This window comes from Streptomyces sp. NPDC036822 (assembly GCF_055609145.1).
This window is the reverse complement of record NZ_JBVJPY010000009.1, coordinates 56059-171401: the sequence shown is the minus strand read 5'-3', so window position 1 is coordinate 171401 and position 115343 is coordinate 56059. Positions and strand designations below refer to the sequence as shown.

The following is a 115343-nucleotide window of genomic DNA, read 5'->3' as shown; positions in this document are numbered from 1 at the left end:
GGGGGCGGTGATGTTTCGTCAATGCTTCGCGCAGGACTTTTAGAAAGCGCTTGCTGCGGTGGGGGTCGTGCCCTCGCGCGCGCGGGCGCGAAAGGAGGCGACCGGGTCTGGTCAGGGGATTTGTTTTCTGTCATAACTAATAGGGCATCGCGCGCGACCGCCGCCCGAGACCACCCCGAGGACCACGATGAAGTTCACCGACGGCTTCTGGCTGATGCGCGAGGGCGTTCAGGCCTCGTACGCCACCGAAGTCCGCGATCTGCGTCCGAGCGCCGACCGCTTCACGGCCTACGCCTCCGTCAAGCGGGTCCGCACCCGCGGCGACACCCTGAACTCGGCGCTCCTGACCGTGGAGTGCTTCTCGCCCGCCGAAGGCGTCATCGGCGTACGCGTCACCCACCACGCCGGCCGGGCCCGCCGCGGCCCCGACTTCGAGCTGCCCGGGGAGTCCCCCGGAGGGGCGAGCGTCCGCACCGACGGCCCCCTCACCGAGCTGACCAGCGGCCCGCTGCGGCTGCGCCTGGACCGTTCGCAGCCGTGGGCCCTGGAGTTCACCGACGCCGACGGACGCGTCCTCACCTCGTCCGGAGGCAAGGGCACCGCCTTCGTCACGACCGGTGACGGGGCGCACCACATGGCCGTCCAGCTCGCCCTGGCCGTCGGCGAGAACGTCTACGGCCTGGGCGAGCGGTTCACCCCCTTCGTCAAGAACGGCCAGAGCGTCGACATCTGGCAGGCGGACGGGGGAACCAGCAGCGAGCAGGCCTACAAGAACATTCCCTTCTACCTCTCCTCGCGCGGCTACGGCGTCTTCGTCAACCACCCCGGCCGGGTCTCCTTCGAGGTCGGTTCCGAATCCGTCGGCCAGGTGCAGTTCAGCGTCGAGGACCAGAGCCTGGAGTACTACGTCGTGGCCGGCCCCACGCCGAAGGAGGTGCTCGCCCGCTACACCGCCCTGACCGGCCGCCCCGCCCTGCCGCCACCCTGGTCCTTCGGCCTGTGGCTGACCACCTCCTTCACCACCCCCTACGACGAGGCGACCGTCACCTCCTTCGTCGACGGCATGGCCGACCGGGGCATCCCGCTCTCGGTCTTCCACTTCGACTGCTTCTGGATGCGCGCCTACCAGTGGTCGGACTTCCGCTGGGACCCCGACACCTTCCCGGACCCGGCCGGCATGCTCGCCCGGCTCAAGGAGCGGGGGCTGCGGATCGGCATGTGGATCAACCCCTACATCGCGCAGAAGTCCGCCCTCTTCGCCGAGGGCATGGCGGGCGGCCACCTGGTGAAGCGGCCGAACGGCGACGTCTGGCAGTGGGACCTGTGGCAGCCCGGCATGGCGCTGGTCGACTTCACCGACCCCGCGGCCCGCACCTGGTTCCAGGACCGCCTCCGGCCCCTCCTCGACCAGGGCGTCGACTGTTTCAAGACCGACTTCGGGGAACGCGTGCCGACGGACGTGGTCTGGCACGACGGCTCCGACCCCGAGCGGATGCACAACTACTACACCCAGCTCTACAACCAGACCGTCTTCGAGCTCCTGGAGAAGGAGCGCGGCCCGGGCGAGGCCGTCCTCTTCGCCCGCTCGGCGACCGTGGGCGGGCAGCGGTTCCCCGTCCACTGGGGCGGCGACTGCTGGGCGTCCTTCGAGGCCATGGCCGAGTCGCTGCGCGGCGGCCTGTCGCTGTCCCTGAGCGGCTTCGGCTTCTGGAGCCACGACATCGGCGGCTTCGAGGGGACCCCGTCCCCGGACGTCTTCACGCGCTGGCTCGCCTTCGGCCTGCTCTCCTCGCACAGCAGGCTGCACGGCAGCGACTCCTACCGGGTGCCGTGGGAGTTCGGCGAGCGGGCCGTCGAGGTGGCCCGGCGGTTCACCCGGCTCAAGCACCGGCTCATGCCGTACCTCTACGGGGCGGCGGTCGAGGCCCGGGACACGGGCGTGCCCGTGATGCGGCCGATGCTGCTGGAGTTCCCGGACGATCCTGCCTGCCGGACACTGGACCGCCAGTACATGCTGGGCCCCGACCTGCTGGTCGCGCCCGTCTTCTCCGCCGGGGGAGAGGTGGAGGTGTACCTGCCGGCGGGGGAGTGGACCCACCTCCTCACGGGCGAGACGGTCACCGGCCCCGGCTGGCGCCTGGAGGTCCACGACGACGACAGCCTGCCCGTGTACATCCGCCCGGGCACCGCCCTGCCGTTGGGCGCCGACGAGGAACGGCCCGACGGGGACTGGCTCGACGGTCTGACCCTGCTGGTGACCCCGGGCCCGGTGGACCGCACGGTCACGGTCCCCGACCACCAGGGCCGCCCGGCCGCGGCGTACCACGTGACACGGACCGGCGACGAGGTCAGGGCGACGGCGAGCGGCACGGAGCGGCCCTACGCGGTACGCCTGCTGGGCGGCGGGGAGGTCCCGGTCGCCCCGTGAGGCCGACGGAAGGGCCCGGCACCGGAAGGCATCGGTGCCGGGCCCCGCTCGTCGGTCCCTCCGGACCCTCAGACGTGGAAACCGACGTGCGCGAGCCGGACCGGCCCGCGCAGCCTGACGCGGAGGTCCGCCACGTCCCGCAGGCGCAGCGGAGCGCCGAGCGTCGTGTAGGCGTACGGCCCGCCCGTCGCGGGCACGTCGATCCGGGCGAGCACGGGGCCGCCCAGCAGCGAGAGCTCGACGCTGCCCTCGCCCGCGGCCTCGACGGCGACGTCGGTCACGCCGTCGCCGAAGTCGCAACCCCAGAAGAGGAGTTCGCCCTCGCCGTGCGGGCCGTCCGGGGTCACGGCGTCCCCGGAGGTCCTCGTCCGGTCGACGATCACCGTGCCGGACTGCTCGTCGTAGTCGACGGCTTCGAGACCCCGCTCCCGTACGGGCCGCGGGCCCGCCGCCACGCCGCCGACCTCCAGGGGGACCGAGCGGCGCGGGTCGGCGCTGGAGGGGCCCGCCTCGATCGCGTACGGCCCCGGCTCCACCGTCCACCGGCCGTGCGCCACGTCCCAGAAGCCCAGCTCCCGCAGCGGGAACGCGAACGACAGGGCGGCGGACGCGCCGGGGGCGAGGCCGACCCGGCGGTGGGCGACCAGCTCGCGGTGCGGGCGCGGCACCGACGGCGCCACCACCCGCGCGTACACCTGGACCACCTCGTCCGAGGCGACGACGCCCGCGTTGGTGACGGTGCAGGCGACCCGCACGGTCTCGCCGTCGAGTACGGCCGACAGCTCGTCGTAGGCGAAGGAGGTGTAGGTCAGACCGTGCCCGAACGGGAACAGCGGCGCGCCGTCGAAGTAGAGGTACGTCTGGCGTCCGCCGACGACGTCGTAGTCCGTCATCGCGGGCAGGTCGGCGTCGGCGGCGTACCAGGTCTGGGGAAGCCGCCCGGCGGGGGAGACGTCCCCGGCCAGGACCCGGGCGAGGGCGCTGCCCGCGGCCTGGCCGCCGTGCGCGGTCCACAGCAGCGCGGGCAGGGTGGCGGCGGCCTCGGGCACCGCGTACGGGTAGGAGGAGACCAGGACGAGGGCGGTGCGCGGGTTGGCGGCGTGGGCGGCCCGCCACAGCCGGTCCTGGTGGGCGGGGAGCGCGAGCGTGGTCCTGTCCTCGGTCTCCCGCCCGTTGATGTGGGGGTCGTTCCCGGCGACCACGATCACGACGTCCGCGCCGGCGGCGGCCTCCGCCACCGCGTCCTCGCCCCGCTCGACCGTCTCGACCGTGAAGATCTCGGCGGATGCGCGGTCGGCGGCAACCTTCACGCCCTCGGCGGCGACACAGACGTATCCAGCCGTCGCGAGGTGCCGAAGGAGGTGACCGCCCCCATGGGACCCCTGGGCCCCCACGCCTTCGAGCCGGAACGTCTCGCGGACGACCCAGCCGCCGGGCTCGTCGGCGGAGGCACGGACCAGTCCGTCCTCCGCGACGGAGAGGTGGCGGCCGTCCGGGGCGCGCAGGGTGAGCACGCCGCCACCCCAGTCGACCATGGCCAGTTCGGACCCCTCCGGGTCCGTGGTGAGCGGCGGGAGGTCCGTGCGGCCGGCCAGGAGCGCGGGGTCCAGGGAACCCTCGGCGGCGTGTTCCGCACCGGCCGCCTCGCTCGCGGGCACCCGCAACCGGGCTCCGATGGCCGTGCGCAGCCGTATCCGGTCCACACCCTCCGCGAAGGTCACCCGGTCCGCCCCGTAGCGCTCGCGCAGCCCGTCCAGCGGGGTCGAGCGGTGCAGCAGGGAGCCGCTGTACCAGTCGAGTTTGCACGCGTCGGCGAGGAGGCCCACGACCGCGACGCGGACGCCGGGGGCGAGCGGCAGCAGCGGGCCGTGCCCGTCCCGCGGCTCGTTGGAGAGCAGGACGACCGCCTGTTCGGCGGCCTCCCTCGCCAGCGCCCGGTGCCCGGCCGTGTCGAAGGCCCGCTCGTTCGCGTGGGGATCGAGCTCGGGGTCGAACTCGCCGAGCGCGAAACGGACCGCCAGCTGGCGCCGTACCGCCGTGTCGATGTCGTCCTGGTCGACGAGCCCCCGCTCCAGCGCGCCGCGCAGCCGGCCCACGACGACCGACGCGTCGGTGCCGTGGTCGGTGAAGGAGTCCACGCCGGCGCGCAGGGACGCGGCCACGGCCTCCTCGTGCGTGCCGAAGTACCGCTGCGAGTCGACCAGGTTGGAGGGCGCGCCCGCGTCGGAGCAGACGAGGAGCGGCTGCGCGGTCCACTGGCGCAGCTCCTGCGCCAGGTAGGGCGAGAGGTGGTTCGGGCGGCCGTTGACGAGGTTGTACGCCGGCATCACCCCGGCGACCGCTCCCGCCTCGACGGCGCCGCGGAACGCCCGCAGATCGTATTCGTGCAGCACCCGGGGCCGCACGGAGGCCGAGGAGGTGTCCCGGTCGGCCTCGTTGTTGTGGGCGAGCCAGTGCTTGAGCACGGGCGCGGTGCGCCAGTAGGCGGGGTGGTCGCCGCGCAGTCCCCGCGTGTACGCGACGGCGATCGCGGACGTGAGGGCCGGGTCCTCGGAGTACCCCTCCTCGCCGCGTCCCCACAGCGGGTTGCGCAGGAGGTTGACCGTCGGCGCCCAGACGTTGAGGCCCACCCGGTCGTCCTTGGCGCGCATCGCGCGCACCTCCCGGGACACGGCCTCGCCGACCCGGCGGACCAGGTCCGGGTTCCAGGTGGCGCCCAGCCCCACGGCCTGGGGGAAGACGGTGGCCGGCCCCATCCAGGCGACGCCGTGCAGGGCCTCCTGACCGGTGCGGAACGCGGCGAGTCCGAGACGTTCGACGGCGGGCGCGAACTGGTGGAGCATCGCGAGCCGTTCCGCGGGGGTGAGCCGGGCGAGCAGGTCGTCGACACGTCGGCCGACGGGTTGGGCAGGGTCACGGAAGAGCGGCCGTTCTGCGGTCACGTGCGAGTCCCTTGGCAGAGGAAGGACAGTGATTCGAAGCGCTTCGATGCTCCGCCGCTCCCGAAGGCGTGTCAAGGCGTGAGGGCGCATCATGCCACCGACGTGGTACGACACTTCGCTGCGCCTCTTCCCGCGAAGTGCCCACGAAAATGCCGATCCACTCTTGCCGTGCCCGAGACGTTCACTTAACCTCGCAGCAACATCGAAGCGCTTCGACACCGCTTGTCGGCAAGGCCGTCGACCACGTGGGTCGACGGCGCCCGCAGGGCCCGCGCCCCGCCCGCTCCACCTCAGACACCGCAGCCGACCGGAGGCCCGCAGCCGCCGGGTGTCCCGGCGCGCCATGAAGGGTTGACGCAATGACGCCGAACGCCGTCCCCACGGGCTCTTCGAGCTCCGCGAGCTCCGCTCCGAGCCGGAGAGGTTTCCTCGCCTCCACCGCCGTCGCCGCCGTCGCGGTGGCCGGCGGCGCGCCCCTGCTCACCGCCTGCGGGGGAGCGGAGACCGGCAGGAAGGACGGCACCACCACGGGCAAGGACGCGGCGAAGATCCTCCCCGCCTACGTGGCGAGCACCGTCGTCGCGCCCGACATCGCCCCCCGCAACGGCTCGGCGGCCGGTTTCACCCGGGCGATCCCCGCCGACCGGCTCAAGGCGTCCGTCCCCACCAGGAAGGGCAAGGGCAGCGCGATCACGATCATGGCGCCGCTCTGGGGCACCCCGCCCGCGCCCGACAACCCCTACTACCGGGCGATGAACGAGGCCATCGGCGTCAAGGCCACCTGGCAGAACCAGGACGGCAACGTCTACGACCAGAAGCTCGGCGCCGTCCTCGCCTCCAGCGACATCCCGGACGTGGTCGTCGTCCCCGGCTGGAACCTCGGCGGCAAGATACCCAGCGCCATCAACGCCAAGTTCGAGGACCTCGGCCCCTACCTGTCCGGGGACAAGGTCAAGGCATACCCCAACCTCGCCGCCATCCCGACGGACGCCTGGCAGCGGTCCATCTTCGGCGGAAAGCTGCGCGGACTGCCGATGCCCGCCTCGTACGTCACCAACATCGCGCCCTTCTACCGCAAGGACATCTTCGGCGCCAAGGGCTGGCAACTCCCCAAGAGCGCCGACGAGTTCCTCGCGCTCGCCAAGGAGATCACCAGCGCCAGGGCGAAGGTGTGGGCCTGCGACGACATGACGTGGACCGCCTTCAACATGTTCGGCGTCCTGAGCGGCAGCGACAAGGCGCTCGGCTGGAACCTCGTCGACGGCAAGCTGATCAACCGCATCGAGACGCAGGAGTACCTCGAAGCGCTGGAGTGGACCCGCAAACTCTTCGAGGCGGGCGTCGTCCACCCCGACGCCAAGGCGCAGAACCAGGGTGACGCCGGTAACCGCTTCACCTCGGGACAGGTGCTCGTCTACAACAACGACCTCTCCCACTGGTACGCCAAGACCGCCGAACAGGCGGCCCAGAACCCCGACTTCGCCATCGAGGCCATGGACATCCCCGGCCACGCGGGCGGCGCCCCCAAGCTGTGGGCCGTCAACCCGGCCGGCATCTGGGCCTTCGTGCGCAAGGGCAGCCCCAAGGCTCTCGTCGAGGACGTCCTCGCCATCGCCGACTTCACCGCCGCCCCCTACGGCACCCGGGAGCGGATGCTCACCGACTTCGGCGTCGAGGGCGTCGACCACACCGTGAAGGACGGGATGCCGGTCAAGACCGACCAGGGCAACCAGGAGGTCTCCAGCTCCTGGCTCTTCATGGGCAGCCCGGCCCCCTACATCGCCCACCCGGACACCCCCGAGGCGACCCGGGCCATGGTCGAGTGGCAGCAGCGCATGGGCGCCTTCACCACCAAGTCCAGCTTCTACGGCATGACGGTGACCGAACCCTCCCGCTGGACCGCCCTCATGAACGACTTCGAGCAGCTGGAGAAGGACATCGTCCGGGGCCGCAAGAAGATCTCCGACATGCAGCAGGCCGTCTCGGAGTGGAAGAGCGGCGGCGGCGACCAGTTGCGCGACTGGTACCGCGAGCTGCTCGACACCAACGGCCCCGCGGCGAGCTGACCGTGACCACGCCCGACACCGCGACCCCGGACCGGACGGCGGCGTCCGCTCCGCGGCCCCCCACGGGGAAGCCGGCGACCGCGCCGTCCCGGCCGGGCAGACCGGCCGGGACGTCCGGGAAGGTGCCCCTCGGCCGCCGCTTCCGGCGCGACCGGGCCCTGCTCCTCATGTCGGCCCCGGCTCTGCTGCTCGTCCTGGTCTTCCACTACATCCCGATCCTGGGCAACGTGGTCGCCTTCCAGGACTACGACCCCTACCTCTCCACCAACGGTGTGACCGCCGTCCTGGAGAGCCCCTGGGTCGGCTTCGACCAGTTCGAACGCGTCTTCTCCGACCCGGACTTCTGGCACGCGGTCGAGAACACCTTCGTCCTCTTCCTCCTCCAGCTCGTCCTCTTCTTCCCCGTACCGATCGCCCTCGCGCTGCTGGTCAACAGCGTGCTGCGGCCCCGCGTGCGGGCGATCGTCCAGTCCGTGCTCTACCTCCCCCACTTCTTCTCCTGGGTCCTCGTCGTCACCGTCTTCCAGCAGATCCTCGGCGGCGCCGGCATCATCGCCCAGACCCTGCGCCGGCACGGCTACGAAGGCTTCGACCTCATGACCGACCCGGGAATCTTCAAGTTCCTCGTCACGGCCGAGGGGATATGGAAGGACGCCGGCTGGGGCGTCATCGTCTTCCTCGCGGCCCTCGCCGCCGTCAACCAGGAGCTGTACGAGGCCGCCGCCATGGACGGAGCGGGCAGGTGGCGCCGGATGTGGCACGTCACGCTGCCGGCGCTCCGCCCGATCATCGCGCTGCTCCTCGTGCTGCGCGTGGGCGACGCCCTCACCGTCGGCTTCGAACAGCTGCTGCTGCAGCGCGACGCGGTCGGCCCCGGAGCGGCGGAGGTCCTCGACACCTTCGTGTGGTGGACCGGACTGCGCAGCCAGGACTTCAGCTACGCGGCCGCCGCCGGACTGATCAAGGGAGTCGTCGGCCTCGTGCTGGTCCTCTCCGCCAACAAGGCCGCCCATCTCATGGGCGAGCAGGGGGTGTACCGGAAATGACCGCGACGGCACCGGGACCCGGCAGGACCGCGTCCCCGCGGCGACCCACCACGGCCGGCGGGCCCCGGAGCGCCGGCCGCTGGGCCGCGCCCGACCGCCCCGTGTGGGAGGAGCCGCCCACCCGCGCCGGCCTCACCCTCAAGGGCGCCGCGCTCACCCTCTCCTGCCTCGCCGTGCTCTTCCCGCTGTGGATCGTGGTGGTGACCAGCCTCTCGTCCAAGAAGACGATCACGGAGACCGGCGGCCTGGTCATCGTGCCGAGGGACATCACCTTCATCGCCTACCAGGAGCTGCTCAGCGGCGGCCAGGTCACCCGCGCCGCCCTGGTCAGCGTCGCCGTGACCGTCGCCGGCACCCTCTTCTCGATGACGGTGTCCGTCCTGTGCGCCTACGGACTCTCCCGGCCGGGCTCGCTCGGCCACCGCTTCATCCTGCTCGCCCTGCTGGCCACCATGTTCTTCGGCGCCGGGCTGATCCCCACCTATCTGCTCGTCCAGACCCTCGGCCTGACCGACACCTATCTGGCGCTGATCCTGCCGAGCGCCGTGAGCGTCTTCAACATCCTCGTCCTGCGCGGCTTCTTCATGGGCATCTCCCCGGAACTCATCGACAGCGCCCGGATCGACGGCGCCGGGGACTTCCGCATCCTGTGGCAGGTCGTCATGCCTCTCTCCCGCGCCGTGATCGCCGTGATCACTCTCTTCTACGCCGTGGGCTACTGGAGCGCCTGGTTCAACGCCTCGATCTACCTCAGCGACCAGCGCATGATGCCGCTCCAGAACGTCCTCATCCAGCTGGTGCAGAAGCAGGAGATCCCGGTCGGCCTCGGCCAGGCGGTCAAGGCGGGCCCGCTGTCCGGACTCGCCGTCCAGATGGCCGTGATGGTGCTGGCCCTGCTGCCGGTCGCCGTGCTCTCCCCCTTCGTCCAGAAGCACTTCAAGAAGGGCATGCTCACCGGCGCGGTCAAGGGCTGACCGCCTCGCCTCGGGCCGGCCGCCCCCGCCAAGCCGGCTGTCCCTTCACGGGCTTACCCCCCCCCCGAAGGCCGGCCGCCCCGCCGACGGCCGGCCGCCGCTTCGAGGGCCGCCCGTGACCGCACGACAGCCCACCGCACCTCCCGTACCTCCCTGCCCGCCCCACCGACCGAGAGGTCCGCCATGCCGCGCACCCCGTCGTCCCATCCGTTCGGCCGCCGCACCGTCCTCACCGGAGCGGCGGCCACGGCCGCGGCCACCGCCCTCCCCCTCGCCCTGCCGGCGTCCCAGGGAGAGGCCGTCGCCGCGCCCGCTTCCCCCACCGCGGCCGCCCCCTACCGCTGGCGCACCGCGGCCATCGGCGGCACCGGCTTCGTCACCGGCGTGCTCTTCCACCCCGCCGTACGCGGACTGGCCTACGCCCGCACCGACATCGGCGGCGCCTACCGCTGGGACGAGGCACTCGCCCGATGGACCCCGCTCACCGACCACCTCGGCTGGGACGACTGGAACCTGCTCGGTGTCGAGGCGGTCGCCGTCGACCGCGCGCACCCCGACCGCCTCTACCTCGCGGTCGGCACCTACAGCCAGTCCTGGTCCGGCAACGGAGCCGTCCTGCGCTCCGAGGACCGCGGCGCCACCTGGGCCCGCACCGACCTCACCGTGAAGCTCGGCGCCAACGAGGACGGGCGGGGCACCGGCGAACGGCTCCTCGTCGACCCGCGCGACAGCGACACCCTGTGGCTGGGCACCCGCCACGACGGCCTGCTGAGGTCCACCGACCGCGGCGCCACCTGGGCCCCCGCCCCCGGCTTCCCCGGACAGCCCTCGGCCACCGGCCAGGGCGTCACCCTCCTCGTCGCCGCGGGCCGCACGCTCTACGCCGGCTGGGGCGACGGCGGCGGCGCGCTCCACCGCACCACCCCCACCGGCTGGGAGCCCGTGCCCGGCCGGCCCACCGGGCCCGCCGCCGCGATCCCGATCCGCGCCGCGTACGACGCCGCCACCCGCGAGCTGTACGTCACCTACGCCGACGCCCCCGGACCCAACGGGCAGACCGACGGCTCGGTGCACAAGCTGAACACCGTCACCGGCCGCTGGACCGACGTCACCCCCCTCCGGCCCGGCGGCGCGGACACCTTCGGCTACGGCGGCGTCGCCGTCGACGCCCGACGACCCGGCACCGTCGTCGTCTCCACCAACAACCGCTGGGCACAGGTCGACACCCTCCTGCGCACCACCGACGGCGGCGCCACCTGGACGTCCCTCAAGGACACGGCCGTGCTGGACGTGTCGGAAACCCCCTATCTCAACTGGGGCGGGGCCGCGCCGAAGTTCGGCTGGTGGATCCAGGCCGTCGCCCTGGACCCGTACGACTCGCGCCACCTGCTCTTCGGCACCGGCGCGACGCTCTACGCCACCCGGGACCTGGTCCACTGGGCCCCCCGCGTCCGCGGCCTGGAGGAGTCCGCCGTGCGCCGGCTGATCTCCCCGCCGGTCGGGACGGCGCGCCTGATCAGCGGGCTCGGCGACGTCGGCGTCATGTACCACGACAGCCTCACGGCGTCCCCCTCGCGCGGCATGGCCACACGCCCGGTGTTCGGGTCGGCGACCGGCCTCGCGCAGGCATCCGGGGCGCCGTCCTACGTCGTCCGCACCGGGTGGGGCGACCAGGGCAACGGCGCCTACTCCACCGACGGGGGCCGGACCTGGGCGCCCTTCCCCACCCAGCCCCCGATCGCCAAGGACGCACCCGGACCGATCGCGACGAGCGCCGACGCCCGGACCCTGCTCTGGTCCTTCGTGCACTGGGACGGCACCCGGCACGCGACCCACCGCTCCACCGACAACGGCGCCACCTGGACCGAGGTCCCCTCCTTCCCGAAGGGCGCCACCCCGGTCGCCGACCCGACCGACCCGACGCTCTTCTACGCGTACGACACCGACACCGGACACGTCCACGCGAGCACGGACAGCGGCCTCACCTTCACACCACGTGCGAGCGGACTCCCCGCCGGAGACACGCAGTTCCGCATCGAGGCCGCACCCGGCCGCCGGGGCCACCTCTGGCTCTCGGCGAAGGAGAACGGCCTCCACCGGTCGACCGACGCCGGACGCACCTTCACCAGGGTGACCGGCTGCCGGGCCTCCTACGCCCTCGGCTTCGGCAAGGCGGCGGACGGCGCCGCCTATCCGGCGATCTACCAGACCGGCGCCACCACCGGCGTCGTCGCCGTCCTCCGCTCCGACGACGAGGGCGCGAGCTGGACCCGTATCAACGACGACGCCCATCAGTGGGGCTGGACCGGCGAGGCGATCACCGGCGACCCGCGGACGTACGGCCGCGTCTACCTCGGGACCAACGGCCGGGGCATCCAGTACGGAGACATCGCCTGATGCCCGCCCTCGGCGACGTGACCCGGGCGGCGGCGGACCCGGACCGGGCCCGCATCCTCTTCGGCGGCGACTACAACCCCGAGCAGTGGCCCGAGGAGACCTGGCAGGAGGACGTCCGGCTGATGAAACGGGCCGGCGTCACCTCCGTCACCCTCGGCGTCTTCTCCTGGGCGCGCATCGAACCGCGCCCCGGCGCACGGGACTTCGGCTGGCTCGACCGGCTCATGGACCTCATGCACGACCACGGCATCGGCGTCGTGCTCGCCACCCCCACCTCCTCGCCCCCGCCCTGGCTGGGCCGCCTCCACCCGGAGACCCTGCCCCGCGACGACGACGGCCGGACCGAGTGGTGGGGATCCCGCCAGCACTTCTCCCACTCCAGCGAGGTCTACCGCCGCCACGCCGCCGCCGTCACCGAGGACCTCGCCGCCCGCTACGCCACCCACCCCGCCCTCGTCATGTGGCACATCAACAACGAGTACTGCACCGTCGACCACGGCGACGAGGCGGCCCGCACCTTCCGCCGCTGGCTCCAGGACAGGTACGGCACGACGGACGCGCTCAACGACGCCTGGGGGACCGCCTTCTGGGGCCAGCGCTACGACGACTGGAACGAGATCCTCCCCCCGCGCCGCGCCCACTACCTGAAGAACCCCGCCCAGCTGCTCGACTTCCGCCGCTACACCTCCGACATGCTCCTGGAGTGCTACGTCGCCGAGCGCGACATCGTCCGCCGGCACACCCCGCACCTCCCCATCACCACCAACTTCATGCCGTTCTGGACCGGGCAGGACGCCTGGCGCTGGGCCCGGGAGGAGGACGTCGTCTCCGTCGACGTCTACCCCGACCCGAAGGACCCGTACGGCGGCCAGTACAACGCCATGATCGGCGACATGACCCGCTCCCAGGCGGACGGCGGCCCGTGGATGGTGATGGAGCAGGCGGCCGGCGCGGTCAGCTGGCGGGGAGTCAACCACCCCAAACCGCCGGGCCTCAACCGCCTCTGGACCCTCCAGGCCGTCGCCCACGGGGCCGACGCCGTCTGCTACTTCCAGTGGCGCCAGTCCCGCCAGGGAGCGGAGAAGTGGCACTCCGGCATGCTCGGCCACGCGGGGGAGCGCGGCCGGATCTTCCAGGAGGTGGTCCGGATCGGCGAGGAGCTCGCCCTGCTCGGTCCCCACGTGGCGGGCACCCGCCTCACCGCGGACGTGGCGATCCTGCACGACTGGGACGCCTGGTGGGCCGGATCGCAGGACGGCGGGCCGTCCGTCCACCTCGACTACCCCGCACTCGTGCGCGCCTGGCACCGCGCCCTCTGGGACGCCCACCTCCCCACCTCCTTCGCCCACCCCTCCCACGACCTGTCCGCCCACCGGCTCGTCGTCGTCCCGCACCTCCCCCTCCTCGACGACCGGGCCGTCGACAACCTCGTCGGCTACGTACGCGGCGGCGGCACCGTCGTCTCCGGCTTCCTCACCGGCCTCCTGGACCAGGACGACCGCGTCCGCCCCGGGGGCATGGACCACCGGCTCCGTGCACTCTTCGGCATCGACCTCGTCCACGAACGGTGGCCGCTGGACGAGGGCGAACGCGTCGACTGCGGAGACTTCCTCGGCACGCTCTGGTCGGAGGAACTCACCCCCGCACCCGGCGCGGAGACGGTCGCCACCTACCGGGGCGGTGAGCTGGAAGGCCTGCCCGCCGTGCTCCGCAACGGCCGCGCCCGCTACCTCTCCACGCTCCCCGAGCCCACCGCCCTGCGCGACCTGCTCGCGGCCGTCGCGCGCGAGGCGGGGGCCCTCCCCCCTCTCGAAGGACTGCCCGACGGCGTGGAGGCGGTCCGCCGCGGCGAGCTGCTCTTCGTGCTCAACCACCGGCGCGACGAGGTCACCGTGCCCCTGCCCGGACGCCACCGCGACCTCCTCACGGCCGCGCCCGTACGGGACGCTCTGCGCCTGGAACGCCACGGTGTGGCGGTCCTGGCCGAGGAGACGCCGTGATCCACGGGACATGGGAGCCGGAAGCCGCCCGGCGGTGGGAGGACGCCTTCCTCTCCGGCAACGGCAGGCACGGCGCCATGGTCCTCGGCGACCCGGACGACGACCGCGTGATCATCACCCACCACACCCTCGTCCGGCCGCACGACGACCCGGAGGCCGCGCGGCCCCCGCGCCTCGCAGCCCGGCTGCCATGCCTCCAGGACCGGCTGCTCGCCGGGGACCGCACGGCGGCCGAGGACTTCACGGACGGACGCCCCACCCACTGGGTGCGCGCCTTCCACCCCGCCTTCCAGACCCGCCTGACGCGCGAGCCGGCCGACCGCCCCGGCGCCGCCTCCGTCCGCCGGCACGTCGACTTCACCACCGGAGTCGTCACCACCGACCAGGACCGTCGCCGCAGCCGCGTCTTCGTCTCCCGCGCCGACGACGTCGTCGTCCAGCACGTGACCGACCCCGGGCCCGCCGTCGAACTCGGCCTCGACCACCGGCTCCCCGGTGTCCCCGCCGACCTCTCGATCGGCCGGGGCGCGACGCTGACCGGGCACGACGCCGTCCTCACCCTGCGGGCCGGCTACCCGCGCGCCCGCCACGGCTACACGGGCGTCGTCCTGCTCCTCACGACGGGCGGCCGCGTCTCGATCACCACGTCGGGCGTACGGATCGAGGGCGCCCGGGACATCCTGACCCTCACGCGGGTACGGCGCCACGACGAGGAACTCGACGTGGCCCGGGAGGTCGCCGACCTGCGCGCACTGCTGCGCCGGCCCGACGGCGCCCCGGCCCGCTCCCGCGACCGCGGACGGCTCTGGACCGGGCTCCTCGCCCGCCACACCGCCCTGCACACGACCGCCTACGGCCGCGTGACGCTCGACCTCGCGGCGCACCCCTCCGAACGCGCGCTCCCCGGTTCCGTCCTGCTGCGCCGACCGCCCGGTCCCGCGCTGCTCGAACGGCTCTTCGCCGCCGGCCGCTACCACCTCCTCTCCTCCTCCGGCATGCTCCCGCCGCGCCTGACCGGCCTGTGGACGGGCGACTGGAACACCGCCTGGTCCGGCGCCTTCACCACCAACGCCAACCTCAACCTCCAGACCTCCTCGGCGGTCCCCGCCGACCTGCCCGAGGTCACGGCGGCACAGTCCGCGCTCATCGAGGGCCAGTTGCCCGACTGGCGCGACAACGCCCGGACCGTCTTCGGCGCCCGCGGCGTCGTCGCCCCCTCCCACACCGACGGCGAAAGCGGACACAGCTACCACTTCAGCCGCGCCTACCCCCTCCACCTGTGGACCGCCGGTGCCGACTGGCTGCTCAAGCCCCTGCTCGACGAGGAGGAGAGCCGCGGCGTGCGCAGCCCGCGTCTGACCGCCCTGCTCGACGAGGTGGCCGACTTCTACGAGGACTTCCTCACCCGGACCGGCCCGGACGGGCGCATCGCCGTCGTCCCCTCGTACTCCCCGGAGAACCGCCCCGCGAACGGAAGCTGGGGCGCGGTCGACGCGACGATGGACGTCTGCGCCGCCCGGCACGCCCTCCTGGCCGCCGCCGACCGCGCCCCCGGTCCGCGCGCCGCCCGCCTGCGCGCCCTCGCGGACCGGCTCGCGCCCCTGCGCGTCAACGACGACGGAGCGCTCGCGGAATGGGCCCGACCCGGGCTCGACGACCGCTACGACCACCGGCACCTCAGCCACCTCTACCCCGTCTGGCCGCTGGAGGAGATCAATCCCTACGACACCCCGGCCCTGGCGACGGCCGCCCGGCGCGCCCTCGACCTGCGCGGCAGCGAGAACGACGCGGCCCACGGCCACCTGCACCACGCCCTGATCGCCGCCCGGCTGCGGGACGCCGGCCGGGTCCAGATGTGCCTGGAGCGGCTTCTGACGGGTGACTACTTCCACGACTCGCTCATGAGCGCCCACTATCCCGGCCGCGACGTCTACAACGCCGACGCCGCCCACGCCCTGCCGGCCCTGCTCGTCGAGTCCCTGGTGCAGTCCACGCCCGGGCGCCTCGTCCTGCTTCCCGCGCCTCCCGCCGCCTGCCCGTCCGGGCGGCTGACGGGCGTCAGGACCCGGTGCGGCGTGCGGCTCGATCTGGACTGGGCCCCGGGGACGTACACGGCGGTCCTCCGGCCGACCCGTACCGTACGGATCGATCTGCGGACCCCGGACGGCTCCGCCACGCTCGACCTCGCCGAGGGCGAGGAGCGTGTCGTCACCGCGTGAGACGGGGAGCGGGGCCCGAGCTGTCGCGCACGGTGAGGACGGGCGTGAGGAGTTCGACGCCGTGGTCGCCGGTTCCGTCCAGTCGCGCGACCAGGCGTTCCACGGCCCGCCGGCCCAGTTCCTGTGCGGGGATCGCCACCGAGGTGAGGCGCACCGACGCCTGGGCGGCGAGCTGGTCGGGACAGACCGCGACCACCGACACGTCCTCGGGCACGGCCCGGCCCGTGCGGCGGAGCAGCGCGAGCAGCGGCTCGACGGCGGACTCGTTCTGCACCACGAAGCCGGTGGTGCCGGGCCGTTCGTCGAAGATGCGGGCGAGCGTGCCGGAGAGCGCGTCGTGGCCGCCCTCGCAGGGCCGGTGGAGCAGGCCCAGGCCGCGGGCGGCGGCGCGGCCGCGCAGTCCGCGCAGGGTCCGCTCGGCGAATCCCGTGTGGCGGGCGTAGACGCCGGGGGACTCGCCGATGACGGCGACGTCCCGGTGGCCCAGCTCGGCCAGGTGGTCCACGCACAGCGCGCCGGCCGCCTCGAAGTCCAGATCGACGCAGCTCAGTCCGGCCGGGTCGGCCGGGAGCCCGAGGAGCACGGCCGGCTGTCCGGCGGCGCGCAGCAGCGGGAGCCGCTCGTCGTCGAGCTGGATGTCCGTCAGGATCGTCGCCTCGGCGAGGCCGCTGCCGGTGACCCGGCGCATGGCCGAGGGGCCCTCCTCGCCGGTGAGCAGGAGCACGTCGTAGCCGTGCGTCCGCGCGGTGGTCGCGACGGCGACCGCGATCTCCATCATGACGGGGACGTACATGTCGGTCCGCAGCGGGACCATGAGGGCGATGACACGGGACCGGCTGCTGGCGAGGGCGCGGGCCCCGGCGTGGGGCTGGTAACCCAGCCGGTCGATGCTCTCGCGGACCCGCTGCCGGGTCACGGCCGAGATGGAGCGCTTGCCGCTCAGGACGTAACTGACCGTGCTGGCGGACACTCCGGCGTGCCGGGCGACTTCGGCGAGGGTGACCATCCGCGCTCCCGGCAGACTCTTGAGGTGTGGTGAAACGCTTCGACATCGGCTGCGGCGACCCATGCGCCGACGGTCCTGAGAGACGGTAACCCGGCCGGTACAGCGTGTCCATAGCTTCTCGACGGCCGCGTCGAAGCGCTTCGATGAAGCGGCCTTCCTTGCAGCCGCTCTTCCTGCACCTCCGGGCGCGGGGGGTCAGCCGACGAGGCGGGCGGCGGCGATCCTCCGCACCGCCTCCGTCAGTTGCTCGGTGCTCGCGCACGTCGTCAGCCGCACGAACCCCTCCCCGCACGGCCCGAACGCCGTCCCAGGGATGGAGGAGACGCCCGCCCGGTGCAGCAGCTCCTCGGAGAACCACTCGCTCGAGACGCCCCCGGGCGTACGGACCAGGGTGTACACCGCCGCGCGGGGGCGCAGCACCTCGAGACCGGCCGCCTCCAGGCCGTCGCAGAGGAGGTTCATGCGCGCGCGGTAGACGTCCCGCAGCCGGTCCGGATACTCCGTGGTGTCGGTGAGGGCGGTCACCGCCGCGTGCTGGACGGCGCCGAACGCCCCCGCGTCCGAATGGGTCTTGACGGCGCGCAGCGCCCCCACGGCGTGCGGATTGCCGGCCGCGAAGCCGACCCGCCGGCCCGGCATGTGGTACGCCTGCGACAGGGAGTGGAACTCGATCCCGCACTCCATCGCGCCGGGGGAGCCGAGGAAGGACGGCGGGGGCGCGCCGTCGTAGTAGATCTCGCTGTAGACCGCGTCGGACGCCACCAGGATGTCGTGGCGCAGTGCGAACCGGGCCAGCTCGTCGTAGAAGGCGCGGGAGGCCACCGCCCCCGTGGGGTTGTTGGGATAGCAGATCCAGAACAGCTTGGCCCGGCGGGCGGTGTCGGCCGGAATGGCCTCCAGGTCCGGCAGGAAGCCGTTCCGCTCCCGCAGGGGTACGCGCACCACCTCCGCGCCGCAGAGCCTCGCCCAGGTCGCGTAGACGGGATAGGCCGGGTCCGGTACGAGCACCACGTCGTCCCAGTCCAGATAGGCGAGCGCCAGATGGGCCATGGCCTCCCTGCTGCCCAGGGTCGCCAGCACCTCGGTCTCGGGGTCGGCCGCCACGCCGAAGCGCCGGGCCAGGAAGCCGCTCGCCGCCTCCCGCAGGAGGCGCGCGCCGCGACAGGGCGCGTGGCGGTGCGGGGAGAGGTCCCGCACGGCCTCCCGCATCGCCTCGACGATGTGCGGAGGAGTCGGCAGATCGCAGTCGCCGACACCGAGCGGGACCGGCGGGCGCCCGGTCCGCTCGGCCATCTCCCTCTCCCGGTCGACGAACGAGAACAGATAGTCGTCCGTGGACGCCGGACGACGGGCGGGCTCGGGCGGCACGTCCACACTCCTCAAGATCGGGAACGCCGGGGACGAACGTATCGACTTCCCCGTGGCGGGGCGCCGACTCCGCACTCCCGCTGACGAGTTCTCGCCAATGCGCTCCGATTCCCGCCCGCGCCCCGCTAGGGTGCACTGCATCGCGGACTCCGGGCCCCCGGCTGACCTGCGCCTCCGGGCCGTTCTTCTCCACGGCTCCCGGCCGCCGCCCCGCCGCCCCGGCCGTTCCGCTCCCCGGCTCCCCTGCCGCCCCGGCCGTCCCGTAGGGCCGGACTCCGCCACCCGGTAAGGTCTCAGCGCGCCGGCGGCGGGATCACCGCCACCGGGCAGTGCGCGTGATGCACCACGGCATGCGCGACCGAGCCCATGAGCAGCGACTCCACCCGGTGCCCACGATGGCGCCCCACCACGACGAGACCCGCGCTCCGGGACCCCTCCACCAACTGCCCCGCCGCGTCCGACGGCACGACCGAGGGCACGACCTCCACCTCCGGAAAGCGCTCGGTGAACGGCCGCAGCCGCTCCCGCTGCCGCTCGGCCGTCTCCCGCACGAGATCCGGAGCGTCTTCCAACGGAAGCGGAGGCGGCACCTGCAAGGCCGGAGCGGGCGGCCCGATCAGCATCACCGGCGACGGCGGCACACGGTAGGCGGTCACCGCTTCGAGACCCACACCGCGCTGCCGCGCGGCCTCGAAGGCGAAGTCGAGCACCTCGTCCGAGGTCTCGTCCGGGTGGACGCCGGCCAGGATCCGTCCCGCCTCCGCGCCGCTCTCCAGCGACAGGGCCCGCGCCTCGTGCGGCACGACGACGACCGGGCACGCCGCGGCCGACGCCAGCTTCCGGCTGGTCGAGCCCAGCAGCAGCGTCGCGAAACCACCGCGGCCGCGCGAGCCGACCACCAGCAGCCCGGCATGGCGCGCCTCGGCCAGCAGCGCGTCGGTCACCGAGCCGTCCAGGGACACGTACCGCACGGGCACACCCCCGCCGCCCTGCCCGCCCCACTCGCCGCTCCCGGCGTCCGCCGGCACGCCGCCCCGCTCCTCGATCCACGCACGCACGCCGTCGGTGACCGAGTCGCGGATCTCCGGCTCCTCCCCCAAGGAGGAGATGCGGGCGGCGCCGAGCTGGAGGGCCTCGGAGCGCACATGGGCGACCACGAGGGGCGCGCCCGCCCCCCGGGCGGCGCTCAGAGCCCATTCGAGGGCCCGCCGGCTGTTCTCGGAACCGTCGAAGCCGACGATGAAAGACGTCTCGCTCATACCGGGATCATTTCCCGCACGTCGGGAGGCGTCCCGGACCGCCACGCCGACGCGTCGAAGGAGCCCCGCCCGTCGACGCCCGGGAGAACCGGGCCCGTCGAGTCCCGGGGCCGCCCGGCACGCCGACGCCTCGGAGGTGCCCCGCCTCAGGAACCGTCCGCCCGTTCCGCGTTGAGCGCGTCCACGGCGGACCGCGCCTCGCCGATCGTCACGTAGTCGACGGCCACGAAGGTGACGGGCCTGCCGCGCGCGCGTTCGCAGGCGTGCGCACGGTCGAGGACGCTGTCGCGCGCGTTCACCTTCGCCGCGTCCAGGCGACTGCCGCCGTCGATCGTGACGAAGTGGTTGAGCAGGAACAGCCGCTTGTCCGTGCCGCCCCGGTGCGGCACGCAGGACATCTCCCCGGGGTCGCGGAAGGCGTACGGCGTCTCCATGGCGTAGTCGTAGAAATTGCGGTACCAGGGCGCCGGTCCGTCGGCCCGCTCGGCGAACACCACGAGCCGGCGCCCGGAGTCGACCATCTCGCCGAGCGTGGGCCAGCGGCGGTCCGGATCCCGGTGGGGCGTGTGGAGCAGGTCCTCCAGGCCCGCTTCGCGGAAGGCCGCCTCGGTGTCGGCGGCGCTGACGGAGTCCTGGACGATGAGGGTGACGACCTCGGTGGGGTGGTCGCGCAGCCAGTCGCCGATCCGCCGCAGGGCCGGAACCAGCTCCACCGCCCCGGCGCGGCACACGGAGTGACACAGCCACAGGCCCGGCCTCGGCGGATTGAACCGTGTGACGGCGTCCACGATCCGCAGCCTGGTCTCCGGCGGGAAGTCCGACTCCGCCAGCCGGGCCGTCACCTCCTCGGGCCGCTCCCACCGGTAGGTGTCCAGCTGGAGCGCGCGTACCCCGGCGTTCAGCTGACCGGTGATGTCGGGGTCCTGGAGCGGTCCGATGAACCGGTCCGCGGTCGTCGACATGCCGTTGTGCGAGGTGAGCTGGGCGACCTCGTCGTACCGCAGGTCGCACAACCGCGCGTCCCCCTGACAGACCCGGGACCCGCCGCCGGCGAAGGCGAGGGGGACGAGGGCCACGCCGCTGAGCGCCACGGCCGTCACGCCGGCCGCCGACCAGACGGACGCGCGGCGCGCCACCTCCAGGACGGGGCGCCGCTGGACGGCAAGCCCCAGGGCGAGGGCCGTCGCCCCGGCCGCCAGAGCGACGAACGCGGCCGTCAGCGCTCCGGAGAGGACACGGTCGAGCGCGGTGCGCTGGATGTCGTCCACGAGACGGGTCAGCGAATCCGGCCAGGACGCCGGGGGAGAGACCACCCGGCCGCCCGCGGTCAGACTCAGCACGGCCACGGCCAGGGCCGTCAGGATGCCTCCCGCCGCCAGGGCCCACCCCAGGTGGCGCAGCCGCCGGGGGAGTGACTCGGGGCCCGTGAACCACAGGGCGGCGAGCGCCGCCGCCCCCAGGAGCGCGGCCAGCGGCTCCACGACACCGAGGGTGAGATGGGTGGCTCCACGGATCCGGTGGACGGTGTCGAGGGAGCCGTCGCCGCGTTCGAGGTCGGCCGTGATGTTCCAGCTGCCGTCGTCGGCGGCCGTACGCACACGCTCGACGGCCTCGCGGGTCCGGTCGGAGAAGACGGCGGGCCCCACGGACGCCAGCGCCGTCGCCACGTCGCCGTCCCGCAGCGCGAGGTCCACCTCGGGACGCAGGTCCTCGCGCCGGTCCTCGGGTACGAGCCGGAGGAGGGCGTCGGAGGCGGTGGCCGCCTGATCGGCGGTCAGGGACAGCTTCGGCAGCCCGGCCGGTGGCCGTCCGGCCGCCACCTCGACGAGCGAGGCGTCGAGTTCGCGGAGGAAGGCCGGGAAGTCGGGGGCGGGCCGCTCCTGGAGGGAGGCGACCAGGTCGCCGAAGTACGCCTGCGTGAGGTGACCGAGGTTGTCCACGACGGGCTTGAGGTCGGCGGAGAGTGTCAGAGCGTCCCGGTCGCCCCGCAGGTACGCGATCAGATGCGCGATCTGCTCGTCGGTCAGGGCGCGAAGGGTCTCCGGCGGCAGGACCGTCTTCAGATTGGACGTCAGCACGGCCTCGTTCACCGGAAGCCGCCCCAGCAGCTCACGGGTGACGGGGGTCAGCTCGGGATCGACGAGCACCTCGTCGTACAGCCGCTCGTAGGTCCGCTCCCGGGCGAGGACGTCGCGGTGGAAACCCGCGTTCAGTACGGTGCTGCGGGCCGTGGCCGTGGCGGCGACGATCAGTACGCACAGCACCGCGCACACGTAGGCCACGCCGCGAAGGACCGGCATCCACGGAGGCGCACGCATCCCCTCATCCTGAGCCATCCGGGCCCCCGGCGCGACCCGGGGAGGGGCCCGGACGCGTCGGAACCGCTCGCCGAACGGCCCGTCGGAGTTCGGCGGGGGTAGAAGCCTCGCGGTGACGGCCCGCCGGAGCTTCGGCGGCAGACGGGGGGCGCGAACCTCCCGGAGGCAGCGCGCCGGAACGCTGTCGGCCGGCGCGTCGGCCCTTTGGTGACGGTCCGTCGGAGCCGTGGCGTCGGAGGCGCGTCGGAACCGCTCTCAGTAGCGCAGTACGCTCGCGACGCGACCCGCCGCGGCGAGCGTGCCGTCGGGAACGAAGCGCACCCGGGCGCCGGAGCTCAGGGCCCGCTCGACGATCTCGTCCACGATGTCCTCCCGCGAGTCCGCCTCGCCCGCCGCGACGGGCTCGAGGTGGTCGCCGTGGTCGCGTACCGTCACCCGGAACGTGTCCTCCACCGCCAGCAGCCCCACCCGGCCCTCGGACACACCGCGCCAGACCTCGTCCAGGCCGCCCGCGAAGGTCTTCTGGCTGCGCGCCCGGTCCAGCTGACCGAGCAGCGACGCCACCTCGTGCCGCGACTGTTCCCCGACCGCCGGCGCGACCGCGTCACGTACGGCCGAGGCCGGTCCGGCCGCGAGGCCGCCGTGCGTGACCGTGGTCAGCGCGTGCTTGGCGACGGTCCCGACCTCGGCCAGGAGCGAGAGCGCGGGGGCGTCACCGACGATGTAGAGCGGCCGGGGGTCGGCGTCCAGGGCCATCACCGCCGCCGCGTCCGCGTCGCGCAGGAACTGCCGTGTCCGCTCGTCCCCGTAGGTGCCGGGCACGTCGCCGACGCGCTCCTCCCGCTCCACGTCCTGCTTCTCCAGGCTCCGCGTGACGGGGAAGGTGTCGTCGGACCGCTCGGTCAGCCGCTCGCCGGACCCGCTCCACAAGGACACCCGGTCGGCCGCCACCACCAGGACCCAGTGGGGCCGGTCGAGTGTGCGCGCGGCGACGAGGTTGCGGGTCAGGAACGTGTCCGAGAGGACGACCCGCTCCGGTACCGCACGGGACACCGTCCATACGTGGTGCTCGCCGGGCGCGGCGAAGAGGACCAGGCCGTCCTCGGCGTGCGTCAGGTCGACTTCGGACACGGCGGCCCGCAGCTGCCCGACCACGTCCAGGCGGCGCTCGCGGGTGACGGCCGGATCCGCCGTGAGACGCTGCTCGGCCTCGGCGACGAGGTTGCGCAGACGGACCGGGTCCTGCGCGTTGTCCGGTTCGCGACGGTGCGTGGGCATGACGATCGACAGCGCCGGGTACGGCCGCGGCTCGCGCAGCCGGGCCAGAACGGCGGTGCTGAGGTGGGGGTGCATCGGGTCCCTTCCGACGGGAGGTGGCCGGCCGCCCCGGGGTGCCCGACGGGGTGGCGGCACGTCAACGAAAAGAACCCTATGTCCGATTCCGGCGGGTGGCAGAACTTCTCCGCCGAGGCGACGAAGCCTCGTCGCACGGGACCGTGGGAAGCCGTACTGGGCGGCGGCGGGAGCAGAGAGGCAGACGAATGACATGAGTGGGAGCGCGGCGTACGACGTCCTCGTGGTCGGTGGCGGCGGCGTGGACACCATCGTCAGGGTCGACTCCCTTCCGGCACCGCTCGCCGACTCGGTCCACGTCGGACCGATCGAGGAGTGGGCCGGGCACACCGGCGGGAACGTGGCCCTCGGGGCCCGGGCGCTCGGGCTGCGGGTGGCGATGCTCGACTGCGCGGGCGACGACTGGATCGGCACCCTGGTGCGGGAACGACTGGCCAAGGGTGATGTGGAGTTCGCCCCGCGCTCCGACCTCGTCTTCCTCAGCGGCTCACGCCTTGCCGGCCACCGACCCGGACGATGTCCTCTCTCGCCTGCCAACCGCCGAACCGGCGTCACTGGCTGATCTTGCGGCGCGGACCGCAGCCGCTCGGTGCGCCTTCACCAGCGCCCACTACAGCTACCTCAGCGTCACGCTCCCCGGGCTCCTCGCCACCGCCGAGGCGACGCGAGATGCTGCGAGCGGCCAGGACCGCCGACAGGCGTCCGCGGTACTCGCCCGCGCCTGTGCACTCGCTGCGGAACTCGCCGCCAAGCAGCACTCCGACGCCGCCTGGGTTGCGGCCGACCGCGCCCTGACCGCCGCGCGTGCCGGCGGATTCCCCCGTCCCCGCCGGCGAGGCGTCCCGTGTCTTGGCCATCCCGAGGCGCCTCCGGCCGCTGAGCATCCGCCGTGCACCTCCTCACCCACGAAGCCGCAGGCCTCGATGTCTCTGAGACGCGAACCGCAGCTGTACGGACCACGCTCGGGCGACAACATGGCGAGGGCCCCCGTTTATGACGGCCGCTGCGGTGATGCTCGGCGGGGGATCGACGCCTGGCTACCTCCACCAGATGTGTGCCCTTCGTGGGCTAGAACAGAGCGTCTTGGTCAGGCTCCTCCCGCGGCAGCGGCGGTACGTCTTCGCCGCGCCACTTGGCCTCCAGGTGCTTCTTCCAGCCATGCGGAGGAGGGAAGGGGATGCCCCATTCCGCAAGCTGCTTCTTCGTCCAGCCGCCGTTCTCGGTCATCGCGGCGGCTACTTCGTCTGGGGAGGGCACGTAGGTCGGCACGGACCCATGATGCCTGGCCGTCACTGGAGAGGTGAACCGCGTCAAGGAGCCACGCCCTAGGGTTGTTCCTGAGCGTCGAGAGGGATAGGCCCGTGAAGGATGTGGGCCCGGTGGTGGAGGCAGGTCCGGAGAGGTCCGCGTATCTGGGAGCCGTTTTCACTGTGGGGGAGCGGTTGGGTGTGCGTTCCGATGATCCGCTCGTGCCCGTAGTCGTGGCGGAGACATCTTTGGTGGCCTCGATCCGCGTCTCCAGTGGTCGGCTTGTGGTGGACTCGCCTTGGCCGGAGGACCGGGCTGCACGCGAGCGGGCGCACCGCAGCAGGCGACGTAGCGACCGTGGCTGTCGCCCCGCATCTGTCGTGGTTGGCGTAACCGCCTGTTTGTGGCCGACGGCCTCCCACACGTCGCAGGTGCGGGAGGCGATCGCAGGGTCCTCGTGGCGCAGCAGGGGGCTGCGCGCCCGTAGGGTGGCCTGATGTTCGATCGTCTGGAGATCAAGGCGTTGCCGCCGGGACGCCGGTTCCCTGCCCAGCTGCGGTTCTGGGTCAACGGCGAGGACGTGGTCGAAGAGACGGTCGGTGCAGGTGGTCGCGGACCGTACGCGGCCGAGGCGCTGCTGGCCGGCCACCCCAGCCCTCTACGGGCGACCGGCGAGGCGCGCCGCCTGGAGCTGGGCGAGCCGGACTGTACGGGTGGCTGCTGCGGCTTCCTGACTGTGGTCGTGCAGCGGTTCGGGGAGATCGTGCAGTGGTCGGACTGGGAAGTTCCATGGGCGGCGCACACCGAGATGCCCTACCCCCCGCCGGAGCTCCACTTCGACGCGAGTCAGTACGACGCCGAAGTGGCTCGGGCTGAAGCGGATCGCTGGTGGCAGGTGTACTCGTAGCGGCTCATCTCGTCGGAGACGGCGGCTGCCGGCCCCTGGCGGTGCTGATCCCGCCAGGTCAGTGGGGTGACGCACCTCGGTTGATCCCGGTCCTTGAGGGCGTTCGCGTACCACGGCCGGGTGGCGGTCACCCGCGCACCCGGCCTGTCACCTCAGCGGCGATAGGGCGGCTCATCCTGTCGTAACCGTTACCTGCGCAGGCGCCAGATCAAGCACACCGTCCCCGAACCGAGAAACCAGTGGGCCAACAGGCAGCACCGTGGCAGCCGGGACGGTCGGCCCACCGGCTTCGACACGACGCTCTGCAAACGCAGGAACGAAGTCGAGCGAACGATCCACGCCCTCAAGGGCTTCCGCTCCGTAGCCACCCGATTCGACAGGCGGGCGTATCTCCACGGCACCGTGACCGTCGCAGCCTTTGCCTCTGGCTGCGCTCATGACCCGCCGCACCGCCCTTAGGCGCGTGCGGTCAGCTCAGCCGGGCATCGGCGTACACGGTCATGGCATCGCGCTGGTAGACGGCGAGTCCTTCGGCGATCTTGTCGAAGTTTGCCCGCATCTGCGGGTCGTCCACATAGGTCTGGCCCACTCCCTTGTACGCGGCCGCGCTCGGGGTCCAGAAACGGCAGATCTGCTGGTAGTTGGCCTCCACCTCGGCCTGCACCGAGGGGTCGGAGACCGGCGTGCCGGCCACCATGAACTCCGCCATACGGATCATCTGCGCCGTCACCTCACGCTGCCAGCGCTCCTTGTCCTCGGAGGTCATCGCCTCGGCTGCCTGCCGGGACTGCTCCCACGCCTGCGGCCACCGCTCCCGTACCTCGGCCTCGGCCTCGGAGGGGGCCTGGAACCCCTCGAACAGGTTCTCCGGCTTGTTGATCTTCGTCATCTTCCCGTTGTCCCGACTTTCTTCCAGTTCGGCGATGGTGCGGCCGACCGTACGGGCCAGCGTCTCCAGCCGGTCCCGTTCCGCGAGCAGCCGTCGGTGGTGCTCGCGGAGCACGGCCACCTGGTCGAGCCGGCTGTCCAGGATCGCCTGGATCTCGCGCAGCCCCAGGTCCAGCTCCCGCATCAGCAGGATCTGCTGCAACCGCAGCAGATCGGCCTCCTCGTAGTAGCGGTGCCCGTTGCTTCCGATCCATGCGGGCGGCAGCAGGCCGATCTCGTCGTAGTGCCGCAGCGTCCGCGATGTCACCTTGGACATCCGCGCCACCTCCGCGATCGACCAGGCCATGCCGGTGCCCTCCCTCGCCGGGCCGGTCTCTCCGGCCACACATATGACCGTAGAAGTTGCCGCAACGGAAAGCGCAAGCCCGAAACCCTGCTGGACAGACACCAGGGCCTGACCCGCCGGACAGGCCCTAGCCGAAGCTTCCGCAGGCGGACCCGCCCCGGGCTGGACCACGCGGCCAGGAAGGGTGGCCCGGGGGAGCGGTCCGATCTCGTCTGGCGCATCGGTGCCCGTGTACCAGCCCAGCGTCGTAGGCGTTGACCACCTGGCTCGGATGCCACCACCACGCGGTAGATGGCATCCGGCTGGCCGGGCGCCGGAACCAGCTACAGACTCCGGGGCAGCAGACCGGCGTCGATGACCTCAGCGATAAGGGTGGCACCGCGGCTGTTCTGGTGGATGTGGTCGGTCGTGAGCACGAGACCTCGCCGCCGCGAGATCGTGTCGAGGCTGCGGCGCAGCACTGCGTGCTGCATGAGGACGCCGACGACCGCTGCGGGCGTCACCTCACGGTATGAAACCGGCGGCGGGTCCGCTTGGCGCAGTTCCTCGATCTGGCGTTCGTGGAGCGGAAGGTAGGCCACCTCGTCGGTGGCGGCGACCTCGGCGATCATCCGGCTGTACGCCTGCGATGCCTGTGCCGCTGCTCCGTCGAGTTGTTGGCCGAGTACCGGTAGCGACAGCAGACCGATCGTCGCGTCGGTCTCCGCTCGCAGCCGTGCGACGACGGCTCCCAGGCACTCTTGGAACCAGCCGGCCGAGGGGCGATCGGGGAGCTGTTTGCGCTTCATGGCCTGCTCGACGGGGTAGCCGGCAAGGCTCGCTCGGGCGTCATTGGTCCCGATCAACACGGTGATCACATCGGGTGGGTTCGTGACGACAGTATCCAGGCGCTGCAAGAGGTTGTAGGCGAAGTCGCCGTTGGCGCCGAACCGGGCGAGCTGCACGTCACCGGGAGGGCGGCGTCGTCCGAGAAGATCCAGGTAGTCGACGCTGAACTGCGCGCGGGTGAGGCTGTCGCCGAGGCACGCGATGCGTGTCGTCACGGCGCTTCCTCCGGGCCGGGCGTGCCGACGCGTTCAGTCGGGCGGGTGTCGGTCCGAGGACGGTGGTCGGTGCCCAGGCTCGCGGTGATCGCCAGGATGGACGTCGGCCCTTCCATGTCGACCACGTGCCATACCCCGGCCGGGTTGATCGTGGCCTCGCCGGGCCCGAGATGGACGCGGTAGGGGACACCGTCCACGTCGCGGGTGACCGTCACGGACCCGGTGAGGCAGACGACCAGTTCGTCGCCTGCGGGGTGGCTCTCCCAATGGTCGCCGGGCCCGTCGCCGTCGAAGATCATCACCATCCGGCCCTCGGCGCCGTCTGCCGCGACCGCGGCGCTGTAGGCCTGGAGCACCTTCGGGTCCCAGGTGAAGCCCTCGACCGGTTTCGCTCTCGATCCCAGTCCGAGGTGCACCGGGGTGGTCCGCAGGTCCATGGCGTTGCGTTCGTGGTTGACGAGTCTCATGCCGACGATCGTCCACGGCAGCGATCGGACGGTCTTGAAGAAATGGGAAGAGAAGCCGGCGCGCAGGGGCAGACGGTTGGCGGCTACCCGGCTCCGAGGAGGACTTCACCGCGACGCCACACCGTCGGCGACCGGCCGGTGAACTCGCGCCAGTCCCGCACGAGATGGGCCTGGTCGGCGTAGCCAGAGACGGTTGCCACATCGCCCCACGGGAGCGGGTCCCGCGCCGCCGCCAGCTCGTGCGCGTGCTCGAAGCGCAAGACTCGGGCGAAGGTCTTCGGCGACAGGCCCACCTCACCGCGAAACCGCTCGGTGAGGTACCGACGGCTCCAGCCGATGTCCGCGGCGACCGCACCCACCTGGACGCAACCCCGCGCGGCGACGAGACAGCGCCATGCCTCGGCTACCTCGGGGCGCACACAGCGCACCTGGTCGCCGCAGGCGCCACGGCCGACAGCTCGGAGGAGCAATTCGTCCAGCGCGGTGAACCGCGCCGCCCATGTCGTCTCCGATCGGAGCCGGTCGACCAGCTCGACGGCGAGCGCTCCGAGAAGCTCGTCAAGTGGGATCAGTCGATGGGCGAGCTCGGCGGCGGGCATGCCGTAGATGGCCCGGGCCCCGAGCGGTGTCAGCGATACCTGAACACCTTGCTGGCGTCCGTCGTGGTGAATCGCGACGGACCGGCACATCAGACCGCCGGCCACGCTACCGAATCGAGTGACCGGTGACCCGTCGTCAACACCCGCCACCTTCAAAGGATCTGACAGGCTGATCACCGCAGTGAGCGCGCGGCTCGGTGGACCGCAGTGCACCCCGGTCGGGAGCCCGCGGAGGTCGAAGCCGACATACGAGTCGACGTACTGCCGCAAGACGGGCGCCGGACGCGCACCGATCCCGGTGGCCGTGTGGTCCTCCATTTTCGTCAGTGTACGAGCCGCCCAGCCTATGGAGACCACCATCGAAAGACTGATCACCGCCGTTCGCGGCTGGTGACGCTGTTCTTGCTGGCACCTCGTCCCGTCGGCTACTCCGCAGCGGGCACTACGTCCCTCTCCGGTTCCCCGCGAGTCCATCCGAGAATCCGCGAACCCGTCGGCTTGCCGGCCTCAAGAGGAAGCGTTCAGCTGCCCTGCCGGTAGGCGGCGGCGGGCCCGGCGAGGCGGCGGCCGTACTTGGCGTTGATCCGGTCGACGACTGCCTCCAGACGCAGTTGGTTCTCGCGTGCCTCATCGAGGGAGAGCTGGGTGCCGGGGCCGTCGTCGGCCGGTCGAAGGTCTTCGGCGATCAGGGTGAGGCGGCGAATCCGGACGCGTTGGAAGGCCATGGCGTCCAGGAGCCGGAGGGTGCCGGTGCGGAGGTCTTCGGTGTGGGCGGAGGGTGCGGGCAGGCGCCGGGTGCGCTGGGTGGTGCCGCCGTCGGCGAGGCGGACGGTGAGGGTGAGCCCGGAGGCGCCCCGAGTGCCTCAGCCCCGTCCCGGCACAGGCCCGACGCTGCGCCTCCTGCACCGTGCCCCTGCCCGCAGTACCCGCCCAGGCCGGGGCGACAACCCAGCGGGCCGGGTGACCGACCTCCACAGGCGCGCCCCTGCGTAGAGGCTGTGCACGTCCAGCCGGCCAATCTCGCGCTCCCCCAACCCCACTCGAGTTGATTCCGTCATGTACTGACCGCCCTCCGCCCGGCTCCTACACACGCCGAGCCAGAGCTGGCCGGCACAGCGGAGGCCCGTCCCACTGATCCGACACCGCACCCTCCGTGTCTGTTTGCCCCTCGGCCAGAAGCACGCAGCTCACTCGCTCCACCGTCGCCGCGGCGCGTGGGTCTGTGTGTGGGGCACGGTCCGGCTGGGGGTCAGCTCCCATCTGTCAGACTCCGGTCGTGGACACCGAGGAGCCGCGCTCCGGCGCGGTCGGTCCCGCGGCGCCCCTGCTTCCCATCCGCCGAGGCCTTTTCCAGCCGTAGCCGCGCGGTACGTCCGCGCAGTGTCAGTGTCATCAGCTGGTTGCCGAACCAGGGCCCGCCGGTGCGCTCCCAGCGGACCTCCGGTCTCGCGACCCGTCCGTGGCGGGCGAGGAGATGCCCGATGATCTTCGCGAACCGGCTCCAGCCGAAACGGAACCCGACCCGCATGGCTGCGGGCACCGAGTTGTGCAGCGGTGAGCAGGTGAACTGGAAGACGCGGGAGCGCGGCTGCTGTCCGGTGGCCCAGACGGGCTCGGCCACGTACGCGTGGTGTACGTCTCCGGAGAGCACGCACACCGTCGCCGGAGCGGCCTCGGATCTGCCTACCTCGGCGACCGTCTCCGTGAGCTGTTCGAACGACGAGGTGAACGCCGCCCAGTGCTCCAGGTCCGCGCGTCGGCGCAGCCATTCACCGAAGCGTGCCCAGCGAGGTCCGCGTTCGCCCCGGCAGAGCGCCGCGTGCCAGCCTTCCGCGAAGTGGACCATCGGGGGCAGCAGCCAGGGGAGCGAGGTCCCGACCAGCAGGTGGTCGACGCCGCCGGGGTCGTCGAAGGCCTGCGTGCGAAGCCAGGCCGCCTCCTCGGCGTCCAGCATCGCCCGCTGCTGCTCCTCCAGCACCCGCGCGGCCCGGGTGTCGACCATGAGCAGCCGGGTGCGGCCGAAGTCCTTGCGGTAGCTCCAGCGAAGTTGGTGAAAGTAGTGCAGGAGCGGGGCGAGAACGGTCCCGGTGGTGGCCTTACGCTATCGCCGACCGGATTCGCAGCCTCCTCGCCGACTCGGCGAGAGCATCGAACCCGGCCCCGACGATCACTGCTGGCCGGTTCGTTGCGGCAGTCCGAACGAGAACCCGACGGATACTTGCCGGATGGATGGATCAAGGGCTTCTTGGGTCAACACTACGCACGACTGGGCCGGCACCGTGGACGCGGACCATATCGATCGAATCCGTCAGGGATTCGCAGAGTTCGTGCAGGGCGGACCCGAACACCTTGTTCTCGAGGTCGTTGCTTACGCCGCTGACGAGGCAGCGAGCCGGGGCGGCGGACGGTGTGTGATCACGCTGCATGCCGACGGCTCGGTGTCAGTGAAGGATGACGGCCGGGGCACCGACACTCGGGTCGACGAGCACGGCGAAGTGGTGAAGAAGCCGGTCATGGCCACGAAGGATCTTCGATTCTTCGACGAGCCCGAGTCGGAGCTGCTTCCGGACGGACGTCAGCGTCGCGGCATGTCCGTCGTCGCAGCGCTCAGCGAGTGGCTGATTCATACCAACCGCCGTCTGAACGGAGCCTGGAGCCAGCGCTATGAACACGGCGTCCCGGTGACCGATCTGCAGCCCGTCGAAGCCGACGGGACCACGGGGACCTGCGTCCGCTTCCTGCCGGACGAAGCCCTGCGTTCGCGGTGGTCGCTGACCGCGAGCGATCTGGTGCGGTGGTCCGGACACTGGCCAGATCTGACTGCTCACCTCGACGATCAGCGCGACGCCCGGGGCCGGTCACGTCCGTGACCACGGGGCGGTGCACGACCGAGCCGCACCGGGGGAGCAGCCCGGTCGGCTCCCGACCAGCGCCGCCCCAAGGTTGCCGACAAGGTCGGCGCGTGCTCCCACAGGGTGACGTGGCCGTGCCCTCCCGGAGCCACCCACCATTCCCTGCCGGCTGATGCTTCTCCTGTCGTCCAACGCGAGCCTCCTGTCGGCAGGCGCGCTTCGGAATGATCGGTAGTCAGCCGGCGAGCTGCGCCCTTGCCGACCCTAAGCATCAGCATCCGACTCGTGGACGGATGATCGAATGGTCGGGCTGCGAGCGGGTAGAACGAATTCCGGTGGTCTTCCTCCAGCAGGAGGCCCCCTACAAAAACCCGGCCGGTACCCCCGGCAAGACTTGAAGGAACGCAGCATGGCCAGCGGCACCGTGAAGTGGTTCAACGCCGAGAAGGGCTTCGGTTTCATCGCCCAGGACGGCGGAGGGCCGGACGTCTTCGCCCACTACTCCAACATCTCCGGCAACGGGTACCGGGAGCTGGTCGAGGGCGAGACAGTCACCTTCGATGTCACCCCGGGCCAGAAGGGCCCTCAGGCCGAGAACATCGTCCGCGGCTGACGTCCGCGGGCCTCTGACCTCTTGAGCGCTGTGTAGAGTGGCATCACCGACGCGGGGTGGAGCAGCTCGGTAGCTCGCTGGGCTCATAACCCAGAGGTCGCAGGTTCAAATCCTGTCCCCGCTACGACAAGAGAGGGGCCCGGCATCAGCCGGGCCCCTCTCACGTTCGGTTCCTCCTGACGGCTCATATCGGCGTCAGGAACCGACCGAGGGGCGCCGGCACTGGCCAAGCCTGCGGTTCTCGGTCTCTCGGGCTACGAGACCTCCGTTGAGTCAGCCGTCCAGGACAACGACGGCCTGGACGGCCCACAAAAGCCAACCCCATGTGCCGTCTGCCGAAATGGCGATGACCGATACGAACAGCCGCACCATCGGCGCAGCTCGCCCAACGGACGCGGGGAAGCAGGATGTGAGGCGATGACCATCGTGGCAGGACCTCGAATGACGGACCGGGCGGTGGGGTAAGGCTGCGTGGGTGACGCACCAGTGGACCATCGTGGCGGGGTCGGTCAACACATTCACCCTCGCCCCGCCGGCTATCGCTCCTTGTCTGCCACGCCCGCCGCAGGGGACGCTGGCGACAGAGCTGATGCCATGAGAGCTACGGGTGGGCGACATCGTTCCGTACGACGATGGCTGCGGTCGGCCGATCGTCGACATACACGCCGTCGGGCAGGGACATCGCGCCAGATGCCTTGTCTTTGCCGACCTGCCGCCTTGCGGCGCCAAGGTGTCAGCGCCGCCGCCGTAATCGCCTGGTCCTGCCCGGCCTTGCGCATGGTCTCGACCAAGAGAACAGCACCGGCCAGTCTCGTGCCCGCGTGGGTGAACCCCACGATCATCGTTCTCGCTGTCCTCGCACTCAGCGCTCTGGCCCTCGCTCTGTTCCGAATCGCTTATGCGATTTTCTACAGGAGGAAGCTGGTCTCCGCGTGAACGGATCAGCGCCCGGCGGCCGCGCGCTTCTCAACCTGAGAAGTGCCTCCGACGGCAGGAGGAGCAAGGGCCTTGACACGCGGGATCACGGTGGAGATGAGAGCCCGTTTCGGCTACAACGCCCGGGTCGGCACGACCGACGACGGACGCTTCCGGCGACTCAAGGTGCACTTCCCGCCTGCGTACGCGCAACACATTGCGTCAGAGGACATTCGCGGTCGGGGGTATCACCCGGGAGTGAAGACGAGCGGCTCAGCCGACGGCGCTCCCAGCCCGGAGTGGTTGGCTCTGGCGCTCGGGCGCGCGGTTTCGTACAGCGGAACGGTGATCTCGGGCTGTTCGCCGGTCTGGATGCGCTCGGCAGCGTCCTCCACTGCTTCCTCGAGCTCTTCCAGGCCAGAGCATCGCAACACCGTGCGTGACCGAATCGTGACGCTATAAGGTCATTGCTGGCTGGAGATCCCTGTTTCGTCCCAAGGCGCATCGCCCCGTCTCCTGCTTTCGGTTCTGCCCGTTTGCGAACCCATGAAGAAGCATTCACACGAACATGACGAGTACGTCTCGGGAGTACGTGCCGAGCTTCTGGGCGAATACCGTGCGGACAGCCACACCGGGGCCGATCAGGAAGGCCTGTCATGCCCGTTCTGCCGGGCGTTGGAGCGGTCCGAGAAGGAAGCCGGGCGCCGATCCCGTAAGGAGTCGAAGGGGTAGTGCGACGTTCGGGTGGCACGGTGGTGGCCGACCGGGTCCAGGTCGAGGTGATCCCCCGCGAGCTTCGATGGTGGCGAAGGCGGGGTCGGCCGCTGGGCTCGCCAGCTTGGTCGCGCGCACTACGCCGCCGATGGTGTCCCGGCCCGTGGACCCGCGAAGGCGTCCACCGCCCAGGCGAGCGGGCGCCGGTATGTGACGCGTGCCGAGCTCGTCTCCGGCCTGCCCGACGACAAAGCCCTTTTGCCGCCCTCGGCCTGAGCCCCGACCTCCTTCAGCACCTGGCCGCCGCCATGGCCTCGGCCCGCACCGAGGACGTGGAGAAGGCCGAGGCAGTTTTCGACGCGGTGCCAGTGTCCGAGCGGCACCAGGCCCGCCGGCGCCGACATCGGAGGACCCGCTCGCCTGCCTGTCGCGCCAAGGCGTCCGCTCCTGGCCCACGGCCAGGAGCGCAGCACGGACGGCGTGTCCAGGGCGCCGTGGATGTCGGTGACCGGGTGTGGCGCCGCAGCACGTCTCCCAGTGAGATCGGCAGCACGACCTGGGCGTCGGCCTGCCGAGCGACGCGCAGCAGCTGCTCGGTGTCGATCTGTTGCCGCTGCCGCTGCCGGGGCCGCCCGCTCAGCCGCCTATCGGGGTGGAAGCGGCTCGTGTTTCCCAAGGTCCTGCCCGGGGCCCTCCGGTGCGACCAGAACCGCGACATGAAAGGCGGCCAGACTAGGAGACCCGAGGCCGGCGACTGCCGGTGAATGGCTGCTCGTGAGCGGCGGGGAGTGAGCGGAGCTCTCCAACGCCGAAATCGGGGCGGGTGCACCTGGTCGAGGGCATGGTGAGGGCCTGCTTCAGCGCTCCCTCGGCCAACTCGGCGTACGCAACCGGGTGGAGGCTGCCATCGCTGCCTAGGAGGGGGGCCTCAGGGGGCGCGGGGGCAGGCCGATTTGCCAGTTCTCCTGACTGTTCGTCGGCGATGAACGGCAGGTCCGTCCGCACTGATTCGACTACGGTGGTGGAGCTATCACACGTGAACGAAGGACGCATATGGCTCGCGCCTACGACCCCGGACCGAAACAGTTCGTCTTCGCTGTCGGTGACGGCAACGACCAAAAGGTCTCCGTGGGCGACCCTCAGGAAGCCTACGTGGCATTCTCCGCGTTCTTCCGTGGTCGAGATTCTGACAGCTACACCATCAATGATGAGTTGTCGGGGCAGAGTTTGGTACTCATGCCCGGGCAAGGTGTGATCTCCCGGATCGAAGATGGGGACCCGCCTCGGTCGGAGTACCTCCGGGTCGACAGGGGCAATCGCTACCTTCCGAGCGCGATGCTGTTCTTCGAGAACGGATATGCCGGCCTCCGCCACTTCGGTCAGTGGTTCTCCGACCTCGCCGACCTCGATGCGTCACCGGAGACTCGCGGGGCCGCTCGCGCCGCCACGATCACGACGGAAGCAGCGGCGATCGAAGAAGTCGCACGGATCTGGGGGGATTCGGGCTGCGTGGACCCGAGCGACCAGTTCTACGTGTTCTTCGACTCGCACGGTGTCGACGACGACCGAGCCGAAAGAGCCGAACTGCTCAAGTTGATCGAGTTCCTCGGTGTCGAACGAGTCGACGCCCCGGCCGAGGCCGCCGGGGGCGAAGTCTGGGTGCGTACCGACACACGCCTCGACGTCGCATGCGCACGGTGGTTGTGAACAGAGGGTGCGGGATGGGGCTGCTCCATCGCCGTGATGCCAGCCGGTGCCGTTCCAGGAAAGACTGAGTGCATGAGCGACATCGTTTTCACGCGAGCGAGCGGCTGGATCCCGAACGTGATCCGCGAGGACGGCGAGCTGAAGCTGACGCTCGGTGCCGGGGCCGACGCCAACCACGAGCCTCGTACGTTCACGTTCTCGATCAGCGAAGCCCATCTTGCGGTGATCCGGGAGGACCTGGCCAGGCACCTGCTGCTGTGGAGTGCGGTCCTTCCGCTGTGCGATGCCGCCGGAACCCGAGGTCGGCTCGACGAGAACGCCGCCGTCGCGCTCCTGGACCCGATCCTCCTCGCCACGCCGGCGGACGTCGACGCGCTCTTCCAGCGCATCCGGTGGGACAGGGGTCGGCTCATCGCCCACGGGGCCGACATCGATCTGCTCGAGCGCGGCCGGGTATGCGCGGCGATGCGCGCGGCGACAGAGACGCCCGACGGGAAACGGGCTCAGGAGTACCACGCGGACCGCCGTCGCGCCGAGCGCGGGAGCGTACTCGGTCCGCTCGACGCCGCGATTCTGAGGTACACGGGCCAGTACCTGCACGGCGCGACGGTTCCGAGACGGATGCCCGATGCCGTCGCCCCCGCGCTGCTGCCCGAGGTCATGCGGGTGATCGCCACCGCGGAGCAGGCGTGTGCCGGGATGCGGATCGGCCGCGATCCGCGACGGGGAAATCGCGCCACGGACAAGCGCGACTGGGACCGGTTGGAGACGACCGTAGACGCGGCCGTGCGCCGCGCACACACCGGGCTCGTCGACGACGCGGTGCGTACCGTGAGCTTCCTGATGTGCTCCGAGGCCGCGAACCGCTCCAGGAGCGCACCCATGGAGGATGACGAGGAGGCTGCCGGCCACCGCGCCGACCTCGGCGGGAGCGCGAGGAAGACAGTCCTGTCGTTCACCGACGACAAGGGCGTCGAGAAGAAGTGGCTACGGGACAGTCCCCGCACCGCCGCCGCGGAGTTCTGGGAGTTCGTCGGCAATCGCTCTGCCGCGGACAACGAGGTGTTCACCATCGAGGACGAGGAGATGGGCGAAGGGATCCAGCTCCACTTCTACGCGGACTCCATCGCCCGGATCATGACGTTGCGCGAGGGTGAAGGCAGGTCGGATCCGGAGTACCGGGTCGAGTACAGCCTGGTCGACGGGATCGGCGGGTACCGGACACTGGTGAGCGCCTTCGTCCGCGGCGGCTACGCCGCACTCGAACAGCACGGCCCCTGGATGTCGGACGTCGCCGAGTTCGAGCGTGCGCGTCGGCGGCGCGACGCCCGGTAGGTCCAGTGGGAGCCCACGCACGCGCCCTCGGATGAACCTGCGAAGAGCGCGGGTAAGGGAGCCGGCCCAGGTGAGCGAGCACTCGCCGAGGAACGCTCCGCGGATCCTGTCGCCGGGGAAGATCGCGCTCATCGTCCTGGCCCGAGCACTACCCGCAGATAGATCGCACTCCTGGGGAGGCCACGAGGGGCAGCCTCGGCAGTGATACGAACCCAAGTTTCCGACTCCGGGCAAACCGGCGGCCGGGATCCTCGGCCGCCGGACGACGAGGCCGGCGCCTGCGGCCTACAGGCTGGGGAAGGACGGCCCACCGACACCGGTGTCCGTCTGGGGGTGGTGACGTGGACGCGGAGCTCGAACGGTGCGCCGATCCGCCCACGCATCCTCCGGATGCGGTCCCGGGAGGGGACGTCCCTCCGTTCAGTTGTCAGCCGCTGGCTTTAAGGTCCGCTCTATGACATCAGACCTGGTCCAGGATTCATGGATTCGCATCGACGCGTGGCTGCGCGAGCACGCGCCCCGCACGTTTGCCACGCTTCGGCCGCCCGCAGGAGACGAGGAGATCGCGGCAGCGCAACGGGAACTGGGGGTCGCCTTTCCTCCGGACCTGGTTGCTTCACTCCTGCGGCACAACGGGGCGCTGGAGGGACCTGAGGCTTTCCGGTTCAGCACGGGCGACCGGCTGCTCGGAGTGAGCGGAATCCTCGGGGACACCGGGTTCATGCGCGGCATCGACCAGGGCCTCGACGGGGAGACCGAGGGCTACTGGCTTCACGACTACGTGAAGTTCGGTTCCTATGACGTGACGTCGGACGGTCTTCTGATGGATTGCCGTACCGGGCGGGACTCCTTCGGTGCGATCGGGCGGTTCTTCGACGAGACCGGCACCAGTTTCGGAGAGGCCGACTCGCTGGGTGAGTATCTGGCCGAACTGGCCGATACGCTTGAGCGCGGCCAGGACGCTGGTGTCGTCACCTTCAACGGCCGGCTGTTCTGGGAGGCGCCTCTGCCTGCCAGGCCGCAGTGCAGTACCGACGAGCCCCTTCCCGGACCGGATGAGCAACTGCCGGAGCTGGACCTGTCCCACAGTCCTACCGACCTCCTCCACGTGAGCCACCTGGACGGCCATGAGGAACTCGGCGCACTGATCGCGACCCTGCCGCATGAGCGGGTGGTCGAGGCCGCGCAGAGGCAGGTGCGCAGGCTGGCGGTCGAAACCGGCCTGAACAACTACCCGGAGGTCAAGGCAGCCCTGGACGCGTGGGAGCGCGGTGCGGCCCTGCCGCAGCCTGACCAGACCGGCCCGCTCGCCTTGCGACTCCGCGCGGTGTTCGCGCAGGCCGACACCGGCCGAGACCGCACGCGCAGGTGGGCCGCGGAGAAGATAGCCCTCGGGATCTGGGGGTCCCCGTACAGATGCGTGTGCGAGAGCGCTGAGACCCGGAGTCACTTCACTCTCGACTGGCGTGCGGATCTGCATGCGGACTTGGGCAATCCGCCACTGCCACCGATACCTGACGAGCGGTTTTGGGGGGCGCTGCGCAACCCCGCCATCGACTCCAGTTGGTACGCGGCTCAGTACGCCCAAGATCAGGACTGACCCCAGGAGTTTCGGTTCCGCGTGGGCGCTTCATGTGGCGGTTATCGCCGGACGAAGCGCTCAATGAGTTCCTTCAGCACGGCCGCTCCAGCGTGAGGATGGCCTTGACGATTGACGTCATGCGGTTGGTGCTGCACCGGACCTGCGGAAGATCCGCCAGGGCTTCACGCTCGCGACACCGCGTTCAGCGGGCGCTCGTGATGCGGCCAGGGCCCGGCTGAGGGTCTCTTCGGTGGGTGTGAGTTCCTGCGGTGGCTTGCGTTTGATGCCGGTCGTCAGCGCCGGTCCTGCGCCTTGGTAGGCGAGACCGGCCAGGACGGGAACGCCCTGGCGCTCGCAGATCCGGATGGTCTGGTGGGTGCGCGCGGCGGTCAGGTCGTGTAGGCGGCCCGGCAGGGTGGGCGAGAGCCACAGCAGCCGGCCGCGGGGGCCGGTGACGACTGCACGTTCACGCCGTGGCGCCGGTGTTCGTGGGAGTAGGCGGCCCGGCCGTCGCCGACCCGGTCGCACTCGGCGAGGGTGCCGTCGAGCAGGACGAAGTGAGGATCGTGCTCGCGCAGCGCCTTGATCATGCCCGGTGCTCGTTCGGTGAGCAGGTCGACGACCGCGCGGGTGTAGGCGTGGGCGGTGGACTCGCTGGTGCCGAACCCGGCGGCGATCTTCGCCGGAGTGGTGTGCTCTCGTACGTACACCAGTGTCACCATCGCGCGCGGGGACGGACGGAGCTTGCAGCGCCGGTCACCCTCTCACCGGTGACAACCAGCATGGCGACCCACTCCACGAGCGCATGCCGTCTCGTGGTGGAGGGGGTCCAAGGAGGCCAGTTCTTCGTCCGACAGTCGCAGGGAGCCGACAGCGACGTTTTGGGCGAGGTGGTCGAGGTCGCCGGTGCCGGGGATGGCCAGGACGTGGGAGCCCTGGTGCAGGGTCCACGCCAGCCGGACCTGGGCTGCGCTCACACCGTGGGCGCGGGCGATGGCGTGCACCTCCTCACTGTGGTCGGTGGTCGCGCCGGCGGTGCGCCCGGTGCCGGCGATCGAGTAGAACGGCACGAACGCGATGCGCTGTTCACCGCAGAGGTTCAGGAGTTCCTTCCGTTCGGGGGAAACACCGATGCCGTACATGTTCTGGACGCAGACCACCGGCGCGATGCCCTGGGCCTCGGCGAGGTGGTGGGGGCGGACGTTGGACAGGCCGAGGTGCCGGATGAGTCCGGCCTTGCGCAGTTCGGCGAGTGCGCCGAAGCGTTCGGCGATGGAGTCGGTGCCGACGATGCGCAGGTTCACCACGTCGAGGTGGTCGCGGCCGAGCTGGCGCAGGTTCTCCTCGACCTGGCCGCGCAGCTGCTCGGGGGTGGCATGCGGCAGCCACTGGCCTGAGGGGTCACGGCCCGGTCCGACCTTGGTGGTGATGACGAGGTCGTCCGGGTAGGGGGCCAGCGCCTGGTTGATCAGCTCGTTGGCCGAGCGCAGCGATGAGAAGTAGAACGCGGCGGTGTCGATGTGGTTCACGCCGAGCTCGACCGCCCGGCGCAGCACGCTGATCGCCTGGTCGCGGTCGCGCGGGACGGCATCGGCGGCGAACGCCTCGCCGTGCTGCGGCAGGCGCATCGCGCCGAAACCGACCCTGTTGACCGTCAGGTCGCCGAGCTTCCAGGTGCCCGATGCCGCCGCGGTGATCATCTGTGAGGTCATGGCGGGATGATCTCCGCACGGTAGGCTGGCATGCCATTGATTCATACATGCCTGAATCCATTGGAGAGTGGTTGTCCTGGCGGAGTTGGCGTTCTCGACGAGCGATCTGGCGCAGGTGCGGTTCGCCGTCTCACCGATGTGGGAGGTCGCTCCCAGCTTTCGGCTGCTGAGGTCCGGCACTACGCATCCGGTTCACCGGCCCTGGGCCGACCAGGTGCGCCCGCGCATGTTGACCGCCGGGCTGGACCGGGGCTGGCTCTGCGAGCTGATCCCGCCCACCGGCGGCTACGTCCCCGACTTCCTCAACCCGGCCCCCGCCGGGCCGGCCCCCACTCCGGCGGCAGAGCGGGACGCGATCCGGGCATCGCCCACCGACCGGGTACGCCAGGACCTCGACCACCTGGCCCGCCACCAGGGCAACCTCGGCCCCCGGCTACGAGCCCTGCACAACGACCCACAAGGCCTCCTGCCCAAGGTCGCAGAAGAGCTCGAAACGTACTGGGAGCTGGCACTCGCCCCCTACTGGGCACGAATCCGGGCGGTCCTGGACGCGGACATCCTCTACCGGGCCCGCATGGCCGCCGAGCATGGCACCGGCCACCTCCTCAGCGACCTGCACACGTCGCTGAGCTGGGACGGCAACGTGCTGCGGATGACCCGCCGAAAGCAGCCGCTGACCCGCACGACGGCAGGAACAGGACTGCTGCTGATCCCGTCGGCGTTCACCGGACCGGGACTACGCACCCGAACGACACTCCCGGACCCACCCCAACTCGCCTATCCGGCACGCGGCATCGGCACACTGTGGAAGCCGCGCTCCGCAACCCGGACCGACACCCTCTCCGCCGTACTGGGCCGCTCGCGGACCCTGCTACTCACCGAGTTGGAGATCCCGGACTCCACCACACAGCTGGCCCACCGCACCGGACTCTCCCCCGCAGGGGTATCCCAATACCTCACCGCGCTGCGCCACGCAGGCCTGGTCAGTGCCCACCGAGCCGGCCGCTCCGTCCTCTACGCCCGCACCGCCGTAGCCGAAGCCCTCCTCCAAGCCGCCTCCGCCTGACCTCACGTCAACCCCCGAAGGATGTACGGAGCCCACCACTAAGGGCTTGACAGGGCCTGGCCAGGCGGCGAAGTGCCGTCTTGGCCGCGCAGAGCCGATCCGGTGACATCACCGGTGGGCCCGGTCCGGCGAGGGCCGATCAGCACCTGCACAAGAGTGGTCCGCCCGGTCGACGTGCGAAGGACTCCCGGGCGGACTCCGCTCCCCACACTGCCCCGCGGTCAACCGGCACGCGCGTCAACACGGCTGCATCTGGGCCGAACGAGGCAGCTGCCGCGGGATCACCGTGAAGCCCTTCTGGGCGGGGTCGCGGCGAGTGAATTCGACGTCGATGCCGAGACGGGCGCCGTGATCGATGACCTTGGTGCGGTAGCCGGTGTCGACTGACGCCTTCGTGACGCGGGGATGGCCTTCGGTGATGTTCGAGAGCAGGTGGATACCGCCGGCGTTGTCGGAGATGTCGGCGTACGGGTCTCCCCAGCCCGTTCGTCCGTACGCAACCGGGGAGAAGTCCGTACGCCGACATCAGGCGAGCTCACAGGGAGATATGGGCACCCCTGACACGTGCCGGCCCCTCTGGATGATGGGCTACGGGGTGGTCAGCCGCGCGAAGAGCCCGCTGATGGTCTCCGGGTCGGCCAGGACCGGAAGCGTGTCGAAGTACAACTCCCAGGCACCGTCGGGCCCGAAGCGCTCCACGATCCCGAACGGAACGGCGACGCCCTTCTCCCCGACGTCGGCCGACTGCTTCCTGGTGACCGTGCCGTACCACTCGACGTAGGTGGTGGTCCTGCCGAACCCGACCTGGCCGGCCTTGAGTTCGAGATCGGCCCTGTCGAAGAGGCGTCGGAGGTAGTCCCGCTTGCCGGCCTGCGTCGCCAGGGGCTCGGCCAGCCCCGGCCCGGCCAGCCGCGCGCCGCTCATCCGGCGCAGCAGTGCATCGGTGTTCCCCGTGTTCCAGGCGGCCAGGCGCTCCGGCAGCGCGGCCGCCGTCACGCTCGCGCGGCCCCGGCCGCCGGCGGGGGGCCCGCCGCTGTCCGCGATGCCGTCGAACAGGCCCCTGGGAGCGTCGGGCAGCGTGTCGCGTACCAGCACGTGACGGTCGTAGTAGCGACGGGCCTGGATGGTCTTGCCGTCATCGCCCAGGACATTGCGTGCGATCTGCGGGTAGGCGACCTTGTGGCCCTTGACGGTGGCCGTGTTCCACTGGCCGAACATCACCACCCCGCCGTCGGCTACGACGTCGGTGCCGGTGTAGTGCAGGTCGGGGACCATGTTCAGGGAGCCGCCGATGGCGGCGCCGATGACGCGGTGATCGCTCTTGGGAGGGCCGCCCGCTTCCCAGAGGGTCGCGGCCGGGTCGAAGATGTCGAGGTAGGCCGCGACCCGGGGATGCTGCAGCGCCTTGTCCCCGGGCAGCGGCGGTTCGCCTGTCGGCATCGCGCCGAAGGCGAGTTGCCGCTGCAGGAAGGCGCAGACGTTGGGCGTGATACGTCCTTCGAGCCGCTCGATGCCGGCCCGCGCCTCCGGGCAGTCCGTCCCCGAGGCCTCCGCCGCCACTGCGCCGGGCCAGGCCGTGGCCGAGACGGCCACCGCCACTGCGGCAGCCACCCACGAGATCCCCCGCGCCCTGCGCCTATGTGTGAACATCCACCCACCCCGCTGCGTCTTCTTCACGACGACCCCGTGCCGCCCCGATGCCCCCACCCTGACCGGACACCCCGACCGAGATCGATTACCTCGGGGGTCATGGCCACCGGATGCGCCCGGTGGCTACGTTCACCGCGTCGTCCCGCACGGGGACACGGACCGACCGGCAGAGGAACCCGATATGCCCGCTTACGGCTTCGCGCATCTGCGCGAGCGGCGCCACCACCCCGACATCCTGGAGTACCTGGAACGCATCCAGGCCACCCTTGACCCGTTCTGCGGCCGCTTCATCGTCCACGGTCCGCCCGCCGAGGTGGTGGAAGGGACCTGGTCCGGCAGCATGGTCCTGATCGAGTTCGCCGACCTGGCCGTCGCACGCGCCTGGTACCGGTCATCCGCATACCAGGAGATCCAGCACCTGCGGGCCGACCACATCGACGGGGACCTGCTGCTGGTCGAAGGCGTCGGACCGGCATATGACCCGCGCCGAAGGGCGGCGGCCCTTCGGGCAGGAGAAGCACCGTCCGCCGACGGCACCGACACGAGTGTCGACAACGCTCGTGATCGATACACCTAGCCGCCGGCGCGAAGCGGCCCCCCTCGTCCGGGAGGCGGGGCCGTCCCCGGCCGGTGCCGTCACTCGTACGCGCGAAGGCCCCGCGGGGCTCGGCGGGATCGGCGGACAGGAGTGCGGCCGTCACAGCACACGGTCGTCGCGGTGGCGGCCCAGCGCGCGGCCGTAGCGTTCGGAGACGGCCGGCATGAGACCGGAGCCGTCGGCGGGACGCTCCAGGCCGAAGACGTAGCCGGGGAAGTCGAGCTCCCGTTGGACCGCCCAGATCTCGTCGTGCCGCTCCGGCGGCAGGACGCGTGCCGGGTCGCCGACCGCCACCCAGCCGATCGGCACGGTCGCCCCGGCGGCGAGCACGGTCCGCAGGTGGACCACGCCGTTGATCCGCACCTCGGCGCCCGCGCCGATCCTGGCCCCGTTGAACACCCGAGTCCCGGACGCCAGGAACACGTCGTCCTCGACCGCGCACCCGGTCAGACAGGCTCCCGGCCCCACCAGGACGTGACGGCCCAGGCGCACGGGGTCCCGGGGCGTTCCCCGCAGGACGGCGTTCTCCATCACGATGCAGCCCTCGTCGAGTTCCACGGGTCCGCCCTCGGCGGTGAGCACCGCACCGAACAGCACCCGGCAGCCGGGCCCCACGCGGACGTCCCCGCAGAGCGTGGCGGTCGGTGCGACGTAGGCGGACGGGTGCACGGTCGGCTCGGCGCCGTCATGGCTCAGCAACATGCACGGATGATGCACGATCCCCAGGCCGCTGTCCCGGCCGGGGCGTGTCGGCGTCACGCCCCGGCACCCGCGACCGCAGGATGTGCTCACCGGCCGTGTCGAGGGATCCGAGGAGGCCATGCCGTCATGGGCGATCTTCTGCTGGTGCGCCACGGTGAGACCGCGTGGAGCGGATCCGGCCGCCACACCGGGCGCACGGACATCCCCCTCACCCCCCGGGGCGAACACCAGGCCGCCACGCTCGCCCCGTTCTTCGCCGGCCGCTCCTTCGCCCGCGTCCTGACCAGCACCCTGCGCCGGGCGGTGCACACCGCCGAACTCGCCGGACTCACCCCGGCCGTCGCCGATCCCGACCTGTCCGAGTGGGACTACGGCGCGTACGAAGGGCTGACCACGCCCGACATCCTGCGGACCCGCCCCGGCTGGTCGCTCTGGACCGACGGCGTGCCCGACGGCCCGCCCGACCATCCGGGTGAGAACGCCGAGCAGGTGGGGGCACGCGCGGACCGGGTACTGGAGCGGGCGGCCGAGGCGGTCGACGCCTCGGGACAGGACGTCGTCCTGGTCGCCCACGCCCACTTCCTGCGCGTGCTCACCGCCCGGTACCTGGGCCTGCCGCCCGCCGAAGGACGGCTCTTCCTCCTGGAGACCGGCACGGTGAGCCGGCTGTCCCGGGAACACTCGGTGCCGGTCGTCGCGGGCTGGAACACCCGGCCGTAGGACGGGTCGAACCCTCGGGAGCCGGGCGCTCCCGACCCGGCGGGCCGACGGTCCGTTCACCCGCCGTCGGCCCGCCCGGCCCGGGTCCGCGACGGTCAGCGCGCGCCCGTGAGCCCCTCGCGCAGCTCGTCCGGCGTGAGCAGGCCGTCGACCAGCGGAAGCGCACCCGGCGCGTGCGGCGCCGGACGCCGCGCCGACGCGGCGGGCCCGGTGGGGGCCGCGAGGGCACCGTCCACGTACCGGTACAGCGCGTCCCCGATGGGATCGGGCAGCGGACGGCCCTCGGCGTCGAAGCGGCCGTACTTCATCAGGTTGTAGCCGATGGCCATCTGCCGGCGGCCGTCCTCCGTGGACAGGGCCCACGTCCCCGCGCCGAAGACACCACCGTCATGGCCCCAGTACCACCCGCCGTTGGGCAGCTGCAGGGTGTAGATGCCCAGGCCGTACCGCATCAGCACCTCCTGACCCGGCTCCGGTTCGTAAGTGGGGACCGTCGTCTTCATCGCGCGCAGCTCGGCCGGACCGAGCAGCTCGCCGCCGAGCAGCTTGCGGTAGAAGTCGTTCAGGTCGCTCATCGTGGAGACCATGGCCCCGGCGGTACCGGCCCACGACATGTCGTACACGCTGTAGTCGCGCGCCGGGTCGATGAGGCCGAACATCGACTCGTACATCCTGGCGTGCGGCCCCCGGATGTACGGGGAGCGGGGGAAGTACGTGTGACGCAGCCCGGCCGCGCGGATGACGTGGCGCGTGACGTACGCCTCGGGCTCCTGGCCCGTGACCCGCTTCAGGAGGAGTCCGGCGAGGACGTAGTTGGTGTTGGCGTACGCGTAGGTCCCCCGCTCCACGACGGGCGGCGCCGCGAGGCCGAGGCGGACCAGTTCCTCCGGGGGGACGTGCCGGAAGCGGTTGTCGTCGAGGGTCTTGCCGGGGTCCTCCAGCAGTCCGGGGAAGGCCGGCAGGGCGTAGTCGGCGATCCCGCTGGTGTGGTTGAGCAGCATCCGCACGGTGACCTGGGCGCCCCGTTCGCCCGGGACGAGGTCGGGCAGATAACGGCCGATCGGAGCGTCCAGGTCGACGCGCCCGGCGGCGACCTGCTGCAGGACGGCGACGGCGGTGAAGGTCTTGGTGATGCTGCCGATCCGGTGCTCGTAGCCGGGCCGCATGGGCCGTTCGGTGTCCACGTCGGCGAAGCCGGTCGCGCCGTTCCACCGGGCCGGGCCGTCGCGGACCTCCGTGTAGGCGCCGTACATCCCGGCCTTGTGGAAGGCGTCCAGCGACGCGCGCAGCGCCTCGCGGTCCAGTGCGGGGCGCGGAACGGTGGCCGCGGCGCCCTGGGCCGTGACGTCCGACGCCGGGGCGGCGCCGGCGCCCGACGCGTGCGCGGGCAGCACGCCCAGGGAGAGGGCCAGTGCGGCGAGGGGGGCCACGGCGGCCACGCGGGCGCGGGAACGGCGCTGTAAGGGGCGGGTGTCGGTGTGGGCCAAGGTCATGAACGCTCCCCGTTCGGTCGGTGCGGCGCACGAGGTGTGCGCCGATCACCATCCTCGGGTCCGGTCGCGAGCCCGGCCTCCTCCGTCGGCACGATCTCGTGAAGGAGAAGGGCATGACATTTGTCAGGCCCGAGCGGCGGCCGGACGGTGGTCATCGCCCTTGTCCACGCCCCTCGTTGGCCGCCCCGCCCCGGCCGCTCCAGGCGCCTCGTTGGCCGCCCCGCCCCGCACCGTGCCTTTCCCGGCCCGCTACGGCCGCTCGCCGCCGGCGCCCCCCTGAAGCCCGTCGGCGGCCGTCAGTCGAGCGGAGGCGCGACGAGTGTCTCGGACTGGTGCGCGCGCCGGAGGGAGTCGGCCACGAACCCGTCGCGCTTCAGCTCCTCCACGAGCTCTCGCAGGAACCGCACGGTCTCGGGCCGCCGGGTCACGGGTGTGCCCACCGCCTGCCGGATGCGCATGAAACGGCCGTCGATCAGCCGGACGTCGGGGTTCGCCGCGACGAACTCCGTCATCGGCTGCCGGATGCCGGCCGCCACCTCCAGGCTCTCCGCGCGGAACGCGTCCACCCCGTCCTTCCCGCGGACGACGCTCGCGTGCCGCAGCGTGCGGCCGAGGAACAGGTCGTAGGCCGAACCGTGCTTCACACCGATGCGCACACCGGGCCGGTCGACGTCCTCGACCGTCACCAGAGGGGAGTCGCGGGGGACGGCGAACACGCCCTCGATCACGACGTACGGCGCGGTGAACGCGACCGCGGCCTCCCGCGCCGGTTCGACGGCGAGGAAGCAGAGGTCGGCGCGGCCCGACGCCATCGCCTCGTACGACCTGCGCGCCGCGTCGAAGCAGAGCAGTTCCACCGGCACGTCCAGCCGGGCCGCGATCTCCCGGGCGAGGTCGACGGTGACACCGCTCGGCGCCTCGGGGGTGCCCTGCGCGAGGACCGGATTGCCCAGGTTGATCGAGGTGCGCAAAACCCCGGTGGGCGCCAGATCCTCGATGACGGCGGCGGGCGCGGTGTCCATGGGCGGGAGTCTAGGGGGCGCCCTGCCGATCTTGCCGGATCGGGGTAGGCGGGCACGTGGCAGGCCGCCGTTCGATGGCACACTGGCCGCCGATCGTTCCGAGGAGTCCACCGTGTCGCTCATCCACAACCTCCGGCGCACCGTCCGTCGTGCCTACCGGCGGACCGTCGACCTGAGCCACCCCGCGCGCTCACCGCTGGGCAGCGCGGTGGTCAACTGTGTGGTGTACGAGGACGGCGCACGGCAGAAGGGGGCCTGTCCCGCCGACGAGGCGGTGCGGCGCGTCCGCGAATCGGGCGACGGATTCGTCTGGATCGGCCTCCACGAGCCGTCCGTGGACGAGTTCGCCGGACTCGCCGAGCTGTTCGGCCTGCATCCGCTGGCCGTCGAGGACGCGGTCCACGCCCATCAGCGGCCCAAGCTCGAACGCTACGACGACACGCTCTTCGCCGTGTTCAAGACGGTGCGGTACGTCGAGCACGACGAGCTCACCGCCACCAGCGAGGTCGTGGACACCGGAGAGCTGATGGTCTTCACCGGCGCCGACTTCGTCATCACCGTCCGGCACGGGCGGCACGGTTCGCTCGGTCCCCTCAGGGAGGCCCTGGAAGCCGACCCCGACCAGCTCGCCAAGGGGCCCGCGGCGGTCCTCTACGCCATAGCCGACCATGTGGTGGACGACTACCTGGCCGTGGCCGACGCCGTACAGAACGACATCGACGCCGTCGAGACCGCCGTCTTCAGCGAACAGGCATCCCGCGGCGACGCCGGCCGCGTCTACCAGCTGAAGCGCGAACTCCTCGAACTCAAGCGGGCCGTGACCCCCCTGGACCGCCCGCTCCAGACCCTGGCCGCATGCCCCCTGCCGCTCGTGGGCCCGGACATCCAGCCGTACTTCCGCGACGTCGCCGACCACCTGTCCCGGATCACCGAGCAGATCACGTCGTTCGACGCGCTCCTGGACTCCATCCTCCAGGCCCACCTCGCCCAGGTGACCGTCGCGCAGAACGAGGACATGCGCAAGATCACGGCATGGGCGGCCATCATCGCCGTTCCCACGATGGTGTGCGGTGTGTACGGCATGAACTTCGAGCACATGCCCGAACTGAGGTGGACCTACGGCTACCCGCTCGTCGTGGGCGCGATGGCGGTGGCGTGCTTCCTCCTCCACCGCAGCTTCCGGCGCAACGGCTGGCTCTGAGCCCGGGCAGGCGACGACGCGGGCGCGGCCGGACGCGGAGAAATGGCGGTCCGCCTGGTGGGGTGGGAGGGTCGGAAGGACTGTACGCCCACGTGGCCACAGGCGGCTCCCGATCCGGTCGCGGGCGCCGGCCTGTGGTGCGACGAGACGAGGTGTCCATGCCGCCACCCCCGGCGCCGCTGTTCGTCATGGACGACCATGGCCTGGTGCTGCACTGGAGCGCCGACGCCCGACGCGTGTTCGGGTACACGGCGGCGCAGGCCGTGGGCATGCCCGCCCTGGAAGTGCTGGCCGGCACGTCGGCGCCGGGGAACTGGCACGTCCGCTCCTTCACGGGGGATTCAGGGGCGCGCGAATGGGGCGTGTGGGACGCCGGCGGGAGTGGGCCCGCCGCCCCGCGAGACGCGACCGGCCGGGCTGCACCGGTCGACGGCCTCGACGAGGCCGTGCTGGACGCGGTCTTCACCCAGTCGGCGATCGGCCTGCACGTCCTCGACCCGGATCTGCGCGTGCTGCGCCTGAACGCCGTAGCCGTCGGCATGCGCGGCGTGCCGGAGGACCAGATCCTGGGCCGTCCCATCGGCGAGGCGTACGGGCCGTACGCCCCCGAGATCCCCGAGGACATCCTGCGCGACGTGCTGGCGACCGGCCGGGCGCGGCGGGAGGTGCTCGTCCGGGGCCGTCCCCCCGTCGACCCGCACCGCCAGTACGTCTTCTCGACCTCGGCCTACCGGATCCAGGACCGGTCGGGCCGGCCGCTCGGAGTGGTCGCGACCGCCGTGGACGTCACCGCCCGCGAGCGGGCCCAGGGCCGGCTGAGACTCCTGCACGCCGCCCACGAGCGGATCGGACGCAGCCTGGACGTCCTGCGTACGGCGGAGGAGCTGGTCGAGGTGACGGTGCCGGCGTTCGCGGACTCGGCGATCGTCGCCCTCACGGACTCCGTACTGCGCGGGCAGGCACCGGAACTTCTTCCGAGAGAAGGCGTGCCGCTGCTGCGCTGCGCGGCCACGGCGGGGGACTGCGCCGCGGGACGCACACCGACGGTCGGAGCGGTCCTGCTGCCGGGCCTCTTCGGCGACCCCCTTCCCCGGGAGCCGGTGCTCCTGCTCGACGGTCACCCCGACCTGGGCGGTCGCCCCGACCCGGACGGCCGCCCCGACCTGGGCGGCCGCGCCGACGGCGGCCGTCCCGACGGCAGCTCCGGGAGCCCGGAGCCCGAAGCCGGGGGGAGGAGGGCCGGGAGGACGGGGGCCGACCCGGGAAAGACCGTGGCGGGGGAGACCGGCCCGGAGGAGAGCAAGCGCCCTGCCTCCGAGCGCCCTGCCTCCGGGAGCCCCGCTTCTCCTGCCCCCGGTCCGCAGGCCCCTGGTTCACGGTCCCCCGGCCCGCAGCCCCCACCCGCCGATCACCCCGACCACCGGACGCTGGTGGCCCCGCTCGTCGTCCGCGGCCAGCTCTTCGGCGTCGCCGCCTTCCACCGGCCCGCCGACGACGAGGCGTTCGACCAGGGCGACCTGGCGCTCGCCGAACAGGTCGCCGCCCACACGGCGACCTGTCTGGACAACGCGCTCCGCTTCACCCGCGAGCACATCGTCATGACCGCCCTCCAGGGATGGCCGCTGAGGCAGGAGACGGCGACCGAGCGCGCCTTCGAGGTCGCCCAGCGGCATCGCCCCGGTGGCACCGGCGCCGGCTCGTGGTTCGACGTGATCCCGCTGCCGGGCGCCCGCGCGGCCCTCGTGGTGGGCAGGGTCGAACAGCCGGGCATCAGCGCCGTGGCGACGATGAGCCAGCTCAGGACGGCCGTGCACACGCTCAGCACACTCGACCTCGACCCCCATGAACTCCTCGCGCGCCTGCACGCCACGACGCTCCGGCTCGCCCGCGAACAGGTCAAGGTGCCCGGCGTCGAAGAGCCCACAGCCAGCTGCACCTTCGTGGTCCACGATCCGGTCAGCGGGCGGCTCGACGTCGCACGGGCGGGCTCGTCGCTCTTCGCCGTCGTCCGTCCGGACGGTTCGATCGATCCCGCGCCGCTGGCGAGCGGCCCGCTCCTCGGTGGCGACGGGCCGCCCTTCGCCAGCGCCGAGTTCAGCCTCCCGGAGGGCAGTACGCTCTGTCTGGCCTCCGACGACGCCGCGCCGGAGGGCGGCCGTCCGGCGGAGCTGCTCGTCCAGGCCCTCCGCCATCCGGACCGAAGCCCCGAGCGCATGGCCGACGACGTCGAGAGGCTCATCGCCGCCGACGCGGTCCTCCTCGTCGCCCGGACGCGGCACCTCCCGGAGTCGGAGCTGGCGCGCTGGGACGTGCCGGCCGACGCCTCCGCCATCGGCCACACCCGCCGCGACGTCCGACGACGCCTGAAGGAATGGGGGACACGGGTCGATCCGTTCGCCGTGGAACTCGTGGTCAGCGAACTGCTCACCAACGCCTTCCGCTACGGCTCCGAGCCCATCATCCTGCGCCTGATCAAGGGCGAGCACACGCTCACCTGCGAAGTGACCGACGGCGCGCTCACCGCGCCCCACCTGCGGCACGCCAAGGCGAACGACGAGGGCGGACGCGGCCTGCACATCTCCGCGAGCCTCACCGAGTGCTGGGGCGTCCGGTTCTCGGCGAGGGACAAGACGGTCTGGGCGGAGATCGCCGAGGACACGACCCTCTGATCGTCGGGCGCTCCGGCGTGGCGACGCGGGCCCGGCGAGGTGGCCGGAGTCGGGTCCCGCGCGGCGGGTTCTCGGAGGCCGGTCCCGCGCGGCGGACCTGCGGGGGCGATGTCTTCCGGCACGAGGTCCGGAAACCCCTTTGCGCCGGTCGCCGACGGCTTGTTAGCGTCCCGTGCGCGCGTACTCGCGTGCGATCGCGTGTGATCACGAGGGTGACAAGGTGACGAGGGGGTTGATGACCATGGCTGCCACGGCCGCCGTCAGCATGCCCATCTCCGGTCCGGCGCCGCGCTAGGGCGCAGGTCCGGGTCGTTCGACCGACCAGGAGCGTCACATGTCATCCTCCACCTCCACCTCCACCTCCGCCTCGTCCTCCGTCCCGCCGGACGGCGGGCGCACCGATCCGGCGACCGGCCTGCCCGCCGACCTCTCCACGGACCGGCTCGTCCTGCGGACGTGGTCGACCGACGAGATCGCGGGAGTCCTCGACGGAAGCCGCCGCCCGCACTGGGCCGGGGACTTCCCCGCCGAGGGCGATCACGTCATCGCCGGGCTCCTCGCCGACCATCCCGCCTGGCTGCACCCGTACGGCCACCGGCAGGTCGTCGAGCGGGCGAATGGTCTGGTGATCGGCTCCATCGGCCTCTTCTGGCCGCCGAGCGACGGCACGCTGGAGCTCGGGTACGGCGTGGTCCCGTCGCGGCGGGGCCAGGGATACGCGACCGAGGCGGCCCGGGCCCTGGCGGAGTTCGCCCTCACCGCGCCGGGCGTCCACACGGTGTACGCCTCCGTGGAACCGGTGAACCTGCCGTCCCTCCGGGTCCTGGAGAAGGCCGGCTTCCACCGCGTGAGCGCGGACGCATCGCCGGACGAGCCTTCGGATGAGACCCCGGACCAGGAGCTGGACCAGGCCCCGGCTGAGGCCCCGGTCAGGTTCCGCTTCACGGGGCCGGACTCGCCCCGGCCGTAGGCGCCCACGCGCGGGGGACCGGCGCCGGTGCCAGGCTCCGGCTCCCCGCCCGGTGGCTGGGGCCCCTGTGACAGCGAGGCCCCAGCGGTTACGGTGGTCGGAAGATCGTTCCGCAGGAAAGAAACGGGATCATGCGACTCTTCGACGCCCACCGTCCGGTGGAGCCCCCGCGATGACGGCGACCGACGAGACGCACGTGCTCGTGCGTACGGAGGGCCGGGCCGGTTTCCTCACCCTCAACCGGCCGCGGGCCCTCAACGCCCTCACCCACCCCATGGTGCTCCGCATCGACGAGGCGCTGACCGCGTGGGAACACGACCCGGCCGTCGAGACCGTCGTCATCGACGGTGCGGGTGAGCGGGGGCTGTGCGCGGGCGGGGACATCCGGGCCATCCACGACGACGCCCGCCGCGGCGGCTCCGCGTCCGTCGGGTTCTGGCGCGACGAGTACCGGCTGAACGCCCGTATCGCCCGCTACCCCAAGCCGTACGTGGCGTTCATGGACGGCATCGTGATGGGCGGCGGAGTCGGCGTCTCGGCCCACGGATCGGTCCGTGTCGTCACCGAACGCTCCCGCGTGGCGATGCCCGAGACGGGCATCGGCTTCGTGCCCGACGTGGGCGGCACCTTCCTGCTGAGCCGCGCGCCGGGCGAACTGGGCACCCACCTCGCGCTGACCGGCGCCCAGGTGGGTGCGGCGGACGCGCTGCTGACCGGGCTCGCCGACCATGTCGTACGGTCGGGGGACCTGCCCGTGCTCGCCGCGGAACTCACCCGCGCCCCCGCTCACGAGGTTCTCCCGCGCTTCGCGCGGGCACCGGAGACGCCCGGCGAGGCGGCCGCCCAGCGGGAGTGGATCGACACCTGCTACGCGGCCGACACGGTGGAGGGCGTGATCGACCGGCTCCTCGACTGCGGTGTGCCCGAGGCGAAGGAGACCGCCGCCACCCTGCTGGCCAAGTCGCCGACCGCCCTGAAGGTGACCTTCGCCGCGCTCCGCCGCGCACGCCGCCTGGACTCCCTGGAGGCGGTGCTGGACATGGAGTTCCGGCTGTCCTGCGCCGCGCTCTCCTCCCCCGACCTCGTGGAGGGCATCCGCGCCCAGGTGATCGACAAGGACCGGAACCCCCGATGGTCCCCGCCCGAACTCCCGGCGGTGACGGACGAGGACGTCGCCCGGTACTTCACCCGGCCGAGCACGGGCGACCTGGGACTGTCCCGGCCCCGCCCCTAGGGAGCGCCCGGAAAGCATCGGCGTCGGCCCGCAGGGAGGGGGTCGCTGCGGCCCGATCCGGCCTGATCGACGAGACACCCCGTAGGCGTTCCGCGCTTCCGGCCGTGGACCCGGATGATCTCGCGCGGCAGGCGAGCACCTACGGCGGTCCCCCTTCCCGGACGGTGGATCTCCTGCCGGAGCACGGCCAGCCCCGCCTGGTGGTGGCAACACCAGGATCGGTGGCCGCTCCCCAGCGCCCCGCCCGGGCCGACAGGATCGGGGGCATGAACCGACGCACCGTCCTCGTCACCGGTACCACCCAGGGCATGGGGCGAGGGATCGCCCTCGACCTCGCCGCCCGGGGCCACACCGTCCTCCTCCACGGCCGCGACGGCGCCCGCCTCGACGCGGTCGCCGACGAGATCCGGGCGACGCACCCGGACACCCCCGTCCGCACCTACCGCGCCGACCTCGCGGACCTGGCCCAGGTCCGCGAGATGGCGGACCGGATCCGCGCCACCGAGACCCGTCTCGACGCGCTCGTGCACAACGCCGTCGCCGGCGGCGGCGCCGCACCGCACCACCGGGAGCTGAGCGCGCAGGGCCACGAGCTGCGGTTCGCGGTCAACCACCTCGCCCCCTACGCGCTGACGCGTGCCCTGCTGCCGCTCCTCGTGGCGTCCGCCCCGGCCCGGGTGGTCAACGTCGCCTCCCTCGGACAGGAGCGCGTCGACTTCGACGACGTGATGCTGGACGAGGGATACGAGGGGCTGCGCGCCTACTGTCGCAGCAAGCTGGCGATGATCATGGCCACCTTCGAGCTCGCGGAGGAGTTGCGGGGCACGGGCGTCACTGTGAACGCGCTCCACCCGGCGCACCTCATGGACACGCGCGGGGTGCGCGAGTACGGCCTGACCCCCCTGATCGGCATCGAGGAAGGTGTGCGCCCGACCGTGCGGCTGGTCGTCGATCCCGACCTCGCCGACACCACCGGGCGCTACTTCGACCGGTTCGCGGACGCCCGCGCACACGAGCAGGCGTACGAGCCGGAGTCCCGCGCGCGGCTGATGGACCTCACGCACGCCCTCGTGGACGGCTACCTCGGCTCCGCGCCGCCGCGCCCGGTCAGGAGCTCGTGAGCTCGCCGCTGAGCCTGCCGTGGAGCAGGGCGCTGCGGTCGTCGAGACCGGTGATCTCCACGGTCTTCCCCCGGCGGCCGTAGGCGGTCTCCACGGCGTCGAGCGCCGCGACGGAGGAGGCGTCCCAGACCTGCGCGGCGCTCAGGTCGATGACCACCCTGTCGGGGTCGTTCGCGTAGTCGAACCGTCCGACGAGGTCGTTGGCGGAGGCGAAGAACAGCTGCCCCGTGACCCGGTACACCACGGTGGTGCGGTCGGGGTCGAGGACGGAGGTGACCCCGGCGACGTGGGCGACACGCTTCGCGAAGACCACCATGGCGGTCACGGATCCGACGACGACGCCGATGGCGAGGTTGTGGGTGGCGACCACGACCACGACCGTCACGAGCATGACGATGATCTCGCCCGTGGGCATCCGCCTCAGCGTCCTCGGCGCGATCGAGTGCCAGTCGAAGGTGGCGAAGCACACCATGACCATGACGGCGACCAGGGCCGCCATGGGGATCTCGGAGACCACGGGACCGAAGACGATGCACAGCACCATCAGGAACGCGCCGGCGAGGAACGTGGACAACCGGGTGCGGGCTCCGGAGACCTTCACGTTGATCATGGTCTGACCGATCATGGCGCAGCCGCCCATCCCGCCGAAGAAGCCGGTGACGATGTTGGCGACGCCCTGGCCGATGGACTCCCGGGTCTTGCAGGAGCGGGTCTCGGTGATCTCGTCGACCAGCTTGGCCGTCATCAGCGACTCCATCAGACCGACGAGGGCCATCGCGAGCGCGTACGGAGCGATCGTGGTCAGCGTGTCGAGCGTGAAGGGGACGTCCGGCAGGCCGGGCACCGGCAGGGAGGACGGCAGGGCGCCCTTGTCGCCGACGGTGGGCACGGCGATCCCGGCTCCGACGGTGATCGCCGTGAGGATCCCGATGGAGACCAGCGGCGCCGGGACGACGGAGGTGATCCTCGGGAAGAACACCATGAGCGCCAGGCCGCCGGCGAGCAGGGGGTAGACCGCCCAGGGCACGTCGCGCATCTCGGGGATCTGGGCGACGAAGATCAGGATCGCCAGGGAGTTGACGAACCCGACCATCACCGAGCGCGGGACGAAACGCATCAGCTTCGCCACGCCCAGTGCGCCGAGGACGATCTGGAAGACGCCCGCCAGGATGACGGCGGCGACGAGGTGGCCGAGACCGTGCTCGCGGTTCAGCGGCGCGATGACCAGCGCGACGGCGCCCGTCGCGGCGGAGATCATGGCCCGCCGACCGCCGACGACGGAGATCACGACGGCCATGGTGAACGAGGCGAAGAGACCGATCGCCGGATCGACGCCGGCGATGATCGAGAACGAGATCGCCTCGGGAATCAGGGCGAGCGCGACGACGAGGCCGGCCAGCACCTCGGTACGCCACACCTTCGGATCGTTCAGCCACTCGGGGCGCAGGGCGCGCAGCCGGCCGGCTGCGGACGCGGGGGAGGCGGGGGAGGACGGGGCGGAGGAGGACAAGAGAGCGGAGGACCTGTCGGGCTCGGGTCCGCCCCGCTCCGGGCGGGCGGGGCGGGACGCACGGAAAGACGCGGAGGCCGGGCCGGACCCCGCGAACGGCCCGCGACGACGGGCCGGACGTCAGTGGGGACGGAGCGGGGCGGGGCGCGGGGGCACTGCCGGGCTCACGTCCTGGCGAGCGGTGTTACGGCGGACAGACGGCGGCGCCGGGCGGCATGGGCTCGCGCACGCTCTCTCCCGCACAGTTCGGATCACGGCCGGGACGCCTTCGGGCCCGGCATTCGACAAAGGCTCGGGGCGGCGGACCGAGGCGGGCCGCCCCCGCCCGGAAACTCTATCGCGCCGGTCTGCGGCGGCCCGCTCCGAGCGGCGGCGGCGAGCAGCCTCTCCCGCACGGGACCGCGTCCGGCGGAGGTCCGGTCCCTCACACGCGTGCGGTCCCTTACACGCGTGCGGTGCGGGACCGCGTGCGGCGGAGGTCCGGTCCTCCCGCGCGTGCGGTGCGGGGCGACGTACGGCAGGGAGGGCCGCCTCGTTCCGGCGTCAGCGTCCGCCGGCCTCCCTCAGCGTCCTTCGTCGATCACGACGAAGTGCCCGCGGCGCTCCTCGCCGTCCGGCAGGCGCCAGCCGGCCGTGACATGGCCGAGGTTCCGCTCGTCCGTGGCGGTGCCGGAGGACGGCTCGGCGGCGCGCAGGACGCGCGTCACCCGGAGGACGAGCGGGGCGCTCGCCGCGTCGGCGGACCGCCCGCTCCCCGCCGCGGGCCGCACGAGGACCTCGGTCCCCTGCGGGCCGTCGGTCACGGGGGACGGCCCGGTCACCGTGACCGGCTCCGTCCCGCCCGTCGCCGCGCGGCCGGAGAAGGAGGGGACCACCGTGGGGTCGGGGGTGTCGGTGTCGCTCTGCGCCTGCGGTTCGGCGCGGCCCTGGAGAAGGGCCAGCAGCTGGGCGACGAGAACCGGGTCGTGCGTGCCGTCGTACACGTACCGCAGCCCCAGCACACCGTGCTCGGTGGTGCCGATGAGTCCGTGCTCGGCATCCGTCGCGCCGTCGATCGGTGCCGCGCGGTACGTGACCGGTACGTGGTAGGAGACCGGCCGGTCGCCGGACGTGTCCGTGACGACCATGAACTCGATGCCGACCTCGCCTTCGGGGTCGTCGAGCCGGAAGCCGCCCGCCTTCTCGAGCTCCGGAGTCCGCCCCGCGTCCCCGACGTACCAGGGCCGGTGGGGGAGCCAGGAGGTCAGCAGTTCCAGCTTGGTGGGCTTCAGGGTGGTGTGGTGGATGACAGCCATGATCCGAACCTACCGGGCGTGCGCCCGGCCCCTTCCGTGGGGGTGTGAGGTGCCCGGCGCGGCTGCCGCGCGCAACCGGTCACCGTAGAGGCGGAGTTGGCGCCGCCGTGGCGAGTCGTCCGGAATCGCCGGGCGTGTCCCGAGGCTCCCGGGGTACGCGGTCACCCGCGGGGCGGCGGGCTGCCGCCGGGAGCTGTGGCAGTCGGAGGATTCGAGCGGGTCGCGCCGGGCAGGCGCCCGTTATCGACTGTTATCTTCCCCAGGGAGGTGTGCCGATGGAGCACCGTGACGACCACGCAGTACCGAACCCGGCCGACCGATACCCGCGGCCGGACTTCCCCGCCCAGGACCAGGAGCACCCGGGGTGGACCGGCCCGATGGACCCGCCGCCCGACCACGGCGAGACGAGCTACCACGGCCATGCCCTGCTCTACGACCGCAAGGCCCTCATCACCGGCGCCGACTCGGGCATCGGCAGGGCCGTGGCGATCGCGTTCGCGCGTGAGGGCGCCGACATCGTCTTCACCCATCTGCCGGAGGAGGAGGGCGAGGCGGCCGAGACCAGGCGCCTGGTCGAGGACGCGGGCCGCAAGGCGGTGGCGGTCCCCTGTGACATCCGCGAGGAGGAGCAGTGCGCGCGGCTCGTCGCGCGGGCCGTCGAGGAGCTGGGCCGCATCGACATCCTCGTCAACAACGCGGCCTACCAGATGTCCCAGCCGGCCGGCATCCAGGACATCACGACCGAACAGTTCGACCGCGTCCTGCGGACGAACCTCTACGGCATGTTCTGGCTGACGAAGATGTCACTGCCCCACATGCCGAAGGGCGGGGTCGTCATCAACTCCGCCTCGGTGCAGGGCTACCAGCCCAGCCCGCACCTGCTGGACTACGCGATGACCAAGGGCGCGATCGTCACCTTCACCCAGGGGCTCGCCCAGATGCTCGCCTCCGACGGCATCCGCGTCAACGCGGTCGCCCCGGGGCCGGTCTGGACACCGCTGATCCCGGCGACCCTTCCGGACACCGTCGAGTTCGGCAAGCAGTCGCCCCTCGGCCGCCCGGCACAGCCCGCCGAGATGGCTCCCGCCTACGTCTTCCTCGCCTCCCCGCAGGCGAGTTACATCACCGGCGAGATCGTCAACGCGACCGGCGGCACTCCGCTGCCCTGACCGTGTCACCCCGAGGCGCCCCCGGTTTTCCGGCGTCCGGGTGTGAGGTGCGGAATCCGGGGAAGGCGCCCCTCGTCCCCCCACGGGCAGGTCGCGAGGTCCCGGGGGCGGCCCCACCGATCCCCTTCCGGTGGGGTCGCCCCCGGGACCCGCGCGTTTTCCCGTGTGCCCGGCGGTCCGGAGCGCGATCGGCAGGCCGGATCGTGATCGGCGGGCGTACGGGGTCGGTACGGCCCTCACGCGGGCCCCCGCGCCGTCACACGATCGACGAGCCGCGCGCCAGGAGCAGCGCCACGTCCGCCGCCGCCACGGCCACCGCGCCGGCGAACGCCGCCTTCCGCCACCACCGTCCCGGCACCGGTCCCGCGAGGCCGACGACCGCGGCCGCCGTCACCAAGGCCGCCGCGGTCCCGTCGAGGCCCGCCGCGCCCGCCGGCCCCAGCGTCAGGACCGCCGTCGCCGCCACGAGCGGGACCGGCAGCGACAGCCGGGTGCCGGTGACCCCCAACCGGTGCGGCAGCCCCCGGATCCCCGCCGTCACGTCGTCGGGGATGTCCCCGAGCGAATCCGCGAGATGGGCCGCCACGCCGAGGAGGGCCCCGGCGGCCGTCGCCCACCAGGCGGGCCAGGGGTGCCCGGGCAGGCTCAGGGTGACGACCGCGGGAAGGCTGCCGAAGCCGATCGCGTACGGCAGCCAGGACAGCGCGGTCGCCTTCAGCCGCACGTTGTACGCCCAGGCCGCGGCGACCGCGGTCAGGTGCACCGTACCGGCGAGGAGACCGCACGCCAGGGACAGGGGTACGCACAGCGCCAGGGCGCCGAACGCCGCGGCCCACACCGCGCCAGGGGACACCGCGCCGCGCGCCACCGGTTTCCCCCGGCGCCCGGCGACGGCATCGCGCCGGGCGTCGAAGGCGTCGTTGCACCAGCCCACCGAGAGCTGTCCGGTCAGCGCGGCGCACCCGACCAGGAGGCAGCGAGGGGCGCTCAGGCCCACGAGGACGCAGAGTGCGACGGTCAGCGCGGAGACGGCGGCGACCGGCCCGGGATGACAGGAGAGGGCCAGCCCCACCGCCCGGCCGCCCGGCCGCGAGGTCGCGGCGCCTGCCCGAGGCCCCTCCACGGCATCCATGGTGTCCATCGGCCGATCGTAGGCATCGCTGTGCGGGGCGAACTGCCCGAACACGAACAAAAGCGGCAGACGCGAAGGGAATATGCACCTTTCGCCCCACTCTCGCGTGCAGGATGACGCCATGAAGCCTCCCCCTCAGGAGACCGGATGACCCGGATCGCGGCCGTGCACGGTGTCGTCCCTCCCCACCGCCACACCCAGCGCGACGTGACCGACATGGTGGCGCGCACCTGCCTCACGCCGGGCGCCGACCGCCGCGTCCTGGACCGGCTCCACCGCAACGCGCGGGTGAGCACACGGCACATGGTGCTGCCCCTGGAGCGCTACGGCGCACTGGACGGTTTCGGGGCGGCCAACGACGTGTTCATCGACGCTGCCGTCGACCTCGGCGGGCGGGCCGTGCGCGGCGCCCTGCGGACGGCGGGACTGCGCCCCACCGACGTGGACCTGCTGATGTTCACCTCCGTCACCGGCGTGGCCGCCCCCTCCGTCGACGCCCGGCTCGTCGGACGGCTCGGGCTGCGGCCCGACGTGAAGCGCCTGCCCGTCTTCGGCCTGGGCTGTGTCGCCGGCGCGGCCGGGGTGGCCCGACTGCACGACTACCTCCTCGGCGCCCCCGACCACGTCGCCGTCCTCCTCTCCGTCGAACTCTGCTCCCTCACTTTCCAGAACCGGGACGCGTCCCCCGCCAATCTGGTGGCGACCGCGCTCTTCGGCGACGGCGCGGCGGCCGTCGTCGCCGCCGGCGACCGCCGCATGCCCCGGCCGCGGGCCGGAGCGCCCGAGGTCGTGGCCACCCGCAGCCGCATGTACCCCGACAGCGAAGGCGTCATGGGCTGGGACATCGGGGACTCCGGCTTCAAGGTCGTCCTCGACCCCGGTGTGCCCGACGTCGTCCGGCGGTACCTCGCCGACGACGTCAGCGGCTTCCTGGAGGAACACGGCCTCAAACCGAAGGACATCGCCCACTGGGTCTGCCACCCCGGCGGCCCCAAGGTCCTCGAAGCCGTCTCCGAGGTGCTCGACCTGCCCGAGGGCGCACTCGACATCACCTGGCGCTCACTCGCCGAGGTGGGGAACCTCTCCTCCTCGTCGGTGCTGCACGTCCTCAGGGACACGCTGGAACAGCGCCGGCCCGAGCCGGGAACGCCCGGGCTGCTCATGGCCATGGGCCCGGGATTCTGCAGTGAACTGGTGCTGCTGCGCTGGTAGGACGGAGAACACGTGATCTGGTACACCGGCCTGGTGCTGGCCGTGGCGGTGGAACGCCTCGCCGAACTCGGCGTGGCACTGCGCAACACCCGATGGAGCAGGGCCAGAGGAGGCAGGGAGAGCGGCCGCGGTCACTATCCCGCGATGGTCGCCCTGCACACCGGCCTGCTGGCCGGATGCCTCGCCGAAGTCCTTCCGACCGGGCGTCCGTTCGTGCCGTGGTTCGGCTGGACCATGGTGGCCGTCGTCGTCGCCGCGCAGGCCCTGCGCTGGTGGTGCGTCGCCACGCTCGGGCCCCGGTGGAACACCCGCGTCATCGTCGTCCCCGGCCTGCCCCTGGTCACCGGCGGGCCGTACCGGTGGCTGCGCCACCCCAACTACGTCGCCGTCGCCGCCGAAGGGGTCGCGCTCCCGCTGGTCCACGGCGCCTGGATCACCGCCGCCGTCTTCACCCTGCTCAACACCGCGCTCATGACCGTGCGGATCCGCTGCGAGGAGGCGGCCCTCTCCGGTGCCGCCGCCGCACCCCTCGCCTCCCGTGCCTCCCGTACGGCGGGCGGAGCGGACGTACGCGCGTGATCGACGTCCTGGTGGCGGGCGGCGGCCCGGCCGGTCTGGCGGCCGCGATCCAGGCCGCGCGCAGGGGCATGGAGACCGTCGTCGTCGAACCGCGCGACCGGCCCGTCGACAAGGCCTGCGGCGAAGGGATCATGCCCAGCGGTGTCGTGGCGCTGCGCGAGCTCGGCGTGCGCGTGTCCGGCGTCGAACTGCGCGGCATCCGGTACACCGACGGCGGGCGCGGCGTCGAGGCGGCCTTCCGCGGCGGTACGGGTCTCGGCGTCCGGCGGACCGCGCTCCACGCGGCCCTGCACGAGCGAGCCGAGGAACTCGGGGTCCGCGTCGTCCCGGGGAAGGTGGGGCCGATCGACCAGGACCATGCCGGCGTCACCGCGGCGGGGATGACGGCGCGTTGGCTGATCGCCGCCGACGGCCTGCACTCCCCGGTCCGGCGCGAGCTGGGCCTCGACGTCCCGGTCGGTGCCACGCGGCGCTACGGCCTGCGCCGCCACTACCGGATCCCGCCCTGGACGGACTTGGTGGAGGTGCACTGGTCCCGCACCGGCGAGGCGTACGTGACGCCCGTCGGGGACCGGCTGGTGGGCGTGGCCGTCCTCAGCCGCGACCGCCGCCCCTACGAGGAACACCTGGCGTCCTTCCCCGGCCTCGCCGCCTCGCTCCGGGGCCTGGAGGCCGGAAGCGTGCGCGGGGCAGGGCCCCTGCGTCGGCGGGCACGGGCCCGGCGGGCCGGACGCGTCCTGCTGATCGGCGACGCCGCCGGGTACGTCGACGCGCTCACCGGGGAGGGCATCGCCCTGGCGGCCGCCACCGCCTCGGCCGCCGTCGCGTGCCTCGCCGCCGGGCGGCCCGAGGACTACCCCGCGCGGTGGGCGCGGCTGACGCGTCGGCACCGGCTGCTGACCGAGGCGCTCCTGCGTACGGCCCGCCACCCCGCCACCGCCCGCCTGATCGTCCCGGGGGCCCGCCGCGCACCGGCGCTCTTCCGGGCGGCGGTGCACGCCTTGCAGTAGCCGGCCCGGGCGGCGGTGCACGCCGTGCGGTGGTCGGCGGGGCGGCGGTGCGCACTTGCCTATGTCGGCCCGATCCCGGCGGCGGCCCGGTCCGTGCGCGGTCCGGTCCGTGCGCGGTCCGGTCCGTGCGCGGTCCGGTCCCTGCGCGGCCAGGTCCTGGCCGGCCCGGCCCGGCCCCGCCTGCGGCGCGGCCCCTGCGGCGTGGCATCTCCGTCGCGGCACCTCCCCCGGGGGGCGCCACCACCGGGGGCGCCTCCAATCGGCACGCCTCCACCCCGGGCGGCCCGCGTCGCGCCGCGTCGTGACCCGTTCGGCGGCGACGCGGTCCGCCGGGAGCGCCCTCGCCCCACCCCGGGCGGTCGCACGACCCACGTCGCGGGCGGCGGCCGCACGGCCTCCCGGCACGTGCGCGGTTCCGGAGCCGGATCGGTATAAAGGGCGCATGGGAAGCGTCGAACGGTACGAGTTGACATTTCCGGTCTCGGGCGACTCCATCGTGGTCACCCGCACCGACCGCAAGGGCGCCGGCGGGCACTCCGTCTACGCCGACGACACCGGCATCGTGCAGGCCGAGATCAACGACGAGGGAGAGGTGCGCATGGTGGCCAGCGGCGGCCACCAGAGCCACGGCGGACCGGTCCGGGCCGTTCCCCTGCCTTGAATCCTCTGCCGCGAGACTCTTCCCGCCTGTGATGATCTCCCGGCGCTGGGCCCACTCCGGCCTGGGCAACAGGGGAGGAACAAGGTGAAGAGAGTCAACGCGGCAGCGCTGTGACCGGCCGTCGTCGGCAGCGCCACGACGAACGAGGGCACCGGCACCCTGATGTTCCACGCCGGCGCCACCGGTGCGTCCGGAGGCCCCGTGGACGGGGAGCGTACGACGGTCGGCCTGAGCGGCTGGAACACCATCCGTTCCCTCGGCTGACCGTGAGCGCGAGGCCCGCCCGCCCCCCGTGGTCGGGCGGGCTCTTCCTGTCAGGCGGCGAGTGCGACCGGCTCGCGCAGTCGCGCGGCGGCCGTCCGCCAGGCCGCCGTCACCGCCGCGTGGGCGTGCGCGGTCCGCTCCGGACCCGCGCCGGTCAGCAGCACGGGCGCACCCACGTGGACGTGCAGGCCGGGCCGGCGCAGCGGCGCCGTGAACAGCCCCGCGAGCTGCTTGGGGGCGCTTCCCGAGGTGATGCGACGGGCCCCCGCCTGGCCGAGCGGCACGACGGGCGCGCCGGTGTGCTCGACGAGCCGGGAGAGGCCGCTGCGAAAGGCCTCGGGAGCCGCCTCGCCCGCGTCCCTGCGACGGGGGAGCCCGCCCTCGCCGTAGATCAGGACGAGCCGCCCCCGGGCGAGCGCCCGCGCCGCCCCGGTGAGCGAGTCGGCGGCCCGGCGGTCCCCGCGGTGGACGGGCACGTACCCCTCCCTGGCCAGCGCGCGGCCGAGCAGCGGGATCCGCCACAGGCCCGCGGTCGCCAGGACGACCGGCTCGACGCCCAGGCGCCGCAGCGCCGCCAGGACGACGGCGGGGTCGGCGAGTGAGGTGTGGTTGGCGGCGATGATGCTGCCGGGCGCGAACGCGGCGTCGGCATCGGTGGTGACCGTCAGGCGGCCGACGGCGGGCACCAGGGCGTCGGCGATGCGGCTGAGCATGTGCGGATCTCCCGGACTCGGCGGTGCGATGACCTCCATCGTCGGCGGTGGGCGGCCCGCGGACGTGAGTACTGGTACTCAACCGCCGGGTCCGTCGTACCCAGCGGATCCCGGGTGGGCGTCGGACGCCGGACGGCCCCCGGGGGGATCACTCGAACGGCGAGGTGTCCCCGGCTCCCCGGCGGACGATCTCCACGCCGTCGCCGGAGAAGTCGATGACGGTGGTCGGCTCGGTGCCGCAGTCGCCCGAGTCCAGGACGGCGTCGACCAGGTGGTCCAGCCGTTCCTTGATCTCCCAGCCCTGCGTCAGCGGCTCGGCCTCGTCGGGCAGCAGCAGGGTGCTGGACAGCAGCGGCTCGCCGAGTTCGGCGAGGAGGGCCTGGGTGACGCCGTGGTCGGGGATCCGGACGCCCACCGTCTTCTTCTTCGGGTGCAGCAGCTGGCGCGGCACCTCCTTCGTCGCCGGCAGGATGAAGGTGTAGCTGCCGGGGGTCGCCGCCTTGACGGCCCGGAAGACGTTGTTGTCGATGTGCACGTACTGCCCCAGCTGCGCGAAGCTCTCGCACACGAGGGTGAAGTGGTGGCGGTCGTCGAGGTTGCGGATCGTCCTGATGCGGCTGATGCCGTCCCGGCTGCCCACCCGGCAGCCCAGCGCGTAGCAGGAGTCCGTCGGATAGGCGACGAGCGCGCCGGAACGGATGCTGTCGGCCACCGTGCCGATGGTGCGCGGCTGCGGATTGTCGGGGTGGACGTCGAAGTACTTGGCCATCCGCCGAGTCTAAGGGCTGTTCCGTCGTCCCCCGGGCGGGCGCACGACGGCGGCTACGCCAGCAGGGTGGGGGCCGGATCCGGCCCCCACCCCCGCTTTCCGCGTGTCAGCGGTGGCCCAGCCAGCCCGCCGCCGGGAGGAGCCGGTCGTCGTAGCCGAACAGGGCCTGGTTCTCCCAGCCGTTGCCCGAGGCGGGGTCGGCCGGGTCCCAGCCGTTGCCGGGGACGGCGGTCCAGGCGGGCTCCCAGTAGACGACCCCCAGACCCCGGCCGTTCGGCACGGCCTCGACCACGTTCATGACGTCACGCAGCCACGCCGCCTGTCCCGCGGTGCTCGCCGGGTAGCCGGAGACGAGTTCGGCCGTGGTGTCGATGATGTTCTCGTGGCCGTCGTCGCTGTCGAGGCGGAAGGGGTACGCGGTCTCGACGACCAGGACCCGCTTGCCGTAACGGGCCGAGATGTCGTCGAGGTTGGCCTGCAGACCGGACAGCGGCCCGTGCCAGTAGCCGTAGAACGACAGCGCGATCACGTCGTACGCGACGCCCTGTGCCGTCGCGTTGTCGAACCACCAGCGGTAGAGGGCGTTGTCGCCGCCGTCTGCCAGATGGAGGGCGACCTGGGTCGAGGCGGAGACCGCCTTGGCGGCGGACGCGCCGGACTTCAGGAGCCCGGCGAGCCGGCCCCAGTCGTCCGTGGAACCCTCCGGCCACAGCATGCCGGTGTTCGTCTCGTTGCCGATCTGCACCATGTCGGCGGTGGTGCCCTGTGCCTTCAGGGCGCTCAGGACGTCGTACGTGTGCTGGTACACGTCCGTCCTCAGCTGCGTGTACGAATGGCCCGCCCAGGCGGCCGGCATGGTCTGAGCGCCGGGGTCGGCCCAGATGTCGGAGTAGTGGAAGTCGACCAGGAGCCTCATGCCCTGGGCCTTGATCCGCTTCGCCGTCGCCAGGACACGGGCCTTGTCGTTGTAGCCGTCGGCGGGGTTCACCCACACCTTGAGACGGCCGTAGTCGGCCCCCGCCGACCTCAGGATCGCCAGGGCGTCGCCGGGGGTTCCGCCGCTCGTGCGGTAGACGCCGCCGAGGTCCTCGCTCTTGCTCAGGGAGGAGACGTCGACCCCCTTCACGGCGAGCCCGGTCCTCCCGGCGGTGAAGGACAGATCGTCGACGTTGAGCCAGCGGCCCGCCCCGGCGTCGGAGGCCACGCTGACGGTGCACTGGCCGCCGGTCACCTTCACCGAGGTCACCAGCCGTACCCAGGCGCCGTCGGGGGTGGGCGGCAGATCGGTGCGCTGCTCTGCCGAGCCGCAGTTGCGCAGGGCGAGGTAGGCGGATTTCTGCCCGCCGCTGGAACGCACCCACGCGGTCAGCGTGTAGTCGCCCGCGGCCAGCCCCGTCAGGTGCTGGTACGTCTCCACCGCGTACGCGGAGGACGACCAGTGCGTGAGGCGGTGACCGCCACCGCGCCCGCCGGGCTCGGTGAAGGAGGCGGCGTTCCGGCCGGCCGCCGAGTAGGTCGACCAGCCGGCCGGGGTGGCGGTGCCGACCCCACCGGACTCGAACCCGGCGTTGATGAGCGTGGCGGCGGCCCGCGCCGGGGGAGCCGGCAGAGCGGCGAGGAGCAGGGCCGCGAGGGCGGCGGCGGCAGCGGCTCGCACGCCGGAGACGCGCCCCGGCCCGCGTGCGCCCGCCGTCCCGGCGCGTGTGGTGCGTGGTGCGATGTCCATGTCGGTGTCCCTTCGACGGTGGAGGGTGCGGTGGTGCCCACGCCCGGAGGGCGGCGCCGTGCGGAGCCGCCGCCCTCCGGGCGGTGTCTGCGAGTGAGCCGAAGGGGCGCGCGGGTGTCGAGAGGGAGAACGCGCGGAGGGTCGCCAGGAACGAGCGACCCGAGCACGGTCGACCGTCGACGCACGCGGAGAGCGCCCCGGAGGAGAACCGAGCCTCGAAGGAGAAGCGAGCCTCAAGCCAGGGGTCGGGTGTCCAGCCGTACGACGCGGACCGCGCCCGCGGGCACCGCGAGGTGGCCGTCGGCCCGCTCCCCGTCGAGGAGTTCGGTGCCGGGGTCGTCGAGGGGCACCTTGGCGTCGTGCGCGGTGTGGTTGAGCGCGAAGAGGAAGTCGCCGCCCTCACCGGAGCGGCGCACCACCTCCACGTCGCGGGGGAGCGCGTCCCGCGGGTCGACGCCGGCGTCCTGGCAGGCGGCGCGGAGCACGGAGTCCAGCGCGTCGGCGGCGAGCCGGGTGGAGACGTACCACGCCGTGCCCCGGCCGAGCCGGTGGCGCGTGACGGCGGGGCCTCCGGCCGCCGGCCCGTCGGTGTACGTCCAGACGGTCTCCGCTCCGCGCGGCACGACGAACTCCGTCCACACGTCGGCGGGCAGCGAGGCGCCGTCGGGGCCGGAGATCCGCACGCCCTCGTCCGCGCCGAGCGGCGACCACTCCTCGACGGTCAGACCGAGGACGTCGCGCAGCGTGCCCGGGTAGGCCCCCGGGTGCACCGCGTCGTGTTCGTCGACGATCCCGGAGAAGTACGAGACGACGAGCGTGCCGCCGTTCTCGACGTACGACCGCAGGTTGAGCCCGGCGGCCTCGGTGGCGAGGTAGAGCGCGGGGACGACGACCAGGGGATAGGCCGAGAGGTCGGCCTCCGGGTGGGCGAAGTCGACGGTCAGATGCAGGTCGTACAGGCTTTCGTAGAAGCTGTCGGCGCGTTCGCGCGCGTCGTGGTCCTCGCTCGGGCGCCACTCCAGGTTCTGCGCCCACCACGACTGCCAGTCCCACACCATGCAGACGTCGGGGACGGTCCGCGTCCCGCGCAGCTCCGCCAGTGAGCCGAGGTCCGCGCCGAGTTCCACGACCTCGCGCCAGACCCGGGAGTCGGTCCCGGCGTGCGGCACCATCGAGGAGTGGAACTTCTCGGCCCCGCGCCGTGACTGGCGCCACTGGAAGAACATGGCGCCCTCGGAGCCGCGGGCGACGTGGGCGAGGGAGTTGCGGGCCATCTCCCCCGGGCGCTTGGCCGGGTTGCGGGGCTGCCAGTTGACACCGGACGTGGAGTGTTCGAGCAGCAGCCAGGGGGCGCCACCCGCCACGGAACGGGTGAGGTCGGCGGCCATCGCCAGGTTGACGTGGGTGCGGCGGCCGTCGGTGATCAGATAGTGGTCGTTGGTGACGACGTCGACCTCGCGGCCCCAGGTCCAGTAGTCCAGGGAGTCGCCCTGGCTGAGCGCGGTCATGAAGTTGGTGGTGACCGGGATGCCGGGGGAGAGGCGGTGGAGGATGTCGCGCTCGCGGCGGAAGTTCTCGCGCAGGGTGGCGTCGGCGAAGCGCCGGTAGTCGAGCTGCTGGGCGGGGTTGCCGACGGTGGGGGTCAGACGGGGCGGGTCGATCTCCTCGTACGAGGCGTAGCGCTGGCCCCAGAAGGCCGTGCCCCAGGCGTCGTTGACCGCCTCGACCGACCCGTGGGCGGTGTCGAGCCAGCGGCGGAACCGGACGGCGCAGGTGTCGCAGTAACAGGCGCTGACGGGGACGCCGTACTCGTTGTGGACGTGCCAGAGGGCGAGGGCGGGGTGGGTGCCGTAGCGCCGGGCCAGCTCGGTGGTGATCCGCGCGGAGGCCTCGTGGTACGCCGGGGAGCTGTGGCAGATCGCTCCGCGTGAGCCGAAGGAGTACCGCACGCCCTCACGGGTGACCGGCAGCGCTTCCGGGTGGGCGCGGTAGAACCACGCGGGCGGCGCCACCGTCGGGGTGCCGAGGTCGACGCGGATGTCGTGGGCGTGGAGCAGGTCGAGCAGCCGGTCGAGCCAGCCGAAGTCGTAGGCGCCGGGTTCCGGTTCGAGCAGCGCCCAGGAGAAGATCCCGACGCTCACCATCGTGACGCCGGCCTCGCGCATCAGCCGGACGTCCTCCTGCCAGACGCTTTCGGGCCACTGCTCGGGGTTGTAGTCCCCGCCGAAGGCGAGCCGACGCAGGCCATGGGCAGTGGTCTCCGGCATGAAAACTCTCCTGGTACCTCGGGGACATCGGGTGATCTCGACGTCGGAAACAGATCATCTGTGACGCTCTCTGGGAACGTACACACACACCATCGTGAGCGAGCAACGCAACATAACCGCACAGGAACAACCATTGACAAGTGTCCGGAACGTTTCTCTACTGTGAACGCTCACAGATGCATGGCAGGTTCTCCCACCGAGGGAGGACCGCTCGTCAGGGGAGGGGCTCCATGCCCATCGTTTCGCGCCACCGTGTTGTCGCCCTCGTCACCGCCGCCGCCCTCGGCGCGGCCACGCTCACCGCCTGCGGCTCGTCCCAGGACGGCGAGCAGGCCGATTCCGGTCCCGTCTCGCTCACCTACTGGGCCTGGGCGCCGAACATGGACAAGGTGGCCGCGCTCTGGAACAGGAAGCACCCGGACATCAAGGTCACGGTGCAGAAGCAGGCCTCCGGCGACGACCTGGTGACGAAGATCATCACGGCGTCCAAGGCGCACCAGGCACCCGACCTGGTCCAGGCGGAGTTCCAGGCCCTGCCCACGCTCGTCAGCAACGACGCGCTCGCCGACATCTCCCAGGAGGTCGGGGACGCCAAGGACGCCTTCGCCCCCGGCCTCTGGCAGCAGACCACACTCGGCGGCGACGCGGTCTACGCCGTGCCGCAGGACTCCGGGCCGATGATGTTCTACTACCGCACCGACCTGTTCCGGCAGTACGGCCTGAAGGTCCCCGCCACCTGGGACGAGTTCGCCGCCACCGCGCGAGCCCTCAAAGCCAAGGCCCCCGACAAGGCACTGACCACGTTCTCCTCCAACGACTCCGGCCTCTTCGCCGGCCTCGCCCAGCAGGCGGGCGCCCGGTGGTGGACCACCGAGGGCGACAAGTGGAAGGTCGGCATCGACGACCCGGCCACCCGCAAGGTCGCCGACTTCTGGGGCGGACTCGTCGAGGAGGGCGCCATCGACAACCAGCCGATGTACACCCCCGCCTGGAACAAGGCCCTCAACACCGGGCAGCAGATCGGCTGGGTCAGCGCCGTCTGGGCCCCCGGCACCCTGACCACCGCCGCCCCCGACACCCAGGGTAAGTGGGCCGTGGCCCCGCTGCCCCAGTGGGACACCGCCAAGCCCGCCACCGGCAGTTGGGGCGGCTCCACCACCGCCGTCACCAGCGACTCCCCGCACAAGGCGGCCGCCGCGCGGTTCGCCACCTGGCTCAACACCGACCCCGAGGCGCTCGCCGCCCTGGTGAAGGAAGCCGGCATCTACCCCGCCGCCACCGCCGCCCAGACCGGAGGCGCGCTCGCCGCGGCCCCCGAGTTCTTCGCCACCCAGCCCGACTTCTACCGGCAGGCCGCCGCGATCGCCAAGACGACCGCGCCCGCCGCCTGGGGGCCCAACGTGAACGTCGCCTACACCTTCTTCAAGGACGAGTTCGGCAAGGCGGCCAAGGCGAAGAGCAAGACCGGCTTCGCCTCCGCCCTGTCCGCGCTCCAGGCCGCCACCGTCGCGGACCTCCGGAAGCAGGGATTCGAGGTCGCCCCGTGACCCAGCCCACCACGGGCGCGCGCCCGTCGGCCGGGGCCACCGCGGCCCCGGCCCGCCGGCCGTCACCCCCTGCCGAAGAGGCGCCGGCCGCCCGGCCGTCGCCCCGCGCCACCTCCGCACCCGTGCGGAGCGCCCCCTACCTCTTCCTCCTCCCGGCCGCCGTCCTCTTCGTCCTCTTCTTCGCCCTGCCCATCGGCTACGCGATCTGGCTCAGCCTCCACAAGATCGAGGTCAAAGGGCTGGGCCTCGGCAAGGGATCCAGGAACGAGGTCTGGGCCGGGCTCGAGAACTACACCGCCGCCCTCACCGACTCCGAACTCGCGCACAGCGCCCTGCGGATCCTGGGTTACGGCGCGATCGTCGTCCCCGTCATGCTCGGCCTGGCCCTGCTGTTCGCCCTGCTGCTCGACACCGACCGGGTACGGGCCCGCTCCTTCGCGCGCCTCGCGATCTTCCTGCCGTACGCCATCCCCGGCGTCATCGCCGCCCTCCTGTGGGGATTCCTCTACCTGCCGGACGTCAGCCCGTTCTTCCCCGTCCTCGACGCCCTCGGACTGCCCCGGCCCGACCTGATGGACGGCGGCCCGCTCTACGCGGCCATGGCGAACATCGCCGTGTGGGGCGGCACCGGTTTCAACATGATCGTCATCTACACCTCGCTGCGGTCCATCCCCGCCGAGGTCCACGAGGCCGCCCGGCTCGACGGCTGCTCACCGCTGCAGATCGCCCTGCGCGTCAAGATCCCGATGGTGGCCCCCTCGCTGGTGCTGACCTTCTTCTTCTCGATCATCGCCACCCTCCAGGTCTTCAACGAGCCCACCACCCTCCAGCCCCTCACCAACGGCATCCCCACCACCTGGAGCCCTCTGATGAAGGTCTACAACGACGCCTTCGTCGGCGGGAACATCCACGCCGCCTCGGCCACCGCCGTGGTCCTCGCCCTGGCGACCTTCCTGCTCTCCTTCGGCCTGCTCAGGGCCTCCAACCGCCGCACGCAGCAAGGAGCAACCCGATGACCGGGCTCGCCTCCCCGCCCCTGACCCGCAAGGCGCCCCCGGCCGCCGGTACCACCCCCGGCACCTCGCAGGGCCCGCCGCGGCCGCGCCGCGTCGCCCTGCTGCCGACCGCCGCCCTCGTCCTCGGCGCCCTCTACTGTCTCCTGCCCGTCGCCTGGGTCCTGGTGGCCTCCACCAAGTCCGGCGCCGACCTCTTCTCCACCTTCACCTTCCTCCCCGGCGGAGGCTTCGGCGACAACCTCGCCGACCTCGACGCGTACCGCGACGGCATCTACTGGCGCTGGATGGGCAACTCCCTGCTCTACGCCGGACTCGGCGCCGTCCTCTCCACGGCGGTCTCCGCCCTCGCCGGCTACGCCCTCGCCGTCTACCGCTTCCGCGGCAGGGAGACCTTCTTCAACGTGATCCTCACGGGCGTGCTCATGCCCCCGGTGATCCTCGCCATCCCGCAGTACCTGCTGATGGCCCACGCCGACCTGACGGACACCTACCTCTCCGTCCTGCTGCCCCTCGTCCTCTCCCCGTACGGGGTCTACCTCGGCCGGATCTACGCCGAGGCCGCCATCCCCATGGAACTCGTCGAGGCGGGCCGGATGGACGGCGCGGGGGAGTGGCGGATCTTCGTGCGGATCGCCGCCCCGATGATGTCCCCCGGCCTCGTGACGATCTTCCTCTTCCAGTTCGTCGCGATCTGGAACAACTTCCTGCTGCCGTACATCATGCTCGGCGACGACGAGAAGTTCCCCATGACGGTCGGCCTGTTCACCCTCCTCAAGCAGGGCGCGAGCCAGGCCTCGCTCTACACGCTGGTGATCATCGGCGCGCTCCTCGCGATCCTGCCGCTCATCGCCCTGTTCCTCGTCATCCAACGGTTCTGGAGCCTCGACCTGTTGTCGGGCGCCGTAAAGTCCTGACAGCAGGGGAACGAGGGGAAGAGAGCATGAGCACAGCAGCGAGCAGGCGTCGCCCCGCGACCATCCACGACGTGGCGCGCGAGGCCGGAGTGTCGCGCGGAACCGTCTCGCGCGTCCTCAACGGCGGGCACTACGTCAGCCCCACGGCGAAGGCCGCCGTCGACGCCGCGATCCGCAGGACGGGGTACGTCGTCAACCGGCACGCCCGCTCGCTGATCACCGGCAGGTCCGACTCGGTCGCCTTCCTCCTGACCGAGCCCCAGGAACGCTTCTTCGAGGACCCCAACTTCAACGTGCTGCTCCGCGCCTGCACCCAGGCGCTCGCCGCCCGGGACATCCCGCTGCTGCTCATGATCGCCGGCACCGAGGACGAACGGCGGCGCAACCTCCGCTACATCGAGGCCGGTCACGTCGACGGCGTGCTCCTGGTCTCCAGCCACTCGGGCGACCCCGTGGTGGCACGACTGCACGAGGCCGGCGTGCCCGTCGTCGCCTGCGGCAAGCCGCTCGGCCAGACCGCCAAGGTCGGCTACGTCGCCGCCGACGACCGCGACGGGGCACGGGACATGGTGCGCCACCTCTACGCCTCGGGCCGCCGCCGGATAGCCACCGTCGCCGGCCCGCCGGACACCCCGGGCGGGGTCGAGCGGCTCACGGGCTACCGCGAGACGATGACCGAGTGCGGACTGCCCGTCGACGAGTCGCTGATCGTGACCGGCGACTACAGCCGGGCGAGCGGGGAGGCGGCCGCCACCCTCCTCCTGGAGCGCGCGCCCGACGTGGACGCGGTGTTCGTGGCATCCGACCTGATGGCCCAGGGCGTGCTCGACACCCTGGCCCGCGCCGGGCGCCGGGTGCCCGACGACATCGCGGTGGGCGGCTTCGACGACTCGCCGGCCGCGCTGGCCTCCCGCCCCACGCTCACCACGATCCGTCAGCCCTGGGACCGGATCAGCACCGAGATGGTGCGGACGTTGATGGCCCGGATCGGCGGCGAGGATCCGGCCGCGGTCATTCTTCCCACCGAACTGGTCCGCCGGGAATCGGCCTGACCTCTCGGCCTGCCGTGCGCGCGTGCCCCGCGCGGGCCGCGTGGTGCGGCTCCGTTTCGGTGGCCGGCCCGGGGGCGGGGGTGCTGCCCGGGCCGGCCAGACGGCCCGGGTGGCGAGGGTGCCGCAGGGCCGGCGGCTCGACAGCGAGGGTGCCGTCGGAACCGCCATGACCCACGGCGGCGAGGGTGCCGTCCTGGGCCGGTCGCGGGCCCAGGTGACAGGGGGATGTCGTCCTGGTGTACCCGCTGCGGCCGGTACCGAGGACGCTACGCAATGGCGATTGTCGACACCGGCCGCGGTCCTACCCGTCCCGTCCGTGGAGAGGGGGGTGAGATCCGTGGGTCAGAGTCTCGCGTCCCGGGGGTCCCGCTTTCCAGGGAGCACAGGTGCAGATAATGGGTTCCCCCGACCCACGCCGCCCCGTCGGCGACGTCCGAGCGAGCGAAGGTGTGTCACGTGCGAGTCGCCAGTGTCCGCGGGCCGTTGAAGCAGCTTCTCCTGGAGCGCCGGGCCGCGGTCGACCCGGTGTCGGCGGGCTTCCCGCCCCGGACACCCGGCCCCGGACGCCGGGCGGCGGGCCTGAGCCAGGAGCAGATGGACGAACTGCTGCAACGCGCCCCCGGCACCTACAACCGGTTCGAGAACGGGCAACTCGCCAACCCCTCCAGCGAGTTCCTCACCGCCGTGGCCAAGGTGCTCCGACTGAACGAACAGGAGTGGACGTTCCTCTGGCGGCTGGCGCGCCGCGAGAACCCTCCCTTCACCCTGCACCGTGATTCGGGCATGTCCGTACCCGGCGTGTGGCAGCGGGTCGTCGACCAGATCACCGGTGCCCTGGCCTACATCAACGACGCCGAGTGGAACGTCCTCGCCCACAACCAGGAGTACCGCCATCTCTTCCCCGGCGGCAGGCCGCCCGCCAACACGATGCGCTGGATGCTGCTCGACCCCCAGGCCCGCGAAGAGGTCCTCCTCGACTGGGAGACCCGCTGGGCGCCCCTCGTCATGCCCCAGCTGCGCCATGCCGTGGAGATGCGGCCGCACAACCCGGCGCTCGCCCGGCTGGAGGCCGAGGTGCTGCGGGACCCGGCCGCCGGGCCCCTCTACCGCGAGACCGCGACCGCCCCCGTCCCGTATCCCGACGGGTCCGAACGGCCCATCAACCACGCGGTGCACGGCCCCGGCTGGGTCACCACCTGCGTCGCCGAGCCCGTCACCTCGCCCGGCGCCCGCGTCATGCTCCTGCTCTACACCCCCGGCGCGTCGCTGGCCGAACGCCATCCCGTCCTCACCGCCCCCCTGCGGTCCTGACCCCCGGCCGTAGGGGAAACGGGCGAAGTCCCCTCGCTTACCGTTCCGTTACGTCCATCCGTCCGTCCCACCCAGGGGAGTCAGTCTTGACGTATCTCGCCCGTCCCGCCATCGCCCTGCCCGAGCACGTCGTCACTACCGACGAGTTGTGCGACGACATCCGCCGGGCGCACCCCGACCTGCCGCGGCTCGACGCGTTCCTGCGGATCGCCCGTGCGACGACCGTCGAGACCCGGCGGTTCACCCGCCCCCTGTCCGCGCCCACGGTGTCCGGTGACGCCCCCGTGGCGGAACGCAACCGCGCCGCCTACGAGGACGCGCTCCGGCTGGCGGTCGAGGCGGGCCGCCGGGCCCTGGCCCACGCCGGACTGGAGCCCGGTGACGTCGACTGCGTCATCACCAGCCACACCACCTCCTGGACCGTGCCGTCCCTCGACGTCCACCTGATCCACGAACTGGGCCTGAGACCCGACATACGCCGTATCCCCCTGGCCACCCTGGGCTGCGCGGGCGCGGCACAGTCCCTGGTCTACGCCCATCGGGACATCGCCGCCCACCCCGGCGCCCACGTCCTGGTAGTCGTGGCCGAGTGCCTGTCCACGGCGACGTACAACCACGCGGACACCAGCCGCGAATCGATGATCTACAAGGCGCTGTTCGGTGACGGGGCCGCCGCGGTCGTCGCCTCCGGCGCCCCGCGCCGGCCGGGCCCGCACGTCCTGCTCGACGACACCTTCGAGTACGTCCTGCCCGACAGCGTCGACCGCTACCGCGGCCGCCTATCCGGCGCGGGCCTCGCCTTCGACTCCACCCCGGCGGCCACCCGCGCCCTGAACGACTGCCTTCCCGCGATCACGAAGTGGCTCGACGGCCGCCGTCTCGACTTCGCCGTCGTGCACCCCGGCGGGCCCCGGATCCTCACCGACGCCGCCCAGGGGCTCGGCCTCGATCCCGATCCGGCCGACGGCGACCTGACATATTCGTGGGCCAGTCTCGCCGCGTGCGGAAATCTCGGCGGGGCCGCCGTACTCGACGTCCTGGCCCGGACGTTCGACACCCCGCCCGCTCATGACGCCGAGGGCATCCTCATCGGCTTCGGCCCCGGCTTCACCCTGGCGGCCGCGCACGGCCGTTTCATCGATCCCCCTCGCTGAGGTACGGGAGGAGGCGGTCGGGCGTCAGGGGCAGGTCCCGCAGCCGTACCCCCACCGCGTGGTGGACGGCGTTGGCGACGGCCGCGGCGGTGCCGACGATGCCGATCTCCCCGATCCCCTTGCTCCCCATCGGATTGAGGTGCGGATCGTCCTCCTCCAGCCAGTGCGCCTCGATCGCGGGCACGTCCGCGCAGGACGGCACGTGGTACGCGGCCAGGTCGCGCTCCGTGAAGCCGCCGAAGGCCGCGTCGGGGGAGCTCGTCTCCGTCAGGGCCATGCCGATGCCCATGGTCATGCCGCCGATGAACTGGGAGCGCGCGGTACGGGGGTTGAGGATGCGGCCGGCGGCGTAGACCCCGAGGAGGCGGCGCACCCGGACCTCGCCGGTCACGGTGTCGACCTGGACCTCCGCGAAGTGGGCGCCGAACGCGTGCCGGGCGTAGGGGGATTCGCGCCCGGCCTCCTCCTCGGTGTCGGCCGTCGCGGACAGGCCGTCGACCGGGGGCTTCCCGGAGTGCGCGCGCAGCTTCCCGGTGAGGGCGGTGCACGCCTTGTGCACCGCCCATCCCCAGGAGGCCGTGCCCGAGGAGCCGCCGGCGAGCGGGGCGTCGGGCAGTCCGCTGCTGCCGATGTCGACGCGTACCGACTCGACGGGCACCTGGAGGACCTCGGCGGCGACCTGCGCGAGCACGGTCCGCGCACCCGTTCCGATGTCGGTGGCGTTGAGCCGGACGGTGTACGTGCCGTCCGGGGCGGCGTGCGCGGACGCGGTGGAGGGGCTGACGAGCACCGGATAGGTGGCGGCGGCCACGCCGGTGCCCAGGAGCAGGTCCCCTTCACGGCGCACGCCGGGCCGCGGGTCGCGCCGCTCCCAGCCGAAGCGCCGGGCTCCCTCGCGCAGACACTCCACGAGGTGCCTGCTGCTGAACGGCCGTCCGCTGTCGGGCTCGGTGTCCGGTTCGTTGCGGACGCGCAGTTCCACCGGGTCGATTCCGGTGGCGACGGCGAGTTCGTCCATCGCCGACTCCAGGGCGTACATGCCGGACGCCTCACCGGGAGCCCGCATCCACGAGGGCGTCGGCACGTCCAGCGCCACCACCCGGTGGACGGTGCGGCCGGCCGGTGAGGTGTACATGGTGCGGGCGGGGACGGCGGCCTGCTCGACGAACTCCTTCACCGTCGACGTCTGCGTGACGACCTCGTGCGCGAGCGCCGTGATGACGCCGTCGCCGCCCGCGCCGAGCCGTACGCGCTGCACGGTGGGAGCACGGTGGCCCACCACGGCGGGGAGGTCACGGCGGGGAAGGGCCAGCTTGACCGGGAGCCCGGTGTGGCGGGCCGCCATCGCCGCGAGCACCACGTGGGGGCGCGGTGTGCCCTTGCTGCCGAAGCCGCCGCCCACGTGCTCGGACAGGACGGTGACCGACTCCGGGGGCAGGGCGAAGAGGCCCGCAAGGGTGTCCCGTACCGTCGTCGAGCCCTGGCTCGAGTCGTACACGGTCAGCCGGCCGTCGTCCCACCACGCCGTGGCGGCGTGAGGTTCCATCGGATGGTTGTGGAGTGCCGTCATGGTGTACGTCGCGTCGACCCGGACCTCGGCGGCGGCGAAGGCCGCGTCGAAGTCACCGCGTTCGCGTACCGCCGGGTGGCCGCCGTTCGCCTCCTCCGGCGTGTAGAGCCGGGGATGGTCGGCGGTCAGGCGGACCTCGTGCTCGTGGGCCTCGTACTCCACGCGCAGCGCCTCCGCTGCGGCGCGGGCGTTCTCCGGGGAGTCGGCCACGACGAGGGCGACGTACCAGCCGCGGTGCGGGACGCGCTCGTCCTGGAGCACGGCGAGCGTGGGGTCGTCGGGGGTGCCCAGCCGGGGCGCGTTCGCGTGGCTGAGGACCGCGTGCACGCCGGGCAGGGCCAGGGCGGCGTCGCTGTGGACGGCGGTGACCCGGCCGCACGCGACGGTGGCCGGCACGGGCCAGGCGTAGGCGCAACCGGGCGGGGTGTGCTCGGCGGCGTACCGCGCCGCACCCGTCACCTTCAGGCGGGCCTCGCGGCGCGGCACGTCGTCGCCCGTGGCCGTCGCGGTCCCGCGGGCGCCGGCCGTCACGTCCTGCGGGGAGGTGACGGCCGGCGGAGCGGGCGGGGAGAGTCGGTCGTTCATGCCGGGTTCCTGTCTCCTTCGGCGCGGGAGGCGAGGGCGCTCAGGACGCTGACGGCGAGGTTCCGGGCCAGCGTCACCTTGAAGCCGTTGTCGCGCAGCGGCTGTGCCGCGGCGAGTTCGGCGTCGGCCGCCCGGGTGTACGTCGCGGCGGTGGCCGGAGCGCCGCGCAGCACGTCCTCGGCGGCGCGGGCACGCCACGGCCGGTGGGCGAGCCCGCCGAAGGCGAGCGCGGCGTCCGCGACGACACCGTCCTCGACGCGGACCACGGCGGCGACGGAGGCGAGCGCGAACGCGTACGAGGCGCGGTCACGGGCCTTGCGGTAGGCGCTGCGCACGCCGGCCCGGAGGGGCGGCAGGCTGACGCCCGTGATCAGTTCCCCCGGGCGGATGACGGTGTCCTGGTCGGGCCGGTCGCCGGGCAGCCGGTGGAAGTCCGTCACCGGGACCGCGCGCTCGCCGCCCGCGCCGCGCAGATGGACCACGGCGTCGAGGGCGGCCAGCGCGACGGCCATGTCCGAGGGGTGGGTGGCGACGCACTGTTCCGAGTGGCCGAGGACCGCGAGATCGCGATGGGCGCCGTCGCGGGCGGGACAGCCCGTGCCCGGCTCCCGCTTGTTGCAGGGCTTCGACGTGTCCTGGAAGTACGGGCAGCGGGTCCGCTGGAGGAGGTTCCCGCCGGTGGTGGCGGTGTTGCGCAACTGCCCCGACGCCCCGGACAGCAGCGCCTGGGAGAGCGCGGTGTACCGCGTGCGGACCAGCGGATGCGCGGCCAGGTCGCTGTTGCGCACGGTCGCCCCGATGCGGAGCCCTCCCTCGGCGGTCTCCTCGACCGCGTCCAGCGGGAGCCGGCTGACGTCGATGAGGAACTCCGGGGCGGCGACGCCCAGCTTCATCAGGTCCACGAGATTGGTCCCGCCGCCCAGGAAGTGGGCGTCCGGGTGGGCGTCGAACGCGTCGAGCGCCTCCTCGGCCGTGCCGGCGCGGAGGTAGGAGAAGGACCTCACGTCGCGGCCTCCTCGATCGCGTCGACGATGTGCGGATAGGCGCCGCAGCGGCAGAGGTTGCCGCTCATGCGCTCCCGGATCTCCTCGGGGCCGAGCGGGGCGGGGCCGTCCGGGGGAGTCACCAGAGAAGGGTGTCCCTCGGCGGCTTCGCCGAGCATCCCGACGGCCGAACAGATCTGCCCCGGCGTGCAGTACCCGCACTGCAGGGCGTCCCGGGACACGAACGCCTCCTGGACGGGGTGGAGCCGGCCGTCCTCGGCGAGTCCCTCCACCGTGGTGATGTCCGCACCCTCGCAGGCCACGGCCAACAGCAGACAGCTGTTGGTCCGCCGCCCGTCGACGAGGACCGTGCACGCGCCGCACTGCCCGTGGTCGCAGCCCTTCTTGGCGCCCACGAGGTCCAGCCGCTCCCGCAGGGCGTCCAGCAGCGTGGTGCGGTTGTCCAGGCGCAGTGTCCGCGGCGAACCGTTGACGTTCAGGGTGACGTCGGAGGTCCCGCTCCCCGCCGGGGCGGACCGCGTGGGGCTAGCCATGGGTGGCGCCAGGGGCGGCGAGGGGGCGGTGGCGGCCCAGGACCCGGCGCGCGCCGGGGGAGTGGTCCCGTCCGACGGGCCCGAGGGGTCCGTCGTGCCTGAGGGGGCGGCGGACGTCCTTCGCGGACAGCTCTTCGACCGTCGTGCGGTCCTCGCGCAGCAGCACGATCCCATCCATGTGCAGGCCTCGCCCTTCTGTCATGGTATGTAGTCATATGCCCCGGGGTGGGTGTTCCCCCGAAGCGGCGCTCGTATGTCCGTCGATCAGTCGACGCGGATCGCCAGCAGGCACGCGTCGTCGTCGTGCCCCGACCGGGCGTGGTCCTCGACCAGCCGGTCGATCGTCTGCTGCGGCGTCAGCCCCGCCGCCTCGCCCACCGTGGTCACGAGCCGCTCGATGCCCTCGGTGATGTCCTCGCCGCGCCGCTCGACCATGCCGTCCGTGTACATCAGCAGCAGATCGCCCCGTTGCAGGGGGTACGCCGACGTCTCGTACGCGTATCCCGGCAACGCCCCGAGCAGCGGCCCGCGTTGCTCGGTGGTGAGCGCGAAGGCCCGTCCCTCGCGGCGCACCACGGGCGCCGGGTGCCCCGCGTCGGCCCAGTGGAGGACCCGGTCGGCGTCGATGTGCCCGGCGATCGCCGTGGCCGTCTGTCCCGAAGGGTCGCTGCACACCAGCTCGTTCAGCCAGGTCATGATCTCCCCGGCCGGCGCGCCGGTCTGGGCCAGACCGGCCAGCGCGTGGCGCTGCTGGGCCATCCGGGCCACCGCGTCCAGCCCGTGCCCGCAGGCGTCGCCCATCGCGACCAGCACCCGGCCGTCGGGAAGCAGACGGCACTTGTACCAGTCGCCGCCGACGGCCGAGTCGGGCTCCGCGGGCTGGTACGCGGCCGCCACCGTCAGGCCCACCGCGGCCAGCTGCTCGGAGTGGGTCGGCAACAGCGCCTCGCGGAGCATCCCCGCGACATGGCGTTCCGCCTCCGCCTGCTGGCGCAGCCGCTCCGTCTCCCGTTCCGTCTCCACCAGCCGGCGCCGGCTGCGCATCTGCGGCGTGAGGTCGCGGGCGACGAGGTGCACGGCCCACGGCCGCCCGTCCGTACCGGCGACCGGGCGCCCGAGCAGATCGAGGGTCCGCACCTCGCCGACCACCAGGAAGCGGATCCGGGTCCACGCCGGTTCCTCCCCCGCGAGGACCGCCGTGATGAACTCCGCGAACGCCGTGGTGTCCGCGGGCAGCAGCGCGTCGCACAGCTCCTCCAGCGACCACGGCATGGCCAGGTCCGTCCGGAAGATCCGGCTCAGCCCCTCCGACCACGTCACCTTGCCCGACAGCAGGTCCCAGTGGCCCCACCCCATGGACGCGAGGTGCTGGGCGTCCACGGTCAGCAGCTCCGCCTGGCTGCGGACCGGACGCCAGGTGGCGACCAACTGGCCGCCGCAGGCGGCGGCGCAGTAGAGCAGCTGGGCGCGGTGGAGGCGGCCCAGCCGTTCCTCCGTGTAGTCCACGACCACGCTCTCCATCGGGCGCCCCGTGGTCAGCGTCTCGGTGAGCGCGGCGAGGAGGCCGCTCGCGGCCGCGCCCGGCCGTGCCTCCATGAACCGCTGGCCCACCTGGTGCGCCGGCGCCTCCAGCCACTCCGCGGACCGGAGGTGATTGCCGGCCCGGATGACGAAGTCCACGACGCCGCCGTTGTCGTCGCGCATCGGGGTGAGCAGCGCCGCCGACGCGGGGATCGCGGGCAGGGTGGCGCAGATGCACGACCAGGGGTCGTGCTCCTTTCCGTCCGGGCCGGCGCCCTCACCGTCCTCCGTGCCGCACATGCAGGAGGTGGACAGCGCCGCCTCGTGCCTCCGCGGCAGGAGCGCGGTGCTCTGGAGGGGCGAGACGCGGTCCTGGGCGAGGGGCGGTGGCTGCCGGGTCCCGGTCTTGCGCCGGACGTCGGCGCGCAGGGCGGAAATCTCGCGCCCGATGACGGCCTTGAGCCGGCTCACGTCGTCGGGGAGGGGAAGGTTCATGACGCACCTCGGGGGCCGTGGAGGATGGGGCGACGCCCGCTGACGGCGTCGGGCCCCCGGGTCCCGTGCCGTGCCGGTCCCGCCGTGACACCGGGCCGGTCCGGTGAGCGTGACGGACGGGATCCGCCGGCCGGGGCCGGCGGGTTCCCGCCCGTCGTGCCGTCAGCCGTGCCGCATGTCGTCCGGGTCGACCGGGAGACTGGAGCCGGGCCCCGGCATGGGGCGACCGGGCCCGGGACCGCCGGGCACGCCCATGGTGCCGGTTGTGCTGCTGGTGCCGCCGGGAAGTCCGGTGCCGGTACCGGTGTCGCCCTGGCCGGGGGTGATGCGGCCGCGCCAGCCGCCGCTCTCCCGCCCGCGCTCCTCGATGAAGCCCTTGAACCGCTTCAGATCGCCCTTGACCCGCCGGTCCAGGACCCCCAGCGCGTCGCCCGCCTTCTCCGCCACGCCCTCCGGCTCGAAGTCCATCGCCAGGCTGACCCGGGTGTGCGACTCGTCCAGCGACTGGAAGGTCACCACGCCCTTCTGCCGGCTGTCGCCCCCCACCGTCCGCCACGAGACCCGCTCGTCCGGCAGTTGGTCCACGATCTCCGTGTCGAACTCCCGGCGCACGCCCGCCACCTTCGTCTTCCAGTGACAGTGCCGGTCGTCCACCTGGCGGACGTCCTCCACCCCCTCCATGAAGCTGGGGAACTCCTCGAACTGCGTCCACTGGTTGTACACGTGCCGCACCGGCACATCCACGTCGATCGATTCCTTCACCATGCTCACGAGAACGCCTCCTCCATTCGTCTGCGAAAGACCGGGCACCCGACATCGAGACCGCACACGCACAAGCCTGACAAACACGGGCAAAATGCGCCTGCCCGTCGATCAGGAGTTCAATCCCGGCCGGGCGGGCGGTGCGGCCGTCCGCCTCACCCCTCCCCGGGCGGTTCCCGCCGCTCCAGGCGCTTCAGGGCGGGTCCCTGGAGGACCTCGCCGTCGATGTCGAAGCGGGAGCCGTGGCAGGGGCACTCCCAGGTCCGTTCGGCGGAGTTGAAGGCCACCAGGCACCCCATGTGCGTACAGACCGCGGAGACGGAGTGCACGGCGCCTCCCTCCTCCCGGTACACGGCGCACGGATGCCCTCCGTCCCGCACCACCTCTCCCGTGCCGGGCCGTACGTCGGCCACCGTGCGCCGGGCCCCCGGGCCGAGCGTGTCCAGCCGGTCCTTGACGAAGTGCTTGCCGGCGTCCCACTGGGCCTTCAGCAGGGACGGTGCCGAGCGGGCCACGGAGGCGGGGCGGCGGGGGTCGTACAGCTCCGCCCACCCCGGCTCCGCCGGGCGGTCCCCGAGGAGCGAGCCGAGCAGCATGCCGGCCAGGACGCCGCCGGCCATGCCCCAGCCGCCGAAGCCGGTCACGACGTACACATGGCCGTCGTCGCCGTGGTGCAGCGGCCCGATGAGCGGGACCGTGTCGGTCGGCGCGTTGTCCTGGGCCGCCCAGCGATGGGTGATCTCCACCCCGGGGAACCTCTCGCGGGTCCACTGTTCCAGCCGCCGGTAACGGCCCTCGGTGTCCGGCTCCGTCCCCGGCGTGAAGGCCTCACCGGTCACGATGAGCAGCCTGCCGTCGCCGTACGGGGCGGTGCGCACGGAACGCTTCCCCTGCTCCCGCGTGATGTACATCCCGGCCGGGTCACGGTCGGTGGGGAGCGGCCCCGCGACGACGAGGTCGCGGTGCTGCGTCAGACGGGTGGTGAGCATGCCGCGGTCGAAGACGGGGTGGTGCGTCGCGACGACCACGTCCCGCGCGGTCACCGTGGCGCCGGAGGACGTCCTCAGCCGGCACGGCTCGCCGCGGTCCAGGTCCACCACCCGGGTCTCCTCGTGGATCCGGCCCCCGCGCGCCGTCAGGTCCTCGGCCAGCCCCCGCAGGTACTTCCGTACGTGGAACTGGGCCTGGTCCTCGACGCGGACCGCCCCCGCGACGGCGTACGGCAGGCCGGTCTCGGTCACGAAGGAGGCGTCCAGACCGGCGTCCCGCGCGGCCTCTGCCTCGGCCCGCAGCTCCTCGACCCCGGCGGGATCCTCGCAGTAGGTGAGGGCGGGCCGGCTCTCCAGCTCGCAGTCGATCCCGAGCTCCGCGGCGACGTCGCCGACGTGACGCAGCGCGGCCGTCTGCGACCGGGCGTACGCGCGGGCCGCGTCGGCGCCGTGGGACTTGCGGAGGTCGGCGTAGACGAGGGTGTGCTGGGCGGACAGCTTCCCGGTGGTGTGCCCGGTGACCCCGGCCGCGACCCTGTGCGCTTCCAGGAGCACCACGGACCGGCCCGATCGGGTGAGCTCCCAGGCGACGCTGAGCCCGGCGACGCCACCCCCGATCACCGCCACATCGGCCTCGGTGTCGCCGGTCAGCGGCGGGTGGGCGGGAATGGCCGCCGTCCGCATCCAGTGGGAGCCATGGGGAGCGGAAAGTTCGTTCATGCGGCGCGGTTGCCCGCAAACGCCCCAGGAATGCGTACGGGCCTGGCGGCCGGGGTTCGGGGTCCTGGCCTGGGGGACCGCGGTGCCAACGGGTCGGCGCTCGGGCCTCCAGCCGGGACCCGAGGCCCGGGCCCGGGCTCCCGAAACCCAGGCGGCTCACGACCGGGCTCCCGAGGCCCCCGCCCAGGATCCCGGAGCCCGCGCGCCCCACGCTCCCGAGGCCCACGCCCAGGCCCTCAAGCCCCCCGCGGACGTCCGCTTCGGCGAAATTCACTCCGGTGCCAGGGGGCTTTCCGCCAGACGGGCGAGAAGCTCGGCGGGGTCCGCGTACACCGCGCCCGCTCCGGCGGAGCGCAGGTCGTCGGCCGGGATGCCGCCGCACAGGAGCCCGACGCAGGAGACGCCCGCGCGCGAGCCCGCCTTCATGTCCCAGACCGTGTCGCCGACCAGCACCGCCCGCTCCGGGGGCACCTCGACGAGGTCGAGGGCGTGGCGGACGGGCTCGGGCGCCGGCTTGCCCTCCTCCACGTCGTCGGCGCTCGCGGTCCGGGCGATCACGTCGTCCGCGTCGATCGCCCGGCGCAGCGCCTCCAGCTCGCGCCCGCTCGCCGAGGTGACGAGCACGACCGTCCAGCCCTGACCGGCCACCGTCCGCAGCAGCGTCCCCGCCGAGTCCAGCGCCGGCAGACGGTCGAAGTACGTCGCGTACAGCGTCTTGTGCGCCGCGCTGATCGCGGAGTCCTCGCGCGTGTCGCGGTCGTCGCCCAGCACCCGGGCGATGAGGTCCTCGCTGCCGAGTCCGATGGACCGGTGGAGGGCGTGCATGGAGACGTCGTGGCCCGCCTGGCGGAACGCCTCCCACCACGCCGTCACATGCAGGTGATTGGTGTCGGCCAAGGTGCCGTCGACGTCGAACAGAGCTGCACGGGTCATCCTGGGTCGCCTCCTCCGACGGGTGGCGCGGGAGCGCCTCCCGGCGCGGCTACCCCCTCACCAGGGGAGAAACCGCCCATCGGGCAGGCGTGGAAACCCGCCGCGCGGGCACCTGCGGTTCATGCGCATGATCAAGCCTCCGGGCGTGTACGCCCCCCAGGGAGACACGGAACTGCTGTTGGAGGGCCTGGCCGGCGAGGAGCTGCGGCCGGGCACCCGTTCGCTGGACCTGTGCACCGGCACCGGCATCCTCGCGATCGCCGCCGCCCGGCGCGGGACGGCCGCCACCGCCGTCGACGTCTCGCGCAAGGCACTCGCGACGGCCTGGCTCAACGCCAGGATGCTGGACTGCCGGATCCGGCTGCTCAGGGGCGACCTGGGCGAGCCGGTGGCGGGGGAGCGGTTCGACCTGGTCACCGTCAACCCTCCCTACGTCCCCGCCGAGGACCCCGAGCCGCCCACCCGCGGCCTGGACCGCGCCTGGGACGCGGGCCCCGACGGGCGCCTGCTCCTCGACCGCATCTGCCGGCAGGCTCCCGTGCTCCTGAGCCCGACGGGGGTGCTGCTGCTCGTCCAGTCCTCCCTCTCCGGCGTCACCGCGACCCTGGACGCGCTGCGCCGCGCCGGTCTGGGCGCCGAGGTCGTCCGCAGCCGTGCCCAGGCCTTCGGCCCCGTGATGTCGGCACGCGCGCAGTGGTTCGAGGACCGGGGCCTGGTCAGCACGGGCCTGCGCTCCGAGGAACTGGTCGTCGTCCGCGCGACCCGGGCGAACTGACGGAGGAGGGCGATGGCCGGCGCGAAGGAGAGCATCCGGATCGGTGGGCGTGCCGTCGAGTACAGCCGCCCCGAGAAGCCCCTGTTCCCCGAGGACGGCCTGACCAAGGCCGACCTCGTCGCGTACTACCGCAAGGTGGCCCCGCGGATGCTCCCGCACCTGCGCGGGCGTCCGCTCATGCTGGAACGCCACCCCGACGGGATCGGCGCGGGGGGATTCATGCAGAAGGACCTCCCCGACCACTTCCCCGACTGGGTGCACCACGCCGAACTGCCCAAGTCCGACGGCAGGGTCACCTACGTGATCTGCGACGACGCCGCCACTCTGGCCTATCTCGCCGGGCAGGCGTGCATCACCCCGCACCGCTTCCTCTCCCGGGCCGACCGGCCGGACCATCCCGACCGGCTCGTCCTCGACCTCGACCCCCCGGGCGACGACTTCGCCCCCGTACGGGAAGCGGCCCGGCAGCTGCACGAGCTCCTGGAGGAGGTCGGCCTTCCGTCCTCGGTCATGACCACCGGCTCCCGCGGTCTGCACGTCGTCGTGCCGCTGGACCGCCGGGCCCCCTTCGACGACGTCCGCGCGTTCGCCCGCGACCTCGCCACGCTGCTCGCGGACCGCCACCCCGACACGCTCACCACCGAGGCCCGCAAGAAGGCCCGGGGGGACCGGCTCTACCTCGACATCCAGCGCAACGCCTACGCCCAGACCGCCGTGGCGCCCTATGCCGTGCGCGCCCGTCCCGGAGCTCCCGTCGCCGCGCCCGTCACCTGGGACGACGTCGACTCCGACGACCTCGCCGCGGATCACCGGCGGCTCGCCGACGTCGAGCGCCTGCTCGCGGAGGACCCCTGGCAGGACGCCCCCCGACGCGGCCGCTCCCTCGCCCCCGCCCGCCGACGGCTCGAGGCCCTGCGCGGCTGACGGCGGGTCAGGGAAGGGCCAGCCGCGCAGGATCGAGGCGGAAGCCGGAGCGGGAGCCACGGAGGGGAGCCGAAAGGGGGGACCACCCAGCGAAAGGAGAGGATTTCCGTGTCGAACAAGGTGTCCGACCACGTACTGCGGCGCCTGCGCGAGTGGGACGTGGACCACGTCTTCGGCTACGCCGGCGACGGCATCAACGGCCTGCTCGCCGCCTGGGGCCGAGCCGACGACCGGCCCAGGTTCATCCAGGCCCGGCACGAGGAGACGGCCGCTCTCCAGGCCGTCGGGTACGCCAAGTTCTCCGGCCGGACCGGGGTCTGCGTGGCCACCTCGGGCCCCGGCGCCATCCACCTGCTCAACGGGCTCTACGACGCCAAGCTCGACCACGTACCGGTCGTGGCGATCGTGGGGCAGACCAACCGCAGCGCCATGGGCGGCTCCTACCAGCAGGAGGTCGACCTCCTCAGCCTGTTCAAGGACGTCGCCGCGGACTTCTGCGAGATGGTCACCGTCCCGGAACAGCTGCCGAACGTCCTCGACCGCGCCCTGCGCACCGCAGCCGCCAAGCGGACCGTCACCGCCGTCATCATCCCCGCCGACGTGCAGGAGCTCGACTACTCCCCGCCCGAGCACGCCTTCAAGATGGTGCCCTCCAGCCTCGGGATCGCCTCCTACACCCCCGTGCCCGGCGACGAGGACCTCGCCAAGGCGGCGGAGATCCTCGACGCGGGGGAGCGGGTCGCCGTACTGATCGGCCAAGGAGCGCGGGGCGCCCGCACCGAGGTCGAACTGGTGGCCGAGAAGCTCGGCGCGGGCGTGGCCAAGGCGCTGCTCGGCAAGGACGCGCTGCCCGACGACCTTCCGTACGTCACCGGAGCGATCGGCCTCCTCGGAACGCGGCCGAGCTACGAACTGATGAGGGACTGCGACACGCTCCTGGTGATCGGCTCCAGCTTCCCGTACTCCCAGTTCCTCCCGGACTTCGGCCAGGCACGCTCGGTACAGATCGACATCGATCCGTTCATGGTCGGGCTGCGCTACCCCTTCGAGGTCAACCTGGTGGGCGACGCAAAGGCCACCCTGACCCGGCTCCTGCCGCTGCTGCACCGCAAGAAGGGCCGGAAGTGGCGCGAGAAGGTCGAGAAGGACACCGCCCACTGGCGCGAGGTCATGGAGCGGCGGGCCGCCGTGTCCGCCGACCCGATCAACCCCGAGCACGTCGTGCGCGCCCTCGACCCGCTGCTCCCGAGCGACGTGATCGTGACCGCCGACTCCGGTTCGTCGGCCAACTGGTACGCCCGCCATCTGTCGTTCCGCGGCACGATGCGGGGCTCGCTCTCCGGAACGCTGGCCACCATGGGATGCGGTGTCCCGTACGCGCTCGGCGCCAAGTTCGCGCATCCCGGCCGGCCCGCCGTGGCGATCGTCGGAGACGGGGCCATGCAGATGAACGGCATGGCCGAACTCATCAGCGCCGCCAAGTACCGGCACGAGTGGGACGACCCTCGCCTGATCGTCGCCGTGCTCAACAACCAGGACCTCAACCAGGTCACCTGGGAGATGCGGGCCATGACCGGCGCCCCGCAGTTCCTGCCCTCGCAGGCGCTGCCGGACGTGCCGTACGCGGACTTCGCGCGGTCCATCGGCCTCGCGGGGCGGCGGGTGGAGAAGCCCGACGAGGTGCCGGGCGCCTGGGAGTGGGCGCTGGCCCAGGACCGGCCCTGTGTCCTCGACTTCGTCACCGACCCGGCGGTCCCGCCGATTCCGCCGCATGCCTCGCTCGACCAGATCGAGGCCGCGGCCACGGCCGTCCTCCAGGGGGACAGCGACCGGGCCGCCGTCGTCAAGCAGGGCGTGAAGGCCAAGGTGCAGGAGTTCCTGACCCCCCGTAAGTCACGACGCCGGAAGGAGCGTTGACGACCGCCGCGAGACGCGGGAGCGTCCGCGGCACAGGCGGAAGCGGGGACGGCCTCGGCCGTCCCCGCTTCCGCCTCTCGCGTCCGCGCGTTCCTCAGTCGCTCCAGCGCAGCACGGCCCCCACCCCGCCCGCGGGTCCGCGCATCCCCTCCGGGACGACCAGGACTTCGCAGTTCGCGGCGACGGCCGCCCTCAGCAGGGCGTCGTCCGCCCGTGCCTCCTCGGGCTCCATGACGCCGACGGCGCGGGCGTCACCGCGCTGGACGGCGACATCGTCCACCCCGGGACCGATCCACACCCGGCGCCCCGCGTCGGAGGCGTTCCGGTCGATCAGCAGCGTGGCCACCTGGTGCTTGCGGGCGGCGTCGACCACCGCGGGGATCCCCTCGGCGGCCTGCCCGAAGCCGGTGTCGACGGACGAGACCCGGTGCTCACCCGGCCTGCCCCGCCCGACACGGAAGCGTTCGAGGGCGTTCTGCAGACGCTCTCGCGTGTGGCGTTCGCACGCCTCCTCGATCTGCGCGTCCAAGGCGCTCGTGGAGGCACCCGGCTGCCGGGCGCCGCTCCCGGCCTCGACGGCGACGGCCTGGATGTGCTGCGGCAGCCGCCCGTACACCGCTTTGCGCTCCCGGGCGTCGCCGGTCAGGATCAGCAGCGAGGGGTCGTTCTCGGGCCACTGCCGGACCAGCTCCGCGGCGATGACGTCGGCGGTCTCGTCCCAGCTGTTCTCGACCTTGTTGCGGTAGTGCCACTCGTACCTGTCCTCGGGGATGCTGCGGTGACCGCGGCCCTGCCACTCCTTGCCCCGCGCCTGCCCCAGGCTCTCGCGCCCGTGCGCCTGCCGGAGCTCCAGATCGGCGCCCGTGCGGTCGATGTAGGCGACCAGGCAGGCCGGTTCCTCGCCCCGCAGCACCACCAGGGGCGCCACGTGCGGCAGGGTCGACCACGTCACCTCCTCCGTGGGCGGGGCCTGGGTGAGGGGGAGGTCGAGGACGACTTCGTCGCCCGTGGCGAAGAGCGCCCGTCCGGGCGGCGATCCGGAGGCGGGCTCGTGGGCGAGCCGGTCCATGACGGCCTTGACGGTGGCCGCGTCGACGTCGGCGTCGATGAGCCGTCCGGCGACGGAGCGGTTACGGAGTTCCTGGAGCTTCGCCCCGTCCTCGGTCACCCGGGTCGTTTCGATGTAGACCGAGGCCCAGGGACCGGGACGGTCGAAGAGGGGCTTGAGAAAGCCGAGTTCCATGGGAGTCCCCCAATGCGTGGTGGAGAGGGCGTCGGACGGTCAGGCCCTCCCGGGGCCTTCGTCGTCGGAGTACGGCGGGTCGTCGACGGGGGGTTCGGGGTCGTGCCATTCCTCCGCGCGGGTCGGGTGGCCGGACCGGACCTGGCCCTCCACCTCCTTCTTCCGCACGTCGTCCAACTTCGGGCCGGACTTGCTGCTTCCGCGCTGTGGGGTGCTCACGTGGTACCTCCCTGTGGGTAGGGGCCGCGGAGAAGGCCTTCCGGCGATCTCCGTACCCCGCGCGTGCCCGCCGCCGACTACGACAAACCGGACCGTCACAGCGCTACGGCGGGAAGGGCCCGACCCGGCCCTTCCCGCCGTACCTTCCCCTGCCACGCGGCTCCGTCGTGCTTCCACGGCGGCGCCGCTTCCCTCGTCCCCGGCCCACGGGCCGCCGGCACCGCCTATTGGTCCTCGTCCTCGTCCCCGCCCTCGATGGCGAGCTCCACATGCATCGCGGCCTCCTCGGCCGCGGCCGCACCACCGTCGATGCCGACGTCCCTGGCCAGCACCCCGACGGTCCGGCCCGGCGCCGGCTCGTCCACCGGCACCAGGCGGCCCGCGCGGGTGGCGCCCGACTCCCGGTCCACCGGTTCGCCTTCGCCGTCCACCAGATCCCCGATGCCGTCGCCCGGCGGTGGCTCGGTCTCCGGGAGTTCCTGGGCGAGGCGCGCGTCGAGCGACTGTCCCTCGCTCTGTTCGCGGCCGGTCGTGCCGTGGCGGGTCACGGCGTGCGGCCGGTCGGGCGGGGCGTAGCCCTGGTCCAGCATGACGTCGAGTTCGTCCGCACCGATGGCGTTCTCGAGGTCGAGGTCGTCGGTGGGCCGGTTGGACACGTCGGAGTGGGTCGGCTGGTAGACGTCGTCGCCGCGCCCCTCGGTGTCCGTCGACGCCGGCTCCCCGGCGCTCCGGTCGGCTTCGTCGTGGGCCATGATCCGCTCCTTCCGCCGTCTCCGCCCTCCGCGGGCGGCCCTACCTGGCGCGGCTGTCGTCGTGATCCTCCGGCGGCGGCTCCTGCCCGAACCGGGCGGCCCGACGGCGCAGACGTACGGCGGCCTCTCCCATCTCCTTGAGGAGTCGGCTCGCCACCTCGTCCATGGAGTCCCGGGAGGGGTCGGGCTGTCCGCGCTCTTCCTCGTGCTCCGGTGTCACGAGGCGCGACTACCCGGAATCAATCCCTCCATCCCTTGCCGTACGCCCCCCGGGGCGCCTCCCGCGCAACGACTGCCGCATCCAAGATCGGCCCGAAGGGGCATGGCGGCGGCGCACGGGGGCACGAGCGTCATCATGAAAGCCCTGATCACGGTGCACAGGCTCTCCCCGACGGGCGGGCGGCGGGTCACGACGCGCGGCGCCATACTCGGTATCGCCTACGACGACGGAGATCTCGTCGAACTCGCCCGCGGAGCCGGCATCGACGACCCGGAGTCGCTCGTCGGCGACGACCGGCTGATCGAATGGCGCGGCGGCCGCCCCCACCAGTACGAGGCGGCGTAGGGCGCACCGGTACGAAGCGACGTGGCGCGCACCGGTACGACGCGCGGCTTCGGGTGCGTCCCTGCCGGGCCCGGCCCCGGCGGGGTCACGGAAGGCCGGCCGGTACGGACACGTGGCCGGCCAGGAACGTGCCCCGCGCCGGGCGGCGCGGGGCGGGGCGGGCCGGGGGTGGGCGCTGCGGCGCCCGGGTGATCAAGCGGTGATCAAGAGGGGGTGACGTGTTCGGCCTGCGGGCCCTTGGGGCCCTGGACCACGTCGAAAGTGACCTTCTGCCCTTCGTCGAGCTCGCGGAACCCGGCGGCGTCGATGGCCGAGTAGTGGACGAAGACGTCCGGGCCGCCCCCGTCCTGAGCGATGAAGCCGAAGCCCTTCTCCGCGTTGAACCACTTGACGGTGCCAGTAGCCATGTCGATCTCCTTCTGAGGCGCGGGACCATGTCCCACGCCCCGCCTCTTCCCGAAAACGTCCCTCCTATGGCTGCCGTCTCGAGCGACCGGTCCATCCCTAGCCGAGGGACGTCAGCAGCTCCTCGCAGGCCTGTTCGCACGAGCGGCACGCCTCGGCGCAGACCCGGCAGTGGTCATGCAGATCGGCGTGGGACGCGCACTCGTCGCCGCAGGCCTTGCACGCGACGGAGCAGGCCCGAAGGATCGCCGCGGTGATGTGGGCGTCGTACCCCGTGTGGCGGGAGAGGACCGACGCGGTCGCCGTGCAGATGTCGGCGCAGTCCATGTCGGTACGGATGCACTTCGTCAGGTCTCCCACCATGCCTTCGGACAGGCACGCGTCCGCGCAGGCGGTACACGCCTGGGCGCACGCGACGCACTCCTCGATGCAGCGGGTCAGCTTCGTCTGGTCGATGCCGCCCAGGTCGGCCGGGTACGTGTCGAGCATGTCCCTCACGGTGCTGGACATCAGGATCGGCCTCCTCGCCCCGGAGGGCCGGCGGATCCGGATCGCCCGCCCGTGAGCCCCCGGTACTACCCACCTAACCCTTCCCGGTGCGCCGCCGCGCGCCGGAGGCGAGGACGGCCGGACGCGGCCCCCGGGCCCGGGGCCGGTGCGCCGGGTGTCATCGGACGCCCGACGGGTAGGCGACGCGATGACCGCGATCCGCGCAGCACCGGGTCGACGGCGATCAAGGACGATGACCACGACTACGACCAGGTGGTGTCATGGGTACTCCTCCCACCGATCCCGTCCCTCCCAGCCCCACCCCGTCGCCGGGGCCGGGCCCCGGCCCGCAGCCGGGTCCGCTTCCCGGGCCGGTGCCCGGCCCGGGCGGGCCCGATCCGGTGCCCCCGGCGCCGCCGCAGCCGCAGCCCGATCCCGAGCCTCCGCCGGCCCCCCGGCCCGATCCGCACCCGGCGCCCGGCCCGCTGCCCGGGCCCGGTCCCGCGCCCGAGCCGGCGACCTGAGCGCTCGCGGACGGACCGTCGCGCGGAAGGCGGCAGCCGGCCCCACTCAGGACGGCAGCGGCCCGCCGGCTGTGGCGCGTACGCTCGCCAACCAGTCGTCCAGCAGGCGGACCTGCCGCTCCGCCGGGAAGTCCGCCGGTGCGAACAGCGCCTGGACGACCAGCCCGAGGACGAAGCTCTGGGCCGCTGCCGCCAGGTCCTCGGCCGGGGAGCCGGCGGGGAGTTCGCCCCGCCGCCGGGCTTCCTCGACGTGTGCGGTGAGCCTGATCCGCGAGCGGCGGTAGCGCTCGGCGTGCTCGGCCGCGAGCTCGGGGTCGGCGAGGGCGACGTCCCACGAGGACACCCAGATCCGGTTGCTCGCCGCCGCCTCGGGCGTGAGCGGCAGGACATCGAGCATCGCCGCGCGCAGCGCGACGAGACCCTGGCCGCCGGCACTGCGGCGCGGCCGCTGCTCCGTCCGCTCGGCGAGCACCTCCAGGGCGGTACGGAGCAGGGCCCGCTTGCTCGGGAAGTAGTGCGTGAGCAGCCCCGTCGTCGCGCCCATCTCGCCGGCCACCGCACGCAAGGTGAGGCCGCCGAAGCCGCGTTCGGCCAACACGCGCCAGACGGCTTCGGACACGTCGCGCCGACGGGCGTCATGGTCTCCACGAGCGGGGGGCATGGCCACATCGTACAAAGCAAGCGTTTGGTACGTACGTGCCGGTAGGCAGCACGGCGCCGGTACGAACCGCACGCGCCGGTACGTACGCACGGCGCTGGTGCATGCGAGCGCGCCGGTACGTACCGGGCCGGTCATGTACCCCTCCGCGCCGCCTCGGCGGCAACGGGGTCTCGCCGCCCGCGCGGCCGGGCGCGGCTGATCGACGTGGAGATGGGTAGCCGCCGGGCGGAAAGCCCACCGGGCGCGTTCCGGCCGAGTCGGCGAGACGCCCGAGCCGCGCGCGGGCCCGGGCCTCAGTCGGGAAGGTCACCGACGAGGAGTACTCCCGCCCGCGCCACAGCAGCCCCTGACGCGGTGGCCCGAAGATGGCTCTGTTGACATACCTATGTCTTCATGGCTAATCTCGCGGTCATGGCAAACAGCATCGAGGACCCGCAGGGTCACGACGGAGCGGCGCGCACCGCCGCGGCGCTCGTCGACGTCCTGCCCGACCTGCACCGGGCCCTGGAGCGCCGACTGGACCAGGATTTCCCGCACCCCAAGCCCCCCGACGGGCAGTTGGCGATTCTCCGGCTGGTCAGGGAGCGTCCGGGGATCACGGTCAGCCAGGCCGCCGAGGCCCTGCTGATGAAGCCGAACAACGTCAGCACGCTGGTGTCCCAGATGGTGACCGGCGGCCTGCTGCTGCGGAAGCAGGACCCGGCCGACAAGCGGGTCGCCCGCCTCCACGCCACGGACGAGGCGCTGTCCCGGGTCGCCGCCGTCGAGAACCTGTTCCGCGGCTACGTGCTCGCCGGGCTGGACCACCTCGACGACGAGGCGTGCCTCGCCCTGGCGCGGGCCGTCCCCGCGCTGGAGGCCCTGACCCGGCACATCCGCCCCACCTGACCCCAAGCCGGCCCCGCCCCGACCGGAACCTGTCCCAGCCGAGCCAGCCCCGTCCCGCCTGTTCGCCGAGCTTGCCTGATCCCGCCCTGCCCTGACCACGCCCTGCCCTGATCCGGCCCCGGTCCCGCGCGCCCCCACGCCCCGGCCCCGGCCCGGCGCTCCCCCCTGCCCTCATCCGGCCCTGATCCCGGTCCCGTCCTGATCCCGTCCCGCCCCGGCGCTTCCGCCGGGCCGGAGGCCAGGCAACGGGCCCATACCACCCACCCCCGGGTTCCCACCCGTCACGAGAAGGACGAGGCACTTCACCATGCCCTCCCGCACGCCCGACATCGTCGTCGTTCCGGCCCACTCGCCTCCCCAGGCCCCCCGGCGCGACGGTGTCCGCTCCCGTCCCTGGCTGACCCTGGTGGCCGTCGCCTTCGGCCTGTTCATGGTCGGCCTGGACGGCAGCGTCGTCTCCATCGCCAACCCCGAGATCGGCCGGGACCTCGGCGCGTCCACCGCCGACCTCCAATGGGTCACCAACTCCTACCTCCTCGCCCTCGCCGCCGCGTTGATCCTCGGCGGCAAGCTCGGCGACCGCTTCGGCCGGCGGACGTATTACATGATCGGAGTGGCGGGCTTCACCGTCGCCTCCGTCGCCATCGGCCTCGCCGGCTCCATCGAGGGCGTCATCGCCTTCCGCGCGCTCCAGGGCCTCTTCGGCGCGCTGCTGATGCCCAACACCCTCGGACTGCTGCGGGCGGTGTTCCCGCCGAAGAAGTTCGGCATGGCGGTCGGCATCTGGGCGATGGTCTCGTCCGTGTCGACGGCGCTCGGCCCCATCGTCGGCGGACTGCTCGTCGAACACGTCAGCTGGGAGTCCGTCTTCTACATCAACGCCCCCATCGGCGTCGTCGCCCTCGTCTTCAGCGCCCTGGTGCTGCCGCAGAGCAAGAGCCCCGCGGGCGGCCGGGCGTTCGACGTCCCGGGCGTCCTCCTCCTCGGGCTCGGGCTGCTCGTGGTCGTCTTCGGCGTCGTCAAGGGCGAGACCTGGGGCTGGAGTTCGGCCTCCACCCTGGGCACGATCGCCGCCGGTGTCGTGGTGCTGCTGGTCTTCGGCCGGTACGAGACGCGCGTCGGGCACCCGCTGCTGCCGATGCGGCTCTTCCGGAGCCCCGCCCTGACCATCGGCACCGTCATCACCGCGGTCAACTTCTTCGTCCTGCTCGGCCTGATCTTCTTCGTCATGCTCTACCTGCAGAACGTCCGAGGATTCACCCCCGTCGAGGCGGGCGTGCGCACCCTGCCGCTCAGCCTGGCGTCCGTGATCGCCTCACCCCTCGGCGCCGCCCTCACCGACCGGTTCGGCGCCCGGCTCACGATGCCGGTCGGCATGCTCCTCCAGGCGGGCGCGGCCTTCGGGATGCTCGGCTGGGACGCCCACTCCTCCTACACCGCGCTGTGGCCGCCGTTCGTCGCGCTGGGTCTCGGCGTCGGCATGGTGATGGCGGCCTCCTCCGAGGCGATCGTCGGCAACGCACCCGTCAAGGACGCCGGTGTGGCGGGCGGACTCCAGGCCACGGCGCTCCAGATCGGCGGCGCGCTCGGCACCTCGGTCCTGGTCTCCCTCATCAGCAGCCGCGTCGGCTCCACGCTGACCGCCGAACTGACCGCGGCCGGAGTGCCCGCGCCGATGGCCCACGGTCTGGAGAAGGCCGAGGACGCCGTGGCGATGGGCGTGGCGCCCGTCTCCGGTGACATGTCCGCCCAGCTGAGGGCGGCGGTCGTCGAAGGCAGCGGTCAGGCGTTCATGAACGGCGTCCACACCGCCGTCCTGGTGACCGGAGTCCTGTGCGTGGCGGGAGCCGTGCTGGCGGCCGTCGGGGTCCGGCGCGGCCCCGAGGCGGCCGGGTCGTAGCGGTCCCGGGGGAGCCCCGGCGCCGCGTGCGGAGCGCCGATATCCGCTCGACGCCTCGCCGGGGCGCCCTTACTGTGGCGCGGTGACGACCCGGATGATCATTCTCAACGGCGGCTCCAGTACGGGAAAGACCGGCATCGTCCGGTGTCTTCAGGCCGTCCTGCCCGACCCCTGGCTGGCCTTCGGGGTCGACTCGTTCGTCGACGCCCTGCCCGCCTCCCTTCGCGCCTCCGACGACGGGATCACCTTCGCCGGGGACGGCGGGGTGAGCGTCGGGCCGGAGTTCCACGCGCTGGAAGCGGCCTGGCGGGAAGGGATCGCCGCGATGGCCCGCGCCGGTGCCCGGATCGTCGTCGACGACGTCTTCCTCGGCGGCGCGGCCTCGCAGGAGCGCTGGCAGCGGGCGCTCGACGGCCTCCCGGTGCTCTGGGTCGGCGTCCGCTGCGACGCCGAGGTGACCGCGGGCCGCGAGATCGCGCGGGGCGACCGGACCGTCGGCATGGCAGCCCTCCAGTCGGCGATCGTCCACCAGGGCGTGCGCTACGACCTGGAGGTGGACACGACCCGCACCGAGTCGCTCGACTGCGCGCGAGCGATCGCCGCGCGCGTCCGCTGAGCGGAGGCCCACCGGGCGGACGGCGCTGCCGCCACACGAGTACGGGGCCGGTCGCCCGGCCCCGTACCCCCCCGTGCCCTACCGGGACCTCAGTCGCTCAGGCGGCCCGGTACGCGGTGGTCAGCCGCGCGACGGCCCCTGCGAGGTCACCGGTGAGCAGCAGGTGGTCCGCCTCGGCGAACGGCTTGGCCGTCGCCTCCGTGATGTCCTGACCGATCTTCTGCTGGACGATCTGCCGGGCCTTGCCGACCAGTTCCCTGCCCTGCGCCGAGCCGCCGAGGCCCGTCGCCTGGAGCACCCTTGCCGCCGCGCCGATGGCCCGCAGCGCCGTCTCCCCGCCCGCCGGCGCCTTGGTCAGCGTGGTCAGGCCCCAGCCGTACGGGAACTGAGGGTCGTAGGAGGCGTCGCCGACGTTGATCGGCAGCTGCGCCTCGGACTTCGGCCAGGTCACGGGGAGCTGTCCGGTGAAGGGACGCTTGCCGTACAGGACGTCCGCCACGCCGTCGCCCTCGGTGCCGGGCAGCCAGGACGCGACCAGGGCGTCGATCGCGCCGAGCCGGTCGCCGATGAGCTGCGGCCGGCCGGAGACGACCAGCACCGCGCACGTCATGGCGGCGCAGACCTTGTCGACGGCCGCCTTGTCGGCGGCGGAGAGTTCGAGGTCGTGGCCGTTGCCGACGTCCCCGAAGCCCTCGGCGTAGGGGGCCTCGCCGACGACCACGACGCCGACGTCGTAGCCGTCCGTCGCGGCGGAGGCGTCCTTGGAGTACGAGATCTCCGCGCCGGGAGCGGCCTTCCTCATCCCCTCCAGGATCGTGGTGCCCGTGGTGGTCCGGCCGGACGCGCCCTGCCAGCTGATGGTCCAGCCACCGGCCTGGTTGCCGAGGTCGTCGGCGTTCGACCCGGCGACGTACACCTTCTGCGACGTCTTCAGGGGCAGCGCGGCGCCGTCGTTCTTGAGCAGCACCTGGGACTTGGCGACCGCCTCGCGCGCCACGGCGCGGTGCTCGGGGGAGCCGACGGTGCCGAGGTGCGTGGTGTCGGCGTACGGCTGCTCGAACAGTCCGAGCTTGAACTTTTGTGTCAGGATCCGCGACACCGCGTCGTCGACGCGGGCCGGGCTGACGCGTCCGGCCGTCACCTCGTCCTGGAGGACGCGGGTGAAGTCCTGGTAGTTGGTCGGCACCATGATCATGTCGAGTCCGGCGTTGACCGACGTGCGGACGTCGCTCGGGTAGTCGCCGGGGATCTGGTCGATCGCCTGCCAGTCGCTGATGACGAAGCCGTCGAATCCCATCCGGTCCTTCAGGACCCCGTTGATCATCTCGGCGTTGGCGTGCATCTTCACCGGGCCGTGGTCATCACCCAGGATGTCCAGCGAGGAGTACGAGGGCATGACCGTGCCCGCACCCCGCTCGACGGCCTCGGCGAACGGCGCGAGGTGCACCGCCTCCAGCTCCTCGCGGGTGACCTTGGTGACGCCCTGGTCGATCGTGTAGGAGCCGGTGGTCGAGGAACCGAACTCGGTTCCGCCGTCACCCACGAAGTGCTTGGCGCTGGTGAGCACCTTGTCGTTGCGGTCGAGGTCCCGGCCGTTGCGCGCGCCCTGCATGCCGTTGATCACGGTCTCCATGGCGGTGACCAGGGCGGGGTCCTCGCCGAACGCCTCGTACGAGCGGCCCCAGCGTTCGTCGCGGGTCACGCACAGGCAGGGCGCGAAGTCCCACGGGATGCCGGTGGCCCGCACCTCCTTGGCGGTGACGGCGCCGGTCCTCTCGGCGACCTTGGGGTCGCGGCCGGCCCCGATGCCGATGTTGTGCGGCATGATCGTCGACCCGATGACGTTGTTGTGCCCGTGGACGGCGTCCACGCCGTAGATCAACGGGATCTGGAAGCGGGTCGCCTGTGCGCGCAGCTGGTACGCGTCGACCATCTTGGCCCACGCCTCGGGAGCGTTGGGGGTGGGCACCGAGCCGCCGCCGGAGAGCAGCGAGCCGAGGTCGTAGGAGGCGATGTCGCCCTGCGACTTCAGCGCGTTGCGCTCGGCCTGCGTCATCTGGCCGGCCTTCTCCGCGAGCGACATCCGCCCGAGGAGGTCGGCCACCCGCTTCTTCACCGGGAGCCTCTTGTCGAGGTACGGCAGACCGTGGGCGTTCACGACGACCACGGGCGTCTCCGCCGGGGCCTTGGCCCCGGTGACGGTGAGCCGGAGCGGGATCGTCTCCGCGGCCTCGGCGGAACCGTCCTTCGTGGTCGCCACGGCGATCGAACGGGACGTGCCGGACGGTGTGCCGGCCGGGAACGTCACGCTGCCGGTCACCGGGGTGTAGTCCCGTCCCGTCGTGGCGCCGCCGCCCGCGGGGCTCTCGCCTTCGGTGGTGTACGCGACCGTCACGGGTTCGTCGATCGGTCCGGAGCCCGTGGTGGCGACCGATACCCGCACCTGGGCGGTCCCGCCCTCGGCGACCGGGTACACGGCGGCGTCGGTGACGACCTTGGTGGTGAGGGCCGGTTCGGCCTTGCCGTACAGCTCCACACCGTCGAGGGCGAAGGAGCCCGGCGAGCCGGGCGGCAGGGTGAGGGCGTACCCCCACATCTCGTTCAGGCCGAGGACCTGGTCGATCCCGCCGACGGGCTGGTAGTCCGCGCGGTACTGGAAGTCGGCGAACGGGATCTCGACGAGGTGCCAGCCCTCCCAGTCGTCGGTGAACGACGTGGTCCACAGCTCGGACGCCTCGCCGTTCGCCCCGCCGTCCTTGAGCTCGAAGTGGACGCGCTTGCCCGATCCCGGCGGCAGCGGAGCGGTGTTCTGGCCGTACCACCAGAAGCGGATGCCCTTGAACGCCGTCCAGTCGTGGGCCGGCGCGTCGAAGGCGAAGTCGTGGCTGAGACCGCCCCAGCCGCTGATGTCGTAGCTGCCCTCCAGGACCTTGTCGCCCTCGGGGGCGTCGGCTCGGTCCGCGATCCTCAGCGTCGGCTGGTCGTCGGCGTCGCTGCCCCAGGTGAAGATGCCCTCGGCGGGCGGGTTCGCGAAGGGGATCTCGCCCTCGAAACGGTCGACGGCCACCGGTACGGGCTCCTCGGCGCGCGCCCCGGCGCCGGCGGCGGCGCTCGGCAGGGCGCCGGCGAGCAGACCGCCGAGGACGGCGGTGGCCGCGACCAGCGCCGTACTCGTTCTGCTCCTGAAGCGGGATCGTGGCATTGCGGCTCCTTCTGCGGGCGGACGGGCCGGCGGCGTGCCGTTGCGGTGCGGTGTGCTCACGGCGCCGGTTCTGTGCTGTGCGGTGTCGTGCTCTCGGTGGTGTCGTACTCCGTGGTGCGGTGTGCGGGTGCCCTGGGGTGCGGGCCGTGCGGCGTCGGCGGCCGTGCCGTGCCGGATCAGGGGGCGGGTGCGGAGCGGCGGATGACGAGCTCGGTGGGAAGGACGACCGGTTCGACGGGGATCGTCCCCCCTGCGAGACCGGAGAGAAGCATTCCGGCGGCCGTCTCGCCCATCCGCCGCATGGGCTGACGGACGGTGGTCAGCGGTGGTTCGGTGTGCCGGGCCATGGGGATGTCGTCGAATCCGACGACGGCGACGTCCTCCGGGACCCGCCGGCCCGCCTCCCGCAGGGCGCGCAGCGCGCCCGCTGCGATGAGGTCGTTGTGCGCGAAGACGCAGTCGAAGTCCCGGCCCTCCGCCAGGGCCCGCTCGATGCCGGCCCGGCCGGTCTCCTCGGTGAACTCGCCCTCGGCCACCAGGCCGGTGGGCAGGACGTCCAGGAAGCCCGCCAGCCGTTCCCGTACGCAGCCGAAGTCCCGGCGTCCGGTGATGACGAGGGGCCGGGACCGGCCCGAGGCGGCCAGATGGGCTGCGGCGGACGTGCCGCCGGCGCGGTTGGTGGTGGCGACGGAGGGGAACGCCGGGTGGTGACCGCGGTCGTCGACGAGGACGACGGGCAGGCCGCGGCGGTGCATGGCGGTGATGGTCTCCAGGGTGTTCTCCGGCTCGACGACGAGGAGGCCGTCGAACGCCCGGGCGGAGACCTGCCCGGCGAAGTGGTCGACCGATTCGGCGCCCCGGTTGCAGGTGAACAGCAGCAGGCCGTATCCGGCGGCCTCGACGGTGTCGGCGACACCCTGGAGGACCTCGCCCATCCAGGGCCAGGTCAGCGACGGGACCAGCATGCCGATGGTGCGGCTGGTGCCGCGCGCCAGGCCGACCGCCCCGGAGCTGGGTACGTACCCGAGCACACCGATCACTTCGCGAACACGGGCGGCGGTGACGGCGTCCACCTCCGCACCCGTGTTCAGGACGCGCGACACGGTGGTCTTGCTGACACCCGCCTCACGTGCGACGTCGGCGATGGTGACACGCATCGGAGGGCCTCCGCGGCGGGGTCAGGCGGCAACTGACATCGGTGTCGGAACCGGTACCGGAACCGGTTCCGGCGCGGTGCGGTGAGTCAACAGCCCCGCCTCCGTGCCGTCAATACTTCACGTCGACTTCGGCCGAATCCCAAGTTCCCTCCTCGCGAACCCTGTTGCGCGTTCAAGTCATGAATGCGCGAGGTCTTGACGGTCGCCCGGCCGGGCAGTTCACTCACGCCTCGGTCCATCACTCGGTCCACCACCCCCACATCCACCGAGAAGGGCACCGACATGATCAGCCCGACCCTCTCCGCCTCTGTCAGGAACGGCCCCGGGTTCCGCCCGCGGCATCGCCGCGGGCACGCTCCCCGCCGCGGGCCCCGGGGCGCCCGCCGGGCGGTGCGCGTCCTCCTCGCCGGCGTGCTCGCCGCGGCCGGGCTCACCGGAGCCACCGGGCTGTCCACCGGCACCGCCCGGGCCGCCGGCGAGCAGGTGAACGTCTGGCTCACCACCACCGACGACGCGGGCGGCCGCCATGTCACACGCGGCCTCCAGCAGCAGGCCCCCCTCGCGTTCCAGGCGGGCCCGGGCGGCGGCGGCTCGACCGTCACCGTCGACGAGAACACCCGCTACCAGACCTTCACGGGCGGCGGAGCCTCGTTCACCGACACCGCCGCCTGGCTCATGAAGGGATCAGGAGCCCTCTCCGCGTCGACGCGCGACGCCACGATGCGGGGGCTCTTCTCCCCGACCGAGGGCATCGGCCTGTCGTTCGTCCGCAACCCCATGGGCGGCTCCGACCTCGCCCGGTTCGGCTACACCTACGACGACCTGCCCGCCGGACAGACCGACCCCGGCCTGGCGAAGTTCTCCCTCGCCCACGACCTGCAGGACGTGCTGCCCCTGACCCGGCAGGCCGAGCAGCTCAACCCCCGGCTCACCCTGGTCGCCTCGCCGTGGACCGCCCCCGCGTGGATGAAGGACAACGGCCGGCTCGACGGCGGATGGCTGAAGGCCGAGAACTACGGCACGTACGCGGACTACTTCGTGAAGTACCTCCAGGCCTGGCGCGACCAGGGCGTCCCCGTGGACTACGTCACCGCCCAGAACGAACCCACCTGCTGCGCCGGCTATCCCTCCATGAGCTGGAACGCCTCCGGGCTCGCGTACTTCACGAAGAACGAGCTGCTGCCCAAGCTGGCGACGGCGGGGCTCCCCACCAAGGTCCTGGCGCACGACTGGAACTGGGACACCTACGACGCCTACGCCGCGCAGACCGTGGACGACGCCGCGGTCCGCAGCCACCCGAACTTCGGGGGCATCACCTGGCACGGCTACGGCGGTGACGTCAGGCGGCAGACCGAGATCCACGACCGGTACCCGCAGCTGGACGCCTTCCAGACCGAGCACTCCGGCGGCACCTGGATCGCGCACCAGCAGCGCGAGGACATGATGAACATCATCGACTACACCCGGAACTGGGCGAAGTCGGTCACCAAGTGGTCCCTGGCGGTCGACCAGAACCGGGGCCCGCACAACGGCGGCTGCGGCACGTGCGACGGCCTGATCACCGTCCACAACGGGGACGCGCGCCACGGCCAGGTCGACTACACCGTCGAGTACTACACGATGGGCCACCTCACGAAGTTCGTGATGCCCGGCGCCCACCGGATCGCCTCCACCGCCGACGCGGCCGTCCCGAACGTCGCCTGGCGCAATCCGGACGGCTCCAAGGCCCTCATCGCCTACAACGACTCCACCGGCGCGCGGACCCTGACCGTCAACTGGGGCGGCCGGCACTTCGCGTACTCCGTGCCCGGCCGGACCTCCGCCACCTTCACCTGGTCGGGCAGCCCGTCCGAGGGCCCCGGCGCGTCGGGCGCACTCGTCGGCCTCGGCGGCAAGTGCCTCGACGTGGCGGGCGGCGCGGCATCCGACGGCACGCCCGTCCAGCTGTGGGACTGCAACGGCAGCGCGGCCCAGCGCTGGACCATCGGTACGGACGGCACCGTCCGCGCACTCGGCAAGTGCCTGGACGTGACCTCCGGGTCGACGGCCGACGGCGCCAGGACGCAGCTGTACACCTGCAACGGCTCAGGAGCCCAGGCGTGGAGGTACGAGACGTCCGCCGGAGACCTCGTGAACGTGCCGGCGGACAAGTGCCTGGACGCCTCGGACAACAGCTCGGCGAACGGGACCCGGGCCCAGATCTGGTCGTGCACCGGCGCGGCCAACCAGAAGTGGTCCCTGCGCTGACCGCCGTACGGGAGCCGTCACGGTCATGAGACGCGAAACGGCGGGGGCCCGTGAGGTACGGGCCCCCGCCGGATGCGGACCGTCGGGGTCGGCCGTCAGCGGATCGGCCGGTCGGCGGTGAAGCGTGACCGGGTCAGGGGGTGACGGTCAGCGGCGCGCAGGACGGGTCGAGGCGCAGCCGGGCCAGATCGCGGCCCGCGAGGGCCCACGCCTTCCAGCTTCCCGGCTCGAACGCGAGCTGCGGGTTGGTGTACCAGTCGTCGCCGAGACCGGTGGCGATCAGCCGCGGGTCCGGGAGGCCCGGGCCGAGCAGATGGACGTTGCCGCCGCCGAAGTAGGTCGAGGTGAACACCTTGTCCTGGTGCACCTCGATCTCGCCGTAACCGGACAGGGTGCCCTTGTCGAGGACCTGACGGGTCGCCAGGTCCATCGTGAACCAGCCGGCGTTGCGCTTGAAGACGCCGTACAGGATGCCGTCGTGCACCTTGATGTCCTGCAGCGTCTGGTTGCCCGCGACCGGCAGGACCTCCCACTTCACGGTGCGGGTGGCCAGGTCGAAGGCGGCCACGGCCGCGGTCGTGCGGGTCGGGGTGGTGCCTCCGCCGCCCCGGACGTCCCCGCCGAGGTAGACCACACCGCCCGGACCGAGGCTGAGACTCATCAGGCTCTGGTCCTTGATCACGTCGGGGTACACCTCGATCAGCGAGGTGTCGGGGTCCACGACGGACAGGGCGCCCGTCAGGCTGGCGCCGAGCGGCGCGCTGGCCACCAGGAGCTTGTCGGTGGCAGGGTCGTACTCGAGGTCCCAGGGGCGCTGCTGGCCATGGCCGAGGTAGCCGAGGCTGCGCAGCGCGTCCGTCCGGGCGTCGATCTCGACGATCTGGCCGCTCGGGTAGATCGCGGCATAGATCTTGTCACCGCGGCGGGTCAGCGCCTTCGGCTCGCCCGGCACCCAGATCCGGCGCTGGGTCCCCGTGGCGGGGTGGTGGACGGTCACGGAGAAGTGCCCGCCGACCCAGACCGCGCCGCGGTCGGCGTCGTACAACATCGACTGGGGGCGCTCGGCGCCGCCGGTGAGGCCCGCGTCCAGAAGATCGGTGTACGTCGTCCGCCCGTCGGTCACGTCCATCGTCCACGCGCCGCCGCTGCCCGCGAAGCCGGTGAGCGTGGTGCCGTCCAGGAACATGCCCCGGGTCTCCTCCTGGGAGCGGGGCGTACCGATCTCCACCAGCGGCTCGGCGGTGCGGTAGCGGTAGACGGTGCCGTGGGGACGGGTGGAGAGGTAGGCGGTGTAGTCGGGGGCCAGGCCGATCGAGTCGACCGAGTTCCCGCCCAGGTCGACCGTGCGGAGGTCGGTGCCGTCGGTGCGCACGTCGTACAGCGTGCCGCCGCTCGCGGCACGCACCCGGGTACGGCCGACGGAGACCGCGGAGATGCCGGTGGCGCCCTGCGCCAGGACGCGTGTCGCACCCGTGGACCGGTTGACGGACATCAGCTTGCCCGTGTCGAGCAGGCCCGCGTAGACGTTGGTCGCGTCGACGTCGAGGGAGCGGACGTAGCGTTCACCGGCGGCGAGGACACCGAAGTTGCGGACGGCCCCGCCGGCGGGGTTGTACTCCCAGACCTTGCCGTCCGGGTACGTGCCCGCGTAGATCTTGCCGTCCGGCGCGGCGGCCATGCTCCAGATGAAGCCGCCGCTGACGCCGAGGGAGGCGAGGCGCTCGACCTTGCCGGTGGCGGGGTCGAAGCGGTAGAGGTCGGGCACCGGATAGGTGCCGATGTACACCTTGCCGCCCGACACGGCCGTGGCCCACGCGCCCTCGGGCGAACCCTCGGCGGGGCCGTCGGGTATCGGCGTCTGGCGCACGACCGTGCGCGTGGCGAGGTCGTACTCGGCGAGCACCGGAGGCTTCAGACCCCGGGTCACGACGTAGCCGCGCCCCTCGTGCACGGCGGCGCCGACGATGGCGCCGGTCACCGAGGCAGGGCCGAAGCGCTCCACGCCCGCTCCACCGCAGTCGGCGGGATCGACGGCGACCGCGGGCGCCGCGGGCACGACGGGTGCCAGGAGCGCGAACAGAGCCGCGAGGAGGGGCAAGAGCAGGCGGCGTTTCAACAAGGCCTCCAAGTAAGGGTAGTGCGTACGACCGCACGCGAACGGTGGGGTCCTGATGTCGGCACCGACGACGACGGCGGCCGCTGCCGCGCCGCCGACGCGCCGTGCATATTACGGCTGACCGGCGAAGGCGGCGCGAAGCGCTCCCCTCCCCGCTCCTCGACCGTCACCCCCGATCGCCATTCCCCGACCGGGGGCTCCGCTCACACGGGTTGCCCCTCCCGGCTCGCCGAGACCTCCGGCCGCTCCCCGATCCGGGCCGCCCCGACGACGAGTGCCCCCGCCACGATCCCGACGAAGAACGGCGACGGCACCAGCAGGGTCCCGCCCACCGCACACCACGCCGCGATGCCCCAGCCGATTCCCGGTGGCACGCGCACCCCGCGTCCGGCCAGATGCCATATCAGCGCCGCCAGGAGGACCAGCGGTACGGCGAAGCTGCCCGGGCCGGCCCAGAAGGTGACCTCGTTCCGCAGGGAGTCCACCGTCGGCTCCGCGCCTCCGTCCGACAGCGCGAGCGGCACCGCCGCCCACAGCCCCCGTTCCACCCAGCCGCTGACGTCACCCCAGGCGGCCGCCGCCAGCAGGGACACATGCCCGACGCCCAGGAAGACCATGATCCCGCTCGCCCAACGCAGCATCTTTCGACGGGTGTTCATCGCCCGCTCCCCTCTCCGCGCGGCTTCTCCGCATCCGGCGGCGTGAGGCCGTCCTCCCGTCGGGGGCGGCCCTGCCCGGCGCGTTCCGGCTCGGCCCGGTCCCGCCAGGCGCGTTCCCACTGCCGGGTCAGGGAGGGGTAGACGAGGAGGTACCGGAACGGCGCGATGGCGGCCATGTAGAGGCGCCCGGTCGCTCCGTTGGGCTTCACGAGCACGGCCATCCGCAGTTCGTAGTCGCCGGTCGCGCCCTCCACCCACCCCAGGTGCATCACGGTGTGGACGGTCTTGTTCGCCAGCTCGCGGGCGGCCTCGCGGGGGAGTTCGTAGACCGCCTTGAGGGGCATGCCCTCGTCGTCCGGGCCGCGCGGAACGTCCTGGAGGTCGCCGGTGAGACGGTCGCGCAGCGAGGCGACCCGTGCGCCGACGCCTGCCGACGGATCGTCCCAGCCGAGCACGGCACCGAGCTTCCACCGCACGGCGAACAGGAAGCGCACCGCCGGGTGTTGGCGGGCGGGGCCGCCGGCGGCGCGCATCGCCGCCAGCATCACGGGGAAGTCGTCGGGCCCGGCTCCGGGAGTGCGGAACGACCACACGTCCTGGACGGTGAAATCAGGCGTCAGGTCGTGGATGAGCCAGGGCTGTTCGGTGTAGGCGGTCGCTGCGCGTCGCGGCATGTCCGGCCTCTCGTGTATACGGCACCGTATATTTGATGTGTACGCTACCGTACACATCGGATCCGGCATGATCAATGGAGGTGGTCGTATCCCCGCCGTCGCTCGCACACCACGGAGCCGATGGGTGGAAGCGGGCCTCGCCGCCCTCGCCCGAGGAGGGCCGGACGCCGTCCGGGTCGAGGCGCTCGCCGCCGAACTGGGCGTGACCAAGGGCGGCTTCTACGGCCACTTCGACGGCCGCCCCGCCCTGCTCGAGGAGATACTCGACGAGTGGGAACGGCGCTGCACCCGGGAGATCATCGCCCGGGTCGACGCCGAAGGCGGAGCCGGGGCGGAGACGATCCGACGCGTCGCCCAGCTGACCTCCTCGGAGGACTTCCACCGCATCGACATCGCGGTCCGCTCCTGGGCGCGCCACGATCCGTCCGTCGCCGCACGTCTGCGCCGCATCGACAACGAGCGCATGGACTTCCTGCGCAGGATGTTCGGCAGGTTCCTCACCGACCCGGCGGAGATCGAGGCCCGCAGCATCCTCGCCTTCGCGCTCGCGATCGGCCGCCACTACTTCATCGCGGACCACCCCGGCTACACGACCCCGGAGGCGATCGAACTCGCCGGAAACCACCTGCTGCGCCCGGCGGCGCACGAGGAAGGACAGGGCTTCGGACAGAAGTCCTGACCGGTGACCGTTGACCGGTCCGCGGGGGCGTCCATGGCGTCAACGGCCCGGAGCCCGTGCCGAGACGGAATGATCCGGTGTGTCATCATCGCCTGACGACCACGGGACGGGCTCTGCGGGGGGCGGCATTGGAAGCGCTGGGCGCGGCGGACCCACGGCAGGTGGGGCGTTATCGGCTCCTCGCGCGCCTGGGAGCGGGCGGCATGGGCCGGGTCTACCTGGGCCGTTCGACCAGCGGGCGGATGGTCGCCGTCAAGGTGGTGCGCGCCGAGCTGGCCGAGGACCCGGAGTTCCGGCGGCGCTTCGCCCGGGAGGTGGAGGCCGCCCGCAGGGTGACCGGCTTCTTCACCGCGGCCGTGGTGGACGCCGACCCCGAGGGGGCGCCCGCCTGGCTCGCCACCGCCTACGTCCCCGGCATGCCGCTCGACGAGGCGGTGCGCGCTCACGGCGCATGGCCGAGGCACTCACTGCTCCTGCTGAGCGCCGGACTCGTGGAGGCGCTCGAGGCGATCCACGGCGCGGGCCTGATCCACCGCGACCTGAAGCCCTCCAACGTCCTGATCGCCGGGGACGGGCCACGGGTCATCGACTTCGGCATCTCCGTCGCCACCGAGGCGACCGCGCTCACCCGGACCGGGATGGTGATCGGCACCCCGGGGTTCATGTCGCCCGAGCAGGTGACGGGGCGCGCCGTCGGCCCGGCCGGCGACCTGTTCTCCCTGGGCGCCGTGCTGGCCTTCGCGGCCACCGGAGCCGGACCGTTCGGCATCGGCGCCCCTCATTCGGTGAACTTCCGCGCCGTCTACGAGGAGCCGGATCTTCGCGGGCTGCCCGCCGGAACCGACTTCGTCGCCCGCTGCCTCGCCAAGGAACCCGAACGCCGGCCCACCGTGCCCGAACTCCTGGCGGAGCTCGGGCAGCTGCTCGGGGAGACCGGCGGCCAGACCCTCGCGGGCCACCTCCCGAAGGAGACCGACTGGCTCCCGGCGGCGGTGGCCGAGGCCCTCACCTCCCGCGCAGGGGGGTTCGCGGCCGCCCCTGGCGCCCCTGCCGCGCCGGACCCGCGCCTCGCCCACCGGACGGCGCCCGCCGACCGGGACGAGCGCCGGGACGGCGGGGGAGAGGACGGCGGGGGAGAGGGCGAGACCCGGAACCCGGCAGGTCAGGCCGCCCAGGACGGCGGCCTTGGCCCCGGGAAGGCGCCCACGCACGATGGGGGTCCCGACGGGACGCCCACGCACGGCCGGGGTCCCGGCGAGGCGCCCACGCACGGGGCCGTGGCGACTTCGGAGACCGCCCCGACGGAGAATCCGCCCGTCCGCCTCGACAAGACGCCGACCCCGCATCCCGCGGTGCCGCCCCTCCCCGCCTTCCCGCCCGACGCGCCGCAGGCGGCCGACGTCGCCGCGCCCGGCGCGGCCACCGCGCCGCCGGTCGTCATCGGCCGGCCCCTCGTCCCGCCGCCGGCGACGGTGGCCGGCGCCGGGGCGGCGTCGACCAGGCCCGTCGTCCAGGCGCCCGCGGGCGCCGCCCGCTTCCGGCGCCGTCTCGTGGCCGTCAGCCTCGCCGTGGTCCTCGCCGCGGGCGGTGGTGGCGCCGTGCTGTGGGCCACCCAGAACAAGGACGAGCCCGCCACCTCGACGACGGGCGGGGGCGGTTCGGGCGGCTCCACCAGCGCGGCCGGCTTCGACGCCGCGGTCGGCGGCGTCGTGAACGCCTCCACGAAGAAGGGCGGCACGCTCCGCCTGTGGAGCACCTACGACGCCGACTCGTGGGACCCCGCCCGTTCCTACTACGGGTGGGTCTGGAACATGCAGCGCTTCTACGCCCGCACCCTCTACACCTACGACGCCCGGCCCGGCGCGCAGGGCAAGACGCTCGTGCCGGACCTCGCCGAGGCCGCCCCCGTCTCGACCGACGGCGGCAGGACCTACACCGTCAAGCTCAAGCGGGGCCTGACGTTCGAGGACGGCTCGGCCATCACCGCCAGGGACGTCAAGTACGGCATCGAGCGCGCCTTCGCGCAGGACGTCGTCCCCGGCGGCCCGCTCTTCCTGGTCGAGGCCCTGGACCAGGGGCAGGACTACCCGGGCCCGTACAAGGACGCGGCCCCCGACGGACCCGGCCTCCGCTCGGTGCGCACGGTCGACGACTCGACCCTCGTCTTCACGCTCGCCAAGCCGGACTCCGACTTCCCGCACCTGCTGGCCATGGGCGCCACCGCCCCGGTGCCGCGAGAGCGGGACACCGGAGCCCGCTACGGCGAGAAGCCGGTCTCCTCGGGTCCGTACCGCTTCGACTCCTACGTACCGGGCAAGTCCCTCACCCTCGTCCGCAACGACCACTGGGACCCGGCCACCGACCCGTTGCGCAAGGCCCTGCCCGACAGGGTGGAGCTGACGATCTCCGGCAACGCCGACGACGTGGACGCCCGGCTGCTCGCCGGCACCGCCGACCTCAGCGTGATGTCCAGCGGCCTGTCGCCGGCCTCCCGGGCGAGGGTGCTGCGGGACCCCAAGCTGAAGGAGAACGCGGACAACCCGCACACGGGCTACGTGCGGTACGTCGCCCTCGCCTCGAAGGTCAAGCCGCTCGACAACGTCCACTGCCGCAAGGCCGTTCTCTACGCGGCGGACCTCGCCGCCCTCGCGACGGCACGCGGAGGCCCGACGGCCGGATCGAGGCAGAGCACCATGCTTCCGCCGACGATCGCCGGCTCCGACGGCTACGACCCCTTCGGACGCGCGGACGGCAAGCCGCGCACGGAGAAGGCGAAGGAGGAGCTGCGGGCCTGCGGCAAGCCGGGTGGTTTCACCACGACCCTGGCCCTGCGCGGCGACAGGGAGGAGGAGCAGCGCTCCGCCGCCGCGCTCCAGAGCGCGCTCAAGAAGGTCGGCATCACCGTCAGGACCGCGGGGTACGACGCCGCTCAGCGGTCCGCCGTCGTCGGTACGCCCAGCGTGGTCAGAAGCAAGGGCTACGGCCTCACCTTCTTCGGGTGGGGCGCCGACTACCCCACCGGCTCCGGGTTCCTGGAGCCCCTGGCCGACGGCCGCCTCATCCTGCCGAGCGGCAACTTCAACTTCCCCGAGGTCGACGAGCCGGAGATCGACGCCCTGTTCGACCAGGCCTCGGCCACGACCGACCCGGCCGCGGCCGCCGAGACCTACCGCCGGATCGACCACAAGGTCGTCGACGGTGCCTACTACCTGCCGATCGTCGCCGACAAGGCCGTGTTCTACCGCAACCCCCGGCTGACCAACGTCTACGTCCACGACGTCTACGGCATGGCCGACTTCCAGGCCCTCGGCACCTCCGACGGGAAGTGACGGCCGTCGGCGGAAGCCCGTGGGCCGGGGTCCGATGTCGAGGAAGCGGACGCACTCGGCGCTGCGCCGGATGAAGTGGCGGTGGGCTTCGACGTCCTCGCCCATCAGGACGGAGAAGACGTCGTCCGCTCCGGCCGTGTACGTGGGGTTCAGCCGCGCACGCGGGGTGTCGGTGAGGGCGGCGGGAGTTGGCCCGCCACGATCGCGGCGAGGGCGAGCGCGAAGCCCAGGAGTTGGACGGGGCCGAGGGTCTGGCCGAGCAGGACGGCGCCGAGGACGGCGGCGACCAGCGGAGAGAGCAGGACGAGCACCGCGACGGAGGCGACGGGCAGGGAGGTGAGGCCACGGAACCACAGGACGAAGGCGGCCAGACCGCCGACCAGTCCGAGCCAGAGGTAGCCGAGGGCCGCGGGCAGGTCGATCGCGGGAGGCGCCCCCTCGACGAGGAACGTGAGCGGGAGCAGGAAGACGCCGCCCGCCGTGAGCTGCCACCCGGCGAACGCCGTGGGACCCGCCCCGGCGGGACGCCCCCAGCGTCTGGTGAGCGTCACCCCCAGCGCCATGGACGCCGCACTGCCGAGACCGGCCGCGATCCCCACGGCGTCGAGCGCCGCGCTCGGTCCGATCACCACCAGGCCGACGCCGGCCATGCCGGCCACTCCCCAGCCGAGGCGCCGGACCGACAGCCGCTCCCTCAGCACCGCCACGGCCAGGAGCGCGACGACGAGCGGCTGAGCCGCCGCCAGCGTCGCGGCGACCCCTCCCGGCAGGCGCTCGGCCGCGATGACGAGCAGGGGGAAAAGCATCCCGATGTTCAGGACACCGAGCACCGCGGCCTTCCACCACCACGCCCCGTGAGGCAGCGTCCTGCCGAGCGCCAGCGCCAACAGCCCGGCGGGCAGGGCCCGCAGCAGACCCGCGAACAACGGGTGTCCCGGCGGCAGGAGTTCGGTGGTGACCACATAGAACGTGCCCCACGACACGGGCGCGAGCGCGGTCAGAAGGGTGCGGGGGAGACCGCCACCGGACGGGTTCTCTCGGGTCCCACCGCCCCCCGTCGCGCCCGGAAGCCTCTCTGCTGCTGCACTTGTCATGTTCGCAGTCTCGTCGCCCCGTGATCGATGAGTCCAACACATGCTTGTCACCTCATCGATCTCTCTTCACGATGGATCGATGGAGCTCCAGCAGATGAGGTACGTCCTCGCCGTGGCCGAGACGAACAGCTTCACCCGGGCCGCCGAACGGTGTCTGGTCGTCCAGTCCGCCCTCAGCCATCAAGTGGCGCGCCTGGAGCGGGAACCGGGCGCGCGACTCTTCGAGCGCACCAGCCGCCGGGTGCGGCTGACCCAGGCCGGTGCGGCCTTCCTCCCCGCCGCGCGCCAGTGCCTGGAAGCCGCCGAACGGGCGGCCACCGAGGTCGCCGCGGCGGTCGGCGAGGTGCGCGGACGGCTGACCGTCGGCCTGATCCCGACCGTCGCCGCGGTCGCACCCGGCCATCCCCTCGCCGAGGCGACGGGAGTCGACCTCCGCCGGCTCTCCTCCGAGGTGTTCGTGGACCTGCCGCCCGGAACGGCCGGGCGGGTCCAGTCCGATCAGGCGTTCGCGGCCGCCGGCCTGGTCCGCGATGTCGCCTTCGAGGTGACCACCGCCGACTCCCTGATGGCCCGGCTCGTCGGCGAGGGGCTCGCCGTCGCCATGCTGCCCTCCGCCTACGTCCCCCGGCTCACCGGCGTGACGAGCGTCGAGGTCACCGACGCGCCGACCCGGGTCGAGTACGTGGCGTGGAACCGCGCCGGCCGTACGCCGGCGGCGACCGCCTTCCTCGGGCGCCCTCGGCATCCCGGCCCCGCCCGGCTCGTAGCCCGGTCCGCGGACCGCTCCGGACACCGCATCGGAGGCCGGAGCAGACAAGCGGGCGGAGGCCGTCCCGGCGCCCGGATCACGCAAGGGACCGAGGTCCGGTGCCCAGACCGTCCCGGGGCCCGGCTCGCGCTCCGGCCACGCGTCCGGCCCGGCGACCGCCCCCGTGTCCGTCCCGCTCTCCGGTCACCCGGCCGGAGCGGACACGCAGGAGTGAGGCTCAGGCCCCGTCGCCGCCCTGCGGCTTCAGCCGTCGCAGAGGCCCGTTCAGCTCCCGCTGGAAGAAGTCGATGAAGCCGTCCGGGTCGGGACCCGCGTTCTGCATGACCAGCCGGTCGAAGCCCGCGTCGACGAACCCCTGCGCCACCTCGGCGTACCGCGCCGGATCGGCGCCGCAGGCGAACTTCTCCAGGACGTCCTCCTCCCGCACGGTGGTGGTGGCCGCCTCGAAGTTGACCGGGTTGGGCAGCTCGCTCATGACCTTCCATCCCGTGACCGCCCAGCGCGACGTGTCCAGAACGGCCTTCGCCGCCGTGCGCTCGTCGGGCGCCCACGCCATGGGGACCTCGGCGTAGCGGGGCCCGTCGCCGCCGGCCTCGCGGTAGTGCCGGACGATGTCCGGCTTGTCCTCGGTGGCGAACAGCCCGTCGCCCAGCTCGGCCGCGATCCGGGACGACGGCCCGCCGCTCGCCGCCACCGCGATCAGGGGAAGCTCCTGGGGCAGGTCGAAGACCCGGGCGTCGTGCAGCCGCAGGTGCTTGCCCTCGTACGACCGGTAGCCGCCGCCCCACAGCAACCGGATGATCTCCAGGGCCTCCCTGAGCATCTCGTGCCGGGTGTGGACCGTGTCGGGGAAGCCGCGGCCGACGACGTGCTCGTTGAGCCGTTCGCCGGAGCCGACGCCCAGGACGAACCGGCCGTCCGACAGGAGGGCGAGGGTGGCGGCGGCCTGCGCGATGACGGCCGGGTGGTAGCGCACCGTCGGGCAGGTGACGCCCGTGGCCAGCCCGATCCGCGAGGTCTTCGCGGCGACGGCGCCCAGAACCGTCCAGGCGAACGGCGAATGCCCCTGGTTGTCGAGCCACGGATGGAAGTGGTCGCTGATCTCGACGAAGTCGAAGCCCGCCTCTTCGGCGAGGACCGCCTGGCGTACCAGTTCCGCCGGACCGAACGCCTCGGCGGCCAGCTTGTATCCGATCTGCATGGGGGAGCACCTCTTCCGGTTACGTTGACACCTATGGCGTCCGCGCAGAGGTACCCCGGCCCGCCCGGCCCGTAACGGACGGCGCCCGCCACCCCGCCCGGAGGGATCAGCGCGGGCCGGGAGCGCCCGGGTGATCGTCCACGCGCACCGGAGCGTGCGTACCGGACGCGTCAGCGCAGATCGAGCCGCATCAGGATCCGGGGATGGCCGGCGAGCACCGATGTCGTGTCGGCGGCGTGGACGAACCCGGCGCGCTCGAAGTTCTTCCGTAGGCCGGCGTACGCCATCGTCAGATCGACCTTGGCGTCCCCGTTGTCGAGGGGGTACGCCTCGACGACGGGGGCGCCCTGGGAGCGGGCGTACTCCACCGCGCCGGCGATGAGGGCGTGGGAGATCCCCTTCTTACGGTGGCCGGGGCGGACGCGGACGCACCACAGGGACCACACCGGCAGGTCGTCGACGTGCGGGATCTTGCGGTTGCGTGCGAAGGAGGTGTCCGCGCGCGGCGCGACGGCGGCCCAGCCGACCGGCTCGTCACCGTCGTAGGCCAGCACCCCGGGCGGGGGCCCCGCACGGCACAGCTCGTCGACGTACTCACCGCGGGCGGGCCCGCGAAGCTCGTTGTTGAGCTTGGACGGGATCCGGTAGCTCAGGCACCAGCACACGTTGGAGGTGGGGGACTTCGGGCCGAGCAGCGTACGGACGTCCGCGAAGTCCGAAGCCGGGCGCACTTCGATGGCCATGGCACCACGATGCCACGCCGCTCTTCTCGGCGGACGCGGAGATGGACGCGGGGGGCCGCCCGGCGCGGCGGCGGACGCGTGAGCCGCTCGGCCGCCCCGCCCGCTCGGGTACGGCCCGCCGGGGCGGCCCGGCACGCCCCCGTGCCGGGCCGCCTCGTCACCAAGCCGCTTGGTCACCGAGCCGCTCGCCGTCGGCCCGTCGGCCCGCCGCCCGGTTCCGCTCACAGCAGGGCGTCGCGGCCCAGCTCGTGGCGGTCGACCGCTTCTCGTACGGCGTTGACGAAGCCGTTCCAGAAGTGCGCCTGGTGGCCGGTCCCCACGCCCGCGGTCTGCCGGCGGCGGGCGGCGCCGTCGAACTCCCCGAACATGGCCCGGCGCAGTTCGGTGGATATCTCCAGCTGGGCGCCGGCCCCCGTGCGGGTGCGGTTGACG

At 72.6% G+C, this 115343-nt stretch carries 88 protein-coding genes, 1 tRNA gene and 9 pseudogenes (1 of these 98 running past the window's edge); 46 read left to right on the top strand and 52 right to left on the bottom strand.

Annotated features, from left to right (window positions below; all coding sequences use genetic code 11):
- Positions 1-187: 187 nt before the first annotated feature.
- Positions 188-2428 (top strand): alpha-xylosidase, encoded by a 2241-nt coding sequence (gene yicI / locus ACZ68P_RS21715; protein WP_471008511.1) that lies wholly within the window; start codon positions 188-190, stop codon positions 2426-2428.
- Between the two features lie 68 nt (positions 2429-2496).
- Here the strand turns inward: yicI and ACZ68P_RS21710 are convergent, their stop codons facing one another.
- Positions 2497-5370 (bottom strand): glycoside hydrolase family 3 C-terminal domain-containing protein, encoded by a 2874-nt coding sequence (locus tag ACZ68P_RS21710; RefSeq protein ID WP_471008508.1) that lies wholly within the window; start codon positions 5368-5370, stop codon positions 2497-2499.
- A 359-nt stretch (positions 5371-5729) separates the two neighbouring features.
- On the opposite strand from ACZ68P_RS21710, the gene ACZ68P_RS21705 reads away from it, so the two are divergent.
- The 6 genes from ACZ68P_RS21705 to ACZ68P_RS21680 all read left to right on the top strand — a co-directional run bounded on the left by ACZ68P_RS21705 (position 5730) and on the right by ACZ68P_RS21680 (position 16072).
- Positions 5730-7436, top strand: a complete 1707-nt coding sequence (locus ACZ68P_RS21705) for an extracellular solute-binding protein (RefSeq protein ID WP_471008506.1) — start codon at positions 5730-5732, stop codon at positions 7434-7436.
- A gap of 2 nt (positions 7437-7438) precedes the next feature.
- Complete coding sequence (locus ACZ68P_RS21700; protein ID WP_471008503.1) at positions 7439-8482, top strand: ABC transporter permease; 1044 nt, start codon at positions 7439-7441, stop codon at positions 8480-8482.
- Positions 8479-9456 carry a carbohydrate ABC transporter permease gene (locus ACZ68P_RS21695; protein ID WP_471008500.1) on the top strand — a complete coding sequence of 326 codons (978 nt, stop codon included), beginning with the start codon at positions 8479-8481 and terminating at the stop codon, positions 9454-9456. The genes ACZ68P_RS21700 and ACZ68P_RS21695 overlap by 4 nt, the downstream gene beginning before the upstream one ends.
- 183 nt (positions 9457-9639) lie before the next feature.
- Entirely contained in the window at positions 9640-11853 is a 2214-nt protein-coding gene (locus ACZ68P_RS21690) for a 1,4-beta-glucanase (RefSeq protein WP_471008498.1), read from the top strand.
- Positions 11853-13853: a beta-galactosidase gene (locus ACZ68P_RS21685; protein WP_471008496.1), complete on the top strand. Its 2001-nt coding sequence runs from the start codon at positions 11853-11855 to the stop codon at positions 13851-13853. Before ACZ68P_RS21690 ends, ACZ68P_RS21685 begins: the two co-directional genes overlap by 1 nt.
- The gene (locus ACZ68P_RS21680) at positions 13850-16072 is read left to right on the top strand and encodes a glycosyl hydrolase family 95 catalytic domain-containing protein (RefSeq protein ID WP_471008493.1); all 2223 of its coding nucleotides are present in this window, start codon (positions 13850-13852) and stop codon (positions 16070-16072) included. The genes ACZ68P_RS21685 and ACZ68P_RS21680 overlap by 4 nt, the downstream gene beginning before the upstream one ends.
- Here the strand turns inward: ACZ68P_RS21680 and ACZ68P_RS21675 are convergent.
- The 5 genes from ACZ68P_RS21675 to ACZ68P_RS21655 form a co-directional block, all read right to left on the bottom strand.
- Complete coding sequence (locus tag ACZ68P_RS21675; protein WP_471008491.1) at positions 16062-17078, bottom strand: LacI family DNA-binding transcriptional regulator; 1017 nt, start codon at positions 17076-17078, stop codon at positions 16062-16064. The genes ACZ68P_RS21680 and ACZ68P_RS21675 overlap by 11 nt on opposite strands.
- A gap of 195 nt (positions 17079-17273) precedes the next feature.
- On the bottom strand, positions 17274-18446 hold the full coding sequence (locus ACZ68P_RS21670; RefSeq protein ID WP_471008489.1) for an aminotransferase class I/II-fold pyridoxal phosphate-dependent enzyme: 1173 nt from the start codon (positions 18444-18446) through the stop codon (positions 17274-17276).
- Between the two features lie 293 nt (positions 18447-18739).
- On the bottom strand, positions 18740-19705 hold the full coding sequence (locus tag ACZ68P_RS21665) for a universal stress protein (RefSeq protein WP_471008487.1): 966 nt from the start codon (positions 19703-19705) through the stop codon (positions 18740-18742).
- A gap of 146 nt (positions 19706-19851) precedes the next feature.
- The gene (locus ACZ68P_RS21660) at positions 19852-22023 is read right to left on the bottom strand and encodes a PI-PLC domain-containing protein (protein WP_471008485.1); all 2172 of its coding nucleotides are present in this window, start codon (positions 22021-22023) and stop codon (positions 19852-19854) included.
- A gap of 255 nt (positions 22024-22278) precedes the next feature.
- Complete coding sequence (locus ACZ68P_RS21655) at positions 22279-23376, bottom strand: baeRF3 domain-containing protein (RefSeq protein WP_471008482.1); 1098 nt, start codon at positions 23374-23376, stop codon at positions 22279-22281.
- A 193-nt stretch (positions 23377-23569) separates the two neighbouring features.
- Between ACZ68P_RS21655 and ACZ68P_RS21650 the strand changes: the two are divergent.
- Positions 23570-23830, top strand: a pseudogene (locus ACZ68P_RS21650) (carbohydrate kinase family protein); the annotation flags it as partial.
- Positions 23831-23927: 97 nt separating this feature from the next.
- Here ACZ68P_RS21650 and ACZ68P_RS21645 read toward each other — a convergent pair.
- The gene (locus ACZ68P_RS21645; protein ID WP_471008480.1) at positions 23928-24233 is read right to left on the bottom strand and encodes a hypothetical protein; all 306 of its coding nucleotides are present in this window, start codon (positions 24231-24233) and stop codon (positions 23928-23930) included.
- 211 nt (positions 24234-24444) lie between these two features.
- A complete protein-coding gene (locus tag ACZ68P_RS21640) occupies positions 24445-24645 on the bottom strand; it encodes a hypothetical protein (protein WP_471008477.1) in 201 nt (66 codons plus the stop codon).
- A gap of 475 nt (positions 24646-25120) precedes the next feature.
- On the opposite strand from ACZ68P_RS21640, the gene ACZ68P_RS21635 reads away from it, so the two are divergent.
- Positions 25121-25531, top strand: a complete 411-nt coding sequence (locus ACZ68P_RS21635; RefSeq protein WP_471008474.1) for a hypothetical protein — start codon at positions 25121-25123, stop codon at positions 25529-25531.
- A gap of 5 nt (positions 25532-25536) precedes the next feature.
- Positions 25537-25971, top strand: a pseudogene (locus ACZ68P_RS21630) (transposase family protein); the annotation flags it as partial.
- A 29-nt stretch (positions 25972-26000) separates the two neighbouring features.
- Here ACZ68P_RS21630 and ACZ68P_RS21625 read toward each other — a convergent pair.
- The 6 genes and pseudogenes from ACZ68P_RS21625 to ACZ68P_RS21600 form a co-directional block, all read right to left on the bottom strand.
- Positions 26001-26765, bottom strand: a complete 765-nt coding sequence (locus tag ACZ68P_RS21625) for a MerR family transcriptional regulator (protein WP_471008794.1) — start codon at positions 26763-26765, stop codon at positions 26001-26003.
- A gap of 323 nt (positions 26766-27088) precedes the next feature.
- Positions 27089-27808: an SGNH/GDSL hydrolase family protein gene (locus tag ACZ68P_RS21620; RefSeq protein WP_471008472.1), complete on the bottom strand. Its 720-nt coding sequence runs from the start codon at positions 27806-27808 to the stop codon at positions 27089-27091.
- The gene (locus ACZ68P_RS21615; protein ID WP_471008470.1) at positions 27805-28275 is read right to left on the bottom strand and encodes a cupin domain-containing protein; all 471 of its coding nucleotides are present in this window, start codon (positions 28273-28275) and stop codon (positions 27805-27807) included. The genes ACZ68P_RS21620 and ACZ68P_RS21615 overlap by 4 nt, the downstream gene beginning before the upstream one ends.
- A gap of 83 nt (positions 28276-28358) precedes the next feature.
- Entirely contained in the window at positions 28359-29192 is an 834-nt protein-coding gene (locus ACZ68P_RS21610) for a helix-turn-helix domain-containing protein (RefSeq protein WP_471008468.1), read from the bottom strand.
- Positions 29193-29395: 203 nt separating this feature from the next.
- A pseudogene (locus ACZ68P_RS21605) lies at positions 29396-29668 on the bottom strand (hypothetical protein); the annotation flags it as partial.
- 455 nt (positions 29669-30123) lie between these two features.
- A pseudogene (locus ACZ68P_RS21600) lies at positions 30124-30921 on the bottom strand (metallophosphoesterase family protein); the annotation flags it as partial.
- A 364-nt stretch (positions 30922-31285) separates the two neighbouring features.
- On the opposite strand from ACZ68P_RS21600, the gene ACZ68P_RS21595 reads away from it, so the two are divergent.
- From ACZ68P_RS21595 to ACZ68P_RS21570, 6 genes are all read left to right on the top strand, one after another.
- Positions 31286-31744 (top strand): hypothetical protein, encoded by a 459-nt coding sequence (locus tag ACZ68P_RS21595; protein ID WP_471008465.1) that lies wholly within the window; start codon positions 31286-31288, stop codon positions 31742-31744.
- A 391-nt stretch (positions 31745-32135) separates the two neighbouring features.
- A complete protein-coding gene (locus tag ACZ68P_RS21590; protein WP_471008462.1) occupies positions 32136-32339 on the top strand; it encodes a cold-shock protein in 204 nt (67 codons plus the stop codon).
- A gap of 50 nt (positions 32340-32389) precedes the next feature.
- Positions 32390-32463: transfer RNA gene (locus ACZ68P_RS21585), tRNA-Met, on the top strand.
- Positions 32464-35021: 2558 nt separating this feature from the next.
- Positions 35022-35675: a hypothetical protein gene (locus ACZ68P_RS21580; RefSeq protein ID WP_471008460.1), complete on the top strand. Its 654-nt coding sequence runs from the start codon at positions 35022-35024 to the stop codon at positions 35673-35675.
- A 72-nt stretch (positions 35676-35747) separates the two neighbouring features.
- Entirely contained in the window at positions 35748-37010 is a 1263-nt protein-coding gene (locus ACZ68P_RS21575) for a DUF6357 family protein (protein ID WP_471008457.1), read from the top strand.
- A 454-nt stretch (positions 37011-37464) separates the two neighbouring features.
- A complete protein-coding gene (locus ACZ68P_RS21570) occupies positions 37465-38610 on the top strand; it encodes an SMI1/KNR4 family protein (RefSeq protein ID WP_471008456.1) in 1146 nt (381 codons plus the stop codon).
- A 73-nt stretch (positions 38611-38683) separates the two neighbouring features.
- On the opposite strand, the pseudogene ACZ68P_RS21565 reads toward ACZ68P_RS21570, so the two are convergent.
- Together ACZ68P_RS21565 and ACZ68P_RS21560 are read right to left on the bottom strand one after the other, a co-directional pair.
- Positions 38684-39376 (bottom strand): annotated as a pseudogene (locus ACZ68P_RS21565) (transposase).
- Positions 39377-39398: 22 nt separating this feature from the next.
- Positions 39399-40304, bottom strand: a pseudogene (locus ACZ68P_RS21560) (aldo/keto reductase); the annotation flags it as partial.
- Between the two features lie 226 nt (positions 40305-40530).
- On the opposite strand from ACZ68P_RS21560, the gene ACZ68P_RS21555 reads away from it, so the two are divergent.
- Positions 40531-41370 (top strand): ArsR/SmtB family transcription factor, encoded by an 840-nt coding sequence (locus tag ACZ68P_RS21555; protein ID WP_471008454.1) that lies wholly within the window; start codon positions 40531-40533, stop codon positions 41368-41370.
- A 270-nt stretch (positions 41371-41640) separates the two neighbouring features.
- Here ACZ68P_RS21555 and ACZ68P_RS21550 read toward each other — a convergent pair.
- Together ACZ68P_RS21550 and ACZ68P_RS21545 are read right to left on the bottom strand one after the other, a co-directional pair.
- Positions 41641-41835: pseudogene (locus tag ACZ68P_RS21550) on the bottom strand (IS5 family transposase); the annotation flags it as partial.
- Between the two features lie 123 nt (positions 41836-41958).
- On the bottom strand, positions 41959-42981 hold the full coding sequence (locus ACZ68P_RS21545; protein ID WP_471008452.1) for a hypothetical protein: 1023 nt from the start codon (positions 42979-42981) through the stop codon (positions 41959-41961).
- Positions 42982-43201: 220 nt separating this feature from the next.
- Between ACZ68P_RS21545 and ACZ68P_RS21540 the strand changes: the two genes are divergently transcribed.
- Positions 43202-43597: a DUF1330 domain-containing protein gene (locus tag ACZ68P_RS21540; protein WP_471008450.1), complete on the top strand. Its 396-nt coding sequence runs from the start codon at positions 43202-43204 to the stop codon at positions 43595-43597.
- A 120-nt stretch (positions 43598-43717) separates the two neighbouring features.
- Here the strand turns inward: ACZ68P_RS21540 and ACZ68P_RS21535 are convergent, their stop codons facing one another.
- Entirely contained in the window at positions 43718-44320 is a 603-nt protein-coding gene (locus tag ACZ68P_RS21535; RefSeq protein ID WP_471008447.1) for a gamma carbonic anhydrase family protein, read from the bottom strand.
- 126 nt (positions 44321-44446) lie between these two features.
- On the opposite strand from ACZ68P_RS21535, the gene ACZ68P_RS21530 reads away from it, so the two are divergent.
- Positions 44447-45040 carry a histidine phosphatase family protein gene (locus ACZ68P_RS21530; protein ID WP_471008444.1) on the top strand — a complete coding sequence of 198 codons (594 nt, stop codon included), beginning with the start codon at positions 44447-44449 and terminating at the stop codon, positions 45038-45040.
- A gap of 95 nt (positions 45041-45135) precedes the next feature.
- On the opposite strand, the gene ACZ68P_RS21525 is transcribed toward ACZ68P_RS21530, so the two are convergent.
- Both ACZ68P_RS21525 and ACZ68P_RS21520 read right to left on the bottom strand, forming a co-directional pair.
- A complete protein-coding gene (locus ACZ68P_RS21525) occupies positions 45136-46533 on the bottom strand; it encodes a serine hydrolase domain-containing protein (RefSeq protein WP_471008441.1) in 1398 nt (465 codons plus the stop codon).
- A 296-nt stretch (positions 46534-46829) separates the two neighbouring features.
- On the bottom strand, positions 46830-47555 hold the full coding sequence (locus tag ACZ68P_RS21520) for a transporter substrate-binding domain-containing protein (protein ID WP_471008439.1): 726 nt from the start codon (positions 47553-47555) through the stop codon (positions 46830-46832).
- Between the two features lie 112 nt (positions 47556-47667).
- On the opposite strand from ACZ68P_RS21520, the gene ACZ68P_RS21515 reads away from it, so the two are divergent.
- The 5 genes from ACZ68P_RS21515 (at position 47668) to ACZ68P_RS21495 (ending at position 54750) form a co-directional block, all read left to right on the top strand.
- Positions 47668-48756 (top strand): magnesium and cobalt transport protein CorA, encoded by a 1089-nt coding sequence (locus tag ACZ68P_RS21515; protein WP_471008436.1) that lies wholly within the window; start codon positions 47668-47670, stop codon positions 48754-48756.
- A gap of 158 nt (positions 48757-48914) precedes the next feature.
- Positions 48915-51425: a SpoIIE family protein phosphatase gene (locus ACZ68P_RS21510; protein WP_471008434.1), complete on the top strand. Its 2511-nt coding sequence runs from the start codon at positions 48915-48917 to the stop codon at positions 51423-51425.
- 334 nt (positions 51426-51759) lie between these two features.
- Entirely contained in the window at positions 51760-52395 is a 636-nt protein-coding gene (locus ACZ68P_RS21505; RefSeq protein ID WP_471008432.1) for a GNAT family N-acetyltransferase, read from the top strand.
- A gap of 172 nt (positions 52396-52567) precedes the next feature.
- Positions 52568-53629: an enoyl-CoA hydratase/isomerase family protein gene (locus tag ACZ68P_RS21500; RefSeq protein WP_471008430.1), complete on the top strand. Its 1062-nt coding sequence runs from the start codon at positions 52568-52570 to the stop codon at positions 53627-53629.
- A gap of 266 nt (positions 53630-53895) precedes the next feature.
- Positions 53896-54750, top strand: a complete 855-nt coding sequence (locus ACZ68P_RS21495; protein ID WP_471008428.1) for an SDR family NAD(P)-dependent oxidoreductase — start codon at positions 53896-53898, stop codon at positions 54748-54750.
- On the opposite strand, the gene ACZ68P_RS21490 is transcribed toward ACZ68P_RS21495, so the two are convergent.
- On the bottom strand, positions 54737-56260 hold the full coding sequence (locus tag ACZ68P_RS21490; protein ID WP_471008425.1) for a SulP family inorganic anion transporter: 1524 nt from the start codon (positions 56258-56260) through the stop codon (positions 54737-54739). The two genes, ACZ68P_RS21495 and ACZ68P_RS21490, sit on opposite strands and share 14 nt — an antisense overlap.
- A gap of 563 nt (positions 56261-56823) precedes the next feature.
- A complete protein-coding gene (locus ACZ68P_RS21485) occupies positions 56824-57555 on the bottom strand; it encodes a maltokinase N-terminal cap-like domain-containing protein (protein WP_471008423.1) in 732 nt (243 codons plus the stop codon).
- A 275-nt stretch (positions 57556-57830) separates the two neighbouring features.
- Here ACZ68P_RS21485 and ACZ68P_RS21480 point away from each other — a divergent pair, with 275 nt between their 5' ends.
- Positions 57831-58724: an SDR family oxidoreductase gene (locus ACZ68P_RS21480; RefSeq protein WP_471008421.1), complete on the top strand. Its 894-nt coding sequence runs from the start codon at positions 57831-57833 to the stop codon at positions 58722-58724.
- Positions 58725-58980: 256 nt separating this feature from the next.
- Here the strand turns inward: ACZ68P_RS21480 and ACZ68P_RS21475 are convergent, their stop codons facing one another.
- Positions 58981-59856: a UbiA family prenyltransferase gene (locus ACZ68P_RS21475; RefSeq protein WP_471008792.1), complete on the bottom strand. Its 876-nt coding sequence runs from the start codon at positions 59854-59856 to the stop codon at positions 58981-58983.
- A 147-nt stretch (positions 59857-60003) separates the two neighbouring features.
- On the opposite strand from ACZ68P_RS21475, the gene ACZ68P_RS21470 reads away from it, so the two are divergent.
- The 4 genes from ACZ68P_RS21470 (at position 60004) to ACZ68P_RS21455 (ending at position 63318) form a co-directional block, all read left to right on the top strand.
- Entirely contained in the window at positions 60004-61068 is a 1065-nt protein-coding gene (locus ACZ68P_RS21470; protein WP_471008419.1) for a type III polyketide synthase, read from the top strand.
- Between the two features lie 12 nt (positions 61069-61080).
- Entirely contained in the window at positions 61081-61647 is a 567-nt protein-coding gene (locus ACZ68P_RS21465; RefSeq protein ID WP_471008418.1) for an isoprenylcysteine carboxyl methyltransferase family protein, read from the top strand.
- Positions 61644-62657: an NAD(P)/FAD-dependent oxidoreductase gene (locus ACZ68P_RS21460; RefSeq protein ID WP_471008416.1), complete on the top strand. Its 1014-nt coding sequence runs from the start codon at positions 61644-61646 to the stop codon at positions 62655-62657. Before ACZ68P_RS21465 ends, ACZ68P_RS21460 begins: the two co-directional genes overlap by 4 nt.
- 442 nt (positions 62658-63099) lie before the next feature.
- On the top strand, positions 63100-63318 hold the full coding sequence (locus tag ACZ68P_RS21455) for a DUF6296 family protein (RefSeq protein WP_365714179.1): 219 nt from the start codon (positions 63100-63102) through the stop codon (positions 63316-63318).
- A gap of 314 nt (positions 63319-63632) precedes the next feature.
- Here the strand turns inward: ACZ68P_RS21455 and ACZ68P_RS21450 are convergent, their stop codons facing one another.
- The 4 genes from ACZ68P_RS21450 to ACZ68P_RS21435 all read right to left on the bottom strand — a co-directional run bounded on the left by ACZ68P_RS21450 (position 63633) and on the right by ACZ68P_RS21435 (position 69057).
- Complete coding sequence (locus tag ACZ68P_RS21450; RefSeq protein WP_471008412.1) at positions 63633-64295, bottom strand: lysophospholipid acyltransferase family protein; 663 nt, start codon at positions 64293-64295, stop codon at positions 63633-63635.
- Positions 64296-64443: 148 nt separating this feature from the next.
- Positions 64444-65064: an L-threonylcarbamoyladenylate synthase gene (locus ACZ68P_RS21445; protein WP_471008409.1), complete on the bottom strand. Its 621-nt coding sequence runs from the start codon at positions 65062-65064 to the stop codon at positions 64444-64446.
- A 106-nt stretch (positions 65065-65170) separates the two neighbouring features.
- The gene (locus tag ACZ68P_RS21440; RefSeq protein WP_471008406.1) at positions 65171-66790 is read right to left on the bottom strand and encodes a glycoside hydrolase family 53 protein; all 1620 of its coding nucleotides are present in this window, start codon (positions 66788-66790) and stop codon (positions 65171-65173) included.
- 233 nt (positions 66791-67023) lie between these two features.
- Positions 67024-69057 (bottom strand): beta-galactosidase, encoded by a 2034-nt coding sequence (locus ACZ68P_RS21435; protein WP_471008405.1) that lies wholly within the window; start codon positions 69055-69057, stop codon positions 67024-67026.
- Between the two features lie 230 nt (positions 69058-69287).
- Here ACZ68P_RS21435 and ACZ68P_RS21430 point away from each other — a divergent pair, with 230 nt between their 5' ends.
- The 6 genes from ACZ68P_RS21430 to ACZ68P_RS21405 all read left to right on the top strand — a co-directional run bounded on the left by ACZ68P_RS21430 (position 69288) and on the right by ACZ68P_RS21405 (position 76051).
- Positions 69288-70604 (top strand): ABC transporter substrate-binding protein, encoded by a 1317-nt coding sequence (locus ACZ68P_RS21430; protein WP_471008402.1) that lies wholly within the window; start codon positions 69288-69290, stop codon positions 70602-70604.
- A gap of 122 nt (positions 70605-70726) precedes the next feature.
- Positions 70727-71620: a carbohydrate ABC transporter permease gene (locus ACZ68P_RS21425; protein WP_471008790.1), complete on the top strand. Its 894-nt coding sequence runs from the start codon at positions 70727-70729 to the stop codon at positions 71618-71620.
- Entirely contained in the window at positions 71617-72534 is a 918-nt protein-coding gene (locus tag ACZ68P_RS21420) for a carbohydrate ABC transporter permease (RefSeq protein WP_471008400.1), read from the top strand. The genes ACZ68P_RS21425 and ACZ68P_RS21420 overlap by 4 nt, the downstream gene beginning before the upstream one ends.
- 26 nt (positions 72535-72560) lie before the next feature.
- A complete protein-coding gene (locus ACZ68P_RS21415; RefSeq protein WP_471008398.1) occupies positions 72561-73586 on the top strand; it encodes a LacI family DNA-binding transcriptional regulator in 1026 nt (341 codons plus the stop codon).
- 456 nt (positions 73587-74042) lie between these two features.
- Positions 74043-74897: an MmyB family transcriptional regulator gene (locus tag ACZ68P_RS21410; RefSeq protein WP_471008395.1), complete on the top strand. Its 855-nt coding sequence runs from the start codon at positions 74043-74045 to the stop codon at positions 74895-74897.
- Positions 74898-74983: 86 nt separating this feature from the next.
- Positions 74984-76051, top strand: coding sequence for a PhlD (locus ACZ68P_RS21405; RefSeq protein ID WP_471008392.1), 1068 nt, complete (start codon positions 74984-74986; stop codon positions 76049-76051).
- On the opposite strand, the gene ACZ68P_RS21400 is transcribed toward ACZ68P_RS21405, so the two are convergent.
- The 8 genes and pseudogenes from ACZ68P_RS21400 to ACZ68P_RS21365 all read right to left on the bottom strand — a co-directional run bounded on the left by ACZ68P_RS21400 (position 76032) and on the right by ACZ68P_RS21365 (position 85163).
- The gene (locus ACZ68P_RS21400; RefSeq protein WP_471008389.1) at positions 76032-78206 is read right to left on the bottom strand and encodes a xanthine dehydrogenase family protein molybdopterin-binding subunit; all 2175 of its coding nucleotides are present in this window, start codon (positions 78204-78206) and stop codon (positions 76032-76034) included. The two genes, ACZ68P_RS21405 and ACZ68P_RS21400, sit on opposite strands and share 20 nt — an antisense overlap.
- Positions 78203-79210, bottom strand: a complete 1008-nt coding sequence (locus ACZ68P_RS21395; protein ID WP_471008387.1) for an FAD binding domain-containing protein — start codon at positions 79208-79210, stop codon at positions 78203-78205. Before ACZ68P_RS21395 ends, ACZ68P_RS21400 begins: the two co-directional genes overlap by 4 nt.
- The gene (locus ACZ68P_RS21390; protein ID WP_471008384.1) at positions 79207-79743 is read right to left on the bottom strand and encodes a 2Fe-2S iron-sulfur cluster-binding protein; all 537 of its coding nucleotides are present in this window, start codon (positions 79741-79743) and stop codon (positions 79207-79209) included. Before ACZ68P_RS21390 ends, ACZ68P_RS21395 begins: the two co-directional genes overlap by 4 nt.
- On the bottom strand, positions 79736-79945 hold the full coding sequence (locus tag ACZ68P_RS21385) for a hypothetical protein (RefSeq protein ID WP_471008382.1): 210 nt from the start codon (positions 79943-79945) through the stop codon (positions 79736-79738). The genes ACZ68P_RS21390 and ACZ68P_RS21385 overlap by 8 nt, the downstream gene beginning before the upstream one ends.
- Positions 79946-80007: 62 nt before the next feature.
- A complete protein-coding gene (locus tag ACZ68P_RS21380; RefSeq protein WP_471008379.1) occupies positions 80008-81759 on the bottom strand; it encodes a PP2C family protein-serine/threonine phosphatase in 1752 nt (583 codons plus the stop codon).
- A 312-nt stretch (positions 81760-82071) separates the two neighbouring features.
- Positions 82072-82530, bottom strand: a pseudogene (locus ACZ68P_RS21375) (SRPBCC family protein); the annotation flags it as partial.
- A 146-nt stretch (positions 82531-82676) separates the two neighbouring features.
- Positions 82677-84230: an FAD-dependent oxidoreductase gene (locus ACZ68P_RS21370; protein WP_471008376.1), complete on the bottom strand. Its 1554-nt coding sequence runs from the start codon at positions 84228-84230 to the stop codon at positions 82677-82679.
- A 270-nt stretch (positions 84231-84500) separates the two neighbouring features.
- Positions 84501-85163: an HAD family hydrolase gene (locus tag ACZ68P_RS21365; protein WP_471008374.1), complete on the bottom strand. Its 663-nt coding sequence runs from the start codon at positions 85161-85163 to the stop codon at positions 84501-84503.
- 127 nt (positions 85164-85290) lie between these two features.
- Between ACZ68P_RS21365 and ACZ68P_RS21360 the strand changes: the two genes are divergently transcribed.
- From ACZ68P_RS21360 to ACZ68P_RS21350, 3 genes are all read left to right on the top strand, one after another.
- On the top strand, positions 85291-85938 hold the full coding sequence (locus tag ACZ68P_RS21360) for a HemK2/MTQ2 family protein methyltransferase (protein WP_471008372.1): 648 nt from the start codon (positions 85291-85293) through the stop codon (positions 85936-85938).
- A gap of 12 nt (positions 85939-85950) precedes the next feature.
- Positions 85951-86862 (top strand): non-homologous end-joining DNA ligase, encoded by a 912-nt coding sequence (ligD, locus tag ACZ68P_RS21355; RefSeq protein WP_471008370.1) that lies wholly within the window; start codon positions 85951-85953, stop codon positions 86860-86862.
- A 108-nt stretch (positions 86863-86970) separates the two neighbouring features.
- Positions 86971-88779, top strand: coding sequence for a thiamine pyrophosphate-requiring protein (locus ACZ68P_RS21350; protein ID WP_471008367.1), 1809 nt, complete (start codon positions 86971-86973; stop codon positions 88777-88779).
- Positions 88780-88873: 94 nt separating this feature from the next.
- On the opposite strand, the gene ACZ68P_RS21345 is transcribed toward ACZ68P_RS21350, so the two are convergent.
- The 4 genes from ACZ68P_RS21345 to ACZ68P_RS21330 all read right to left on the bottom strand — a co-directional run bounded on the left by ACZ68P_RS21345 (position 88874) and on the right by ACZ68P_RS21330 (position 91213).
- Positions 88874-90022 (bottom strand): baeRF2 domain-containing protein, encoded by a 1149-nt coding sequence (locus ACZ68P_RS21345; protein ID WP_471008364.1) that lies wholly within the window; start codon positions 90020-90022, stop codon positions 88874-88876.
- 39 nt (positions 90023-90061) lie between these two features.
- Positions 90062-90241 carry a hypothetical protein gene (locus tag ACZ68P_RS21340; protein ID WP_471008363.1) on the bottom strand — a complete coding sequence of 60 codons (180 nt, stop codon included), beginning with the start codon at positions 90239-90241 and terminating at the stop codon, positions 90062-90064.
- 224 nt (positions 90242-90465) lie between these two features.
- Positions 90466-90993, bottom strand: coding sequence for a DUF5709 domain-containing protein (locus tag ACZ68P_RS21335; RefSeq protein ID WP_471008361.1), 528 nt, complete (start codon positions 90991-90993; stop codon positions 90466-90468).
- Positions 90994-91033: 40 nt separating this feature from the next.
- Complete coding sequence (locus tag ACZ68P_RS21330) at positions 91034-91213, bottom strand: hypothetical protein (RefSeq protein ID WP_471008359.1); 180 nt, start codon at positions 91211-91213, stop codon at positions 91034-91036.
- Between the two features lie 135 nt (positions 91214-91348).
- Here ACZ68P_RS21330 and ACZ68P_RS21325 point away from each other — a divergent pair, with 135 nt between their 5' ends.
- Positions 91349-91558, top strand: a complete 210-nt coding sequence (locus tag ACZ68P_RS21325; protein ID WP_471008357.1) for a hypothetical protein — start codon at positions 91349-91351, stop codon at positions 91556-91558.
- A 203-nt stretch (positions 91559-91761) separates the two neighbouring features.
- On the opposite strand, the gene ACZ68P_RS21320 is transcribed toward ACZ68P_RS21325, so the two are convergent.
- From ACZ68P_RS21320 to ACZ68P_RS21310, 3 genes are all read right to left on the bottom strand, one after another.
- Positions 91762-91965, bottom strand: coding sequence for a cold-shock protein (locus ACZ68P_RS21320; RefSeq protein WP_365714204.1), 204 nt, complete (start codon positions 91963-91965; stop codon positions 91762-91764).
- Positions 91966-92062: 97 nt separating this feature from the next.
- Positions 92063-92473: a four-helix bundle copper-binding protein gene (locus tag ACZ68P_RS21315; RefSeq protein WP_471008355.1), complete on the bottom strand. Its 411-nt coding sequence runs from the start codon at positions 92471-92473 to the stop codon at positions 92063-92065.
- Positions 92474-93022: 549 nt separating this feature from the next.
- Complete coding sequence (locus ACZ68P_RS21310) at positions 93023-93637, bottom strand: TetR/AcrR family transcriptional regulator (RefSeq protein WP_471008352.1); 615 nt, start codon at positions 93635-93637, stop codon at positions 93023-93025.
- A 411-nt stretch (positions 93638-94048) separates the two neighbouring features.
- Between ACZ68P_RS21310 and ACZ68P_RS21305 the strand changes: the two genes are divergently transcribed.
- The 3 genes from ACZ68P_RS21305 to cpt all read left to right on the top strand — a co-directional run bounded on the left by ACZ68P_RS21305 (position 94049) and on the right by cpt (position 97041).
- On the top strand, positions 94049-94525 hold the full coding sequence (locus ACZ68P_RS21305) for a MarR family winged helix-turn-helix transcriptional regulator (RefSeq protein ID WP_471008350.1): 477 nt from the start codon (positions 94049-94051) through the stop codon (positions 94523-94525).
- Positions 94526-94832: 307 nt separating this feature from the next.
- Entirely contained in the window at positions 94833-96425 is a 1593-nt protein-coding gene (locus tag ACZ68P_RS21300) for an MFS transporter (RefSeq protein ID WP_471008347.1), read from the top strand.
- Between the two features lie 94 nt (positions 96426-96519).
- On the top strand, positions 96520-97041 hold the full coding sequence (gene cpt / locus ACZ68P_RS21295) for a chloramphenicol phosphotransferase CPT (RefSeq protein ID WP_471008788.1): 522 nt from the start codon (positions 96520-96522) through the stop codon (positions 97039-97041).
- 97 nt (positions 97042-97138) lie between these two features.
- Here the strand turns inward: cpt and ACZ68P_RS21290 are convergent, their stop codons facing one another.
- Both ACZ68P_RS21290 and ACZ68P_RS21285 read right to left on the bottom strand, forming a co-directional pair.
- Positions 97139-100243, bottom strand: a complete 3105-nt coding sequence (locus tag ACZ68P_RS21290) for a glycoside hydrolase family 3 N-terminal domain-containing protein (RefSeq protein ID WP_471008344.1) — start codon at positions 100241-100243, stop codon at positions 97139-97141.
- Between the two features lie 176 nt (positions 100244-100419).
- Complete coding sequence (locus ACZ68P_RS21285) at positions 100420-101400, bottom strand: LacI family DNA-binding transcriptional regulator (RefSeq protein WP_471008343.1); 981 nt, start codon at positions 101398-101400, stop codon at positions 100420-100422.
- Positions 101401-101682: 282 nt separating this feature from the next.
- Here ACZ68P_RS21285 and ACZ68P_RS21280 point away from each other — a divergent pair, with 282 nt between their 5' ends.
- Positions 101683-103647, top strand: coding sequence for a ricin-type beta-trefoil lectin domain protein (locus tag ACZ68P_RS21280; protein ID WP_471008341.1), 1965 nt, complete (start codon positions 101683-101685; stop codon positions 103645-103647).
- 133 nt (positions 103648-103780) lie between these two features.
- Here ACZ68P_RS21280 and ACZ68P_RS21275 read toward each other — a convergent pair whose 3' ends face one another.
- The 3 genes from ACZ68P_RS21275 to ACZ68P_RS21265 form a co-directional block, all read right to left on the bottom strand.
- Positions 103781-105763, bottom strand: a complete 1983-nt coding sequence (locus ACZ68P_RS21275; RefSeq protein WP_471008340.1) for an NHL repeat-containing protein — start codon at positions 105761-105763, stop codon at positions 103781-103783.
- Positions 105764-105966: 203 nt separating this feature from the next.
- The gene (locus tag ACZ68P_RS21270; protein ID WP_471008338.1) at positions 105967-106422 is read right to left on the bottom strand and encodes a DUF6463 family protein; all 456 of its coding nucleotides are present in this window, start codon (positions 106420-106422) and stop codon (positions 105967-105969) included.
- Positions 106419-107096: a DUF2867 domain-containing protein gene (locus ACZ68P_RS21265; RefSeq protein ID WP_471008335.1), complete on the bottom strand. Its 678-nt coding sequence runs from the start codon at positions 107094-107096 to the stop codon at positions 106419-106421. The genes ACZ68P_RS21270 and ACZ68P_RS21265 overlap by 4 nt, the downstream gene beginning before the upstream one ends.
- 67 nt (positions 107097-107163) lie before the next feature.
- Here ACZ68P_RS21265 and ACZ68P_RS21260 point away from each other — a divergent pair, with 67 nt between their 5' ends.
- Together ACZ68P_RS21260 and ACZ68P_RS21255 are read left to right on the top strand one after the other, a co-directional pair.
- Positions 107164-107775, top strand: a complete 612-nt coding sequence (locus tag ACZ68P_RS21260) for a TetR/AcrR family transcriptional regulator (RefSeq protein ID WP_471008333.1) — start codon at positions 107164-107166, stop codon at positions 107773-107775.
- A 161-nt stretch (positions 107776-107936) separates the two neighbouring features.
- Entirely contained in the window at positions 107937-111104 is a 3168-nt protein-coding gene (locus tag ACZ68P_RS21255) for an ABC transporter substrate-binding protein (protein WP_471008331.1), read from the top strand.
- A 149-nt stretch (positions 111105-111253) separates the two neighbouring features.
- On the opposite strand, the gene ACZ68P_RS21250 is transcribed toward ACZ68P_RS21255, so the two are convergent.
- A complete protein-coding gene (locus ACZ68P_RS21250) occupies positions 111254-112198 on the bottom strand; it encodes an EamA family transporter (RefSeq protein WP_471008328.1) in 945 nt (314 codons plus the stop codon).
- A 79-nt stretch (positions 112199-112277) separates the two neighbouring features.
- On the opposite strand from ACZ68P_RS21250, the pseudogene ACZ68P_RS21245 reads away from it, so the two are divergent.
- Positions 112278-112965: pseudogene (locus ACZ68P_RS21245) on the top strand (LysR family transcriptional regulator).
- Positions 112966-113184: 219 nt separating this feature from the next.
- Here the strand turns inward: ACZ68P_RS21245 and ACZ68P_RS21240 are convergent.
- The 3 genes from ACZ68P_RS21240 to ACZ68P_RS21230 all read right to left on the bottom strand — a co-directional run.
- Positions 113185-114168, bottom strand: a complete 984-nt coding sequence (locus tag ACZ68P_RS21240; RefSeq protein WP_471008327.1) for a TIGR03557 family F420-dependent LLM class oxidoreductase — start codon at positions 114166-114168, stop codon at positions 113185-113187.
- A gap of 170 nt (positions 114169-114338) precedes the next feature.
- Entirely contained in the window at positions 114339-114911 is a 573-nt protein-coding gene (locus tag ACZ68P_RS21235) for a GNAT family N-acetyltransferase (RefSeq protein WP_471008325.1), read from the bottom strand.
- 221 nt (positions 114912-115132) lie between these two features.
- A protein-coding gene (locus ACZ68P_RS21230) for a poly-gamma-glutamate hydrolase family protein (RefSeq protein WP_471008324.1) crosses the window boundary here: on the bottom strand, positions 115133-115343 show its final stretch. It continues 734 nt past the right edge of the window; 211 of the gene's 945 nt are visible here — the last part of the coding sequence; its start codon lies beyond the right edge, outside the window — the gene reads right to left on this strand; it ends in the stop codon at positions 115133-115135.

Excerpts from the sequence above, each read along its gene's own strand:
- ACZ68P_RS21655 (WP_471008482.1), bottom strand. The coding sequence starts at position 23,376 with ATGCACCCCCACCTCAGCACCGCCGTTCTGGCCCGGCTGCGCGAGCCG.
- ACZ68P_RS21325 (WP_471008357.1), top strand. The coding sequence starts at position 91,349 with ATGAAAGCCCTGATCACGGTGCACAGGCTCTCCCCGACGGGCGGGCGG.
- ACZ68P_RS21370 (WP_471008376.1), bottom strand. The coding sequence starts at position 84,230 with ATGAACGAACTTTCCGCTCCCCATGGCTCCCACTGGATGCGGACGGCG.
- ACZ68P_RS21320 (WP_365714204.1), bottom strand. The coding sequence starts at position 91,965 with ATGGCTACTGGCACCGTCAAGTGGTTCAACGCGGAGAAGGGCTTCGGC.
- ACZ68P_RS21270 (WP_471008338.1), bottom strand. The coding sequence starts at position 106,422 with ATGAACACCCGTCGAAAGATGCTGCGTTGGGCGAGCGGGATCATGGTC.
- ACZ68P_RS21260 (WP_471008333.1), top strand. The coding sequence starts at position 107,164 with ATGATCAATGGAGGTGGTCGTATCCCCGCCGTCGCTCGCACACCACGG.
- ACZ68P_RS21530 (WP_471008444.1), top strand. The coding sequence starts at position 44,447 with ATGGGCGATCTTCTGCTGGTGCGCCACGGTGAGACCGCGTGGAGCGGA.
- ACZ68P_RS21290 (WP_471008344.1), bottom strand. The coding sequence starts at position 100,243 with ATGCCACGATCCCGCTTCAGGAGCAGAACGAGTACGGCGCTGGTCGCG.
- ACZ68P_RS21485 (WP_471008423.1), bottom strand. The coding sequence starts at position 57,555 with ATGGCTGTCATCCACCACACCACCCTGAAGCCCACCAAGCTGGAACTG.
- ACZ68P_RS21305 (WP_471008350.1), top strand. The coding sequence starts at position 94,049 with ATGGCAAACAGCATCGAGGACCCGCAGGGTCACGACGGAGCGGCGCGC.
- ACZ68P_RS21470 (WP_471008419.1), top strand. The coding sequence starts at position 60,004 with ATGACCCGGATCGCGGCCGTGCACGGTGTCGTCCCTCCCCACCGCCAC.
- ACZ68P_RS21675 (WP_471008491.1), bottom strand. The coding sequence starts at position 17,078 with ATGGTCACCCTCGCCGAAGTCGCCCGGCACGCCGGAGTGTCCGCCAGC.
- ACZ68P_RS21495 (WP_471008428.1), top strand. The coding sequence starts at position 53,896 with ATGAACCGACGCACCGTCCTCGTCACCGGTACCACCCAGGGCATGGGG.
- ACZ68P_RS21580 (WP_471008460.1), top strand. The coding sequence starts at position 35,022 with ATGGCTCGCGCCTACGACCCCGGACCGAAACAGTTCGTCTTCGCTGTC.
- ACZ68P_RS21480 (WP_471008421.1), top strand. The coding sequence starts at position 57,831 with ATGGAGCACCGTGACGACCACGCAGTACCGAACCCGGCCGACCGATAC.
- ACZ68P_RS21615 (WP_471008470.1), bottom strand. The coding sequence starts at position 28,275 with ATGAGACTCGTCAACCACGAACGCAACGCCATGGACCTGCGGACCACC.
- ACZ68P_RS21695 (WP_471008500.1), top strand. The coding sequence starts at position 8,479 with ATGACCGCGACGGCACCGGGACCCGGCAGGACCGCGTCCCCGCGGCGA.
- ACZ68P_RS21365 (WP_471008374.1), bottom strand. The coding sequence starts at position 85,163 with ATGACCCGTGCAGCTCTGTTCGACGTCGACGGCACCTTGGCCGACACC.
- ACZ68P_RS21570 (WP_471008456.1), top strand. The coding sequence starts at position 37,465 with ATGACATCAGACCTGGTCCAGGATTCATGGATTCGCATCGACGCGTGG.
- ACZ68P_RS21455 (WP_365714179.1), top strand. The coding sequence starts at position 63,100 with ATGGGAAGCGTCGAACGGTACGAGTTGACATTTCCGGTCTCGGGCGAC.
- ACZ68P_RS21435 (WP_471008405.1), bottom strand. The coding sequence starts at position 69,057 with ATGCCGGAGACCACTGCCCATGGCCTGCGTCGGCTCGCCTTCGGCGGG.
- ACZ68P_RS21665 (WP_471008487.1), bottom strand. The coding sequence starts at position 19,705 with ATGAGCGAGACGTCTTTCATCGTCGGCTTCGACGGTTCCGAGAACAGC.
- ACZ68P_RS21420 (WP_471008400.1), top strand. The coding sequence starts at position 71,617 with ATGACCGGGCTCGCCTCCCCGCCCCTGACCCGCAAGGCGCCCCCGGCC.
- ACZ68P_RS21520 (WP_471008439.1), bottom strand. The coding sequence starts at position 47,555 with ATGGACACCGCGCCCGCCGCCGTCATCGAGGATCTGGCGCCCACCGGG.
- ACZ68P_RS21400 (WP_471008389.1), bottom strand. The coding sequence starts at position 78,206 with ATGAACGACCGACTCTCCCCGCCCGCTCCGCCGGCCGTCACCTCCCCG.
- ACZ68P_RS21645 (WP_471008480.1), bottom strand. The coding sequence starts at position 24,233 with ATGGCCAAGACACGGGACGCCTCGCCGGCGGGGACGGGGGAATCCGCC.
- ACZ68P_RS21625 (WP_471008794.1), bottom strand. The coding sequence starts at position 26,765 with ATGGCCTGGTCGATCGCGGAGGTGGCGCGGATGTCCAAGGTGACATCG.
- ACZ68P_RS21265 (WP_471008335.1), bottom strand. The coding sequence starts at position 107,096 with ATGCCGCGACGCGCAGCGACCGCCTACACCGAACAGCCCTGGCTCATC.
- ACZ68P_RS21280 (WP_471008341.1), top strand. The coding sequence starts at position 101,683 with ATGATCAGCCCGACCCTCTCCGCCTCTGTCAGGAACGGCCCCGGGTTC.
- ACZ68P_RS21635 (WP_471008474.1), top strand. The coding sequence starts at position 25,121 with ATGTTCGATCGTCTGGAGATCAAGGCGTTGCCGCCGGGACGCCGGTTC.
- ACZ68P_RS21440 (WP_471008406.1), bottom strand. The coding sequence starts at position 66,790 with ATGGACATCGCACCACGCACCACACGCGCCGGGACGGCGGGCGCACGC.
- ACZ68P_RS21660 (WP_471008485.1), bottom strand. The coding sequence starts at position 22,023 with ATGCGTGCGCCTCCGTGGATGCCGGTCCTTCGCGGCGTGGCCTACGTG.
- ACZ68P_RS21610 (WP_471008468.1), bottom strand. The coding sequence starts at position 29,192 with ATGGAGGACCACACGGCCACCGGGATCGGTGCGCGTCCGGCGCCCGTC.
- cpt (WP_471008788.1), top strand. The coding sequence starts at position 96,520 with ATGATCATTCTCAACGGCGGCTCCAGTACGGGAAAGACCGGCATCGTC.
- ACZ68P_RS21705 (WP_471008506.1), top strand. The coding sequence starts at position 5,730 with ATGACGCCGAACGCCGTCCCCACGGGCTCTTCGAGCTCCGCGAGCTCC.
- ACZ68P_RS21380 (WP_471008379.1), bottom strand. The coding sequence starts at position 81,759 with ATGAACCTTCCCCTCCCCGACGACGTGAGCCGGCTCAAGGCCGTCATC.
- ACZ68P_RS21385 (WP_471008382.1), bottom strand. The coding sequence starts at position 79,945 with ATGACAGAAGGGCGAGGCCTGCACATGGATGGGATCGTGCTGCTGCGC.
- ACZ68P_RS21335 (WP_471008361.1), bottom strand. The coding sequence starts at position 90,993 with ATGGCCCACGACGAAGCCGACCGGAGCGCCGGGGAGCCGGCGTCGACG.
- ACZ68P_RS21315 (WP_471008355.1), bottom strand. The coding sequence starts at position 92,473 with ATGTCCAGCACCGTGAGGGACATGCTCGACACGTACCCGGCCGACCTG.
- ACZ68P_RS21590 (WP_471008462.1), top strand. The coding sequence starts at position 32,136 with ATGGCCAGCGGCACCGTGAAGTGGTTCAACGCCGAGAAGGGCTTCGGT.
- yicI (WP_471008511.1), top strand. The coding sequence starts at position 188 with ATGAAGTTCACCGACGGCTTCTGGCTGATGCGCGAGGGCGTTCAGGCC.
- ACZ68P_RS21535 (WP_471008447.1), bottom strand. The coding sequence starts at position 44,320 with ATGTTGCTGAGCCATGACGGCGCCGAGCCGACCGTGCACCCGTCCGCC.
- ACZ68P_RS21310 (WP_471008352.1), bottom strand. The coding sequence starts at position 93,637 with ATGCCCCCCGCTCGTGGAGACCATGACGCCCGTCGGCGCGACGTGTCC.
- ACZ68P_RS21500 (WP_471008430.1), top strand. The coding sequence starts at position 52,568 with ATGACGGCGACCGACGAGACGCACGTGCTCGTGCGTACGGAGGGCCGG.
- ACZ68P_RS21575 (WP_471008457.1), top strand. The coding sequence starts at position 35,748 with ATGAGCGACATCGTTTTCACGCGAGCGAGCGGCTGGATCCCGAACGTG.
- ACZ68P_RS21250 (WP_471008328.1), bottom strand. The coding sequence starts at position 112,198 with ATGACAAGTGCAGCAGCAGAGAGGCTTCCGGGCGCGACGGGGGGCGGT.
- ligD (WP_471008370.1), top strand. The coding sequence starts at position 85,951 with ATGGCCGGCGCGAAGGAGAGCATCCGGATCGGTGGGCGTGCCGTCGAG.
- ACZ68P_RS21525 (WP_471008441.1), bottom strand. The coding sequence starts at position 46,533 with ATGACCTTGGCCCACACCGACACCCGCCCCTTACAGCGCCGTTCCCGC.
- ACZ68P_RS21360 (WP_471008372.1), top strand. The coding sequence starts at position 85,291 with ATGATCAAGCCTCCGGGCGTGTACGCCCCCCAGGGAGACACGGAACTG.
- ACZ68P_RS21505 (WP_471008432.1), top strand. The coding sequence starts at position 51,760 with ATGTCATCCTCCACCTCCACCTCCACCTCCGCCTCGTCCTCCGTCCCG.
- ACZ68P_RS21240 (WP_471008327.1), bottom strand. The coding sequence starts at position 114,168 with ATGCAGATCGGATACAAGCTGGCCGCCGAGGCGTTCGGTCCGGCGGAA.
- ACZ68P_RS21510 (WP_471008434.1), top strand. The coding sequence starts at position 48,915 with ATGCCGCCACCCCCGGCGCCGCTGTTCGTCATGGACGACCATGGCCTG.
- ACZ68P_RS21235 (WP_471008325.1), bottom strand. The coding sequence starts at position 114,911 with ATGGCCATCGAAGTGCGCCCGGCTTCGGACTTCGCGGACGTCCGTACG.
- ACZ68P_RS21285 (WP_471008343.1), bottom strand. The coding sequence starts at position 101,400 with ATGCGTGTCACCATCGCCGACGTCGCACGTGAGGCGGGTGTCAGCAAG.
- ACZ68P_RS21690 (WP_471008498.1), top strand. The coding sequence starts at position 9,640 with ATGCCGCGCACCCCGTCGTCCCATCCGTTCGGCCGCCGCACCGTCCTC.
- ACZ68P_RS21475 (WP_471008792.1), bottom strand. The coding sequence starts at position 59,856 with ATGGATGCCGTGGAGGGGCCTCGGGCAGGCGCCGCGACCTCGCGGCCG.
- ACZ68P_RS21390 (WP_471008384.1), bottom strand. The coding sequence starts at position 79,743 with ATGGCTAGCCCCACGCGGTCCGCCCCGGCGGGGAGCGGGACCTCCGAC.
- ACZ68P_RS21555 (WP_471008454.1), top strand. The coding sequence starts at position 40,531 with ATGTTGACCGCCGGGCTGGACCGGGGCTGGCTCTGCGAGCTGATCCCG.
- ACZ68P_RS21540 (WP_471008450.1), top strand. The coding sequence starts at position 43,202 with ATGCCCGCTTACGGCTTCGCGCATCTGCGCGAGCGGCGCCACCACCCC.
- ACZ68P_RS21445 (WP_471008409.1), bottom strand. The coding sequence starts at position 65,064 with ATGGCCAAGTACTTCGACGTCCACCCCGACAATCCGCAGCCGCGCACC.
- ACZ68P_RS21430 (WP_471008402.1), top strand. The coding sequence starts at position 69,288 with ATGCCCATCGTTTCGCGCCACCGTGTTGTCGCCCTCGTCACCGCCGCC.
- ACZ68P_RS21685 (WP_471008496.1), top strand. The coding sequence starts at position 11,853 with ATGCCCGCCCTCGGCGACGTGACCCGGGCGGCGGCGGACCCGGACCGG.
- ACZ68P_RS21415 (WP_471008398.1), top strand. The coding sequence starts at position 72,561 with ATGAGCACAGCAGCGAGCAGGCGTCGCCCCGCGACCATCCACGACGTG.
- ACZ68P_RS21300 (WP_471008347.1), top strand. The coding sequence starts at position 94,833 with ATGCCCTCCCGCACGCCCGACATCGTCGTCGTTCCGGCCCACTCGCCT.
- ACZ68P_RS21345 (WP_471008364.1), bottom strand. The coding sequence starts at position 90,022 with ATGGAACTCGGCTTTCTCAAGCCCCTCTTCGACCGTCCCGGTCCCTGG.
- ACZ68P_RS21450 (WP_471008412.1), bottom strand. The coding sequence starts at position 64,295 with ATGCTCAGCCGCATCGCCGACGCCCTGGTGCCCGCCGTCGGCCGCCTG.